The organism is Serratia sp. TSA_130.1, assembly GCF_052691795.1.
On record NZ_JBQZFS010000006.1, the window covers coordinates 113,783 to 229,125 of the forward strand.

General features: G+C 60.7%; 95 protein-coding genes, 6 tRNA genes and 3 other RNA genes (2 of these 104 running past the window's edge). 76 read left to right on the forward strand and 28 right to left on the reverse strand.

The genetic code is table 11. The features are described 5' to 3' along the window. Positions 1-611, forward strand: the 3' portion of a protein-coding gene (locus tag ACUTQY_RS19435) for a LysE family translocator (RefSeq protein WP_046688009.1). It extends 16 nt beyond the left edge of the window; only the last 611 of its 627 coding nucleotides appear in the window; its start codon lies beyond the left edge, outside the window; the stop codon is at positions 609-611. Positions 612-664: 53 nt separating this feature from the next. Here the strand turns inward: ACUTQY_RS19435 and ACUTQY_RS19440 are convergent, their stop codons facing one another. Next, entirely contained in the window at positions 665-1,912 is a 1,248-nt protein-coding gene (locus tag ACUTQY_RS19440; RefSeq protein ID WP_033633516.1) for an MFS transporter, read from the reverse strand. Between the two features lie 217 nt (positions 1,913-2,129). Between ACUTQY_RS19440 and ACUTQY_RS19445 the strand changes: the two genes are divergently transcribed. Then, the gene (locus ACUTQY_RS19445) at positions 2,130-3,122 is read left to right on the forward strand and encodes an acyltransferase (protein ID WP_046688010.1); all 993 of its coding nucleotides are present in this window, start codon (positions 2,130-2,132) and stop codon (positions 3,120-3,122) included. On the opposite strand, the gene ACUTQY_RS19450 is transcribed toward ACUTQY_RS19445, so the two are convergent. From ACUTQY_RS19450 to ACUTQY_RS19460, 3 genes are all read right to left on the reverse strand, one after another. Continuing rightward, a complete protein-coding gene (locus ACUTQY_RS19450) occupies positions 3,117-4,040 on the reverse strand; it encodes a GlxA family transcriptional regulator (RefSeq protein ID WP_033645105.1) in 924 nt (307 codons plus the stop codon). The two genes, ACUTQY_RS19445 and ACUTQY_RS19450, sit on opposite strands and share 6 nt — an antisense overlap. A 2-nt stretch (positions 4,041-4,042) precedes the next feature. Beyond that, the gene (locus ACUTQY_RS19455; protein ID WP_046688011.1) at positions 4,043-4,594 is read right to left on the reverse strand and encodes an isochorismatase family protein; all 552 of its coding nucleotides are present in this window, start codon (positions 4,592-4,594) and stop codon (positions 4,043-4,045) included. Positions 4,595-4,695: 101 nt separating this feature from the next. Continuing rightward, positions 4,696-6,084, reverse strand: coding sequence for an amidohydrolase family protein (locus tag ACUTQY_RS19460; RefSeq protein ID WP_046688012.1), 1,389 nt, complete (start codon positions 6,082-6,084; stop codon positions 4,696-4,698). 208 nt (positions 6,085-6,292) lie between these two features. Here ACUTQY_RS19460 and ACUTQY_RS19465 point away from each other — a divergent pair, with 208 nt between their 5' ends. Beyond that, the gene (locus tag ACUTQY_RS19465; RefSeq protein ID WP_033645102.1) at positions 6,293-6,913 is read left to right on the forward strand and encodes a nucleotidyltransferase domain-containing protein; all 621 of its coding nucleotides are present in this window, start codon (positions 6,293-6,295) and stop codon (positions 6,911-6,913) included. Continuing rightward, entirely contained in the window at positions 6,864-7,304 is a 441-nt protein-coding gene (locus ACUTQY_RS19470) for a hypothetical protein (RefSeq protein ID WP_033645101.1), read from the forward strand. The genes ACUTQY_RS19465 and ACUTQY_RS19470 overlap by 50 nt, the downstream gene beginning before the upstream one ends. Positions 7,305-7,310: 6 nt before the next feature. On the opposite strand, the gene ACUTQY_RS19475 is transcribed toward ACUTQY_RS19470, so the two are convergent. Further along, positions 7,311-8,165 carry a LysR family transcriptional regulator gene (locus ACUTQY_RS19475; RefSeq protein WP_033645100.1) on the reverse strand — a complete coding sequence of 285 codons (855 nt, stop codon included), beginning with the start codon at positions 8,163-8,165 and terminating at the stop codon, positions 7,311-7,313. Between the two features lie 126 nt (positions 8,166-8,291). On the opposite strand from ACUTQY_RS19475, the gene ACUTQY_RS19480 reads away from it, so the two are divergent. The 3 genes from ACUTQY_RS19480 (at position 8,292) to ACUTQY_RS19490 (ending at position 11,103) form a co-directional block, all read left to right on the forward strand. Then, positions 8,292-9,491, forward strand: a complete 1,200-nt coding sequence (locus tag ACUTQY_RS19480) for a cyanate transporter (RefSeq protein ID WP_046688013.1) — start codon at positions 8,292-8,294, stop codon at positions 9,489-9,491. A gap of 75 nt (positions 9,492-9,566) precedes the next feature. Further along, a complete protein-coding gene (locus ACUTQY_RS19485; protein ID WP_046688014.1) occupies positions 9,567-10,910 on the forward strand; it encodes an esterase-like activity of phytase family protein in 1,344 nt (447 codons plus the stop codon). A 98-nt stretch (positions 10,911-11,008) separates the two neighbouring features. Then, a tRNA-Sec gene (locus tag ACUTQY_RS19490) sits at positions 11,009-11,103 on the forward strand. A 147-nt stretch (positions 11,104-11,250) separates the two neighbouring features. Here ACUTQY_RS19490 and ACUTQY_RS19495 read toward each other — a convergent pair. Continuing rightward, positions 11,251-11,589 carry a colicin E1 family microcin immunity protein gene (locus ACUTQY_RS19495; protein WP_033645080.1) on the reverse strand — a complete coding sequence of 113 codons (339 nt, stop codon included), beginning with the start codon at positions 11,587-11,589 and terminating at the stop codon, positions 11,251-11,253. Between the two features lie 199 nt (positions 11,590-11,788). Further along, a complete protein-coding gene (locus ACUTQY_RS19500; protein ID WP_046688564.1) occupies positions 11,789-12,691 on the reverse strand; it encodes a LysR family transcriptional regulator in 903 nt (300 codons plus the stop codon). A 140-nt stretch (positions 12,692-12,831) separates the two neighbouring features. Here ACUTQY_RS19500 and ACUTQY_RS19505 point away from each other — a divergent pair, with 140 nt between their 5' ends. From ACUTQY_RS19505 to ACUTQY_RS19530, 6 genes are all read left to right on the forward strand, one after another. Further along, positions 12,832-14,367: an MFS transporter gene (locus ACUTQY_RS19505; RefSeq protein WP_033645079.1), complete on the forward strand. Its 1,536-nt coding sequence runs from the start codon at positions 12,832-12,834 to the stop codon at positions 14,365-14,367. Positions 14,368-14,408: 41 nt separating this feature from the next. Beyond that, positions 14,409-15,452 carry an HlyD family secretion protein gene (locus tag ACUTQY_RS19510; RefSeq protein ID WP_046688034.1) on the forward strand — a complete coding sequence of 348 codons (1,044 nt, stop codon included), beginning with the start codon at positions 14,409-14,411 and terminating at the stop codon, positions 15,450-15,452. After that, entirely contained in the window at positions 15,449-16,894 is a 1,446-nt protein-coding gene (locus ACUTQY_RS19515; protein ID WP_033645077.1) for an efflux transporter outer membrane subunit, read from the forward strand. Before ACUTQY_RS19510 ends, ACUTQY_RS19515 begins: the two co-directional genes overlap by 4 nt. Continuing rightward, the gene (locus tag ACUTQY_RS19520) at positions 16,875-17,648 is read left to right on the forward strand and encodes a siderophore-interacting protein (RefSeq protein ID WP_033645076.1); all 774 of its coding nucleotides are present in this window, start codon (positions 16,875-16,877) and stop codon (positions 17,646-17,648) included. The genes ACUTQY_RS19515 and ACUTQY_RS19520 overlap by 20 nt, the downstream gene beginning before the upstream one ends. A gap of 21 nt (positions 17,649-17,669) precedes the next feature. Further along, positions 17,670-18,113: a universal stress protein gene (locus tag ACUTQY_RS19525; RefSeq protein WP_033645075.1), complete on the forward strand. Its 444-nt coding sequence runs from the start codon at positions 17,670-17,672 to the stop codon at positions 18,111-18,113. Positions 18,114-18,184: 71 nt separating this feature from the next. Beyond that, positions 18,185-18,697, forward strand: coding sequence for an Mpo1 family 2-hydroxy fatty acid dioxygenase (locus ACUTQY_RS19530; protein ID WP_046688035.1), 513 nt, complete (start codon positions 18,185-18,187; stop codon positions 18,695-18,697). 64 nt (positions 18,698-18,761) lie between these two features. Here ACUTQY_RS19530 and ACUTQY_RS19535 read toward each other — a convergent pair whose 3' ends face one another. Both ACUTQY_RS19535 and ACUTQY_RS19540 read right to left on the reverse strand, forming a co-directional pair. After that, positions 18,762-18,932, reverse strand: coding sequence for a hypothetical protein (locus ACUTQY_RS19535; RefSeq protein ID WP_162837995.1), 171 nt, complete (start codon positions 18,930-18,932; stop codon positions 18,762-18,764). Positions 18,933-19,312: 380 nt separating this feature from the next. After that, positions 19,313-20,413: an alkene reductase gene (locus ACUTQY_RS19540; protein WP_046688036.1), complete on the reverse strand. Its 1,101-nt coding sequence runs from the start codon at positions 20,411-20,413 to the stop codon at positions 19,313-19,315. Positions 20,414-20,790: 377 nt separating this feature from the next. Here ACUTQY_RS19540 and ACUTQY_RS19545 point away from each other — a divergent pair, with 377 nt between their 5' ends. Next, entirely contained in the window at positions 20,791-21,957 is a 1,167-nt protein-coding gene (locus ACUTQY_RS19545) for an MFS transporter (RefSeq protein ID WP_033645072.1), read from the forward strand. A gap of 32 nt (positions 21,958-21,989) precedes the next feature. Here ACUTQY_RS19545 and ACUTQY_RS19550 read toward each other — a convergent pair whose 3' ends face one another. After that, positions 21,990-22,739 (reverse strand): NAD-dependent epimerase/dehydratase family protein, encoded by a 750-nt coding sequence (locus tag ACUTQY_RS19550; RefSeq protein ID WP_046688037.1) that lies wholly within the window; start codon positions 22,737-22,739, stop codon positions 21,990-21,992. Positions 22,740-23,398: 659 nt separating this feature from the next. Here ACUTQY_RS19550 and bglF point away from each other — a divergent pair. From bglF to ACUTQY_RS19565, 3 genes are all read left to right on the forward strand, one after another. Then, positions 23,399-25,264, forward strand: a complete 1,866-nt coding sequence (bglF, locus tag ACUTQY_RS19555; protein WP_033652281.1) for a PTS beta-glucoside transporter subunit IIABC — start codon at positions 23,399-23,401, stop codon at positions 25,262-25,264. A 14-nt stretch (positions 25,265-25,278) separates the two neighbouring features. Then, positions 25,279-26,682 (forward strand): glycoside hydrolase family 1 protein, encoded by a 1,404-nt coding sequence (locus tag ACUTQY_RS19560; RefSeq protein ID WP_342188404.1) that lies wholly within the window; start codon positions 25,279-25,281, stop codon positions 26,680-26,682. A gap of 150 nt (positions 26,683-26,832) precedes the next feature. Continuing rightward, positions 26,833-28,203 carry a carbohydrate porin gene (locus tag ACUTQY_RS19565; protein WP_369825824.1) on the forward strand — a complete coding sequence of 457 codons (1,371 nt, stop codon included), beginning with the start codon at positions 26,833-26,835 and terminating at the stop codon, positions 28,201-28,203. On the opposite strand, the gene ACUTQY_RS19570 is transcribed toward ACUTQY_RS19565, so the two are convergent. After that, a complete protein-coding gene (locus ACUTQY_RS19570) occupies positions 28,204-28,803 on the reverse strand; it encodes an HD domain-containing protein (protein WP_033645068.1) in 600 nt (199 codons plus the stop codon). Positions 28,804-28,900: 97 nt separating this feature from the next. Here ACUTQY_RS19570 and ACUTQY_RS19575 point away from each other — a divergent pair, with 97 nt between their 5' ends. From ACUTQY_RS19575 to dppF, 14 genes are all read left to right on the forward strand, one after another. Beyond that, on the forward strand, positions 28,901-29,365 hold the full coding sequence (locus ACUTQY_RS19575) for a MarR family winged helix-turn-helix transcriptional regulator (RefSeq protein WP_033645067.1): 465 nt from the start codon (positions 28,901-28,903) through the stop codon (positions 29,363-29,365). A 160-nt stretch (positions 29,366-29,525) separates the two neighbouring features. Next, a complete protein-coding gene (locus ACUTQY_RS19580; RefSeq protein WP_004934114.1) occupies positions 29,526-29,951 on the forward strand; it encodes an organic hydroperoxide resistance protein in 426 nt (141 codons plus the stop codon). Positions 29,952-30,177: 226 nt separating this feature from the next. After that, a complete protein-coding gene (eptB, locus tag ACUTQY_RS19585; RefSeq protein ID WP_033645066.1) occupies positions 30,178-31,872 on the forward strand; it encodes a kdo(2)-lipid A phosphoethanolamine 7''-transferase in 1,695 nt (564 codons plus the stop codon). A gap of 119 nt (positions 31,873-31,991) precedes the next feature. Further along, positions 31,992-32,582: a transcriptional regulator UhpA gene (gene uhpA / locus ACUTQY_RS19590; protein WP_033645065.1), complete on the forward strand. Its 591-nt coding sequence runs from the start codon at positions 31,992-31,994 to the stop codon at positions 32,580-32,582. Then, entirely contained in the window at positions 32,579-34,123 is a 1,545-nt protein-coding gene (uhpB, locus tag ACUTQY_RS19595; RefSeq protein ID WP_033652277.1) for a signal transduction histidine-protein kinase/phosphatase UhpB, read from the forward strand. The genes uhpA and uhpB overlap by 4 nt, the downstream gene beginning before the upstream one ends. A 95-nt stretch (positions 34,124-34,218) precedes the next feature. Continuing rightward, positions 34,219-35,550 (forward strand): MFS transporter, encoded by a 1,332-nt coding sequence (locus ACUTQY_RS19600; protein WP_033645063.1) that lies wholly within the window; start codon positions 34,219-34,221, stop codon positions 35,548-35,550. A 120-nt stretch (positions 35,551-35,670) separates the two neighbouring features. Beyond that, positions 35,671-35,747, forward strand: a tRNA-Pro gene (locus tag ACUTQY_RS19605). Positions 35,748-35,782: 35 nt separating this feature from the next. Then, positions 35,783-35,911: non-coding RNA, RtT sRNA (locus tag ACUTQY_RS19610), on the forward strand. Positions 35,912-36,337: 426 nt separating this feature from the next. Further along, positions 36,338-38,029: a glycosyl hydrolase family 18 protein gene (locus ACUTQY_RS19615; RefSeq protein ID WP_033645062.1), complete on the forward strand. Its 1,692-nt coding sequence runs from the start codon at positions 36,338-36,340 to the stop codon at positions 38,027-38,029. Positions 38,030-38,630: 601 nt separating this feature from the next. Then, complete coding sequence (dppA, locus tag ACUTQY_RS19620) at positions 38,631-40,238, forward strand: dipeptide ABC transporter periplasmic-binding protein DppA (RefSeq protein ID WP_033652448.1); 1,608 nt, start codon at positions 38,631-38,633, stop codon at positions 40,236-40,238. 168 nt (positions 40,239-40,406) lie between these two features. Then, complete coding sequence (gene dppB / locus ACUTQY_RS19625; RefSeq protein WP_033645060.1) at positions 40,407-41,426, forward strand: dipeptide ABC transporter permease DppB; 1,020 nt, start codon at positions 40,407-40,409, stop codon at positions 41,424-41,426. 11 nt (positions 41,427-41,437) lie between these two features. Next, entirely contained in the window at positions 41,438-42,340 is a 903-nt protein-coding gene (gene dppC / locus ACUTQY_RS19630) for a dipeptide ABC transporter permease DppC (protein ID WP_033645059.1), read from the forward strand. Between the two features lie 15 nt (positions 42,341-42,355). Further along, positions 42,356-43,336: a dipeptide ABC transporter ATP-binding protein gene (dppD, locus tag ACUTQY_RS19635; RefSeq protein WP_033645058.1), complete on the forward strand. Its 981-nt coding sequence runs from the start codon at positions 42,356-42,358 to the stop codon at positions 43,334-43,336. Beyond that, a complete protein-coding gene (gene dppF / locus ACUTQY_RS19640) occupies positions 43,333-44,322 on the forward strand; it encodes a dipeptide ABC transporter ATP-binding subunit DppF (RefSeq protein ID WP_015376237.1) in 990 nt (329 codons plus the stop codon). Before dppD ends, dppF begins: the two co-directional genes overlap by 4 nt. 287 nt (positions 44,323-44,609) lie before the next feature. Here the strand turns inward: dppF and bcsG are convergent, their stop codons facing one another. The 3 genes from bcsG to bcsE are packed head-to-tail and all read right to left on the reverse strand — an operon-like array spanning position 44,610 to position 48,023. Then, a complete protein-coding gene (bcsG, locus tag ACUTQY_RS19645; protein WP_033645057.1) occupies positions 44,610-46,265 on the reverse strand; it encodes a cellulose biosynthesis protein BcsG in 1,656 nt (551 codons plus the stop codon). Further along, positions 46,262-46,468, reverse strand: a complete 207-nt coding sequence (gene bcsF / locus ACUTQY_RS19650) for a cellulose biosynthesis protein BcsF (RefSeq protein WP_033645228.1) — start codon at positions 46,466-46,468, stop codon at positions 46,262-46,264. The genes bcsG and bcsF overlap by 4 nt, the downstream gene beginning before the upstream one ends. Next, positions 46,455-48,023 (reverse strand): cellulose biosynthesis protein BcsE, encoded by a 1,569-nt coding sequence (bcsE, locus tag ACUTQY_RS19655; RefSeq protein WP_342188438.1) that lies wholly within the window; start codon positions 48,021-48,023, stop codon positions 46,455-46,457. Before bcsE ends, bcsF begins: the two co-directional genes overlap by 14 nt. 189 nt (positions 48,024-48,212) lie before the next feature. On the opposite strand from bcsE, the gene bcsR reads away from it, so the two are divergent. The 9 genes from bcsR to ACUTQY_RS19700 all read left to right on the forward strand — a co-directional run bounded on the left by bcsR (position 48,213) and on the right by ACUTQY_RS19700 (position 64,235). Then, positions 48,213-48,404 carry a cellulose biosynthesis protein BcsR gene (gene bcsR / locus ACUTQY_RS19660; RefSeq protein WP_033645055.1) on the forward strand — a complete coding sequence of 64 codons (192 nt, stop codon included), beginning with the start codon at positions 48,213-48,215 and terminating at the stop codon, positions 48,402-48,404. Between the two features lie 3 nt (positions 48,405-48,407). Continuing rightward, complete coding sequence (bcsQ, locus tag ACUTQY_RS19665; RefSeq protein WP_046688039.1) at positions 48,408-49,148, forward strand: cellulose biosynthesis protein BcsQ; 741 nt, start codon at positions 48,408-48,410, stop codon at positions 49,146-49,148. After that, positions 49,145-51,748 carry a UDP-forming cellulose synthase catalytic subunit gene (bcsA, locus tag ACUTQY_RS19670; protein WP_033645053.1) on the forward strand — a complete coding sequence of 868 codons (2,604 nt, stop codon included), beginning with the start codon at positions 49,145-49,147 and terminating at the stop codon, positions 51,746-51,748. Before bcsQ ends, bcsA begins: the two co-directional genes overlap by 4 nt. Positions 51,749-51,810: 62 nt before the next feature. Continuing rightward, positions 51,811-54,099, forward strand: a complete 2,289-nt coding sequence (bcsB, locus tag ACUTQY_RS19675) for a cellulose biosynthesis cyclic di-GMP-binding regulatory protein BcsB (RefSeq protein WP_046688040.1) — start codon at positions 51,811-51,813, stop codon at positions 54,097-54,099. Between the two features lie 5 nt (positions 54,100-54,104). Next, entirely contained in the window at positions 54,105-55,217 is a 1,113-nt protein-coding gene (gene bcsZ, locus ACUTQY_RS19680; RefSeq protein WP_080273430.1) for a cellulose synthase complex periplasmic endoglucanase BcsZ, read from the forward strand. Further along, positions 55,199-58,672 (forward strand): cellulose synthase complex outer membrane protein BcsC, encoded by a 3,474-nt coding sequence (gene bcsC, locus ACUTQY_RS19685; protein WP_096242708.1) that lies wholly within the window; start codon positions 55,199-55,201, stop codon positions 58,670-58,672. The genes bcsZ and bcsC overlap by 19 nt, the downstream gene beginning before the upstream one ends. A gap of 230 nt (positions 58,673-58,902) precedes the next feature. Beyond that, the gene (gene hmsP / locus ACUTQY_RS19690) at positions 58,903-60,909 is read left to right on the forward strand and encodes a biofilm formation regulator HmsP (protein ID WP_046688042.1); all 2,007 of its coding nucleotides are present in this window, start codon (positions 58,903-58,905) and stop codon (positions 60,907-60,909) included. 273 nt (positions 60,910-61,182) lie between these two features. After that, entirely contained in the window at positions 61,183-62,469 is a 1,287-nt protein-coding gene (locus tag ACUTQY_RS19695; protein ID WP_033645049.1) for a dicarboxylate/amino acid:cation symporter, read from the forward strand. 260 nt (positions 62,470-62,729) lie between these two features. Further along, positions 62,730-64,235, forward strand: coding sequence for a M16 family metallopeptidase (locus tag ACUTQY_RS19700; RefSeq protein WP_033645048.1), 1,506 nt, complete (start codon positions 62,730-62,732; stop codon positions 64,233-64,235). A 25-nt stretch (positions 64,236-64,260) separates the two neighbouring features. Here ACUTQY_RS19700 and ppiC read toward each other — a convergent pair whose 3' ends face one another. Then, the gene (gene ppiC, locus ACUTQY_RS19705; RefSeq protein ID WP_004934175.1) at positions 64,261-64,542 is read right to left on the reverse strand and encodes a peptidylprolyl isomerase PpiC; all 282 of its coding nucleotides are present in this window, start codon (positions 64,540-64,542) and stop codon (positions 64,261-64,263) included. 109 nt (positions 64,543-64,651) lie between these two features. Here ppiC and rep point away from each other — a divergent pair, with 109 nt between their 5' ends. Further along, entirely contained in the window at positions 64,652-66,676 is a 2,025-nt protein-coding gene (rep, locus tag ACUTQY_RS19710; RefSeq protein ID WP_033645047.1) for a DNA helicase Rep, read from the forward strand. Positions 66,677-66,708: 32 nt separating this feature from the next. On the opposite strand, the gene ppx is transcribed toward rep, so the two are convergent. Together ppx and rhlB are read right to left on the reverse strand one after the other, a co-directional pair. Then, positions 66,709-68,205 carry an exopolyphosphatase gene (gene ppx / locus ACUTQY_RS19715; RefSeq protein WP_033645046.1) on the reverse strand — a complete coding sequence of 499 codons (1,497 nt, stop codon included), beginning with the start codon at positions 68,203-68,205 and terminating at the stop codon, positions 66,709-66,711. A gap of 5 nt (positions 68,206-68,210) precedes the next feature. Next, entirely contained in the window at positions 68,211-69,497 is a 1,287-nt protein-coding gene (rhlB, locus tag ACUTQY_RS19720; protein ID WP_033645045.1) for an ATP-dependent RNA helicase RhlB, read from the reverse strand. A 131-nt stretch (positions 69,498-69,628) separates the two neighbouring features. Between rhlB and trxA the strand changes: the two genes are divergently transcribed. The 21 genes from trxA to ACUTQY_RS19825 all read left to right on the forward strand — a co-directional run bounded on the left by trxA (position 69,629) and on the right by ACUTQY_RS19825 (position 87,567). Further along, entirely contained in the window at positions 69,629-69,955 is a 327-nt protein-coding gene (gene trxA, locus ACUTQY_RS19725) for a thioredoxin TrxA (RefSeq protein ID WP_004934187.1), read from the forward strand. A gap of 400 nt (positions 69,956-70,355) precedes the next feature. Then, the gene (gene rho / locus ACUTQY_RS19730; protein WP_004934188.1) at positions 70,356-71,615 is read left to right on the forward strand and encodes a transcription termination factor Rho; all 1,260 of its coding nucleotides are present in this window, start codon (positions 70,356-70,358) and stop codon (positions 71,613-71,615) included. A 296-nt stretch (positions 71,616-71,911) separates the two neighbouring features. Continuing rightward, complete coding sequence (gene wecA, locus ACUTQY_RS19735) at positions 71,912-73,009, forward strand: UDP-N-acetylglucosamine--undecaprenyl-phosphate N-acetylglucosaminephosphotransferase (protein ID WP_025160399.1); 1,098 nt, start codon at positions 71,912-71,914, stop codon at positions 73,007-73,009. A gap of 27 nt (positions 73,010-73,036) precedes the next feature. Then, positions 73,037-74,092 carry an ECA polysaccharide chain length modulation protein gene (gene wzzE / locus ACUTQY_RS19740; protein ID WP_033645043.1) on the forward strand — a complete coding sequence of 352 codons (1,056 nt, stop codon included), beginning with the start codon at positions 73,037-73,039 and terminating at the stop codon, positions 74,090-74,092. Positions 74,093-74,176: 84 nt separating this feature from the next. Continuing rightward, positions 74,177-75,307 (forward strand): non-hydrolyzing UDP-N-acetylglucosamine 2-epimerase, encoded by a 1,131-nt coding sequence (gene wecB, locus ACUTQY_RS19745; protein ID WP_033645042.1) that lies wholly within the window; start codon positions 74,177-74,179, stop codon positions 75,305-75,307. Continuing rightward, entirely contained in the window at positions 75,304-76,566 is a 1,263-nt protein-coding gene (gene wecC, locus ACUTQY_RS19750) for a UDP-N-acetyl-D-mannosamine dehydrogenase (protein WP_033645041.1), read from the forward strand. Before wecB ends, wecC begins: the two co-directional genes overlap by 4 nt. After that, the gene (gene rffG / locus ACUTQY_RS19755; protein ID WP_033645040.1) at positions 76,563-77,630 is read left to right on the forward strand and encodes a dTDP-glucose 4,6-dehydratase; all 1,068 of its coding nucleotides are present in this window, start codon (positions 76,563-76,565) and stop codon (positions 77,628-77,630) included. Before wecC ends, rffG begins: the two co-directional genes overlap by 4 nt. Before the next feature lie 49 nt (positions 77,631-77,679). Continuing rightward, complete coding sequence (gene rfbA, locus ACUTQY_RS19760; protein WP_033645039.1) at positions 77,680-78,561, forward strand: glucose-1-phosphate thymidylyltransferase RfbA; 882 nt, start codon at positions 77,680-77,682, stop codon at positions 78,559-78,561. After that, positions 78,539-79,270: a dTDP-4-amino-4,6-dideoxy-D-galactose acyltransferase gene (gene rffC / locus ACUTQY_RS19765; RefSeq protein ID WP_046688043.1), complete on the forward strand. Its 732-nt coding sequence runs from the start codon at positions 78,539-78,541 to the stop codon at positions 79,268-79,270. The genes rfbA and rffC overlap by 23 nt, the downstream gene beginning before the upstream one ends. Then, the gene (rffA, locus tag ACUTQY_RS19770) at positions 79,257-80,387 is read left to right on the forward strand and encodes a dTDP-4-amino-4,6-dideoxygalactose transaminase (protein ID WP_033631478.1); all 1,131 of its coding nucleotides are present in this window, start codon (positions 79,257-79,259) and stop codon (positions 80,385-80,387) included. Before rffC ends, rffA begins: the two co-directional genes overlap by 14 nt. Position 80,388: 1 nt before the next feature. Next, positions 80,389-81,639 (forward strand): lipid III flippase WzxE, encoded by a 1,251-nt coding sequence (wzxE, locus tag ACUTQY_RS19775; RefSeq protein WP_033645036.1) that lies wholly within the window; start codon positions 80,389-80,391, stop codon positions 81,637-81,639. Then, positions 81,636-82,721: a TDP-N-acetylfucosamine:lipid II N-acetylfucosaminyltransferase gene (locus tag ACUTQY_RS19780; RefSeq protein ID WP_046688045.1), complete on the forward strand. Its 1,086-nt coding sequence runs from the start codon at positions 81,636-81,638 to the stop codon at positions 82,719-82,721. Before wzxE ends, ACUTQY_RS19780 begins: the two co-directional genes overlap by 4 nt. Beyond that, entirely contained in the window at positions 82,718-84,085 is a 1,368-nt protein-coding gene (wzyE, locus tag ACUTQY_RS19785) for an ECA oligosaccharide polymerase (protein WP_033631481.1), read from the forward strand. The genes ACUTQY_RS19780 and wzyE overlap by 4 nt, the downstream gene beginning before the upstream one ends. Before the next feature lie 14 nt (positions 84,086-84,099). Then, positions 84,100-84,840 carry a lipopolysaccharide N-acetylmannosaminouronosyltransferase gene (wecG, locus tag ACUTQY_RS19790; RefSeq protein WP_046688046.1) on the forward strand — a complete coding sequence of 247 codons (741 nt, stop codon included), beginning with the start codon at positions 84,100-84,102 and terminating at the stop codon, positions 84,838-84,840. A 365-nt stretch (positions 84,841-85,205) separates the two neighbouring features. Then, a complete protein-coding gene (gene thrP, locus ACUTQY_RS19795) occupies positions 85,206-86,609 on the forward strand; it encodes a bifunctional threonine/serine APC transporter ThrP (protein WP_004934226.1) in 1,404 nt (467 codons plus the stop codon). Positions 86,610-86,744: 135 nt separating this feature from the next. Further along, positions 86,745-86,821: transfer RNA gene (locus ACUTQY_RS19800), tRNA-Arg, on the forward strand. Positions 86,822-86,884: 63 nt separating this feature from the next. Continuing rightward, a tRNA-His gene (locus tag ACUTQY_RS19805) sits at positions 86,885-86,960 on the forward strand. A gap of 42 nt (positions 86,961-87,002) precedes the next feature. Beyond that, a tRNA-Leu gene (locus ACUTQY_RS19810) sits at positions 87,003-87,089 on the forward strand. A 74-nt stretch (positions 87,090-87,163) separates the two neighbouring features. After that, positions 87,164-87,240: transfer RNA gene (locus tag ACUTQY_RS19815), tRNA-Pro, on the forward strand. Positions 87,241-87,274: 34 nt separating this feature from the next. After that, a non-coding RNA gene (locus ACUTQY_RS19820) (RtT sRNA) lies at positions 87,275-87,403 on the forward strand. Between the two features lie 35 nt (positions 87,404-87,438). Further along, positions 87,439-87,567, forward strand: a non-coding RNA gene (locus ACUTQY_RS19825) — RtT sRNA. Between the two features lie 705 nt (positions 87,568-88,272). Here the strand turns inward: ACUTQY_RS19825 and hemY are convergent. The 4 genes from hemY to hemC are packed head-to-tail and all read right to left on the reverse strand — an operon-like array spanning position 88,273 to position 92,298. Further along, positions 88,273-89,469, reverse strand: coding sequence for a protoheme IX biogenesis protein HemY (gene hemY, locus ACUTQY_RS19830; RefSeq protein WP_033645031.1), 1,197 nt, complete (start codon positions 89,467-89,469; stop codon positions 88,273-88,275). Positions 89,470-89,472: 3 nt separating this feature from the next. Then, a complete protein-coding gene (gene hemX, locus ACUTQY_RS19835) occupies positions 89,473-90,597 on the reverse strand; it encodes a uroporphyrinogen-III C-methyltransferase (RefSeq protein ID WP_033645029.1) in 1,125 nt (374 codons plus the stop codon). A gap of 22 nt (positions 90,598-90,619) precedes the next feature. After that, the gene (gene hemD, locus ACUTQY_RS19840; protein ID WP_033645028.1) at positions 90,620-91,360 is read right to left on the reverse strand and encodes a uroporphyrinogen-III synthase; all 741 of its coding nucleotides are present in this window, start codon (positions 91,358-91,360) and stop codon (positions 90,620-90,622) included. After that, the gene (hemC, locus tag ACUTQY_RS19845) at positions 91,357-92,298 is read right to left on the reverse strand and encodes a hydroxymethylbilane synthase (protein ID WP_046688047.1); all 942 of its coding nucleotides are present in this window, start codon (positions 92,296-92,298) and stop codon (positions 91,357-91,359) included. Before hemC ends, hemD begins: the two co-directional genes overlap by 4 nt. 316 nt (positions 92,299-92,614) lie before the next feature. Here hemC and ACUTQY_RS19850 point away from each other — a divergent pair, with 316 nt between their 5' ends. Further along, complete coding sequence (locus tag ACUTQY_RS19850; protein ID WP_019452546.1) at positions 92,615-95,167, forward strand: class I adenylate cyclase; 2,553 nt, start codon at positions 92,615-92,617, stop codon at positions 95,165-95,167. Positions 95,168-95,203: 36 nt separating this feature from the next. On the opposite strand, the gene cyaY is transcribed toward ACUTQY_RS19850, so the two are convergent. Further along, the gene (gene cyaY, locus ACUTQY_RS19855) at positions 95,204-95,524 is read right to left on the reverse strand and encodes an iron donor protein CyaY (protein WP_033645025.1); all 321 of its coding nucleotides are present in this window, start codon (positions 95,522-95,524) and stop codon (positions 95,204-95,206) included. Between the two features lie 78 nt (positions 95,525-95,602). Between cyaY and lptM the strand changes: the two genes are divergently transcribed. The 6 genes from lptM (at position 95,603) to uvrD (ending at position 101,280) form a co-directional block, all read left to right on the forward strand. Beyond that, the gene (gene lptM, locus ACUTQY_RS19860) at positions 95,603-95,809 is read left to right on the forward strand and encodes an LPS translocon maturation chaperone LptM (RefSeq protein ID WP_080273427.1); all 207 of its coding nucleotides are present in this window, start codon (positions 95,603-95,605) and stop codon (positions 95,807-95,809) included. Positions 95,810-95,880: 71 nt separating this feature from the next. Continuing rightward, positions 95,881-96,705: a diaminopimelate epimerase gene (gene dapF, locus ACUTQY_RS19865; RefSeq protein WP_004934244.1), complete on the forward strand. Its 825-nt coding sequence runs from the start codon at positions 95,881-95,883 to the stop codon at positions 96,703-96,705. Beyond that, positions 96,702-97,415 (forward strand): DUF484 domain-containing protein, encoded by a 714-nt coding sequence (locus ACUTQY_RS19870; protein WP_033645022.1) that lies wholly within the window; start codon positions 96,702-96,704, stop codon positions 97,413-97,415. The genes dapF and ACUTQY_RS19870 overlap by 4 nt, the downstream gene beginning before the upstream one ends. Then, positions 97,412-98,323: a tyrosine recombinase XerC gene (gene xerC / locus ACUTQY_RS19875; RefSeq protein ID WP_033645020.1), complete on the forward strand. Its 912-nt coding sequence runs from the start codon at positions 97,412-97,414 to the stop codon at positions 98,321-98,323. The genes ACUTQY_RS19870 and xerC overlap by 4 nt, the downstream gene beginning before the upstream one ends. Next, positions 98,323-99,039, forward strand: coding sequence for a 5-amino-6-(5-phospho-D-ribitylamino)uracil phosphatase YigB (yigB, locus tag ACUTQY_RS19880; protein WP_033636653.1), 717 nt, complete (start codon positions 98,323-98,325; stop codon positions 99,037-99,039). The genes xerC and yigB overlap by 1 nt, the downstream gene beginning before the upstream one ends. A 78-nt stretch (positions 99,040-99,117) precedes the next feature. Then, the gene (gene uvrD, locus ACUTQY_RS19885; protein WP_025304874.1) at positions 99,118-101,280 is read left to right on the forward strand and encodes a DNA helicase II; all 2,163 of its coding nucleotides are present in this window, start codon (positions 99,118-99,120) and stop codon (positions 101,278-101,280) included. Positions 101,281-101,323: 43 nt separating this feature from the next. On the opposite strand, the gene ACUTQY_RS19890 is transcribed toward uvrD, so the two are convergent. Beyond that, positions 101,324-101,797 carry a WbuC family cupin fold metalloprotein gene (locus ACUTQY_RS19890; protein ID WP_025160392.1) on the reverse strand — a complete coding sequence of 158 codons (474 nt, stop codon included), beginning with the start codon at positions 101,795-101,797 and terminating at the stop codon, positions 101,324-101,326. A gap of 446 nt (positions 101,798-102,243) precedes the next feature. On the opposite strand from ACUTQY_RS19890, the gene corA reads away from it, so the two are divergent. Next, entirely contained in the window at positions 102,244-103,194 is a 951-nt protein-coding gene (corA, locus tag ACUTQY_RS19895) for a magnesium/cobalt transporter CorA (protein WP_004934262.1), read from the forward strand. A 16-nt stretch (positions 103,195-103,210) separates the two neighbouring features. Here the strand turns inward: corA and rarD are convergent, their stop codons facing one another. Further along, a complete protein-coding gene (rarD, locus tag ACUTQY_RS19900) occupies positions 103,211-104,098 on the reverse strand; it encodes an EamA family transporter RarD (RefSeq protein WP_033645018.1) in 888 nt (295 codons plus the stop codon). Positions 104,099-104,164: 66 nt separating this feature from the next. Next, a complete protein-coding gene (locus ACUTQY_RS19905; RefSeq protein WP_033645017.1) occupies positions 104,165-104,635 on the reverse strand; it encodes a thioesterase family protein in 471 nt (156 codons plus the stop codon). 199 nt (positions 104,636-104,834) lie between these two features. On the opposite strand from ACUTQY_RS19905, the gene recQ reads away from it, so the two are divergent. Beyond that, complete coding sequence (gene recQ / locus ACUTQY_RS19910) at positions 104,835-106,667, forward strand: ATP-dependent DNA helicase RecQ (RefSeq protein WP_046688049.1); 1,833 nt, start codon at positions 104,835-104,837, stop codon at positions 106,665-106,667. A 12-nt stretch (positions 106,668-106,679) separates the two neighbouring features. Then, positions 106,680-107,300, forward strand: coding sequence for a threonine export protein RhtC (gene rhtC, locus ACUTQY_RS19915; RefSeq protein WP_033645015.1), 621 nt, complete (start codon positions 106,680-106,682; stop codon positions 107,298-107,300). A 48-nt stretch (positions 107,301-107,348) separates the two neighbouring features. On the opposite strand, the gene rhtB is transcribed toward rhtC, so the two are convergent. Continuing rightward, positions 107,349-107,969, reverse strand: coding sequence for a homoserine/homoserine lactone efflux protein (rhtB, locus tag ACUTQY_RS19920; RefSeq protein WP_033645013.1), 621 nt, complete (start codon positions 107,967-107,969; stop codon positions 107,349-107,351). Positions 107,970-108,116: 147 nt separating this feature from the next. Here rhtB and pldB point away from each other — a divergent pair, with 147 nt between their 5' ends. Together pldB and yigL are read left to right on the forward strand one after the other, a co-directional pair. Beyond that, positions 108,117-109,160 carry a lysophospholipase L2 gene (gene pldB, locus ACUTQY_RS19925; RefSeq protein WP_046688051.1) on the forward strand — a complete coding sequence of 348 codons (1,044 nt, stop codon included), beginning with the start codon at positions 108,117-108,119 and terminating at the stop codon, positions 109,158-109,160. A gap of 4 nt (positions 109,161-109,164) precedes the next feature. Beyond that, complete coding sequence (yigL, locus tag ACUTQY_RS19930) at positions 109,165-109,962, forward strand: sugar/pyridoxal phosphate phosphatase YigL (RefSeq protein ID WP_033652427.1); 798 nt, start codon at positions 109,165-109,167, stop codon at positions 109,960-109,962. A gap of 43 nt (positions 109,963-110,005) precedes the next feature. Here yigL and glpQ read toward each other — a convergent pair whose 3' ends face one another. Both glpQ and glpT read right to left on the reverse strand, forming a co-directional pair. Next, on the reverse strand, positions 110,006-111,085 hold the full coding sequence (glpQ, locus tag ACUTQY_RS19935) for a glycerophosphodiester phosphodiesterase (RefSeq protein WP_025304882.1): 1,080 nt from the start codon (positions 111,083-111,085) through the stop codon (positions 110,006-110,008). A gap of 82 nt (positions 111,086-111,167) precedes the next feature. Then, positions 111,168-112,523 carry a glycerol-3-phosphate transporter gene (glpT, locus tag ACUTQY_RS19940; RefSeq protein WP_033645009.1) on the reverse strand — a complete coding sequence of 452 codons (1,356 nt, stop codon included), beginning with the start codon at positions 112,521-112,523 and terminating at the stop codon, positions 111,168-111,170. A 364-nt stretch (positions 112,524-112,887) separates the two neighbouring features. On the opposite strand from glpT, the gene glpA reads away from it, so the two are divergent. Both glpA and glpB read left to right on the forward strand, forming a co-directional pair. Next, positions 112,888-114,537: an anaerobic glycerol-3-phosphate dehydrogenase subunit A gene (gene glpA, locus ACUTQY_RS19945; protein WP_038874123.1), complete on the forward strand. Its 1,650-nt coding sequence runs from the start codon at positions 112,888-112,890 to the stop codon at positions 114,535-114,537. Then, positions 114,527-115,343, forward strand: the 5' portion of a protein-coding gene (gene glpB / locus ACUTQY_RS19950; protein ID WP_103101689.1) for a glycerol-3-phosphate dehydrogenase subunit GlpB. It continues 452 nt past the right edge of the window; the window shows 817 of its 1,269 coding nt (coding positions 1-817); its start codon is at positions 114,527-114,529; the stop codon falls past the right edge of the window. Before glpA ends, glpB begins: the two co-directional genes overlap by 11 nt.

The window sequence follows — 115,343 nt, forward strand, 5'->3', positions numbered from 1 at the left end:
TGGCGGCGTATTTCGCCGCTATTTTCCTGCTTATCGCCACGCCGGGGCCGGTGGTGGTAATGGTCGCCAACACCGCGACGCGCTTTGGCGCCCGGCGGGCGCTGTGGACCGCGCTGGGCAGCAACGGGGCCTCACTGCTGCTGATCGGCATCGCTGCGCTGATCGTCACCGGGCTGTTCGCCGTCGAAAGGCGCATGCTGCAGGGGATCAGCCTGTTGGGCTGCTTGTTTATCGCCCGCATGGCGATCGCCTCGCTGTATGAGGATTTCTCCTCGCCGGCCCCCGATGCGCGGCCCGTTGCGCCGCCGCAAAAATGCTCGGCGATCGTGAACGGTTTTCTGGTGGGCATCGCCAACCCTAAGGACATCATTTTCTTCGTCGCCTTTTTTCCGCAGTTCATCGCCGTCACCCCCTCGGTCGGCGGCAGCCTGACGTTGCTGACCGCGCTGTGGGTGCTGATGGACTTCGCCATCTTGCTGGCCTATATCACCCTGCTGTCGGGAACGGCATTGCAGCGCGCGCGACGGGCGATCTCCGTCCTGTCGGCGTTGCTGTTGTTGGCGGTAGCGGTGGTGGGAGCGGGGTATGCGCTGGGGGAGCTGCTCGGCTGAAGCCGCATAAAAAACGCCGGTCGGGAAACCAGACCGGCGTTTTATCGTCGCGCTTATGCCGCGCCGTTCGGCTGCGGCGTGGGGTCGCCGTTGCGGCGTTTGGCGAGGAACAGCGCCACCAACGTCAGCCAGCACAGGCCGCTGATAAGGTTGAACAGGTTGAACAGCCCGCTGCCGCCCCAGACGTAGGCGACCTTGGCCAGCTCGATGCCGACGGTGAACACCATCATGCTCAGCATGCCCATGGTGGCGGACACGGTGCCTTTGCTGACATTGCTGGAGAACAGCGTCAGGCGGTACAGCCCAGCGTTGGCGAGGCCGATGCCGAAGGCGTACAGGCTCAGGCCGGCGGTCATCCACAGGTAGGCGTGGCTGGAGAACTGAGTCGCCAGCGCGGCGATCAGCAGCCCCAGCAGCATCGGGCCTGCGCCCAGTTTGATCAGGCGCTCCACGCTGTTTTTGCCGGTCAGGCGCGCCAGCGTCAGGTTGCCGAGGATCAGCGCGCCGAACACCGGGATCTGCAGCAGGCCGTAATCCAGCGTCGACAACGACTCCCCGCTGATCAGGATCACCGGCGACTGGGCGATCCAGGCCAGCAGCGGCAGGCTGGCGAAACCGATCGCCAGGGCGCCGCACAGGAAGCGGCGGTTGCCCAGCACCTGGCGGTAGTCGCGCCACAGGTTGGCGGCGGAGAACGCCTCACCCTGCAGCGTGGCGGTCTCCGGCATGGCTTTCCACAGGCCGTAGAAGGCGATGGCCGCCAGCGCCGCAAACAGCACGAACATGCTTTGCCACGGTGCGACGTGGATCAGCGCCGCACCGGCCAGCGGCCCCAGCAGCGGGGCGATCAGCGCCACGTTAGCCATCAGGGCGGTGATTTTGATGCACACCGCCTCTTCGAACGACTCCTGAATCGTGGCGTAGCCGACCGCGCCGATAAAGCACAGGCCGATGCCCTGCAGGAAACGCATGGCGATGAACTGCTCGATGGTGGTGACCAGCAGGATCGCCAGGCAGGAGACGATAAAGAACGCCACCCCGGCCAGCATCACCGGGCGACGGCCGCGGCGATCTGACAGCGGCCCGAGCAGCCACTGCAGGAAGATGCCGCCGGCCAGATAGGCGGTCATCGAGGTGGGCACCCACTCTTCGCCGGCGTTGAAATCCGCCACGACGGCCAGCATGCCGGGCTGAATCATATCGTTGCCGATATAGGTGGCGAACTCGAACAGCACCAGACAAAGAGGGAATAAAAGCGCCTGCCGGCCCAAACGTGCCGCAGGTGGTAATGTCGTTTTCATATTATTGTACTGATAGTAAAAGAGAAAAAAGAACTGCCAGGGCGGGAAGCGCAAACTGAGCGAGTTATGGCGGCTATTTTGCCGCCAATTGTTCACCTTCGCAATCATAAGGTGTTGTTTAAGTGCATTCTGATATTTCGCTTTTGGGTTGTCGCCGAACGCCGTGCCCGATAACCTCTTCTTAACATATCAATATGACACAAGATCGGGCGAGCGTTTGAGCGAGAAAATCGGCTGGATAGACAACCTGCGGGCGATGGCGTGCATGATGGTGGTGATGATCCACGCCACCACCTATTACGTCACCAACGGCGCGGCGATAGGGTTGCACAACTGGGACATCGCCAACGTGCTGAACTCACTGTCACGCGTGTCGGTGCCGCTGTTCTTTATGATTTCCGGCTACCTGTTCTTCGGCGAAAAGAGCGCCGGCCGGCGGCATTTCACCCGCATCCTCTGCTGCATTCTGTTCTACAGCGCCATTGCGCTGATCTATATCGCGGCTTTCACCAAGATCGGTTTCTGGCCGTCGCTGCGCGGCATCCTGCAAAAGCCGGTGTTCTATCATCTGTGGTTTTTCTACGCCATCGCGGTGATTTACCTGCTGTCGCCGCTGATTAGCGTCAAACCGGTATCGCGCCGCTACCTGGCCGCCGCGCTGGTGATGTTGGCGGCGATCGCCAACCCGAATACCGATAAGCTGACCTTCGGCAACGCGCATCTGCTGCCGGTTAACCTGTATATCTACGGCGATACCTTCTACTACCTGCTGTATGCGTTGGCCGGACGGGCGATTGGCATGATGGAGGCGCGCGGGCGCGCCGTGGGCTGGTTGGCGGCGTTGGGATTTGCGCTGTGCGTGGCGCTGATCGCGCGCGGCACCAAACATCAGCTGTTCATCAACGGCAACTTCGCCGATACCTACTACATCTACAGCGGCCCGCTGGTGTTTATGGCGGCGGTGGCGCTGCTGGTGTGGGTGAAACACTGTCTGCCGCAGCCGATCGGCTGGTTGAGCACGTTCTCCCGCCATTCGCTGGCGATTTACGGTTTTCACGCCCTTATCGTCAACGTGATGCGCAGCCGGCACCTGGACTTCACCGGCCACCCGCTGCTGGATATCTTCTGGGTGTTCGGCGTGGCGCTGGGGGGCAGCCTGCTGCTGTCTGTCGGCCTGCAGCGGCTGGATACCCGCCGGCTGGTGTCATAGCGGCGAGGGTTGGCGCTGCTGGGCGCGGCGCAGCTGCCGCCCGGAGGAAAAACCGGCCGCCAGCGCGGCCTTCTCCAAGCCATATCCTTGCTGCAGGCGCTGTTGCGCCACCGCCAACCGCAGCTGCTCATGATATTCCCGCACGCTGATGCCGACGTGGCTGCGAAACAGCCGCGCCAGGTGGCGGCTGCTGACGTGCGCCTTCTCCGCTATCTGCGGCACCGACCAGTCGGCCTCCGGCTCGGCGGCCATCACGTCCTGCGCGCGGTGCACCGCCGGGTGCAGGTGGTTGCGGTAGCGCAGCCAGGGCGACAGTTGCGGATCGTCCCCGGCGCGGCGGAAATAGACCACCATATCGCGGGCGACGTCGCGCGCCCGGCCGGAGCCGCAGTGGCGGTGGACCAGGTGCAGCGCCAAATCGATGCCGGTGGTGATGCCCGCGCTGGTGTAGACGCCGCGGTCTTCGACGAAGATGCGGTTCTCTTTCACCTGCGCCGCCGGCGCCTGCAGGCGGATACGTTCGATGACGTCGTGGTGGGTGGTGCACTGATAGCCGTCGAGCAGCCCGGCCTGCGCCGCCAGCAGCGCGCCGGAACAGATGCACACCAGGGTGATGCGCTGCCGTTGCAGATCGGGCCGCAGCGTCGCCAGCCAGCGGCGCGCCTGCTCGGCCTCCTCTCCGGCGAAATAGCGCTGCGAATCGCCGACGCCCGGCAGCACCAGGATGGCGCCGTCTTCCAGGCGCTCGGGCAACGGCTGCAGGCCGCTCAGCGTCATGCCGATGGAGCAGACGATCTGCGGCGCCGGGCTGAGGTAACGCAGGCTGAACTGCCCGGCGAGGCGCAGGGTTTCCGCCGGGCCGCTGACGTCCAGCGACAGCACGTTGGGCAACAGCAGAAAATAGACGGCCTGCGACATGGTTACTCCTGTGCGAGTTGCGCCAGCGCCTCATCCACGCTGGCGATGCGGGCGAAACGATCGACCAGTACGGTTTCAGTATGCCGCTTCAACTGCGCGGGGGTAAAGACTTCGCCGCCGGGATGGCGCATCGGGAAGGTTAACGTCGCCTCAGTGACGAAAGTCACCCGATAACCGAGATCGGACGCCACCCGGGTGGTGGTTTCGCAGCACTGCTCGGTGCGGATGCCGGAGACGATCAGGTGGTTGATGTCCCGCTCGCGCAGCCAGGCGTTGAGGCCGGATTCGGTCAGCGCATTGTGCACATGCTTGTGTATGGTGATATCCGCCTGGTGGGTGAGGAACGGCAGGCGCTGCACATGGCCCGAAGCCAGTGAGAACGGCCCTTGCGGCGAAACGTGCAGCACGTCGACCAGGGCCGCGCCGCGCTGTCGGCAGCCCGCGATCAGGCGGGTCAGCGCCTGTTGAAACGCCGGCAGATCGTCCTCCTGCCAGAATGGACGGTGCTGGAATGATTGCTGGACATCGATGATCAATAACGCGCTCTGTGACATTTTTCGGCCCTCCGCCAGTGTGTGTAGCGACCATCTTGCGCCGCGCCTTACTCTGGCAGAAGGCCAAAAACGGCCATCATGATGACAACAACGGACCGACCTTAGGCTTTGCTCACCTGGCCGGCGACCAGGCGCCCCTGATGGAAGGTGGCGCTGCGCGCCGGCAGACGGGCGACCGCCTCGGCGGAACAGCTGGCGTTGACCAGCACGAACTCGGCGGCATCGCCGGCTTTCGGCCAGGCGCGCTGCCCCTTATCGTCCAGCGGCAGCACGCCGCCGGTGGAGATGGCCATGGCGCGCGACAGGTGATACTCGTCGGAACCGCGGTACAGCTGGGCGTACAGATTGGCCTTCTCCAGGATGTCGCCGGTGCCGAACGGCGACCAGTGGTCGATCACGCTGTCGGTGCCGGTCATCACGAACACCCCTTTCTCACTGAGCTGCGGCAGCGGCATCATCAGGCCGCCGATCGGCACCGTGGAGGCGATGGTGATCTGCTGCGCCGCCAGCCGGGTGGCGGTTTCCGCCAGTTCGCCCGGCGTCAGCGTGGTCAGGGCGAAAGCGTGGCTAATGGTGACCTTGCCGCGCAGCGCTGGGTTTTTCTCCACGGTGGTGATCATGTAGTTGATGGCGGCGACCCCGGCCGGGCTGGTTTCATGCAGGTGGATATCCACGCCTTTGCCGGTATCGAGGGCGATCTGGAACATGGCGTCGAGCGATTTCTCCATCGCGCCGTCGACGTTGGTCGGATCCAGCCCGCCGACGTACTGCACGCCCATCTGCATCGCTTCGCGCATCAGCGCATCGACCCTGGAGTGCAGCAGGCCGTGCTGCGGGAAGGCGACGATTTCACAGCTGAAGTCCGCCCGGTGGTTTTCCAGCGCGCGCTGCAGGTGCTCCAGGCTTTTCAGGCCGCTGACCGGATCGATATTGCAGTGGCTGCGTGCCACGGTGCTGCCTTTGGACTGCAGCAAGGCGATCAGGTTTTCCGCCCGTTGCTGCGAGGTGGGCAGCAGTGTCGGGATCAGTGTCTGCTCCAGCGCGATCATGTCCATGATGGTTTTGCCCTGGCGCGGGCGCGGCGCCTGCCACGGGCCGCTGTAGAAGGTTTTATCCAGGTGGATGTGCATATCGCGAAATGCCGGCAGCAGCAGCCGGCCCTGCGCCTTATAGCGGGGCACGCCGGCCGGCAACGCGGCGTTGGCGGCGTGAATGGCGGCGATCTTGCCGTCTTTGATCTCCAGGGTGTACAGCGCGGTGCGGGTGTCGATCACCGTTTCGCCGTCGTATTCAAAGCCGTCTTCCAGCCGCACCTCGCTCAGGCAGTAGTGGCGATCGGTCAGGGTCATCGGCGTTGGCGCACACGGCTCGCCGCCAGGCGAAGCGGCCTGCGCCATGCCGCCGGTCAGGCCGATCACTGCGCAAGCGGTGGTGAGTTTGCCGGTTTGGCTGAGGAAGGCTCTGCGGCCCGGTTGTTGAGGGTTTTCCACGTTCGGTTCCTTAATCCAGAGGTGAGGTGGGTGAAAACATCCCCCAATTTAGGAGAGGAACCGGCCGGTTGGCAGCGACATTTGCCACTGGTGACTATTCGATTTGGTAATGACCGGCGTGCGCCGGGGCAAGGATTTTCCTGGCTTGCTCTTTCGTAGCTTTAATGGCTACATTTGTAGTCATTAAAGCTACATTGAGGTCAGCGTTATGCACGATCCGATGCTCGAGTTGCTGTTCAGCGAATACCGTAGAAAAGTGCTAAGCCTGCTGTTTATTGAAGCCGGGCGTGCGTTTCATGTGCGAGAAATTGCGCGGCGCACCGCAACTCAGGCCGGCACTTTACATAAAGAGTTGAGCAGGTTGGCGGAGAGCGGCATCTTGCTCAGGCAGCGGCAGGGCAACCAAATTTGCTATCAGGCCAACGCCGATTGCCTGATTTTCCCTGAGCTGGCGGCGATTTTCCGCAAGGTTTGCGGGCCGGCGGAGTGCTTAAGGCAGACATTGGCAGCGTTTGGCGAAGCTATTGAACGCGCTTTTATTTTTGGTTCTGTCGCCAGTGGCAAAGCGACGGCGGCCAGTGATATCGATGTTCTGATCGTCGGCAAACTGTCTTTTGCGGAGGTGATTCAGGCGGTTTACCCGCTGCAGGCAACGCTGGGTCGGGAAATTAACCCCAAACTGTATTCGCCTGAAGAGTGGCGAGCGGCTTTGGCCGAGAACTCCGCGTTTATTCAGGACATTATGGATAAACCCCAACTCTGGATTGTGGGAGACAAGGATGACGCTGGACAATCTGGTCGGGCTGGGACTGGAGGTGATAACGCCTGACGCGGGGGCGATTAAAAAATTGCTGGCCGCCGCCGCTCGCAACCGACGCGATGCGGGTATCACTCAGCTTAGCAATGAGAGCCGTTTCGACACGGCATATAAGGCGGTCATGCAAATGGCGAATGCCGCTTTACAAGCCAAAGGATACCGCACGCTGACCAGCAAACCCGGCCATCACCAGATCATGATCCAATCGTTGCCGCTCACCGTAGGGCTGCCGCGAGAGGAAATGATCTGCCTGGATGCATTGCGAAAACAGCGCAACGTGGCGGATTATTCCGGCGACTTGGTGACGGACGCGGCGGTACAGGCTTGCCTTGAGCAGACAGAAGCGCTGTGGGTACGGATTATCGACTGGCTGCAGCGCGAACATCCGCAGATAGTGGCGTAAGCTGCCTTACTTCAGCCCGCAAAACGCCGCCAGCCGCTGGGCCAGCGCCAGCGTGGCGGCGGGAGCGCCGTCGCGGTAGTAGAGCGCCAGTTCGAAGCTGTCTATCGGCGGCAATCCTTCGGCCGCGCCCAGCACCCGGTGCGTCGCCAAACGGCAGCCGGCCGGCAGCAGGGTGACGCCCAGCCCGGCGGCCGAAGCGGCGGTCAGCGCCGCCAGGCTGGCGCTGCTGTAGCCGATGCGCCAGCGTTTGCCGAGGGTGTCTAGCGCCTGGCACAGCTCGTCGCGGTACAGGCCGTTCAGTGGAAATACCGCCAGCGGCACCGGCGATTGCTCGATGGCCGGGAAGGCCAGGCTGTCCAGCCACAGCAGCGGTTCCGGCCGCGCGGCGCGCGGCGGTTGCCGGCGGCGCTGCTTCACCAGGATCAGATCCAGCTCTTCACGCGCGTAGGCGTTGTGCAGATCGGCGCTCAGGCCGCTGGCGACGTCCAGCCGCAGGTGCGGGTGCTCGCGGCTGAATTCGGCCAGCAGCCCGGTGGTGGGCACGGCGAAATCCTCCGGCATGCCGATCCGCAGCACGCCGTCGCGCCAGATGCCGGTCAGCGCATCGTGGGCTTCTTCATTCAGCGCGATAATGCGGCGCGCGTAGCTCAACAGCTTGACGCCTTCTTCGGTCAGCAGCACCTGATGCGAGGAACGCTCAAACAGCGGCTTGCCCAGCATCTCTTCCAGCCGGCGCACCTGCTGGCTGACGGTGGACTGCGACAAAAACACCCGCTCTGCGGCGCGGGTGAAGCTGTTGCTGTCGCACACGGCGACGAAGCTGAGCAGCAGCTGCGGATTGAACATCGGGTAGCGATTCATTTTCCCACTGTTGGCTATTTTATTATTTAATTTCCCAATACTAGCGGCGTTGCCTACAGTAACGCAACGCTGCGGCGATCGCGCTGTGACGCCGCACTCTTCATTTCGCAGTACCAGGAATATACCTTGTTAAATCATTCTGTTAATTCACCTTCTCCACGCCGTTGGCTCAACCCCCTGTTGCTGGCGCTGGTGTTGATCGGCCTGAACATGCGGCCGCTGTTGACCTCGATTGGCCCGTTGCTGCCGACGTTGCGCCAGGCTACCGGGCTGAGTTTTGGCGGCGCGGCGCTGTTGACCACGCTGCCGGTGCTGATGATGGGCCTGATGGCGCTGGCGGGCGGCGCCATCAACCGACTGTTCAGCGAACGCAGCGCCGTGGCGTTGAGCCTGCTGGCGATCGGGCTGGGCGCGCTTTGGCGCGAACTGGCCCCCGGCAGCGTGCAACTGCTGATGAGCGCGGTGCTGGGCGGGCTCGGCATCGGGGTGATCCAGGCGGTGATGCCCGGCATCATCAAGCATCACTTCCTCAAAAGCATGGCGCTGGTGGCCGGGCTGTGGTCGGCGGCGCTGATGGGCGGTGGCGGGTTGGGGGCGGCGATCACCCCGTGGCTGATGAGCGTAGGGCACGACTGGCACAGCGCACTGGCCTGGTGGGCGTTGCCGGCCCTGGTGGCGCTGCTGGCCTGGTGGCCGGTCAGCCGTGGGCTGTCTCGCCTGGGCGCGGCGGGCGAAAACCGCGGGCCAAGCCTGCTGCGCAACCGGCGCGCCTGGCTGCTCGGCGCCTATTTCGGCCTGATCAATGGCGGCTATACCAGCCTGATTGCGTGGCTGCCGCCGTATTACATGCAGCTCGGCTGGCAGCCGCAGGCTAGCGGCTCGCTGCTGGCGTTGATGACCTTTGGCCAGGTGGTGGGGGCGCTGCTGCTGCCGGCGCTGGCGCGCAATCATGACCGGCGGCCGCTGCTGTTGCTGGCGCTGATGATGCAACTGATCGGCTTTATCGGCCTGATTTATCTGCCGCAGACGCTGCCGTGGCTGTGGGTGTTGCTTTCCGGGCTGGGGCTGGGCGGCGCGTTCCCGCTGTGTCTGGTGCTGGCGCTCGATCACCTGCACCAGCCGGCGGCGGCCGGGCGACTGGTGGCCTTCATGCAGGGCGTCGGTTTCCTGCTGGCGGGCGTCACGCCTTACCTTTCCGGCCTGCTGCGCGACTACAGCGGCGGCTTCGTGCTGGACTGGCAGATCCACGCGCTGCTGGTGGTGGTGTTGATCGCCATCACCTGGCGCTTCCATCCGCACAGCTACCGGCGGGCGTTCGCCGAATAATATTTCTGTCATTGCCGCTCCCTATAGTGACGTTGCTTTTACTTCTGGGCGATAACAACGAAAAGGGACAATGACATGCACAACACCAAAACCCGGCTGGCGCTGCTGGTCGGCTGCATGGCGCTGAGCGCCAACCTATGGGCCGACGCGCAGCCGGTGCCGGCGACGTTGGCGGGGCATGCGCTGCTGCCGGTGAAATCCGCCGTTTCCACACCGAAGGACGCGCCGAGCGATCTGCAGCAGAGCGGCAAATACACCAGCGGGAAACGCGTCACCGAGTTGGGCAGCGTGGCGGGTAAATCCGCCGATCGACTGACCGGCATCGGCCTGCCGATCAACGGCCAGCCGCTGCAGGGCCACTCCGGCATCAAACACATGCCCGACGGCACCTACTGGGTGCTGACCGACAATGGTTTCGGCAGCAAGGCCAACTCCCCGGACGCCATGCTGTACCTCAACCACTACAAGATCGATTTCAAAGACGGCACGGTCGCGCCGCTGAAGACGGTGTTCCTGCACGATCCGGATAAAAAGGTGCCGTTCCACATCATCAACGAGAGCACCGAGAAGCGTTATTTGACCGGCAGCGATTTCGATCCGGAAAGCTTCCAGTTTGCCGACGATGCCTTATGGATCGGTGAAGAGTTCGGGCCTTACCTGATCAAGGCCGACCTGAACGGCAAAGTGCTGGCGGTGTTCGACACTCAGGTAGACGGCAAGGTGGTGAAATCGCCGGACAACCCGACGCTGACCCTGCCGGGCGCGCCGGACGGCAAGCAGAACTTCCAGGTGGCGCGTTCCAAAGGCTTTGAAGGCATGGCCGCCTCGCCGGACGGCAGCAAGCTGTACCCGCTGCTGGAAGGGGCGCTGTGGGATGGCGAACAGTTCGAGAACGTCGGCGGCAAACGCTACCTGCGGGTGCTGGAGTTCGACGTCAAACAGCAGGCCTGGACCGGCCGCAGCTGGCAGTACGTGCTGGAAGACAACCAGAACGCCATCGGCGATTTCAACATGATCGACGCCACCCACGGGCTGGTGATTGAGCGCGACAACGGCGAAGGCACGCCGGATAAAGCCTGCGCCGCCGGCGCGCCAACCGACAACTGCTTCAGCCAGGTGGCCAAGTTCAAGCGGGTGTATAAAATCGCCTTCTCGGACGCCAACGTCGGCAAACCGGTCGAAAAATTGGGCTATATCGACCTGATGAACATTCAGGATCCGAACAAGCTGGCGCGCAAGCCGCTGAACGACGGCGTGCTGACCTTCCCGTTCTTCACCATCGAAAACGTGGACGTGGTGGACGCCAACCACATCATCGTCGGCAACGACAACAACTTCCCGTTCTCCTCCAGCCGCCAGCCCAATATGGCGGATGACAACGAGTTCATCCTGTTGGACGTGAAGGATTTCCTGAAGTAGCGCTCCCCGGCCGCCGAATCGCCGGCGGCCGCCATTTCCCGCTTAGCGCAGCGAACAAACTGCGCTATAATCAGCGCCTTGCTTCTTCTCTTCTCCAAGGAAGATCCTCGTCCCCGGTGGGGCGGCCGGACTTCAAATCCGGTTGGGGCCGCCAGCGGTCCTGGGCAGGTTCGACTCCTGTGATCTTCCGCCAATCAATGTCTCCCAATCTCCTCTGTGATTGTCGGCTCCGGTAGGGGTAATTTGCTTCTTTCGCTTTGTGATAGCGCAGCTTGCGTGGGTAGAAGAAACGTTCATGAAGAAGGACTATGAGGCAGTAAGCCGTTGACGTAAAAACCGCTTACGCGGCCTTTTTATTTCTGAGAAACAGGGCAAGCAGATACAGGGCGCCCAGCGGCAGGGCCATGACATAACAGAATGCATAATACAGGATCAGCACGCCATTTTTGCCTATGGTATCGGCGAACAGTCCGCGGTGCCAAAATTCTTCACTCGTGAACTGCAGGGCGGCCATTTCAGTGCCTTTTTTAGCACAGGGATACAGTAAAAAGCTCAGGATGGAGAGGATCAACGAAAGTGCGATATTCACCATGTCCTGGAAAGAATAGATGTAATAAAGCGCGATAAAAAAGTAAGTCACGCCCCACACCTGACTTTTCCAATAATACGCTTTGGTCATTTGTGCCTCCCTGGACATGAGTTCCTTTCTGTTTTCGTGCTTGGCGAAATGGAATATCGATGCCATTGCCCGCGTTGCGCGGTTTACCCAAGACGTCTGAGTATGCGCAGGGCTTCGGCAAAATGCCATATTACCGGCTTATCTGGCAGGCGTATTTGGGTTCTGTCGCGAGCGTCCCTCTCCCCAACACATAGCCCCCTCACTCCCGCTGCAAAAAGAACTGCTTGATGGTCTGCCGCAGCCAGCGGTGCGCCGGATCGCGATCCAGGCGCGGGTGCCAGGCCTGGACGATAAACACCGATTCAAGCTCGAGCGGCAGCTCGATCTCCGCCAACGGCAGGTGGATGTTGCTCACCCCCTGCAGCACGTGGCGCGGCAGCGGCAGGATAAAGTCCGATTTCATGGTCAGCATCATCGCCGAATGGAAGCCCGGCAGGGTCAGGGCGACGTTGCGCTGCAGGCCGAGATCGCGCAGCGCGTCGTCGATCGGCCCTTGCGTGCGCCCGCGGCGGGAGACGCTGATATGCGGGTAATGAGTCAGGGTTTCGGGCGTTACCCGGCCGATAATTGGGTGCCCAGGGCGCACCAGCGCCTGAAAGGTGCTGGTGAACAGGCTCTGCGTCTTGATTTCCGGGTGCCAGTCGCGTGAGGAGCCGATCACCAGATCCACCTTGCCGCTGCGCAGCGCATCATCCTCGCCGTCGCTTTCTGCGATAAACTTCAGGCCGCTTAACGGCGCCATGTCCCGCAGCGTCTCCAGCAGGCCGCCCGCCAGCGCGCCGATAAAAATGTCGTTGGCGCGAATGGTGAAGGTTCGGGTCAGCTTGCCGGGCTCGAAGGATTCACTCGGCGCGATCAGCGCGGCGGCCTGTTCGATGATATCGCCGAGCTGGCGTTTCAACTCCAGCGCGCGCGGCGTCGGCACCAGATGCTTGCCGGCCCTGACCATGATCGGATCGTCGAACTGCCGGCGGATGCGCCCCAGAATGCGGCTCATTGCCGGCGCGCTCAGATTCATCTTCTCGGCGGCGCCGCTCACGCTGCCTTCTTCCAGCAGCAGATTCAGCGCATAGATCAGGTTGAAATCAATTTTTTGCGGCATGGCCTCTCCGGTGGTGGTGCGCTCAATGGATTGCGTTTTGTGCAACTAGTTAATTACATCATTTCATTTTAAACAATCCAAATAAGCCCGGATACTGCCCACGACAACAAAGATTGAGGCTGAAACAGCAGGAGTGGGGAATGGTTGAGGTGTCTGTTACGCCGCATCACAAGAATAGATGGCTCGCCAGCGCCGGCGAAATCAACGGCCGTACCTGGCTGGGGTTGTTCGGCGTGTTTTTGGCGGTGATGGCCAGCGGCGTGGGGGAAAACGCCAGCAAGTTCGCGCTGGCGGATATACAGGGCGGCATGCTGCTGAGTTTCGATGCCGGCAGCTGGCTGACCACGTGCTACGTCACCGGTTTTGTGATCGGTTCCGGGTTCACGCCCTGTTTTTGGCCGACCTTTTCGCTGCGCCGGGTGGCGCTGACGATGTGCGGCATTTACCTGGCCGGCGGGCTGCTGACGCCCTGGCTGAGAGAACAATATGGCGTGCTGCTGGCGGTGCGCAGCCTGCAGGGCTTCGCCGGCGGCGCGTTGCCGCCGATGCTGATGACGGTGGTGCTGCGTTTTATGCCGCCGCTGATCAAGGTGCTGGGGCTGGGCGCCTACGGCTGGGTCTCGGCCTGGAGCGCTACGCTGGGCGCCACCGCCGCCGCCTTCGCCTTTCACTGGGGCTGGAGCGGATATTTCTACTGGAACCTGCCGCTGATGGCGATCGCCGCCGTGTGCATCGGTTACGGCCTGCCGCAGGATCCGTTGCGGCTGGAGCGCCTGCGGCAGTTCAACTGGCGCGGCCTGCTGCTCGGCGGCATGGCGCTCGGCATGCTGACGATGGGCATCTCACAGGGGGAGCGCCTCGACTGGCTGAACTCGCCGCTGATCTACGTTTTATTGTTGGGCGGCATTGGGCTATTGGCATTATTTCTGATTAACGAATGGTATCACCCGCTGCCTTTTTTCAATTTGCAGCTATTAAGCAAAAGGAACTTGTCCTTCTCCTTAATTACGCTGGGTGGCGTGCTGTTAATTATGGTGTCGCTGGTCAATATCACGTCGGGATATTTATCCGCGATTCAGGGTTACCGTCAGGAACAAACCTCCGACTTAATGCTGTGGGTGGCGTTGCCGCAATTAATTACGCTGCCGATCGTCGCCATAATTTGCAATACGCCGCGGGTGGATTGCCGCTGGGTGCTGGCGATCAGCCTGCTGTTGATGGCCACCGCCTGCGTACTGGCCGCCCAGCTGACGCCGGAATGGAACGGCGACACGTTTCGCGTCATCGCACTGTTGCAGGCGATTGCTCAACCGATGGCGATCATCCCGTTGCTGATGCAGGCGACCGGCGGGCTGTTGCCGACCGACGGGCCGTTTGCGGCGGCGTGGTTCAACGCGGTGAAAGGTTTCGCCGCCACCGCGGCCGGCGGCGCCATCGCACTGCTCAGCCGGCAGCGCGGGGATTATCACGCCGGTACGATCGCCGACGGCTTCGGCTCGGCCTATAGCCGCGCATCGGGATCGGCGGAGCAGTTGGCGCAGCTTGCCGCCCGGCAGGGCCACGTGCTGGCCAGCGCCGATCTTTATCTGTTGGTTGCCGGCCTGGCGTTATTACTGACCGCGCTGATTTTAGTTATGCCGACCCGTATTTACCCGCCGCGTTCGGTCGCTGCCTGACATTTTATCATCAGACATAAATATTAAGTGGAGTCACTTTTATGGCTAACAAGAAAGTCGCCGTTGCCGTATTGGCGGTTGCCGTCATTACGCTGGGGTTATTAATGAATAAGTTCTTTATTAAAGAAACACAGCAGAATACCAACGACGCCTATATTCGCGCCGATATCTCGCGTATTTCACCGCAGATTGCCGGTGAAATTGCGCAGGTGTTGGTCAGGGACAACCAGTGGGTCAAACAGGGGGAATTGCTGGCGGTGATCGACCCGCGTGAATTCAACGTCGCGCTGGCGCAGGCGACGGCCCAGGAGCAATCCGCCCGCGCCCGCCAGGACGACGCCGGGGCCAACCTGACCCGACAGAGCGCGCTGATCGCCGCCGCGTTGGCGGAGCGGCAGGCGGCGCAGGCGGAGCTGGCGTTTGCGCGCCAGGAGCAGAACCGCTACCAGAGAATGGCCAGCAGCGGTGCGGGGTCGCAGCAGGCGGCGCAGCAGGCGACAACGCGGGTGCACACGCTTTCCGCCAATGTGGCGCAGGCGGAGGCGACGCTCAAAGCGGCGCGAAACATGGAGCAGGTGCTGCAAGCCAAGCTGGCGGACAGCGATGCCGAGCTGATGCTGGCGCAGGCGAAGAAAGCGATGGCCGAGCTGAACCTGTCTTACACCCGTATCACCGCGCCGATCGGCGGCGTGATCGGCAAGAAAAGCCTACGGGTCGGGGAGTTCGTCAAACCGGGCGATGCGCTGCTGGCCATCGTGCCGCAGGACAAGCTGTACATCATCGCCAACTACCAGGAAACCCAGTTGGAAAACATTGCGCACGGGCAGTCGGTAGACATCCATATCGATACCTTTCCCGGCCAAACGCTGAAAGGGCTGGTGGACAGCATCGCGCCGGCTTCCGGCGTCAGCTTCGCGGCCGCGGCGCCGGAGAACGCCACCGGCAACTTCACCAAGATCGTTCAGCGCATCCCGGTGAAGATTGTGTTTGATATCAACAAAGAGCACGCCGCCTTGCTGAGCGCCCTGCGCGTCGGCATGTCTGCGGACGTCAGCATCAATACGCTGGACGGGGGCCTGCAATGAACAGAGTCGTGATCCCGCTGCTGCTGATTGCGCTGAGCGGCTGCCGGGCGGTAGGGCCGGACTACGCTCGGCCGCAGAACGCGCTGCCCGAAAGCTGGGGGGAGCAGGCCGGCGGCGGGGCGCTGCCGGTGGCCTGGTGGTCGATATTCAACGATGCGTCGCTGTCGCAACTGGTGCAGCGCGCGGCGGCCGGCAACCTGGATCTGCAGCTCGCCACGGCGCGCATGCAACAAAGCCGCGCCCTGCTGGGCGTGACGGAGGCGGCGCTGATGCCGGATCTGAGTCTGGACGGCGCTTATCTGCGCCAACGCGCCACCTCGGTGGGCAGCATGGATCCGTCCGGCAACGGCGGAGAGGCGGATTATAACCTCTGGCGCGGCGGAGCCAGCGCCACCTGGGAGCTGGACATGTGGGGCAAGCTGCGTCGCGCGTCGGAAAGTGCGCGCGCCAGCTTCGCCGCTTCGCAGGAGAACCGGCGCGCACTGCTGACGTCGGTGACGGCGGAGGTGGCGAGCGACTATCTGCGCCTGCGCGCCACGCAGCAACAGCTGGCGGTGGCGCAGGAAAACCGCACTACGGCGCTGCGCACGCTGCAGCTGACGCAAAACCGTTATCAGAGCGGCGCGGGCAACGAACTGGATGTCGATCAGGCGCAGGTGCAGTTGGCGCAGGTGGATGCCCTGCTGCCGGCGCTGTTCGATCGGCAGGAACGCTTGATCAACGCCATCAGCCTGCTGTTGGGCGAGCGACCGGGCGCGCTGACAGCGATGTTGTCGCCGACGGGGCCGCTGCCGACGCTGGCGCGCGCCGTGCCGATGGGGGTGCCGTCGGATCTGGCGCTGCGCAGGCCGGATATTCGCGAAGCGGCGGAGCGTTTGCATCAGGCGACCGCCGAGATCGGCGTCGCCACCGCCGACTACTACCCGCGCATCACGCTGACCGGCAATGCGGGTTATCAGGCGTTGGCGCTGGCGGATATGGGCAGTTGGTCCACGCATACCTTCGCCATCGGCCCCGCCCTGTATTTGCCGCTGTTCGACGGGGGGAAAATCACCCAACGGGTGCGCCTGAGCGAATACCGGCAGCAGGAAATGGCCATCGCCTACCAGCAAACGGTGCTGCGCGCCTGGCACGAGATTGACGACGCGCTTGCCGGTTATCGCGCCCAGCAGCGCCGCCAGACGCACCTGGCCGAGGCGCTGGCCGCCAACCGACACGCGTTTGCGCTGGCGCGCGACAGCTATCTGAACGGCGCCAGCGATTTTATCCACGTTCTGAGCACGCAGCGCGCGCTGCTGGATCTGCAGTCCGCGCAAATTGTTTCAGAGGAGGAGACGGCGATCGCCGTGGTGAATATCTATCGAGCGCTGGGCGGCGGCTGGGAACACACCTACCCGTCTGCGGCGCCACAGGAGAAGGCTGATGCACAACACGCTGAATAAGATTGTCGACGAGATGCTGGAAAGGGACACCCGCCGCAAACGGGAGGCCCGGGTGAGCGCCGTGCGGCAAGTCACCGCCCGGATCCGTCGCATCACGTTGAGCGGCGATGATGTGGATAAGTTTATCGCCGATCCGCGCGCGCAGGAGCCGGCCAGTTGGGTCAAAGTGTTCTTCCCGTGGCGCGACACGCTGGCCGGGCGGGCTTACACCCTGAGCGGCATCGACAAACTCGCCCGCACCTTCGATATCGATATGGTACTGCACGGCGAAGGCCCGGCGTCGAACTGGGCGCGCGACGCGATGCCGGGCGACAAGCTGGGGTTCGCCGGCCCTTGTTCCGGCGGCTTCCGATTGTTGCCGCAAACTCGCTGGCTGCTGTTGCTGGGCGATGAGACCGCGTTGCCCGCCATGCGCACCATTCTCGCCTCGCTGTCCGACCCGTTGCCGGTGCTGTGGTTCGCCGAAGTGGGCGATGCGCAGGAGATTCAGGATGTCGATTGTTCCTTCTTGCAGGTGAACAGCTGGCAAATTCGCACGCGCCATTTTGACAGCGTGATGAACAGCCCGCTGGTGCAGGCCGTCAGCCATTGCGAACTGCCGCCCGGCGAAGGGCAGGTGTGGCTGGCCTGCGAGCAGCAGATCGCCGCATACCTGAAGGCGCGCTTTATCAACGAAATGGGCGTCTCCCGTGCGGCGCTGTTTGCCAAGGGGTATTGGAAAAAGGGCGAAGCCAACTTCAAGGGCGCGATTTAACTCAGCCGAACGAGGATTGTTATGATTAAGAGAGTGTTATTGGCGGTGGACTGCTTTGAGCACAGCGGCAATGCCCTGGATTTTATGGCGCGCCTGCAAGGCAGCATCGGCGACGTGATCGTACTGACGGTGGTGGACAATGCCTTCACGCTCAGCCGTAGCGGCCTGCGTTTCGACAGCGAGGAGCGCGAGGAGTATCCCGCCGCGCAACGGGAAGAGGCGCTGGCGGAAAAGCAGGTCGGGCAGGTGACGCGGGCGCTGAAACAGCAGGGTTTCAACGCCCAGGGCTTGCTGGCTGCGGGGACGCCCATCGAGGTGATCCCGGAACAGATGGCGCTGTTCAACTGCGATTTGCTGATCATCTCGCACCGCCACCTGTCTTCGTTGGGGCGCTGGTTGAACGCCTCCGTCACGCGTGGCCTGCTGGATGAGATTGGCCAACCGGTATTGGTGATCCCGCGCTAAGCTATGGGTAAGGGCAGCCGCATGCGGCTGCACGCGTTCGGCGACGAAGGCCGTACATACCGGAGGTCAACATGCGAAGTCTGGAAGATCAACTTGCCGCTTATGCCGCCTATCATCGCGATGCGCGCAATATCGTCACGCACTTTATCGGCATCCCCCTGATCGTCGTCAGCCTGCTGGCGCTGCTCTCCCGGCCGGCATGGGGCGCGGGATGGCTGCCGTTTTCGCCGGCCTGCGCGGTGGTGATCGTGTCGGCTCTCTATTACCTGCGGCTGAGTCTGCGGCTTGGCGTCATGATGTTGGCGTTGCTGCTGCTGTGCCTCGGGGTCGGCGCCTGGGTGGCGTCGCTATCGACGACGGCGTGGCTGAGCGTCGGCATCGGCGGTTTCGTCATCGGCTGGCTGTTTCAGTTTGTCGGACATTTCTGGGAGGGACGAAAACCGGCGTTTATGGACGACGTGACGGGCCTGATCATCGGCCCGCTGTTCGTGCTGGCGGAAGCCTGCTTCCTGGCCGGCGGGCTGCGCGAACTGCAACGGAACATCGAAATGCGATCGGGCAAAGTGCGCAACGGGAGGGTATAAAATAAGGCGTCATAGGATTTTTCTGCGAGGCCCCTTTTGAAAAAAGAGGCCTGAAGACGACGGATTATGCGTATTGGATCAATTTCCAGGTGACCCCTTTGCCGCCATAAGGAGGCATGATATTGCCTTTAGCGATTGGCGCTGTGGTTGAGGGTTTGCCAACCACTTCCCAGACGCCGCTTTCCGGGCATTTCTGTCCTGTCGTGGCTGTAGTGCCAATAGGTGATTTAGACATAAGATCTTTCCTTAATCAATGCAGCGCCACAGTAGCGCTGTTCAGAAAGATATTTACACGTTCGTGTATATATTCAACCCTGTTCGGTCAATACGGACTATGTGTTTAAATCTCCAATTAATATTGTCTTTTCCGTTTTTATTTTCGTTTTTTTCATTTTTTTTGTTTCAAATTATATTGTTTTTATATGCTTTGTTATTTTGTATTCTAATAAGAAATTGCAATGAAAATGTTTAATTTATTATTTTATATTTAAGGTTTTCGATTTTTTTCTTTATCGTGCGGACACTGAAAATCTGTATTATGTCGCTTATTTTTAAGAGCGTTGTTTGCCTGGCCGGCGAAGCCCCCCGCCTCCAAGCTCGGGGGGCTGAATGTATTTACCCGATCGCTGGGTAATCGGTGTAGCCTTCCCGGCTGCCGCCGAAGAATTTCTCTTTGATTGGCGCATTCAGCGCCAGCCCGTGCTGTAGGCGGTGAGGCAGATCCGGGTTGGCGATGAACGGGCGGCCGAAGCCGATCAAGTCTGCCCAACCTTTGGCCAGCGCTTCTTCAGCGCGTTCAGGCGTGTATTTGCCCGAGTAAATCAGCGTGCCGCGGAAAATCAGGCGCAGCGATTCTTTGAACGCCGCCGGCATCACCGGGGCATCATCCCAATCCGCTTCGGCGATGTGAATATAAGCGGCGCCGATATCGTTCAGCACGCTGGCCGCCGCCAGATAGGTGGCTTCCGGGGTATCGTCCTGCGAGCCCATCAGAGTGGTCAGCGGCGCCAGGCGCACGCCCAGTTTCTCTTTGCCGATGGCGTCCGCGACCGCCTGCGCGACTTCCCGCAGGAAACGCAGGCGATTTTGCAGTGAACCGCCGTATTCGTCGTTGCGCTGGTTTTCCCGTGAGTCGATAAACTGATTGATCAGATAGCCATTCGCACCGTGCAGCTCTACGCCGTCGAAACCGGCGGCGATGGCGTTGCGTGCCGCCTGGGCGTAGTCGTTAACGATCGCCGGGATTTCTTCCCGCGTTAAGGCGCGCGGTGCGGAGTGTTGCACCATTTCACCCACGCCATGTTCCGGCCCGCGGCCTTCGACATCCACGAACACCTTGACCCCGTCGGCCTGGATGGCGGAGGAGGAGACCGGCGCGGCGTGGCCAGGCTGTAAAATGGTATGCGACACGCGGCCGACGTGCCAAAGCTGCGCGAAGATCTTGCCGCCGGCCTGATGTACGGCGTCGGTGACTTTTTTCCAACCGGCGATGTGTTCCGGGGTGTAAATGCCGGGCGTCCAGGCATAACCCTGGCCCTGCTGGCTGATCTGCGTGCCTTCGCTGACGATCAGCCCGGCGCTGGCGCGCTGGGCATAATATTCAGCCATCATGTCGGTGGCGACGTCGCCGGCGCCGGCCCGTGAACGGGTCATGGGTGGCATGACGATGCGATTGTTCAGCAATAAACCGTTTAAAGAATACGAGTCAAAAAGCATGGCGCTTCCCTCATGTGAATTAGGCCGTGGGGCGATGATGTTTTGCTGAGGCCATTATATTTCGTCGTTTAATTCTAAAAACGCGCACAATAACAAAACACTTTTGCTCTGTGTTCAATAGTCGCGGCAGCCGCCGGTGAGCCGGTATGGCGGGTGGGCCAGGTGGCGAGAATGAACCCGATGTGCGCACGGGCGACGGCGGCTATTGCCTGTCGGCGCGTGGCTGAGATAGAGTCGGCTGCTGTTTTCCCCACGATTTTTAACAAAATCGCAAAAGTCTTTTAGCCTTCCGCCTGCTTATCTTTGGTGTGATCAATGTCATACTTTTGGCATCTTAACTTTCCCGCGCTTCGGCAGCGGTTAACCGGAGTTGTTGAATGAAAATTAACTTTCCCTTATTAGCCCTGGCGGTGGGGGCGTTCGGCATCGGCACGACCGAGTTTTCCCCGATGGGGTTGCTGCCGACGATCGCCAAAGGGGTGGACGTCTCCATCCCGATGGCCGGCATGTTGATCAGCGCCTACGCCGTTGGCGTGATGGTCGGCGCACCGCTGATGACGTTGCTGCTTTCTCACCGGGCGCGCAGAAGCGCGCTGATCTTCCTGATGGCGATCTTTACCCTGGGTAACGTGCTGTCGGCGGTTGCGCCTGACTACACCACCCTGATGCTGTCGCGCATCATCACCAGCCTGAACCACGGCGCGTTCTTTGGCCTCGGTTCAGTGGTGGCCGCCAGCGTGGTGCCGAAAGAGAAACAGGCCAGCGCCGTGGCGACCATGTTTATGGGCCTGACCATCGCCAATATCGGCGGGGTGCCGGCCGCGACCTGGCTGGGTGAAACCATCGGCTGGCGCATGTCGTTCCTGGCGACGGCAGGGCTGGGCGTGATCGCCATGCTGGGGCTGTGGTTCTCGTTGCCGAAAGGCAGCGCCGGCGCACGCCCTGATGTGAAACGCGAGCTGTCGGTGTTGGTGCGCCCGCAGGTGCTGTCCGCCTTGCTGACGACCGTGCTGGGCGCGGGCGCGATGTTCACGCTCTATACCTATATCTCGCCGGTGTTGCAGCACATCACCGATGCGACGCCGCTGTTCGTGACGGTCATGCTGGTGTTGATCGGCGTCGGTTTCTCCATCGGCAACTACCTGGGCGGTAAATTCGCCGACCGCTCCGAGAGCGCGACGCTGAAGGGTTTCTTGCTGCTGCTGGTGGTCATTATGCTGGTGATCCCGTTCCTGGCGCGCAGTGAAATCGGCGCCGCGGTCAGCATGGTGATTTGGGGTGCGGCGACCTTTGCCGTGGTGCCGCCGCTGCAGATGCGCGTGATGCGTGTCGCCAGCGAAGCGCCGGGCCTGTCGTCCTCGGTCAACATCGGCGCCTTTAACCTGGGCAATGCGCTGGGCGCCGCCGCCGGTGGCGCGGTAGTCTCCGCCGGGCTGGGATACAGCTTCGTGCCGGTGATGGGGGCTATTATTGCCGGATTGGCGCTGTTGCTGGTGCTGTTCACCCACCGTCAGGCCGAAAAAGTGGCCTACGCCAACGGGTAAACGATAACGTGCGGCGGGGTTCCCCGCCGCGCTCACTCAAAGCCGAGCTGGCTGAACGCATCGTCCTGCGGGGCGTAGCCGAGCAGGCGACGGGTCTCTTCCAGCGACAAACGCGTATAGCGGTTATTGGAAACCCCGTGCACCACCGCATATTGCACCCCTTCGACACGAATGCAGCGATCCAGCAGATCGGCGGCGTCGCGATGGCTGAGAAAAGCGCTCATGTCGCGGGCGCTAAGCTGTTCGCCCCGGCTTAGAGTGGTGAAGTTGGCGATGCGTACCGACAGGGCGGAAAGCCCCTCCTGATGGGCGAAATAGGCGGCGATGCCTTCGCCGAACGCCTTGCTGGCGCCGTACAGATTTTTCGGCTTCGGGGCGTCATCCGGGCGGATTTGATAATCGAGCGGGTAGCCTTCCACCGCCTGCGCGCTGCTGGCGAATACCACCCGGCGGCAGCCGGCGTCTTTCGCCGCGCGGAAGATATTGAAGGTGCCGAGAATGTTGTTGTCCATCAGCGAACCGCAAAAATCGGCGTCGGGAGCCGGATCGGCGGCCAGGTGCAACACGGTGTCGATATTGGCGCAGGCCTCACGGCAGGCGTCGAGATCGGCGATGTTGAAGCTGATGACCTCATCGCCGGGCCGGCGATCGCGCAACAGAGCGAGATCTCGTTCCGCCAGCCGCAATGCATAGCGATCGCCCATTGCCTGGCGAAACGCGGTGGCGACTCGGCCGCCGGCGCCGGTAATCAAAATCCGTCCTACATCAGTACGCAACACCATGGTGACTGTCATCCCTACTCTCGATTAAGCGTTGACCAGTAATAATCCCCCGTGTGATTTTTGTCTAGTTGTTTTAATTAGTTATTCTGATGTTTATTCGCCATATTCAATTGCGCACGGTGATTTTTGCGCGGGTGAATATCGTGGAATGCTAACAATATTCGATGAGGTTTGGCGATGTATTTGCCTTAATGGCTGCGAATATTGCCAGAAAAGCCGATTGGCCGCTGGAAAATGCGTGTTTCGCTTTAGCTTGATAGTGAATTATTAGGTTAGTTAATCTTATGTTTTTTGACGTGAAGCCGGGCGATACTCTCTCATCCCTCTCTATCGCTCGCGCGATATATCATCGGCGCAGTGATCCCGGTAGAGGGCGGCATGCATTATTTCGCGCATTGAGGCCGTTTTGCCTTTGCGATCACAGTTCGGCAATTTGCCGTCGCAAAGCCTTGCTCCGCTAAAATCTGCGGTGTTAACGTCATAACTCAACCGATTTAGGGTTGTTACTGCTGCGGCAGGCAAAACCTAAACCTCGCGTTTCTGTTCCCCGATGGGGCAGAGGCCGCGAGGTTTAGGTTTTTTTTTGCGCCGAATTTCGCTCCTGCGCCAGGCCAGCGCAAAGGCGGGATCGGCAGAACGCGAAGTCTAAGGATAACCGTATGAAATATGACACATTAGCCAGTGAGATTTTGGCCGGCGTCGGTGGCCGCGACAATGTGAAAAGCCTGGTGCATTGCGCCACCCGCCTGCGTTTCAAGCTGCGTGACGACCGCCGCGCCAACGCGGCAGCGCTGAAGAAAAACCCGGGCGTCATCATGGTGGTGGAGAGCGGCGGCCAGTTTCAGGTGGTGGTGGGCAACCACGTGGCCGAGGTGTTCGACGCGGTCAACCGGGTCGGCGGGTTGGCCGAAGGCGCGTCGAGCGGCAGCGATGCGGACGGTAAAAAAGACAATCTGCTCAGCCGCTTTATCGACGTGGTTTCCGGCATCTTCACCCCATTGCTCGGGGTGATGGCTGCCTCGGGGGTGTTGAAGGGATTGCTGGCGCTGAGCCTGGCCTGCGGCTGGCTGCTGGAAAGCAGCGGCGCCTTTAAAATGTTGTTCGCCGCCAGCGACGCATTGTTCTATTTCTTCCCGATCATGCTCGGCTACACCGCCGGGAAAAAATTCGGCGGCAACCCGTTCGTCACCATGGCGATCGGTGGCGCGTTGACGCATCCGCTGATGATGGCGGCGTTCGAGGCGGCGCAACAGCCGGGCGCGGTGCGCGAATATTTCTTCGGCATTCCGCTGACTTTTATCAACTACAGCTCGTCGGTGATCCCCATCATCTTTGCGGCCTGGGTGTCCTGCCGTCTGGAGCCGCTGTTTAACCGGGTGATCCACAGCGCGCTGCGCAATTTCATCACGCCGCTGCTGTGTCTGGCGATCACCGTGCCCTTGACCTTCCTGCTGATCGGCCCGGCGGCGACCTGGCTCAGCCATCTGCTGGCCAACGGCTATCAGGCCATTTACGCCTTCAACCCGATCATCGCCGGCGCTTTCATGGGGGCGATGTGGCAGGTGTGCGTGATCTTCGGCCTGCATTGGGGGCTGGTGCCGTTGATGATCAACAACCTGAGCGTGCTGGGGCGCGACACCATGGTGCCGCTGCTGCTGCCGGCGGTGATGGGGCAGGTCGGTGCCACGCTGGGCGTGATGCTGCGCACCCGCGACGCCAAGCTGCGGGCGCTGTCCGGTTCGGCCATCGGCGCCGGGATTTTCGGCATCACCGAACCGGCGGTGTACGGCGTCACCCTGCCGAACAAGCGTCCGTTCATCTTCGGCTGCATCGGCGGCGCGTTGGGCGGGGCGGTGATCGGTTACTTCCATACCTCGGTCTACTCGTTCGGCCTGGTGAACGTGTTCACCTTCGCGCAAATCATTCCCAACGGCGGCATCGACGCCACGGTGTGGGGCGCGATCGGCGGCACCCTGCTGTCGTTTGTGTTCGCCGCGCTGGCCAGCTACCTGTTCGGCGTCGCGCCGGCGGAAGAGACGGCGCAGCCTGAAGCCGCCGCGCCGCTTAACCGCAAACAGGCCATTCTCAGCCCGATCGCCGGCGACATCGTGCCGCTGGAGCAGGTGAACGACGCGACCTTCGCCAGCGGCCTGCTGGGGAAAGGCGTGGCGATCGCGCCGCAGCAGGGGCGGGTGGTGGCGCCGGTGAGCGGCAGCGTGGCGTCGCTGTTCAAAACCAAACACGCCATCGGCATCGAATCGGACGACGGCGCGGAGATTCTCATCCACGTCGGCATCGATACCGTGAAGCTCGACGGGGCGCATTTCACCGCCCACGTGCGGGAAGGCGAGCGGATCGCGCCGGGCGATCTGCTGATCGAGTTCGACCAGGCGGCGATCCATGCCGCCGGCTATGACACCACCACGCCGATCATCATCAGCAACAGCGATGACTACGTGGACGTGTTGACCAGCGGCCTGTCTCCGGTGCAGGAACAGGCGCCGCTGCTGACTTTATTACGTTAATTGAGGAGCAAGCGATGAACGGCAAGTTTCCGCAACATTTTCTGTGGGGCGGCGCGGTAGCGGCGAACCAGGTAGAAGGCGCGTATCAGGCCGACGGCAAGGGGCTGTCGACCTCCGATCTGCAGCCGCAGGGCATCTTCGGCGCCATCACGCCGCGCACGGCGGGCGACAGCGGCATCAAGGACGTGGCGATCGATTTCTATCATCGTTACCCGGAGGATATCGCGCTGTTCGCCGAGATGGGTTTCAAGTGCCTGCGCACCTCGATCGCCTGGACGCGCATTTTCCCGCAGGGCGATGAAGAGACCCCGAACGAAGCCGGGCTGGCGTTTTACGATCGGCTGTTCGATGAGATGGCGAAATACGGCATTCAGCCGCTGATCACGCTGTCGCACTATGAGATGCCTTACGGTCTGGTGAAGCGCTACGGCGGCTGGGGCGATCGCCGCACTATCGATTTCTTCGAGCGCTATGCGCGCACCGTGTTCGAACGCTATAAGCACAAGGTTAAACACTGGCTGACCTTCAACGAGATCAACATGTCGCTGCACGCGCCCTTCACCGGGGTTGGCCTGCCGCAAGAGAGCGACAAGAGCGCCGTCTATCAGGCGATCCACCATCAGCTGGTGGCCAGCGCCAGAGCGGTGAAGGCCTGTCACGAGATCGTGCCGGAGGGGCAAATCGGCAACATGCTGCTGGGCGGCATTCTGTATCCGCTGAGCTGCAAGCCGGAAGATCTGCTGGAAACCCAGCGGCAAAACCGCGACTGGCTGTTCTTCGGCGACGTGCAGGCGCGCGGCTATTACCCGGCCTACATGCAGCGTTTCTTCCGTGAAAACGGCATTCAGGTGGCGATCACCGAGGAAGATCGGCAAACGCTGCGCGAAACCATCGACTTCATCTCGTTCAGCTACTACATGAGCGGCTGCGTTACCGCCGACCCGGAGCAGTACGAAACGGCGCGCGGCAACATTCTCGATATGGTGCCGAACCCGCACCTGGCCAGTTCGGAGTGGGGGTGGCAAATCGACCCGATCGGGCTGCGCTACCTGCTCAACGTACTGTACGACCGCTATCAGAAGCCGTTGTTCATCGTCGAGAACGGGCTGGGCGCCAAAGACCGCGTCGAGGCCGACGGCAGCATCAACGACGACTACCGCATCAACTACCTCAATGACCACCTGGTGCAGGTGGCCGAGGCGATCGACGACGGCGTCGAGGTGATGGGCTACACCAGCTGGGGGCCGATCGATCTGGTCAGCGCCTCGAAGGCCGAAATGTCGAAGCGCTACGGCTTCATTCACGTCGACAGCGACGATGCCGGCAACGGTAGCCTCGAGCGCCGCCGCAAGAAGAGTTTCTACTGGTATCGCGATGTGATCCACAGCAACGGCGCCAGCCTGAAAGACCGACGCTAACCCTTCAGCCCGGCGGCAAGCGCCGGGCGTTAACTAACGTTATTCGCTGCTGTTCATGATGGGAAATTCTCTCCCAGGGAATGCTGTTGCCCGCAGTCAGCCGTTATGCGGAGAAATATAATAATGATGAAAAGCTTATTACCTCGTTCCATGACCCTGGCGGCGCTGGCGCTGCTCTGTAGCCAGGCGCAGGCGGAAACGCTGCAAATCGGCAAGGACGTTGAAGCTCCCACCGCCAAATGGGAAGGGGTGGCGCTCGGCTTTGAACCGCCGCAGCCTGGGCTGTTGGGGGATATGCTGGGGATCAGGCCGATCCTGGAGGATCACGGTTTCCACTATAATCTCGGCTACCTCAGCCAGCTGTCGTATAACGCCGGCGGCGGTTACAACCACGATAAACAGGCGTCGTACATCGACCAATTTTCGCTGACCTTCAGCCAGGATCTGCAGGCGCTGACCGGCATTCCGGACGCGGCGATCGAAGGCAATATCGTCAACCGCAACCATGACAACAACCTGACCCGCGATCGGCTGCAGGATCCGCGCGTCGGCCTGACCGATCTGTCGCAGGAGAGCTTTGGCGGGCAGTCGATCACCCGGCTGGGCTGGTTGACCTTCAGCCGTTCCTTCCTCGACAGCCGGCTGCAATGGCGCATCGGCATGATGAACAAGGTGCAGGATTTCGATCAGATCATCCCCTGCGATTTTCAGACGCTGACGCTGTGCGGCGGCAAGTCCGCCAACTCGTTGACCTGGTACAACTGGAACGTGCATTACTGGGGCACCACGCTGCAATACAAGCTGACCGACGGCCTGACGCTCAAGGGCGGCGTGATGGAGCAGAACCCGAGCGCCCCCAGCCGCAGTCACGCCTGGAGCGGATCCACCAAGGGCAGCAAAGGCTTCCTGTTGCCGATGGAGCTGGAGCTGAAAACCCACGCCGTCAACCAGCTGCCGGGGGTGTATAACCTGGGCGTGTTGTTTACCAATGCGCGCCAGCGCGATCTTTATGAAGGGGTATCCGGCGGGCCGGGCGCCAGCGATCCGCAGGGCTATCGCAGCCACGATCGCACCTGGTTCCTGTATACCGGTTTCAACCAGCAGGTGACGCGCCATGCGGATGACGTCAACCGTGGCCTGAGCGTGTTCTACAGCCTGGGGCTGGGGGATCAGCGCAGCAACTACCTGCACTGGTCCACTTCGACCGGCATCCGCTATCGCGGGCTGTTCGATGCGCGGCCGGACGACTGGTTGGGGCTGGGCGTTTCGGTGGTGAAACTGAGCGATCGCTATAAAGACAATCAGCGTTACCTCAACGAGATGAGCGGCATCAGCGATTATCACGATCCGAACTACCGGCCGGTGCCGGGCCACTCGGTGACGGCGGAGCTGTACTACCGCGTTAACGTCACGCCGTGGCTGCAGCTGCAGCCGGGCCTGCAATACTGGCATCATCCGGCGGGCGTCAGCGAGACGCAGGACGCCTGGGTGACGGCGTTGAAAACGGTGGTGACCTTCTGATCAGGCCGCGTCGTTCTCGCGGTAGCGCCGGCGTGCGTGCTCAAACCAGCTGGCCGGCACGTTGTGCGGCGGCTGCTGTAATCTGAGCAGCCCCTGTTCGACGATATGGCTGGCCTGGCGCCACAGCGTCGGGTCGCCTTCGGTCAGCACTTCCAGCAGGCGCTGTTTCTCGATCAGATAGGTTTGGGCGAAGTGGCTGTCGTAGTCCAGCAGCGAGCGGGTGTTGTCGATCAGATCCGCCAGTTTGATGGTTTTGGCCTGCGGCGATGCGCTGGCGCTGTGGCGCCGATCGCGGTTTTTACGCTCGAAGCGGTTGCCGTCCTCGGCGTGGCTGACGTTGGTTAACATCCGCACCAGCTCCGCTACCTGCGGCCCAAAGTGGCTTTCGATATCGCCGAGGGTGGTGGGCGTGTCTTCCACCGTGTCATGCAGCCAGGCGGCCGCCAGCATCTCTTCGGTGTGCGGCACGCTGCGTACCAGCTCCATGACCGCCTGCGGGTGGACGATGTACGGATCGTTGGTGTATTTGCGGCGCTGATCGATGGCCGCATGCGCCTTGGTGGCGTAGCGGCGCGCGCGTTCTGCAAGCGTATTCGTCATTTCCTTTCCCTCCCGGCATCCTCTGCATGAAAAAAATGTAGCATACCTCACAAGAAATAGCTTGCGATTACATCGTGCGCTATCTATATTCACTCACATGAAAAGCACCGATACCGAACAACCCAACGCGAAGAACCTGCTGCTGCTCGATCAGCAGCTCTGTTTCGCGCTGTACTCCGCCAACCTGGCGCTGCACAAAGTCTACCGCAAGCTGTTGAATCAGCTCGAGCTCACCTACCCGCAGTATCTGGTGATGATGGTGCTGTGGGAACGCGATCGGGTGACGGTATCGGATATCGGCGAGCGGCTGTTCCTCGATTCCGCCACGCTGACGCCGCTGCTGAAACGGCTGGAAACCGCTGGTTTGCTGGTGCGCTATCGCGCCACTACCGACGAGCGCCAGGTGATCATCGCGCTCACCGAAGCCGGCCGCGCGCTGCGTGAACGGGCGCAGTCGGTGCCCGAGGCGGTGATGTGCGCCACCGACTGCAGCCTGGACGAGATCGTCTCGCTCAAACAGCAGCTGGAAAAGCTGCGCGGCAGCCTGATCGATCAGATTTGACCCACCGACGCCGGACGCAAGAACGGCAGGGGTGGTCTACACTGGTTAATAAGCGTCAAAAATAAGTAGTGCACGATTTAATCGTAAAAGATATATATGTGACCGGCTACCCCTCGCGGGGGCCGTTGTCATCTCGCCAACCAGCAAGAAGGAATGAACGATGTCTATTGAGAAAGTGGTTTACCGCGCTCACGCCACCGCAACCGGCGGCCGCGACGGCCGTGCAACCTCCTCCGACGGCGTGTTGGACGTGAAACTGGGCGTACCGAAAGAGATGGGCGGCGCCGGCGGCGAAGTCACCAACCCCGAGCAGCTGTTCGCCGCCGGTTACTCGGCCTGTTTCCTCGGCGCGTTGAAGTTTGTCGCGGCGAAAGAAAAGGTCAAAATCCCGGCCGAAGCGAAGATCGACGGCACCGTCGGCATCGGTGAAATCCCGAACGGCTTCGGCATCGAAGTGCAGCTGGATATTTCGCTGCCGGGCATCGAGCGCAGCGTGGCGGAAGATCTGGTGAAAAAGGCGCACGTGGTGTGCCCGTATTCCAACGCCACCCGCGGCAATATCGACGTTACGCTGAACGTTAAGTAAGTTTTTTGCCGACACCATGGAAAAAATGGAGGGTTTATCCCTCCATTTTCTTTGATATCCCGTCTGAAAAGTGCTCAAAAAAGCGGTAAATTTTGCCCGTTTTGTGAGAATTCTCTTGATTATTACTCGCAAAATAACGCTTATTGCCGGTTGGCTGAACCAGAAGCCGCAATCAGTGTCTGACTGAGTCAGAACCGCTACACCGTCCCCGGAGCCACCGCGTTACATGAACAAAGTTAAATCGCTATCACAGCAGAATTTATCGTTATTGTTAGCGATCTATATCGGCATCTTTCTAAACCTGTCCGTTTTTTATCGCCGCTTTGATTCGCTGGCGCACGGCATTCAGGGAATTAAGCTTATTTCGGCGGTGACGGAAGTCATCGCTATCGTCCTGTTCACGTTCTTCATCATGCGGCTGGTATCGCTCGGCGGCCGGCTGTTTTATCGCATCGTCGCCTCGCTGCTGGTGCTGATTTCGGTTGCCGCCAGCTACTACATGACGTTTTTCAACGTGGTGATCGGCTACGGCATCGTGGTGTCGGTGATGACCACCGATATCGATCTGTCGAAAGAGGTGGTGGGCCTGCATTTCGTGCTGTGGATGGTGGCGCTCAGCGCCTTGCCGCTGCTGCTGATCTGGAAAAACAGCCTGCGCTTCACCCTGATCGAACAGCTGAAAACCCCCGGTCACCGCATCAAACCGCTGCTGGTGTTGTTGGCGGTGGTAGCGTTGGTCTGGCTGCCGCTGCGCATGCTGGACGACGAGCAAAGCGTGCAGGAGAAGCTCGCCAACGTCGATCTGCCGAGCTACGGCGGCGTGGTGGCGCACTCGTACCTGCCGTCTAACTGGCTGTCGGCGCTGGGGCTGTTCGCCTATACCCGCTATGACGAAAGTCAGGATCAGAGCACGCTGTTCGATCCGGGCAAACACTTTACCTATGTGCCGCCGGCGGACATCGACGATACCTACGTGGTGTTCATCATCGGCGAGACCACGCGCTGGGATCACATGGGCATGCTGGGCTACGAGCGCGACACTACCCCGCGCCTGTCGAAAGAGAAGAATCTGGTGGCGTTCCGCGGCGAGTCGTGCGACACCGCCACCAAGCTGTCGCTGCGCTGCATGTTCGTGCGCGAAGGCGGCACCGAGGACAACCCGCAGCGCACGCTGAAAGAGCAAAACGTGTTCGCGGTGATGAAGGAACTGGGCTTCTCTTCCGAGCTGTTCGCCATGCAGAGTGAGGTGTGGTTCTACAACAACACCGAGGTGAACAACTATTCGTTCCGCGAGATGATCGCGTCCGAGAAGCGCAACGACGGCAAGGCGGTCGACGATATGCTGCTGGTGGACGAAATGAAGGAGTCGCTGGCGCGTTATCCGAAGGGCAAACACCTGGTGATCCTGCATACCAAAGGCTCGCACTACCTGTACTCGCAGCGTTATCCGCGCAGCTATGCGCGCTATCAGCCGGAGTGCATGGGGGTGGATGACTCCTGCACCAAGGCGCAGCTGATCAACGCCTTCGACAATACGGTGCTGTATACCGACAGCTTTATCAGTAATGTGATCGACCAGGTGCGGGACAAGAAGGCCATCGTGTTCTATGCCGCCGATCACGGCGAGTCGATCGGCGAGAATACGCACCTGCACGGCACGCCGCGCGAAATGGCGCCGCCGGAACAATTCCGCGTGCCGATGATGGTGTGGGCGTCGGACAAGTTCCTCGAGAACCCGCAGCACCTCAGCGCCTTTGAGCAACTGCAGGCGCAGCAACGCATCGGCAGAACGCATCGCCACGTCGAGCTGTTCGACACCATCCTCGGTTGCCTCGGCTACACCTCGCCGAACGGCGGCATCGTGGATAAAAACAACTGGTGCCATCTCCCGCAGAATAAAACGGCACCTGCCAGCCTGTAATCCCTCCCGCCGGGTGCCTTGCGCACCCGGTAATTTCCGCCAATACATTCTCTTCATCAATTATTCCGGTGTGTGCATACGGTATACTTGCGCACTTCCCCTTCTAACCGGAGATTTCCATGACCCTGCGCGTGGCGTTTATCGACGATCATGACATTGTGCGTTCGGGCTTTGTGCAGCTGCTGTCGCTGGAGGCCGATATTCAGGTAGTGGGCGAGTTCAGCAGCGCGGCGCAGGCGCGCGCCGGCCTGCCGGGGCTGGAGGCGGAAATCTGCATTTGCGACATTTCGATGCCCGACGGCAGCGGGTTGGATCTGCTGGCGGACATTCCCTCCGGCATCCGCGTGGTGATGCTGTCGATGCACGATAATCCGGCGCTGGTGGAAATGGCGCTGGAACGCGGCGCCAGCGGCTTTCTCTCCAAGCGCTGCAAGCCGGAAGATCTGATCACCGCCGTGCGCACCGTCGCCGGCGGCGGCGTCTATCTGATGCCGGAAATCGCCCAGCAGCTGGCGCGGGTGAAGGTGGATCCGTTGACCCGCCGCGAGCGCGAGATCGCGCTATTGCTGGCGCAGGGCCAGGAGGTGCGCGAGATCGCCGCCGCGCTGGGGCTGTCGCCGAAGACGGTGCATGTGCATCGCGCCAACCTGTTCGCCAAGCTGGGCATCACCAATAACGTCGAGCTGGCCAGACGGATGCTGAACCTGTGACGCAGCGTCTGATCACCCAGCTGGCGCTGTTCTTCATTTATGCCGCCAGCGCATTTTGCCTGTGGGGCATCGGCACCGCGCTGATCGACCCGCCCTGGCAGGCGCTGTTGCTGTTCCCGTTCGGCCTGCGCATGGGCATTTTGCTGCAGAGCCCGTACCGTTTCTGGCCGGGGATCCTGCTGGCCGACCTGCTGCTGATGGCGCTGCTGGCGGACCAGTACGGCTACGGCCCGGCGCTGTGGGCGTCGGTGGCGGTGCTGGTGCTGACGGTGCTGCTCAGCCTGCTGGCCTCGCCGTGGCTGTTGCGCCATCAGCAGAGCGACAGCGAATGGCGCTGGCCGCTGTTGCAGGGCGCGGTGGTGGCCGCCGCCGCTTTGCTGCAGGCGCTTGTGTGGCAGCTGGTGAGCGGCGAAGGCGCCCGCGCGCTGCTGCTCGGCCTGACCGGCGGTTTCACCATCGCGCCGACCTGCCTGCTGTTGTGGCACTATCTGGCGCGCCAAATCTGGGTGCCGCTGGAGCCGGGGCTGATCCACAAGCCGGTGGAGCTGCGCCTGGGCCACCTGGCCAGTTATCTGCTGCTGTTTGCATTCAGCATCTGGCTGCAGCAGCAGGTTAACGCCGCCGAGCTGCGCCGCTTTGCGCCTTTCTGCCTGGCGATCCCGATCGTGTTCATGTCTTACCGTTATGGCTGGCAGGGCGCGCTGTTGGCGACGCTGCTCAACGGCGTGGCGTTGATGGTCAACGAGCCGCCGCAGCCCGAGTCGCACCGCGACTTGCTGTTGTCGCTGCTGGCCCAGAGCCTGACCGGGCTGCTGCTGGGCGCCGGTATTCAGCGCCAGCGCGAACTGAATCAGCAGCTGCGGCTGCGGCTGGCGGAGAACCGGCAGCTGGCGCGGGCGCTGGTGACGGCGGAGGAACAAACCCGGCGCGAGGTGGCGCGCGAGCTGCACGATGAAGTGGGGCAGACCATCACCGTGATCCGCACACAGGCCAGCATCGTTAAACGCCTGGCGCCGGAGCCGGCGGTGATCGGCTGCGCCGACACCATCGATGCGTTAGCGCTGCGGGTCTACGATGGGGTGCACGATGTGCTGACCCAGCTGTGGCCGGCGGCGCTGAACAACCTGCCGCTGTCGGCGGCGGTGGCGGCGATGCTGCGGGAGTCGCTGCCGCAGGATGCGTCGCTGGTGAGCAGCATGCAGTGGCAGGTGCCGGACGAACTGCTGGATGAAACGCTGAAAATCACGCTGTACCGGGTGTGTCAGGAAGGGGTGACCAATGTGTGCCGCCACGCCGGCGCCAGCCGCCTGGAATTGGACGCGCGTCTGCAGCCGCGCAAAGGCGCCGCGCCGCAGATTGCCCTGACCATCCGCGATAACGGCGTGGGCTTCGATGCGGACCACCATCAGCCGGGGTACGGCCTGCGCGGCATGCAGGAGCGCATCAGCGCCCTCGGCGGCAGCCTGCGGCTCACCTCTGAGCGGGGCGCCTGTTTGAGTGTGATCTTGCCCACAGTTTCACCGGCGCAAGCGCAAAACTAGGAAAAACTCCTAACCGCGTCGGGAATCCGGCGTAAGCCTCCCGCGCGCGCGGGGAGCATCATAGCGGCACTTTATTCAATCCTCTGAGGTTCCACATGTGGTCTTTCCTTAAAAGCCGCCCGGATGCGCCGCAGGTCACCGATCAACGGCAGATCGACGCCAGCTACAAATACTGGCGCATCCAGCTGATGTGCACCATGTACATCGGCTACGCCGCGTTTTACTTCACGCGCAAAAGCTTCAACTTCATCATGCCGGCGATGCTGAGCGATCTGGGCCTGACGATGTCCGACGTCGGCATCCTCGGCACGCTGTTCTACATCACCTACGGCTGCTCGAAATTCATTTCCGGCATGATCAGCGATCGTTCCAACCCGCGTTACTTTATGGGGCTGGGCCTGATCATGACCGGGGTGCTGAATATCTTCTTCGGCCTCAGTTCTTCGCTGCTGATGCTCGGCACGCTGTGGATCCTCAATGCCTTCTTCCAGGGCTGGGGCTGGCCGCCGTGCTCCAAAATCCTCACCAGCTGGTATTCGCGCTCCGAGCGCGGCAGCTGGTGGGCGATTTGGAACACTTCGCACAACGTCGGCGGCGCGCTGATCCCGCTGCTGGTGGGCTTTATCTCGCTGCACTTCAGCTGGCGTTACGGCATGATCATTCCCGGCATCATCGGCGTGGTGCTCGGCCTGCTGATGTGCTGGCGCCTGCGCGACAAGCCATCCACCCTGGGGCTGCCGAGCGTCGGCAAATGGCGCAACGACGCCATGGAGCTGGTGCAGGAATCGGAAGGCCAGGGGCTGAGCAACCGCGAGATCATCAAGCGCTACGTGCTGACCAACAAGTACATCTGGCTGCTGGCGGTCTCTTACGTGCTGGTGTACATCGTGCGCACCGCGATCAACGACTGGGGCAACCTCTACCTGACGCAGGAAAAGGGCTATTCGCTGATGACCGCCAACTCGGCCATTTCGCTGTTTGAAGTGGGCGGCTTTATCGGTTCGCTGGTGGCCGGTTGGGGTTCCGACAAGCTGTTCCGCGGCAACCGCGGCCCGATGAACCTGATCTTCGCCATCGGCATCTTCCTGTCGGTGGCGGCGCTGTGGCTGATGCCGGGCGTCACCTACCTGCTGCAGGCCTGCTGCTTCTTCGCTATCGGCTTCTTCATCTTCGGCCCGCAGATGCTGATCGGCATGGCGGCGGCGGAGTGCTCGCATAAAGATGCGGCGGGCGCGGCGACCGGTTTCGTCGGCCTGTTCGCCTACCTGGGCGCGGCGCTGTCCGGCTACCCGATCGCGCGGGTGATGGAAATCTGGCACTGGAACGGTTTCTTTGTGGTGATTTCCATCGCCGCCTGCCTGTCGGCGCTGTTCCTGCTGCCGTTCCTGCGTGCGCAGACACCGGTGCTGAAAACCGCCAAAGCCTGAGTAAAATGCGCTGCGTAACCCCCGGCGCAGCGCATTATGGCGCTTTTATCACCACTTGAAATGCAGGGGAAAAAAAGTGATTGACGCCTATAACCGCCAGCAGTAAGATGCGCCCCGCATCGGCGAGTAGCGCAGCTTGGTAGCGCAACTGGTTTGGGACCAGTGGGTCGGAGGTTCGAATCCTCTCTCGCCGACCACCATTCGAAAAACCTGCTTTTAAAGCAGGTTTTTTTTCGTCTGCGGTTTATGAGGATGAGTACCTCCGCAGGAGGTTCGAGCCTCGCGAAGCGAGACAACGTTGCTTTAGCAACGGCCCGCAGGGCGCGCATCAAAGATGCGCGTAATCCTCTCTCGCCGACCACCATTCGAAAAACCTGCTTTTAAAGCAGGTTTTTTTTCGTCTGCGGTTTATGAGGATGAGCACCTCCTACGATACGACCGGCTTCGCTTTATGGCACGTGTCAATCCGCCAGCCTCGTGAAATATATTTATCCTTTACGCTTAATTAATTCAAACTCCTTATTCCAGTTAGGTTCTTTTTCTCATATTTAAATAAATTCACGCTTGCTGAATAAAACCCAGTTGATAGCGCTCTTGTTTTCAGGCCTTTTTTATTTATAGTCTGAATGTACGCGGCGGGAATGACTTTTTTCCGTTACGTGTAAAAACGCTGTTTTTATTTGTTGACTTTAATCTTCGTGGGTTATTGCGGAATTTTTTCGCTTCGGCAATGCGTAGCGACGATTAACTCTTTTATGTTTATCCTCTCGGAATAAAGGAATCAGTTATGCGCAAATTTAATAAACCGCTGTTGGCGCTGTTGATCGGCAGCACGCTGTGTTCCGCGGCGCAGGCCGCCGCGCCGGGCAAGCCGACTATCGCCTGGGGCAACACCAAGTTCGCTATCGTCGAAGTCGATCAGGCGGCCACCGCTTATAATAATTTGGTGAAGGTAAAAAATGCCGCCGATGTTTCCGTCTCCTGGAATTTATGGAATGGCGATGCGGGCACGACGGCCAAGATTTTATTAAATGGCAAAGAGGCGTGGAGCGGCCCTTCAACCGGATCTTCCGGTACGGCGAATTTTAAAGTCAATAAAGGCGGCCGTTATCAAATGCAGGTGGCATTGTGCAATGCCGACGGTTGCACCGCCAGCGACGCCACTGAAATTGTGGTGGCCGACACCGACGGCAGCCATTTGGCACCGTTGAAAGAGCCGCTGCTGGAAAAGAACAAACCGTATAAACAGAATTCCGGCAAAGTCGTCGGTTCTTATTTCGTCGAGTGGGGCGTTTACGGGCGCAATTTCACCGTCGATAAGATCCCGGCGCAGAACCTGACTCACCTGCTGTACGGCTTTATCCCGATCTGCGGCGGCAACGGCATCAACGACAGCCTGAAAGAGATTGAAGGCAGCTTCCAGGCGCTGCAGCGCTCCTGCCAGGGCCGCGAGGATTTCAAAGTCTCCATCCACGATCCGTTCGCCGCGCTGCAAAAAGCGCAGAAGGGCGTCACCGCCTGGGATGACCCCTACAAGGGCAACTTCGGCCAGCTGATGGCGCTGAAGCAGGCGCGCCCTGACCTGAAAATCCTGCCGTCGATCGGCGGCTGGACGCTGTCTGACCCGTTCTTCTTCATGGGCGACAAGGTGAAGCGCGATCGCTTCGTCGGCTCGGTGAAAGAGTTCCTGCAGACCTGGAAGTTCTTCGACGGCGTGGATATCGACTGGGAGTTCCCGGGCGGCAAAGGCGCCAACCCGAATCTGGGCAGCCCTCAGGACGGGGAAACTTATGTGCTGCTGATGAAAGAACTGCGGGCGATGCTGGATCAGCTGTCGGCGGAAACCGGCCGCAAGTATGAGCTGACCTCCGCCATCAGCGCCGGCAAGGACAAGATCGACAAGGTGGCATACAACGTCGCGCAGAACTCGATGGATCACATCTTCCTGATGAGCTACGACTTCTACGGCGCCTTCGATCTGAAAAACCTGGGGCATCAGACCGCGCTGAATGCGCCGGCCTGGAAACCGGACACCGCCTACACCACGGTAAACGGCGTGAATGCGCTGCTGGCGCAGGGCGTCAAGCCGGGCAAGATCGTGGTCGGCACCGCCATGTATGGCCGTGGTTGGACCGGGGTGAACGGCTACCAGAACAACATTCCGTTCACCGGCACCGCCACCGGGCCGGTCAAAGGCACCTGGGAGAACGGCATCGTGGACTACCGCCAGATCGCCAGCCAGTTCATGAGCGGCGAGTGGCAGTACACCTACGACGCCACGGCGGAAGCGCCCTACGTGTTCAAACCTTCCACCGGCGATCTGATCACCTTTGACGATGCCCGCTCGGTGCAGGCCAAAGGCAAGTACGTGTTGGATAAGCAGCTGGGCGGCCTGTTCTCCTGGGAGATCGACGCGGACAACGGCGATATTCTCAACAGCATGAACGCCAGCCTGGGCAACAGCGCCGGCGTTCAATAATCGGTTGCAGTGCGTTGCCGGGGGATATCCTTTCGCCCCCGGCTTTTTCGCCGCCGAAAGTTTTTTTACGCCGCACAGATTGTGGGCCTGCCCGGCGAAAAATGCGCTCATCGGACTCACCCTTTTGGGTAATCCTTCAGCATTTCCTTCTGTCTTTAACGGCGATCACAAAAATAACCGTTCAGATATTCATCGTTCAGCAACAAAGTTTTGGGGTTTTTTAGCGGAGTTTAAAACCAGTAAATTTATCAGGGTCAGACCAATGCGCTAAAAATGACCGCTTAGCATAAATTTTCATGCTGGAACTGTTAACAAAAGGTTTTTTTTATGTTTGTTTGCTGTTTCTCACAGTCTGCGTAAATCCCCACTGGTTATATTGACGACACCCCAAACAGTTGGCAACTTGATAGCCTCAGGGGTAAGAGCGAGAGTTGTTTGAGTGAATTCCACGCGCTCAGACGTCCCCGTCGCGATGCGTTCCATCCGGCATCCTCTCATCGTACGCCTTCTGCCTTCGGGCGCTGACCGCACAGGCCACGCAATAAAAAATACAGGTCTGGCGGCAATTACACACATCACATCACACAATGGAGCACTAACGATGACACGTTCCTTGGGTAAATCGGGGATTCTGAAATTCGGTATTGGGCTGATCGCGCTGACCGTGGCGGCCAGCGTACAGGCCAAGACGTTGGTTTACTGTTCTGAAGGTTCCCCGGAAGGGTTCAACCCGCAGCTGTTTACCTCCGGCACCACCTACGACGCCAGCTCGGTACCGATCTACAACCGCCTGGTCGAATTCAAAGTCGGCACCACCGAACTGCAGCCGGGCCTGGCTGAGAAGTGGGACGTCAGCGAAGACGGCAAAACCTATACCTTCCACCTGCGCAAAGGCGTGAAGTGGCAGAGCAGCAAAGATTTCAAACCGACGCGCGACTTCAACGCCGACGACGTGGTGTTCTCCTTCGAACGCCAGTTGGATGCTAATAACGCCTACCACAAAGTGTCCGGCGGCAGTTACGAATACTTTGAAGGCATGGACATGCCGAAGCTGATCGCCAAGATCGAAAAAGTAGACGACAACACCGTGCGTTTCGTGCTGAACCGCCCGGAGGCGCCGTTCCTGGCTGACCTGGGCATGGACTTCGCGTCCATCCTGTCCGCCGAATACGCTGACGTCATGATGAAAGCCGGTACGCCGGAAAAAGTCGACCTGAACCCGATCGGTACCGGCCCGTTCCAGCTGCTGCAATACCAGAAAGACTCCAAAATCCTGTACAAGGCGTTCGACGGTTTCTGGGGCACCAAGCCGAAGATCGATCGCCTGGTGTTCTCCATCACGCCTGACGCTTCCGTGCGTTACGCCAAGCTGCAGAAAAACGAATGCCAGGTGATGCCGTTCCCGAACCCGGCCGATATCGCCCGCATGAAGCAGGACAAATCCATCAACCTGATGGAGCAGCCGGGGCTGAACGTGGGTTACCTGTCGTTCAACACCGAGAAAAAACCGCTGGATAACGTGAAGGTGCGTCAGGCGTTGACCATGGCGGTCAACAAGCAGGCGATCATCGACGCGGTTTATCAGGGCGCGGGCCAGGCGGCCAAGAACCTGATCCCGCCGACCATGTGGGGCTATAACGACGCGGTGCAGGATTACGCTTACGATCCGGCCAAGGCGAAAGAACTGCTGAAAGAAGCGGGCATGGCCGACGGTTTCAGCATCGACCTGTGGGCGATGCCGGTACAGCGTCCTTACAACCCGAACGCGCGCCGCATGGCGGAAATGATCCAGGCCGACTGGGCCAAGATCGGCGTGAAAGCCAAAATCGTGACCTATGAGTGGGGTGAATACCTCAAGCGCGCCAAAGCGGGCGAGCACCAAACGGTGATGATGGGCTGGACCGGCGACAACGGGGATCCGGACAACTTCTTCGCCACGCTGTTCAGCTGCGCGGCGGCGAAAGACGGCTCCAACTACTCCCGCTGGTGCTACAAGCCGTTTGAAGATCTGATTCAACCGGCGCGCGCCGAGTCCAACCACGACAAACGCATCGAACTGTACAAGCAGGCGCAGGTGGTGATGCACGATCAGGCTCCGGCGCTGATCGTCGCGCACTCCACCGTGTATGAGCCTGTGCGTAAGGAAGTGAAGGGCTACGTCGTGGATCCGCTCGGCAAGCATCACTTCGAGAATGTCTCTGTAGACTGATTCCGACCTAAACCGGAGATGCACGAATGGACTTGCAGGGGCGCAACAGGTTTGCGCCTCTGCTGACCAGTCTCCGGCGTATGGCCGTTGGATCGTTCAAAGGCATGTGAGCGTTAATAAGCCTGGCGGACGATGAGCTGCCGGGCATTGATACAGAGAGTTCGGGATATGTTGCAGTTCATACTCCGACGTTTGGGGTTAGTTATCCCAACGTTTATCGGCATTACATTGCTGACTTTTGCATTCGTCCATATGATCCCCGGCGACCCGGTGACCATCATGGCCGGGGAACGCGGTATCTCCGCCGAGCGCCACGCGCAGCTGATGGCGGAAATGGGGCTGGACAAGCCGCTCTATCAACAATATTTCTCCTACGTGTCCAACGTGCTGCACGGCGATCTGGGCACCTCACTCAAAAGCCGCATCTCCGTCTGGAGCGAGTTCGTTCCGCGTTTTCAGGCCACGCTGGAGCTGGGCCTGTGCGCGATGATCTTCGCGGTGCTGGTGGGCATCCCGGTCGGGGTGCTGGCGGCGGTCAAACGCGGCTCGGTCTTCGACCATACCGCGGTGGGCATCTCGCTGACCGGCTATTCGATGCCGATTTTCTGGTGGGGCATGATGCTGATCATGCTGGTGTCGGTGCAGCTTAACCTGACGCCGGTGTCGGGGCGCATCAGCGACACGGTATTCCTCGACGACAGCCACCCGCTGACCGGCTTCATGCTGATAGACACCCTGATCTGGGGCGAACCGGGCGACTTTATCGATGCGGTGATGCACATGATCCTGCCGGCCATCGTGCTGGGCACCATCCCGCTGGCGGTGATCGTGCGCATGACCCGCTCCTCGATGCTGGAGGTGTTGGGCGAAGACTATATCCGCACCGCGCGCGCCAAGGGCGTGAGCCGCATGCGGGTGATCGTCGTTCACGCGCTGCGCAACGCGCTGCTGCCGGTGGTGACGGTGATCGGGCTGCAGGTCGGCACCATGCTGGCCGGCGCCATTCTGACCGAAACCATCTTCTCCTGGCCGGGTCTGGGCCGCTGGCTGATCGATGCGCTGCAGCGCCGTGATTACCCGGTAGTGCAGGGCGGGGTGTTGCTGGTCGCCTGTATGATCATTCTGGTTAACCTGCTGGTAGACGTGCTCTACGGCGTGGTCAACCCGCGTATTCGCCACAAGAAATAAGGGGCGCTCTCATGTCTCAAATCACTGAGTCTGCAGTTAAAGGTGCGCCGAAGCCGATGACCCCGTTTCAGGAGTTCTGGCACTATTTCAAGCGCAATAAAGGGGCCGTGGTCGGCCTGGTGTATATCGTTTTGATGCTGGTGATCGCGCTCGGCGCCGGGGTGCTGGCGCCGCATGCGCCGGCGGACCAGTTCCGCGACGCGCTGCTCAAGCCGCCGGTGTGGCAGGAGGGCGGCAGTTGGCAATACATCCTGGGCACCGACGACGTGGGCCGCGACGTGCTGTCGCGCCTGATGTACGGCGCGCGCCTGTCGCTGCTGGTCGGTTGTCTGGTGGTAGTGTTGTCGCTGGTCATGGGCGTGGTGTTCGGCCTGCTGGCCGGCTACTTCGGCGGCGCGGTGGACGCGGTGATCATGCGCGTCGTCGACATCATGCTGGCCCTGCCGAGCCTGCTGCTGGCGCTGGTGCTGGTGGCGGTATTCGGACCGTCGATCGTCAACGCCTCGCTGGCGCTCACCTTCGTCGCCTTGCCGCACTATGTGCGTCTGACGCGCGCGGCGGTGCTGGCGGAGGTGAACCGCGATTACGTCACCGCTTCGCGGGTGGCGGGCGCCGGCGCGCTGCGTCAGATGTTCGTCAATATTCTGCCTAACTGCCTGGCGCCCTTGATCGTTCAGGCTTCTCTCGGTTTCTCGAACGCCATTCTCGACATGGCCGCTCTCGGCTTTCTGGGCATGGGCGCGCAACCGCCGACGCCGGAGTGGGGCACCATGCTCTCCGACGTGTTGCAGTTCGCGCAAAGCGCCTGGTGGGTAGTGACCTTCCCCGGCCTGGCGATCCTGCTGACGGTGCTGGCATTCAACCTGATGGGGGACGGTTTGCGTGACGCTCTCGACCCCAAACTCAAGCAGTAACAGAGGACGAGAGAGATGGCGTTATTGAATGTAGACAAGCTTTCGGTGCACTTCGGTGACGAAGGCACCCCGTTCCGCGCGGTAGACCGCATCAGTTACAGCGTGGATCAAGGTCAGGTGGTCGGCATCGTCGGCGAATCCGGCTCCGGCAAATCCGTCAGTTCGCTGGCGATCATGGGCCTGATCGATTTTCCCGGCAAAGTGATGGCCGACAAGCTGGAGTTCAACGGCCAGGACTTGCGCAAGATCTCCGAAAAAGAGCGCCGCCAGCTGGTGGGCTCCGAAGTGGCGATGATCTTCCAGGATCCGATGACCAGCCTGAACCCGTGCTACACCGTCGGTTATCAGATTATGGAGGCGCTGAAGGTGCATCAGGGCGGCAACCGCCGCACTCGCCGCCAGCGCGCTATCGACCTGCTGACGCAGGTGGGGATTCCCGATCCGGCCTCGCGGCTGGACGTGTACCCGCACCAGCTTTCCGGCGGCATGAGCCAGCGCGTGATGATCGCCATGGCTATCGCCTGTCGGCCGAAGCTGCTGATCGCCGATGAGCCGACGACCGCGCTCGACGTGACCATCCAGGCGCAGATCATCGAACTGCTGCTGGATCTGCAGCAGCGCGAGAACATGGCGCTGTTGCTCATCACCCACGATCTGGCGCTGGTGGCGGAAGCGGCGCATCACATTATCGTGATGTACGCCGGCCAGGTGGTGGAATCCGGCAAAGCGGCGGAGATTTTCCGCGCGCCGCGCCACCCGTACACCCAGGCGCTGCTGCGCGCGCTGCCGGAGTTCGCCGCCGACAAGGCGCGGCTGGCTTCGCTGCCGGGCGTGGTGCCGGGCAAATACGATCGCCCGACCGGCTGCCTGCTCAATCCGCGTTGTCCGTACGCCAACGAGCGCTGCCGTAACGAGGAGCCGGAACTGCGCAGCATTCCCGGCCGTCAGGTTAAATGTCACACACCGCTGGATGATGCGGGGAGGCCGACCGTATGAGCCAGAATCAACCTTTACTGCAGGCGATCGACCTGAAAAAGCATTACCCGGTGAAAAAGGGCCTGTTCGCGCCGGAGCGGCTGGTCAAGGCGCTGGACGGCGTGTCGTTCACTCTGGAGCGCGGTAAAACGCTGGCGGTGGTCGGTGAGTCGGGCTGCGGCAAATCCACGCTTGGCCGCCTGCTGACGATGATCGAAGTGCCGACCGGCGGCGAGCTGTACTACCAGGGACAGGATCTGCTGAAGCCGGACGTTTCCGCCGAGAAATTGCGGCGCCAGAAGATCCAAATCGTGTTCCAGAATCCTTACGGATCGCTCAACCCGCGCAAGAAGGTCGGGCAGATCCTCGAGGAGCCGCTGTTGATCAACACCTCGCTCAGCGCCGCCGAACGGCGGGAAAAAGCGCTGGAGATGATGGCGAAGGTCGGCCTGAAGACCGAGCATTACGATCGCTATCCGCACATGTTCTCCGGCGGCCAGCGTCAGCGTATCGCCATCGCCCGCGGGCTGATGCTGAATCCGGACGTGGTGATCGCCGATGAGCCGGTGTCGGCGTTGGACGTGTCGGTGCGCGCGCAGGTGCTGAACCTGATGATGGATCTGCAGCAGGAGCTGGGGCTGTCCTACGTGTTCATCTCGCACGATCTGTCGGTGGTGGAACACATCGCCGATGAAGTGATGGTGATGTACCTGGGCCGCTGCGTGGAAAAGGGCAGCAAAGAGGCGATCTTCAACAACCCGCGCCATCCGTACACCCAGGCGCTGCTCTCGGCGACGCCGCGGTTGAACCCGGATATGCGCCGCGAGCGCATCAAGCTGACCGGCGAACTGCCCAGCCCGATGAACCCGCCGCCGGGCTGCGCATTCAATGCCCGCTGCCGCCGCGCCTTCGGCACCTGCGTACAGCTGCAGCCGCAGCTGAAGCAGTACGGTGAGCAGATGGTGGCCTGTTTTGCGGTCGATCAGGACGAACATCCGGGGGCGTAAAGCGTCGGATTTCACCGCATAAACCCACGCCGGCTTAACGCCGGCGTTTTTTATTATTTAATCAATCAGTTAATCGAATCGCTTTTCAGGGCGTTATTGAGCGCTTAACGAAAATCTGACGAATGCTTATTTTTATAGGAATTTTCGCAATGAATTAATAAGCGAATAAAAAATTTAACGGGTGGTGAGTAATAATATTTTTGCCAGATGTTTAACTTCGCCTTTTGTCGGACTTGCTCAATAAAAAAAGCACGCCGTCGGCGTGCTTTGGGTCGATAAGGCCGCGCTTATTGCGGATAAGGCACCCAATCGCCGCCGTTCAGGCGAATGTAAGGTTTCCCCTGATATTGCATCACGATGGCGTTGTCGTTTTCGGAGATGACCGGCGTCTGCGGCAGCCCTTGCGTCAGCGCCTGCCAGTCGACGCTGGACTCGCTGAAGACTTTGCCGTCCACCAGACGTGATACCAGCTCCGACAGCGCCAGATAGCTGCTCGGCGTTTTGATCTGCAGCGGGCTGCCCTGATGCGGCGCCTTCATGCCGATCAGTTTGATACCGACCGGCGTATGGGTGATGTTCGGGCTGGGGATATCGCGCAGGCCGGACATTTGCATCTTGTCGCCCACCAACGCCGCGCCGTGCTCCGGCACGATCACCACCACCACTTTGCGGCCGGATTTTTCCAGCTGATCGAGGAAGGTGTTCAGCTGATCGAACAGCTTCTGCGCGCGCGGCTGATAGTCGGCGCTCTTGTTAGAGCCGACGAAGCGGTTGCCGTCGTGCAGCGGAATGACGTTGAAGAAGGTGGCGGTGCGGGCGTCTCCGGCTTTTTGCTGCTGATCCAGCCAGCGGGTCAGCAATTCCAGATCGTTATAAATCGGCTCGCCGTCGAACGACGTCAGTTCGTTGCCGACGCCGGCCTGCGACATCAGCGGCGCCTGCATATCCCCCTGTTCACGCAGCTCTTTCAGGAAGTTGCCGAACACCCCGGAGTGATCGAGCATCAGCTGTTCCTTGAAGCCGAGCTTCGCCAGGTTGTCGAACAGGTAACACTGCTGGTTCACCGGCTGGTACAGATCGTGATGCGAAAGCTGGCCGCAGCTGGCGCGCAGCAACCGTATGGCCGCCGGGCCGCTGTAGGCGGTGGCCGAGTTGAAGCTGTCGAACATGATATCCATCTTCGACCACAGCGGATGATTCTGCAGGTTGACCGCCTCCATATCGGCCCAGGCCAGCGAGCAGATGTTGATCACCAACAGATCGAACGGTTGGGCGTCGGCGGGCAAAGTGGCCGGGAACGCGGTGGCGCGGCCTTTTTCCCGCTCGTAGAACTGGTTCAGATAGGCCGTCAGGTTGGCGCTGGTCGGCGGCAGGCTGTCTGCGGGCGCATTATCTCCTGCCGTCGGCGCGGCCGTGGCCGGCGTGCCGGCGCCGCCGGCGGCAGCCGTGGAACTGGCGGGCAGCAGTGAGACCGCCGGCCCGGCGATGTTGACGATATTGAGCCACACCAGCGCGGCCACGGTGAACACCGTAACGCGCACCCACTGGGCGACGAACAGATAAGCGATAAGCAACACGAAGGCGGCGCCGACCATCTGCCAGTTGATAAAGCGGCTGACCAGCTCCAGCAGGTACTGGGCGCTGAAGCCGGCCAGCTGAGAGCCCTGGCTGAGAATGCTGTTGATGCCCGGCAGCCAGGTATCGTGGTAGAACAACGCGATGCCGATCGGGATGGCGAGGTAATGGCGCCAGCGGTGCAGCCGCGGCGAGGGGATCGGCATCAGCAGATAGGCCATGAACACCAGGTTCGGCAGCGCGTGGAAATTCAGGTAGCCGAACCACAGCAGGGCGAATTTCGCCAGAAAGTAGAGGTTCCAGCCACCCAGCCCGCGCCAGTAGCGCCACAGAGCGTTATCGGATTGCGTATTTGAGTTTGGATTCATGGCTGCTTCTTATGACGTTTAATCTGGGAGGATGAGCCTGTGCGCACCCATAAACCGGCGGATTTCAAATAGCGCGGCGATAACAACAGGTTTTGCCAGTATTGACGCAAATGCGGAAAACGCCGGTGAAAGGCGTAGCCCAGCGGAATGAAGACCAGCGCGCACAGCAAGATCAGTTGCAGGATGTCGTTAAGGTTCAGCATGCTTTTCCTCCTGCGGGCCAAGCGGCAGCGTGAAAGCGATCGGCTGGCGGCGTTCTGCGGGCTCTGCGGCCGTCACCACGGGGGGCGGCGGCGCGACGCCCCCGGCGCCGGTGGCGGTAAGCTGCCAGCGCCCCTGAGCCATGCGTTTGATTTCCGAAATGATATCGACATCCTGGTGCCACACTACCCGGTTGCTGAAGGCTTCATCCACCGGCAGGCGGAAGATGAACTTCAGCGCGGTGTTCAGATCGTTGATGCGGCAGGTGGAGAGGAACAGCACCAGGCGCCCCTGCACCACGGTCATCACGTCGCCGAAACGCCGCAGGTGGCACAGGGTCATCGCCTGTTCGGCGCGCAGGCCGGTGGCCGGGCGCAACGCCACCATCACGCCTTTGCCGTCCTCGGGCAGCAAGGTGTTGGCCATCAGCGAAAGCACCGCCTGGCTAAACGGTTCCGGCCGCATGTAGCCTTTCAGCTGCAGCGGACGCAGCCCGGCCAGCAGCGCATCGATGTCGGCGGGCACGTGACGTGAGAAGCGCTGCCCCTGGATGCCTTCAAGCATGGTCAGAAAACGCGACAGCGGCGCGACGTGCGGCACGATCAGGTTGGCGCCGCAGGCCAGCAGCAGCCGTTCGTCGCTGTAGCGCAGGCTGGCGCTCATCTCGCGCACCGCGATTTTCAGGCCGTTGCCGCGGCTGCGGCGCAGGGTGTGGATCTGGTTCGCCAGATGATCGATTTGGTCGCTTTGATACAATGCGAAAATCAACGTCGCCGAGAGTCTCAGCATGCCGTGCTGCGCCAGTTCGTCGTTGTTCTCCAACAGCTGCCAGTTGGCGGACAGCGGCGGTGCGCCTTCCAGGATGCTGCGCTCGGCCAGATACTGGCCTTCGTCGCTGCGCAAGGCGGTGGGGGAGGGTTGGCTATTTTCCTCCTCGCCCTGCCAACCGCCTTCCGCCGCATACAGCGTCAGCAGCTGATTGGCGTTGATGCCGTTTTCGGTGCTCCACCAGTTCACCAGGTATTGCGCGCTGTCCTGCTGCCATTGCAGGCTGGACAGGCCGTTCAGGATGCGGTGCTGTGTGCTGAGCTGCCCTTTGAGCTTATTGATGCCGCCGCCGTGGCTGAGGATCAATAGCGTACACCCCTGCCGCCGCAGCCAGGCGGCGAGGGTGCGCGTCCATTCGCGCAGTTCTTCGGTGGTGAAGGTTTGCCACAGGCTGGCGTGGGCCAGCAGGATAAGTAAGCGATTTTGCGGCCGCAGGGCGCGCATCAGATCGTCGCTCAACTGCGCCAGCGCGGCTTTTTTCTCCGGTAGTTGATACAGCGGCAGCTTCTGCAAAGCGGGCGCAGCCAGCTCGGCCAGCAGGCGATCGGGTTTGTCTCCGCTGCAGATCAGGGCGAGCTTGCGGGTGGCCGGCTGGGCGGCGATGGCCTGGCGACACAACAGCGCGGCGTCGCTTTGCCTGTCGATATTGATCCAATAAAGCCCGGGGGCCTGCATCACCGACAGCTCTTCCCAAATCTGCCGAATGCCTAGAGAAAAAGAGTGCGCCATAGGATGTGTTCTACTTTCGTTGAAAGCCGACTAAAGGCGTTTATATTTAAAGATAGCCATTTTTACGCTGGCAATAACAAATGTCCGATGGTATTCAATAATATTTGTTGAGAATCATCTTATTGCCTGTCTCTTTTTGTATCGTTGCTATAGTTAATTAACATAGCCTATTTTCGCCAAGGCGGAAGAATGAATAACGCACCCAGCCATTTTCGTGCAGCGGCGCCGGAGGAGAGCCAGGATGACCTGCAGGCGCTCAGCCAGGCTTTTTCATTACCAAAATTAAGCTATGTCGATATTTCGCGGCAGGAGCGGTTAACGCAAATGATGACGCGCTGGCCGCTGCTGGCCGAATTGGCGCAAAACGCGGGGAGCCACTGATCTATGCCGGCGATCGCGCTGCAAGGGTTGCGGGGTGGAATGGGGACGACGTCAGTCACGGCGGCGCTCGCCTGGGCGTTGCGCCAGCTTGGCGAGTCGGTGCTGGCGATAGACTTTACGCCGGACAATCTGCTGCGCCTGCATTTCAACACGCCGTTCGAACTGGCGCGCGGCTGGGCACGCGCGGAACAGGACGGCGGCGGTTGGCGGGAAGGCGCGCTGCGTTATTGCGAAAACCTCGACTTTTTACCGTTTGGCCGCCTGAATGCGGCGGAACGGCTGGAAGTGCAACATCAGTGTCAGGCGCATCCCGATCGCTGGCGCGATAATTTGCGTCAGCTGATGGCCGGCGATCCGCAGCGCTGGATCCTGCTGGACGTCCCGGTCGGGGACGGCGTTTTGGCGCAGCAGGCATTGCAACTGGCCGACAGCGTGTTCGTGCTGTTGAACCCCGACGCCAACTGCCAGGTGCGGCTCCATCAGCAGGCGCTGCCGCACGCAAGTCATTTCCTGATTAACCATTACTCTTCGGCCAGCCGGCTGCAGCAGGATTTGCATCAGCTGTGGCTGCAAACGCTGAGCGGCCTGTTGCCGGTGGTTATCCACCGCGATGAAGCGTTGGCGGAAGCGCTGGCGGCCAAACAGCCGCTGGGCGAGTACCGCCCCGAGAGCCTGGCGGCGGATGAAGTGCTGACGCTGGCCAACTGGTGCCTGATCAACCTCAAACGGGGTATTGCGCCATGAGTCGGGTGCTGAGCCTGCTGCTGGTGCCGCCGGTGCGCCAGGCGGTGCAGGCGCGCTACCGCGCCTATCGCCGCAGCGGGGCGTCGGCGCTGACCGCCTTTTTCACTACGCTGTTGGTGGCGCTGGGGTGGATGCTGCTGCGTTTGGAGTCACCGGCCTGGCGGCGCGTGCGCGCCGGCCGCGCTTACTGGTTCCCGCATCTGTCCGCCGAACGCCCCCGTCCGGCGGATGCGCTGCGCTATTTGCTGCAGGGGGCGTGGCTGCTGCTGTTCCGCAGCGGCCGCGCGCCGGTGCAGCGCGATTATTTCGCCGGTTGGCGGCGGCTGCAGCAGCGCTATGCCGACTGGCTGCAGGGCTTGCCGCAGCGGCTGAAAAACGCCGGCGTGGAACAGCGCTCGGTAGAGCGACTCGGCCGCATGAACCGCGGATTGCGGCGCGCGCTGTTCATTCTGGTCGGCGTGCTGGCGGCGATCCTCGCCATGCTGTGCATCTCGCAACCGTTCGATCTGTCGGCGCAGTTCGTGTTCGTTCTGCTGCTGTGGGGGATCGCGATGGTGGTGCGCCGGGTGCCGGGGCGCTTGCCTGCGTTGATGCTGATCGTGCTGTCGTTGACCGTCTCCTGCCGTTACCTGTGGTGGCGCTATACCGCCACGCTGAACTGGGACGATCCGCTCAGCCTGGTATGCGGCCTGCTGTTGCTGGTGGCGGAAACCTACGCCTGGGTGGTGTTGGTGCTGGGCTATTTCCAGACTATCTGGCCGCTTAACCGCCAGCCGGTGCCGTTGCCCGAAGACAGCGCCACCTGGCCGACCATCGATCTGATGGTGCCGACCTACAACGAAGACCTCGGGGTGGTGAAGCCCACCATCTATGCGGCGCTGGGCATCGACTGGCCGAAAGAGAAAGTGAACATCTATATCCTTGATGACGGTAATCGCCCCGAGTTCCGGGCGTTCGCCGCCGAGGTGGGAGTGAAGTACATCGCCAGGCCGACTCACGAACACGCCAAGGCCGGCAACATCAACAACGCGCTGAAGCAGGCCACCGGCGAGTTCGTGGCGATTTTCGACTGCGACCATGTCCCGACGCGCTCCTTCCTGCAGCTGACCATGGGGTGGTTCTTCAAAGACAAAAAGCTGGCGATGCTGCAGACCCCGCACCACTTCTTCTCGCCGGATCCCTTCGAGCGCAACCTTGGCCGCTTCCGTCAGACGCCCAACGAGGGCACTTTGTTCTACGGGCTGGTGCAGGACGGCAACGACATGTGGGACGCCACCTTCTTCTGCGGCTCTTGCGCCATCCTGCGCCGCAGCGCGCTGGACGAAATCGGCGGCATTGCGGTGGAAACCGTCACCGAAGACGCCCATACCTCGCTGCGTTTGCACCGGCGCGGGCATACCTCGGCCTATATCCGCATTCCGCAGGCCGCCGGGCTGGCGACCGAAAGCCTGTCGGCGCACATCGGCCAGCGCATTCGCTGGGCGCGCGGCATGGTGCAGATCTTCCGGCTCGACAACCCGTTGCTGGGCAAGGGGCTGAAACTGGCGCAGCGCCTGTGCTACGCCAACGCCATGCTGCACTTCCTGTCGGGCATCCCGCGGCTGATCTTCCTCACCGCGCCGCTGGCGTTTTTGCTGTTGCATGCCTACATCATCTTCGCGCCGGCGCTGGCGATCGCGCTTTACGTGCTGCCGCACATGATCCACGCCAGCCTGACCAACTCGCGCATCCAGGGGAAATACCGCCATTCGTTCTGGAGCGAAATCTATGAAACGGTGTTGGCCTGGTATATCGCGCGGCCGACGACGGTGGCGCTGTTCAATCCGCACAAGGGCAAATTCAACGTGACCGCCAAGGGCGGGCTGGTGGAGGAGGAGCACGTCGACTGGGTGATCACCCGGCCTTACATGTTCCTGGTGGTTCTTAACCTCGCCGGGCTGGCGTTCGGCGCCTGGCGGCTGGCCTATGGCCCGACGGACGAGGTGATGACGGTGATCATCAGCCTGGTGTGGGTGCTGTACAACATGACCATTCTCGGCGGCGCGGTGGCGGTGGCGGTGGAAGCCAAACAGGTGCGTCAGGCGCACCGCGTGGAGATCGCCATGCCGGCGGCGATCGCGCGTGCCGACGGCCACCTCTACCCCTGCACGCTGCGCGATTACTCCGATGGCGGCGTGGGCATCGAGATGCGGGTGGCGGACACGTTGAAAGAGGGCGACAAGGCCTCGCTGCTGCTCAAACGCGGCCAGCAGGAGTACAGCTTCCCCTGCGTGGTGACGCGCGCCTTCGGCAACAAGGTGGGGGTGCGTCTGGTCAGTCTTTCCACCCGCGAACACATCGATTTTATTCAGTGCACCTTCGCCCGCGCCGATACCTGGGCGCTGTGGCAGGACGGGTTCCCTGAAGACCGGCCGATCGAAAGCCTGCGCGACGTGCTGGCGCTGGGCTTCCGCGGCTATGTGCGCATGGCGGACTACGCGCCGCCGCTGGTGCGCGGTCTGCTGGTCGGGGTCACGTCGCTGACCGCCTGGGTAGTGTCGTTTATTCCGCGCGGCGTCGGCAGGGATCCGACCTTGGGTCAACAAGAAACCGTGGGTTAGCTGCGAGTTCAACCGCCCGCTCACTCGCCCGGTGAACAGGCTCCAACATTGATGATGATACGATGACGAGAAAAATAACCTGGTTAACTGCTCTGGCCTTAGGCATCAGCACCCTGTCGCAGGCCGAAACCGCCACCGCGCCGACCGTGGCGGCTCAGCCGCCGATCGCCGCGGCGGCCGATACGGCGACCGCGCCGCAGGATCCGAATGCGCCGGTGCGCGACGTGTCGCTGCCGTTCGCGCAGATAGCGCCGCCGCCGGGCACCTTTGTTCTGCGCGGCACCCGGCCGGACGGGCAGATCGAATTCGGCGTGCGCAGCGATGAGGTGGTCTCGCAGGCGATGCTCGACATGGAATTTACGCCGTCGCCGGCGCTGATCCCGGTGGAGTCGCACGTCAAAGTCTACCTGAACGACGAGCTGATGGGCGTGACCACGATCGCCAAGGAGCAGTTGGGCAAGCCCAATCGCATCCAGATGGCGATCGATCCGCGCTATATCACCGATTTTAACCGCGTCCGGCTGGTGTTCGTCGGCCATTATCAAAACATCTGCGAAAACCCGGCCAGCACCTCGCTGTGGCTCGACGTCAGCAAATCCAGCGCGCTGAAGCTGCGCTTCCAGACGCTGCCGGTGAAAAACGAGCTGTCGCACTTCCCTGAGCCGTTCTTCGACAGCCGCGATAATCGGCCGCTGACGCTGCCGATGGTGTTCGCCGGCCAGCCGGATCTGGCCCAGCAGCGCGCGGCGGGCATTCTGGCCTCGTGGTTCGGCAGCAAGGCGCAGTGGCGCGGGCAATCCTTCCCGACGCTGTATAACGCGCTGCCGACGCAGCACGCGGTGGTGTTCGCCACCAATAAGCAGCGCCCGGATTTCCTGCGCGATTACCCGGCGGTCAACGGCCCGACGGTGGAGATGATCAGCCACCCCGACAATCCCTACGTCAAACTGCTGCTGATTCAGGGGCGTGACGACAACGATTTGATCACCGCGGTGAAAGGCATCGCGCAGGGCGACATTCTGTTCCGCGGCCAGAACGTGACGGTGGACAAGGTGGAACAGCTGGCGCCGCGCCAGCCTTACGACGCGCCGAACTGGGTGCGCACCGATCGGCCGATGACCTTCGCCGAACTGCAGCAATACGCCGAACAGCTGCAAACCAGCGGCATCGAGCCCGGCCCGATTTCATTGACCATGAACCTGCCGCCGGATCTGTTCCTGATCCGCAGCACCGGCATCGATATGCACCTCAAGTACCGTTATACCGCGCCGCGCATTCAGGACGGTTCGCGGCTGAGCGTCAGCCTGAACAACCAGTTCGTGCAGGCCTACTCGCTGGTGCCGGAACACGAACAGGGCGCACAGCTGCTGCGCCTGCCGTTGACGCAGGGGCTGCTCGATTCCGACAAAAACGTCAGCATTCCGGCGCTGCGGCTCGGGGCCACCAACCAGCTGCGCTTTGACTTTGACTACACCACGCTGCTGGCCAGCGGCGCGGAAGGGCGCTGCGAAACCTACTCCTTCACGCCAAACCACGCGGTGATCGACGGCGCGTCTACCATCGATTTCTCCGGCTACCGCCACTTTATGGCGATGCCGGACCTGCGCGCCTTCGCCAACGCCGGCTTCCCGTTCAGCCGCCTGGCGGATCTGTCACAAACGCTGGTGTTGGTGAACCAGAAACCGCAGCCGGCGCAGGTCAGCGCGCTGCTGAACGCGCTCGGCGTGATCGGCGCGCAAACCGGTTATCCGGCGCTGGCCTTCACGCTGAGCGACGACTGGTCGCAGGCCACGGATCGCGACGACGATATCCTGATGGTCGGCACCATTCCGCCGGAGCTGCGCGACGACAAGAAAATCAGCCTGCTGGTGGACGCGACCCAAAGCTGGGTGAAACAGCCGACGCGCCAACCGCCGCTGCCCAGCTCGGAAGTGCTGGCGGAGGACGCCAAGCCGGACAGCAAGACCACCGTCAGTTCCGATGGGGCGATGTCGGCGATCATTGGCGTGCAGTCGCCGTTCAACGACCAGCGCAGCATCGTGGCGCTGTTGGCGGACAGCCCGCGCGGCTATGAGCTGCTGAACAATGCCCTGCTGGACAGCGGCAAGCGCGCCGCGGTGTTCGGCTCGGTGGCGGTGATCCGCGAATCGGGGGTCAACAGCCTGCGCGTCGGCGATGTTTACTATGTCGGTCACCTGCCTTGGTGGGAGCGGCTTTGGTATGCCCTCTCCACGCATCCGGTCCTGCTGGCGGTGCTCGCGGTGGTGCTGGTAGTGATCCTGGGGTTGATGCTGTGGCGCGGCCTGAAGGCCTTCAGCCGGCGGCGTCTGGCGCCTGAAGATCGGGATTGACGGCGGTGAACGCGATGCTGCAACGCCTGTCGCTCGGCATGCTGCTGCTGTGCGCTTTCAGCGCGGCGGCGGCCTGCGAATGGCCGGGCTGGCAACAGTACAAGCAGTTCTACATCAGCCCGCAGGGGCGGGTGATCGATCCGAGCAGCCCGAACAAAATCACCACGTCGGAGGGGCAGAGTTACGGCCTGTTCTTCGCCCTGGTGGCCAATGACCGGCCGACCTTCGACCAGCTGTTGACCTGGACGGAGAACAACCTGGCGGCGGGCGATCTCAGCGCCCGTTTACCCGCCTGGCTGTGGGGCGAGGGCGACGACAAGCAGTGGAAGGTGCTGGACGCCAACTCGGCGTCGGACGCCGATCTGTGGATCGCTTATAACCTGCTCGAAGCCGGCCGCCTGTGGAAAAGCCGGCGTTATCAAACCCTGGGGACGCTGCTGTTGCAGCGCATCGGCCGCGAGGAAGTGGCCGACATCCCCGGCCTGGGGCTGATGCTGCTGCCAGGCAAAGTCGGGTTCGTGGCGGAAGATCGCTGGCGGCTGAACCCCAGCTACCTGCCGCCGCAGCTGTTGACGCGTTTTGCGGCGCTGAACGGCCCGTGGCGCGCGATGCGCGAGATCAATCAGCGGCTGTGGTTGGAGACCGCGCCGCACGGCTTCTCGCCGGACTGGGTGGTATGGCGGGTCGGCGCCGGCTGGCAGCCGGACACCGTCAAGCCGAACGTCGGCAGCTACGACGCCATTCGGGTCTATCTGTGGGCCGGCATGCTGGCGGACGACGATGAACACAAGGCGGCGCTGCTCAAACGCTTCCAGCCGATGGCGCAGCTCACCGCCAGCCAGGGCGTGCCGCCGGAGAAAACCGATACCGCCAGCGGCAAAACCACCGGCGACGGCCCGGTCGGCTTTTCCGCCGCGATGTTGCCGATGTTGGCGGCGCAGGCCGACGCGCTGGCGGCCCAGCGGCAACGGATCGGCGAACACCCGCCGGGTGACGACGCCTATTTCAGCGCCTCGCTGACGCTGTTCGGCCAGGGGTGGGATCAACAACGTTATCGCTTTAATCGTCAGGGTGAATTGCAACCCTCGTGGGACGGCCAATGCACAACTTCAAAATAAACTGGCTGAATTTGATTCCGCTGAGTCTGGCGATGCTGCCGCAGGCGCGCGCTGCGGAGGCCGTGGCTCCGGAGCAGTGGCTGCTGGAGCAGGTGCGCATTGGCGAGGCCGGCAACAAGGACGATCTGGTGCGCCAATCGCTGTACCGGCTCGAACTGATGGATCCGAACAACCCGGACGTGATCGCCGCGCGCATGCGTTTGGCGCTGCGGCAGGGCAACATGGCGCTGGCGCAGCAGCAGTTGGACAAGCTGAAAACGCTCGCGCCGCAGTCCAGCGCTTATCGCCAGGCGCAAATGAACATGCTGCTGACCCAGCCGGAAACCCGGCAAAAGCTGCAGCAGGCGCGCCTGATGGCGACCGCCGGCCGGTTGCCGGAGGCCAAGGCGCAGTACGATGCGTTGTTCCACGGCGAGCCGCCGACGCTCGATCTGGCGGTGGAATACTGGCGGCTGGTGGCGCGCTTGCCGGGACAGGAGGCGAAGGCGTTAAAGCAGCTGCAGGCGCTGGATCAGCAATATTCCGGCAACGCGGCGCTGCGCATGTCGCTGGCGCGCATGCTGTTCAGCCAGAATCAGGACGCGCAGGCCTATGAACTGCTGCAGAAGATCGCCGCCGATCCGGCCGGGCGCGGCGACGCCGCCGATCTGTGGCTGGACAAGGTCAAAGCGATGCCGGTCAGCGCGCAGAGCGTAGCGGCGCTCAACCGTTTCCTCGGCGTGTTCGACACCGGCGATCAGGCGACCCGCGCCCGTGAAGAGCTGGCCAGACAGCAGAAACTGTTGGCCGATCCGGCTTATCAGGCGAGGGTGCGCGGTCTGGCGCAGGTGGATAAAGGCGGCAGCCGGGCAGCCATTCCAGAGTTGCAAAAGGCGCTGGCGGCGGCGCCGAACGACGCCGAGGTGCTGGGCGCGCTCGGCCAGGCCTACTCGCGCGCCGGCAACCGCCCGCAGGCGCTGAAGCTGTTTCGCCAGGCGCTGGCCGCCGACAAGAGCGGCTACGGCAGCGGCAAATGGCAGAGTCTGATCAAGAGCACCGGCTACTGGCTGGCGATCGACGAGGGCGACAAAGCGCTCAAGGCCGGCAATCTCGCGCTGGCTCGGCAGAAATATCAACAGGCGCGCCAGCTCGACGACAGCAACGGCGACGCGTTTATCGGCCTGGGCGATGTGGCGGTGGCGAGCAAGGATGACGCCGCGGCGGAAGGGTTTTATCAGCAGGCGTTGCGGCGCGATCCCGGCAACGGCAGCGCGCTGCGCGGCCTGGTGAATATCTATCAACGCCAGTCGCCGGAAAAAGCGCTGGCCTACCTTGACGGCCTGCCGCGCAGCCAGCAGGCCAAGCTGCGCAGCACTCTCGATGGGCTGCGGCTCGACAGGTTGAAACAGCAGGCGGAGACGCTGGCGCAGCAGCAACAGTGGCAGCAGGCGGCGGAAATCTATCGGCGCGCCCAGCCGATGGCGCCCGACGATGTCTGGCTGACCTATCGCTATGCCCAGGCGCTGCGTCAGGCCGGGCAGCCGCAACAGGCGGACGCCTTATTCCGGCAGCTGACGCAGCGCCAGCACGCCAATCCGCAGCTGACCTACGCCTATGCGCTCTATCTTTCCGGCAGCGATCGCGACAGGCAGGCGCTGGCGCAGCTCAATACGCTGCCTGCGGCGCAATGGAACGACAACATGCGCGAACTGGCGCAGCGGCTGAAAATGCAGGCGGTAATCGAGCATGCCGAACGGCTGCGGGCCGCCGGTGACGAAGCGGCGGCGGAAGCCTATCTGCGTCGGCAGCCGGCGGACACCCGCATCGATTTGCTGCTCGCCGACTGGGCGCTGGCGCGCGGGGAGTATGCGGCGGCGCTGGACGACTATCAGCGGGTGAAACGGCGTGAACCGAACAACCCGGATGCGCAGCTGGGCGAGATCGAAGCCTATGTGGCGCAGGGGGATCTGGACGCGGCGCGTCAGCGGCTGAAAACCGAACCGCAGCCGCAAGACGCTTCGCTCAACAGCCAACGGCGGGTCGCCAACGCCTGGGGCGCGGTCGGCGATCCGCAGCAGGCCGACGCGCTCTTCAGCCGGCTGAAAACGGCGGCGGCTTCGGAGCCCGCCGGGCAGACCAAGGCGCTTGTTTATCGTGACGCCGCCCGGCTGGAACGGGCTCAGCAACAGCCTGAGCGGGCGCAGCAGGATTACCGCCAGGCGATGGTGGCCGGCGGCATCACGCCGACGCTGCCGCAGGATAATGACGGCTACACCTATTTGACGCGCAATAATCCGAGCGACGACTGGCTGAAACGCGGCATCCGCTCCGACGCCGCGGATCTGTATCGACAGCAAGACGTGAACGTCACGCTCGATCACGATTACTGGCGCTCGAGCGGCACCGGCGGCATTTCCGACTTCAACGCGCACGACACCATGCTGCAGGTGGACATGCCGCTGTATGACGGGCGCGCCTTTTTGCGTACCGACACCGTGCAGCTGGATGCCGGCCGCTTCTCGACCGACGGCAGCGGCAAGTACTACGAAACCTTCGGCACCTGCAACACGCAAGGGTGCCGCGGCGATGAACACCAGAAAACCACCGGCACCAGCGTGGCGGCCGGCTGGAAAAACGATCGCTGGGCCGCCGACATCGGCACGACGCCGATGGGCTTTGAGGTGGTCGACTGGACCGGCGGCCTGGCCTACAGCGGCGACTGGAACCACATCGGCTGGACGCTGGCGGCCTCGCGGCGGCCGATCTCCAGCTCGCTGCTGGCGTTTGGCGGCGCCAAGGATCCGAATACCGGCACTACCTGGGGCGGCGTGCGCGCCACCGGCGTCAGTCTGAGCGCCAGCTACGATCGCGGCGAGGCGAACGGCGTGTGGGCCGATCTCAGCGCGCACCAGCTCACCGGCAAGAACGTGGCGGACAACCAGCGGCAGCGGTTGATGGCCGGTTACTACTACAAGCTGATCAACGAAGACAATCGCCGCCTGAGCGTTGGGCTCAATACCATGCTGTGGCACTACCAGAAGGATTTGAGCGGCTATTCGCTGGGGCAGGGCGGCTATTACAGCCCGCAGCAATATCTGTCGCTGTCGCTGCCGGTCAACTACCGTCAGCGCACCGAGAACTGGTCGTGGGAGCTGGGCGGTTCGGTTTCGCTGTCCCATTCCAAAACCGACAGCCAGCGCCGTTATCCGCTGCAAGGCCTGATCCCGGATTCACTGCCCGATAAGTTCGCCGTCGAGGACGGCAGCGCCTCGAGCGGCGTCGGTTATACCCTGCGGGCGATCGTCGAACGCCGTCTCAGTTCGCACTGGACGCTCGGCGCCGGCATCGACATTCAACAGGCGAAGGACTATACGCCGAGCCACGCGTTGATTTATCTGCGTTATTCCCTGGCCGGCTGGCAAGGGGATCTCGATTTGCCGCCGCAGCCGCTGACGCCTTACGCCGACTTCAAGTAGCCGGAAGGGGGAAAGATTCGGAGTGTCGGACGCCGGGGAGTTTTGTTACCCTGTGTGCGGGTCGCGTTTGTTCGCTTTAGGAAAAGACTGAAACCCGCGATTTTCTTGGTTTTGCCTGCGGCATAGCCAGATAAAAACAGCCGATGATCGAGTATACTCAGCCCGGTTCGAGGGGGCGGGTGAGAGTCAGCCCCCTTTTTTGTTTCAGCCCGATTTCACGGAGAGCAGGTTTGCGGGTCAGGCGTTCGTTAACGATTAAGCAGATGGCGACAGTGTCCGGCGTGGCGCTGGTTACGATCTGCATCTTTATCGTGATCCAGTTATTCCACTTTGTGCAGCAGCGCAGGGATGACTACGCCCAGCAACTGGAGAATATCGCCCACTCCGTGCGCCAGCCGCTGGCGGAGGCGGTGCTGCGCATGGACGTGCCGGAAGCCAAAAGGGTGCTGAACACGCTGTTGCCGGTCGGCATTCTCAGCCGGGCGGATATCGTCTTGCCGAACGAGTTTCAGGCGCTGCACGCCAATTTCCCGCCGGAGCGGCCGGTGCCGACGCTGATCGCCCGGCTGTTTGAACTGCCTATCCAAATATCCGTGCCGCTCTATTCGCTGGAACGGGTGCCGGCCAACCAGCAGCCGCTGGCCTACCTGGTGCTGCAGGCCGATTCGTTCCGCATGTATCAGTTTATCCTCAGCATATTGTCGACCATGCTGTCGACCTACCTGCTGCTGGCGCTGATCCTGTCGGTGTCCATCACCTGGTGCATGAACCGGCTGATGGTGCATCCGCTGCGCGCGATGGCCAAAGAGCTGGAGAACATCTCGCAGGACGAAGCGCCCTATCATCAACTGATGCTGCCGGCGCTGCACCAGGATGATGAGCTCGGCCTGCTGGTGCGCAATTACAACCGCAATCAACAGACGCTGGCCAAGGCGCATGCCGACATGAGCCGCCTGAGCACCCGCCACCCGGTGACCGAACTGCCGAACCCGGCCTTGCTGAACGCGTTGCTGGAACAGCATATCGCCTCCAGCCTGCGCCCCGAGCGTTTTAACCTGCTGGTGATCGGCATCGAGACGCTGCATGAAGCGTCGGGCGTGATGAGCCCGGCGATGCGCGAGGCATTGCTGTTGGCGCTGGCGAAGAAGCTGCGCGGCTGCATCGACGAAAACGGCGTGCTGGCACAGCTGAGCAATACCGAATTCGCCATCCTGGCCAAGGGCATCGAGCGGCCGTTCCACGCTATGCAGCTGGCGCGGCGCATCATGGCGGAGATCAACGCGCCGTTGACGCTGGAAGGACTGGCGCTGCGGCCCAACGCCAGCATCGGCATCGCCCACTACCTCAATCAGGGGGAGAGTGCGGAACAGCTGCTGCGTAGCGCCACCTCGGCGATGATGTCCGCGCATCGCGAAGGGAAAAATCAGATCCTGTTCTTCGAACCCAGCCTGACGGAGCGCACGCAGAAGCGATTGACGCAGGAGAGCGAGATCCTGCACGGCATTGAGCAGCGGCATTTCACGCTGTTCCTGCAGCCACAGATCGACATGCAGTCCAACGAGGTGATTGGCGCAGAAGCGTTGCTGCGCTGGCAGCAGTACGACGGCAGCTATACCCTGCCGGCCGACGTCATTCCGCTCGCGGAAGAGCTGGGCGTGATTGTGCCGCTCGGCAACTGGGTGCTGGAAGAGTCCTGCCGTATCCTGGCGGACTGGCAGCAGCGCGGCATTGCGCTGCCGCTGGCGGTCAACGTTTCCGGCATTCAGATGCAGGACGAGGCGTTTGTTCCGCATCTGAAAAATCTGCTGGCGCAGTATCGAATCGATCCGCGCAAGCTGCTGCTGGAGATCACCGAGACGGTACGCATCGACGATCTCGACCGCGCGCTGGCGCTGCTGCGCGAGCTGCACGATCTGGGGCTGTCGATCGCGTTGGACGACTTCGGCATGGGCTACTCCAGCCTGGAGTACCTGAACCGGTTGAAATCCCTGCCGATCGATTTGATTAAAATCGACCGCAGTTTCATTCAGGGGCTGCCGGCCGACGATGCGATGGTGCGCATCGTCAGTTCAATCTCTGAAGTGCTGGCGTTGCCGGTGATGGCCGAAGGCGTGGAAAACGCCGAGCAGCGCGACTGGCTGCTGAAGCACGGCATTCGCAGCGGGCAAGGGTTCCTGTTCGCTCGGCCGCTGCCGCGTGAAGCGTTCGAAACCGAGTTTTGCCGCGCGGCGCCGTGAGCGCCGCGTTACCTTTCCGGTACTTTTCCCCGTCCGAAAATCGCTATTCCACTCATACCTCTTTTGCGTTAGTGCAAACAAAGGCTTACGCAATTTTCAGCTTTGCACCCGGACTGACGCGTTTCAGCTCTTAAATTCACATCAACCCTGAGGGGTGGGTGCAACAAATTATTTCCATGTTGTTAAGTGGGTGTTATTTTCCGCGCAAGCAATGAACAGGCTGGATTTTTAGACTGCCGCCTGGTGCGTGTCTTCCCCCCATAGGATGTTCATATGAAAACAACAATTTTTAAGAGCCTCTATTTTCAGGTGCTGACGGCGATCACGCTGGGTATCCTGCTTGGCCACTTCTACCCTGACCTCGGCGCCCAGATGAAACCCTTGGGCGATGGCTTCGTCAAACTGATCAAGATGATTATCGCCCCGGTGATTTTCTGCACCGTGGTGACCGGCATCGCCGGCATGGAAAGCATGAAGGCGGTGGGGCGCACCGGCGCCATCGCGCTGCTGTATTTTGAAATCGTCAGCACCCTCGCGCTGATTATCGGCCTGGTGATCGTCAACCTGGTGCAACCGGGCGCCGGCATGAACGTCGATCCCGGTACGCTGGACGCCAAAGCGGTGGCGATCTACGCCGAGCAAGCGCAGCAGCAGGGCATCATTCCGTTCCTGCTGGACATCATCCCCGGCAGCGTGATCGGCGCGTTCGCCAGCGGCAACATTCTTCAGGTGCTGCTGTTCGCGGTACTGTTCGGCTTCGCCCTGCATCGTCTGGGCGACAAAGGGCAGCTGATCTACAACGTGATCGACAGCTTCTCGCGGGTGATTTTCGGCATCATCAACATGATCATGCGTCTGGCGCCGCTGGGGGCCTTCGGCGCCATGGCGTTTACCATCGGTAAATACGGCGTCGGCACGCTGGTGCAACTCGGCCAGCTGATCGTGTGCTTCTATATCACCTGCATCCTGTTCGTGGTGGTGGTGTTGGGCAGCATCGCCCGCGCCAACGGCTTCAGCATCTTCAAATTTGTCAACTACATCAAAGAAGAGCTGCTGATCGTGCTGGGGACCTCGTCGTCTGAATCCGCGCTACCGCGCATGCTGGATAAAATGGAGAAGTTGGGCTGCAAGAAATCGGTGGTGGGTCTGGTGATCCCGACCGGATACTCCTTCAACCTGGACGGCACCTCTATCTACCTGACCATGGCCGCGGTGTTTATCGCTCAGGCGACCAACACCCACATGGATATCATGCATCAGATTACCCTGCTGGTGGTGTTGCTGCTCTCCTCCAAAGGGGCGGCGGGCGTGACCGGCAGCGGCTTTATCGTGTTGGCCGCCACCATCTCCGCCGTGGGCCACCTGCCGCTGGCCGGCCTGGCGCTGATCCTCGGCATCGACCGCTTTATGTCGGAAGCCCGCGCGCTGACCAACCTGGTGGGCAATGGCGTGGCGACCGTGGTCGTGGCCAAATGGTGTAATCAGCTGGATGAGAAGCAGCTGAAAGACACCCTGAACAACAAAAATACCGGCGCGGACAAAACGCTGCCTTCCGCCTGATTTCGGCGGTAAATCACCGGTCGCATCCGCGGCCGGTGAGCTTCTTCCCCTGCCTCGTAACGATTTTTTGCATTAAAAACCCCGCAATCTATTATTTTTCACTCTAATGAGTGACATCCGCAAAGGCGCGCGGTCTAACACGATGGTACACTTTCTGCTTTCCGCCCCACCGTGAAACTCAGGGCGTATTTTTATGATTCCATTGAATGGAATACACGCATTTGCATAAGAAATTGGATAGTCATTAAGTAGGGGTTCACATGCAGGGCACCAGAATTCATCTTATAGTTGGTGGGCTGCTACTGGCGGCAGCCAGTGGCAGCGTGCAGGCTGAAGCACTACAACCCGATCCTGCCTGGCAGCAGGGGGCGCTGGCCAACGGGTTTTCATGGCAGATTCTCGATACGCCTCAGCGGCCGAGCGACCGCGTGGAACTGCGGCTGATCGTCAATACCGGCTCTTTGGTGGAGTCTTCGCAGCAGACCGGCTTTGCCCACCTGTTGCCGCGGCTGGCGTTGACGCGCAGCGAAAGCTTCACGGCGCCGCAGCTGCGGGCGCTGTGGCAGCAGAGCGTAGATAACGAGCGGCCGCTGCCGCCGGCTATCATCTCGTACGATTTCACCATGTATAACCTCAGCTTGCCGAACAACCGGCCCGATCTGCTGAAAGAAGCGCTGGCCTGGCTGGCGGACACGACCGGCAAACTGGCGATCGACGAGCACACGGTGCACGCGGTGATGAATTCCAGCATCAATCCGGTCGGCACTTTCCCACCCAATACTAAAGACGCCTGGTGGCGTTACCGCCTGAAAGGCTCGACGCTGCTGGCGCACGATCCGGCGCAGCCGGCGAAACGGCCGGTCAACCTTGAGCAGTTGAAGAAATTCTATCAGCAGTGGTACACACCGGACGCCATGACGCTGTTCGTGGTCGGCAAGGTTGACAGCCGCAGCCTGGGCGAGCAGATCAACAAGGCTTTCTCGCCGCTGCAGGGCAAACGTGAAACCCCGGCTCCGATGCCGACCCTGACGCCGCTGCCGCAGCAGCCGGTGAGCCTGATCAGCGAGCAGGTGAAGCAGGATACGCTGTCGATCATGTGGGATTCGCCGTGGCACCCGATTCGCGATTCGCAAAGCCTGCTGCGCTACTGGCGTGGCGATCTCGCCCGCGAGGCGTTGTTCTGGCACCTCCAGCAGACGCTGGAAAAAAGCGACCAGAAAAACCTGCATTTGGGCTTTGACTGCCGCGTGCAGTACCAGCGCGGGCAGTGCGCCATCCACCTGGATACGCCGAACAACAACCTGAACGGCAGCCTGGGCTTCATTGCCCGCGAACTGGCCAACGTGCGGGACAACGGCCTGTCGAAAGAGGAATTCGATGCGCTGCTGGCGCAGAAAAACGATCAGCTGAGCAAGCTGTTCGCGACCTACGCCCGTACCGACACCGACGTGCTGATGAGCCAGCGTCTGCGGTCGCAGCAGAGCGGGGTGGTGGATATCGCGCCGGAGCTGTACCAGAAGTTGCGCCAGGAGTTCCTGTCCAGCCTGACGCTGGAGACGCTGAATCAGGCGCTGAAGCTGCAGTTGTCTCAGGACGCGACGTTGGTGCTGATGCAGCCGAAGGGCGAGCCGGAAATGAGCATGAAGCAGCTGCAGGATACCTATAACGGCATCATGATGCCGCCGCCGGCGGTGGTGACGGAAGAAGCCAAACCGGCGGACACCGCAGTCGCTTCGCCGGCGACGGACGCCGCTGGCGCGCAGTAATTCGTGGCAGGGGGCTCAGGCCCCCTCAGTTGCGGTACAGCACCTTGATGATATGGTAACCGAACTGGGTTTTGACCGGGCCGTAAGGTTTGAGCAGCGGGATGCTGAACACCGCTTTATCGAACGCAGGCACCATTGCGCCTTTGTTGAATTCGCCCAGCGAGCCGCCGTTGCGTTTTGACGGGCAGCTCGAGTATTTGCGCGCCAGCGTGTCGAAGCTGACGCCGCGCTTCAGCTTGGCCAGCAGCTCGTTGGCCAGCTTTTCATTGTCTACCAGAATGTGCAGGGCGCACGCCGTTTTTGCCATGGTATTGCCTTTGTCGATGCGAAAATTGCGCTGATTATACCCGCTAAATCTCATCGGCGCTTTCTGCTACAATTCCCTTCCACGTTTTACAGTCGAGCAAGTCAGCGCCATGCGATTAAACCCCAGCCAACAACAAGCCGTCGAATTCGTTACCGGGCCCTGCCTGGTGTTGGCCGGTGCCGGTTCCGGCAAGACGCGCGTTATCACCAACAAGATAGCCCACCTGATCCACCACTGCGGCTATCAGGCGCGGCACATCGCCGCCGTGACTTTTACCAACAAAGCCGCGCGCGAGATGAAAGAGCGCGTGTCGCAAACCCTGGGACGCAAAGAGGCGCGCGGGCTGATGATTTCCACCTTCCACACTCTGGGGCTGGAAATCATCAAGCGGGAATATGTGGCGCTGGGCATGAAGTCCAACTTCTCGCTGTTCGACGACCAGGATCAGCTGGCGCTGTTGAAAGAGCTGACCGAAAAGTGGCTGGAAAGCGATAAGACGCTGGTGGCGCAGCTGATTTCGACCATCTCCAACTGGAAAAACGACCTGATCGATCCCCAGCGGGCGGCGGAGCTGGCGCGCTCGGAGCGCGACAAGCTGTTCGCTCACTGCTACGGCCTTTACCACGCCCATATGCGGGCGTGCAACGTACTGGACTTCGATGACTTGATCCTGCTGCCGACGCTGCTGCTGCAACGCAACGAAGAGGTGCGTGAACGCTGGCAGCAGCGCATCCGCTATCTGCTGGTGGATGAGTATCAGGATACCAACACCAGCCAATACGAGCTGGTGAAGCTGTTGGTGGGCCATCGCGCGCGCTTTACCGTGGTGGGCGACGACGACCAGTCGATTTACTCCTGGCGCGGCGCGCGGCCGCAGAATCTGGTGCTGCTGAAGGAAGATTTCCCGGCGCTGCAGGTGATCAAGCTGGAGCAAAACTACCGTTCCAGCGAGCGCATTTTGAAGGCGGCCAACATTCTGATCGCCAATAACCCGCACGTGTTTGAAAAGCGGCTGTTTTCTGAGCTGGGGTATGGCGAGGAGCTGAAGGTGGTGACCGCCAACAACGAGGATCACGAAGCCGAGCGCGTGGTGGGGGAACTGATCGCCCACCACTTCGTGAAAAAAACCAACTACGGCGACTATGCGATTCTCTACCGTGGCAACCACCAGTCGCGGGTGTTTGAAAAGATGCTGATGCAGAACCGCATCCCGTACAAGATTTCCGGCGGCACGTCGTTCTTCTCTCGCCCCGAGATCAAGGATCTGCTGGCCTACCTGCGCGTGCTGACCAACCCGGACGACGACAGCGCCTTCCTGCGCATCGTCAATACCCCCAAGCGCGAGATCGGTCCGGCGACGCTGCAGAAGCTCGGCGAATGGGCCAACCAGCGCAACAAGAGTTTATTCCACGCCAGTTTCGATCTGGGGCTGAGCCAGCACTTGACCGGGCGCGGGCTGGAATCGCTCCAGCGCTTCACCCACTGGCTGGGCGGCATCGCCCAACAGGCGGAGCGTGAGCCGGTGGCGGCGGTGCGCGATCTGATCCGCGGCGTGGATTATGAAAGCTGGCTGTTTGAAACCTCGACCAGCCCGAAGGCCGCCGAAATGCGGATGAAGAACGTCAATACGCTGTTCGGTTGGATGACGGAGATGCTGGAAGGCAACGATTTGGACGAGCCGATGACGCTGACCCAGGTCGTGACGCGCTTCACCCTGCGCGACATGATGGAGCGCGGTGAAAGCGAAGAGGAGCTGGATCAGGTGCAGCTGATGACGCTGCACGCTTCCAAAGGGTTGGAGTTCCCCTACGTGTTCCTGGTGGGCATGGAAGAGGGGCTGCTGCCGCACCAGAGCAGCATCGACGAAGACAATGTCGATGAAGAGCGGCGTCTGGCCTATGTGGGGATCACCCGCGCGCAAAAAGAGCTGATCTTCACCCTGTGCCGCGAACGCCGTCAGTACGGTGAGTTGGTGCGGCCGGAGCCGAGCCGATTCCTGCTGGAGCTGCCGCAGGACGATTTGGCGTGGGAAACCGAGCGCAAAGTGGTGAGCCCGCAGGAGCGGATGCAGAAGGGGCAGAGCCATCTGGCCAATATCCGCGCCCAGCTGGCCAAGGCCAAAGGCGGGAATTAAAAAGAAAGGGCGCTCATCGCGCCCTTGCTATTTCAACGTTGTTCTTCCAATCGCAGCGTCCAGTGGACGTAGCTCTGCCAGTGGCTTTCCTGCTCCAGCGCCTCGGCGCGCAGCGGATGCTGCTCCAGCCAACCCGGCGGCAAGATCACCGTCAGTTCATCGTCCTGATTGGCGCGTAAACGCACCGCCGGCAGCGTGTCGTCGCGGCGGCGGCTGGCGAAGATGATCGCCAGGCGCAAAATGCGGCACAGACGCTGCGCGGTGCGCGGCGGCAGGGCGTTTTGCTGGTTCAACAGCGACAGGTCGAGGGTGTTGCTCTGGTTTTGCAGCAGGGTGGCCAGCAGTTTTTTCTGCGCGGGGGTAAAGCCGGGTAAGTCCAGGTGGCGGATCAGGTAGGCGGCGTGTTGCGGCGCCTGCTTGAAATCGACGCTGAGGCCGAGTTCGTGGATCAGGCTGGCGCTGTGCAACAGCTCGCGACATCGCGCATCCAACTGCCACTCGTTGGCGACCTGCTGCGAGAAGTTGGCGGCGAGCTGGCTGACGCGCTCGGCCTGCTCGGTGTCGATCAGGTAGCGACGCTGCAGGTTGCGGATGGTGCGGATGCGAATATCCTGCTCCACCGGCAGATGCAGCATGCCGTAAACCAGGCCTTCACGCAGCGCCCCGCCGGCCAGCATCATGCTTTCGATGCCCAGCTCCTGGAAGATGGCCAGCAGAATGGACAGGCCGCTCGGGAAGACCAGCGCGCGTTCCAGCGTCAACCCTTCGATCTCCAGCTCTTCCAGCTTGCCGCACTGAATGGCCCGCTGTTTCAATTGGCGCAGCTTGGGCAGGGTGATGCGTTCATCCATGCCTTGCGCCACCATGATTTCCTGCAGCGCTTGCACGGTGCCGGAAGCGCCGACGCAGATTTGCCAACCTTGCTGGCGCAGCTGCGGCGCGATCGGCCGCACCATTTCGCGCGCGGCCTGTTCGGCGCGCTCGAAGTTTTCTTGCCCGAGGTTGCGATCGCTGAAGTAGCGCTCCAGCCAGGTGACGCAGCCCATCGACAGGCTGTACAGCTGCGATGCCTGTGCGCCGGTGCCGGTGACCAGTTCGGTGCTGCCGCCGCCGATATCGACGACCAGCCGCCGATCCGGCCCGCCGGTGGTGTGCGCGACGCCATGATAAATCAGCCGCGCTTCTTCTTCGCCGCTGATGACCTGCACCGGGCAGCCGAGGATTTGCTCGGCGGCTTGCAGGAACTCATCGGCGTTGGACGCCAGGCGCAACGTGGCGGTGGCGACGACGCGGATCTGCTCGCGCGGGATGTCCTGCAGGCGTTCGGAGAACAGCCGCAGGCACTGCCAGCCGCGTTGCATGGCCTCATGCGACAGGTGATTGTGCTGATCCAGTCCGGCCGCCAGGCGCACCTTGCGCTTTATCCGCGCCAGAGTCTGAATGCTGCCGGCCACCTCGCGCACCACCAACATATGGAAGCTGTTGGAGCCGAGATCGATGGCAGCATAAAGCGTGCTGGAGCTGAGCATGGCGATCAGCTCGAGCGTTTACGGTTGCTGCGCGGCGCGCCGCCGCGACGTGGCGCGGAGTTGCGACGTGGGCCGTTGCCGCCGCGCGGACGCGACAGGCGCTTCGGCGCCGGCAGATCGGTCAGCAGCGCATCGCTGTTGTACTTGCTCACCGGAATGCTGTGATCGATATAGGTCTCGATCGCCGGCAGGTTGAGCGCGTACTCTTCACAAGCCAGGCTGATGGAGTGGCCGCTGGCGCCTGCTCGGCCGGTACGACCGATGCGGTGCACGTAGTCTTCGCAGTCGTCAGGCAGATCGTAGTTGAAGACGTGCGTGACGGCGGGAATGTGCAGACCGCGCGCGGCGACGTCGGTGGCGACCAGGATATCCAGATTGCCCTTGGTGAAGTCGTCGAGGATGCGCAGGCGTTTTTTCTGCGCCACGTCGCCGGTCAGCAGGCCGACGCGGTGACCGTCGGCGGCCAGGTGGCCCCAGATGTCTTCGCAGCGGTGCTTGGTGTTGGCGAAGATGATGGCGCGATCCGGCCACTCTTCTTCGATCAGCGTCTGCAGCAGACGCATTTTTTCTTCGTTGGACGGGTAGAACAGCTCTTCTTTAATGCGGTGGCCGGTTTTCTGTTCCGGTTCCACTTCAACATATTCGGCGTTGTTCATCTGCTCGAAGGCCAGTTCGCGTACGCGATAGGACAGCGTGGCGGAGAACAGCATGTTCAGGCGTTGATCGGCCGCAGGCATGCGGCGGAACAGCCAGCGGATGTCTTTGATAAAGCCGAGATCGTACATGCGATCGGCTTCATCCAGCACGACAACCTGCATCGCGCCGAGATCGACATAGTTCTGCTTGGTGTAATCGATTAAACGGCCGGTGGTGCCAATCAGAATGTCCACGCCGCTTTCCAGCACTTTCAGCTGTTTGTCGTAGCCGTCGCCGCCGTAGGCCAGGCCCAGCTTCAGGCCGGTGCTCTGGGAGAGGGCTTCCGCATCGGAGTGGATTTGCACCGCCAGTTCACGCGTAGGCGCCATGATCAAGGCGCGCGGCTGATTGGTCTGGCGATCCTGTTTCGCCGGGTGGGTCAGCAAATAGTGAAAAGTAGACGCCAAAAACGCCAGCGTCTTTCCGGTACCGGTTTGCGCCTGACCTGCAACGTCACGCCCGGAGAGCGTGAGCGGCAATGCTAACGCCTGGATGGGCGTGCAATTGTGAAACCCTTTTTTCTCAAGGGCTTCAAGGACTAACGGGTGCAGGGCGAAGTCGGAAAACTTCTGTTCGGTCAAGTGTGTTTTGCTCATAGTGTGGTAGAATATCAGCTAACTATTGCTTTACGAAAGCACATCCGTTGAAATAAACGCGGTGCAATAAAATCACCTTGAGTTGGTTAATGCTACACCAACAAGGTAGACATAATCCTGTGGAGTAGAACATGAGCGATAAAATTATTCACCTGACTGACAGCAGCTTCGAAGCTGACGTGCTGAAAGCGGAAGGGCCGATCCTGGTCGATTTCTGGGCTGAATGGTGTGGGCCGTGCAAGATGATTGCTCCGATTCTGGATGAGATTGCCGAAGAGTTCGAAGGCAAACTGACCATCACCAAGCTGAATATCGATCAGAACCCGGCTACCGCGCCTAAGTACGGTATCCGTGGCATCCCTACGCTGTTGCTGTTCAAGAACGGTGAAGTGGCCGCGACCAAGGTTGGCGCGTTGTCCAAAGGTCAGCTCAAAGATTTCCTGAACGCGAATCTGTAATCGGGCGGGAAGCCCAGTATCAGGCGCCTGGCGGTGATGTTCAATTCACCGCTAGACGCCTGCCAAGAAGCGTGTTAAGTTTAACCACACTGCATATAGAACTTGCCCGAAGTTTTAAATCTAAAGAGTTTGAATCTAAAGCTATACTCTGTGTCGAACCACCGGCGTTGAAAGTAAACTGAACTCAACCCGTGTTTTGGCAATCAAACGGTTTTGCAAAAATCATTTTTAAGGTACCTTCGATCTTCAACCGTCAATGCGTGCGCCCGATGTAAGCCATTTCTTACCGCGACGGCTCTGCGCCCGGTGATCGAACGTCCAGTAAACAGGCACGCATCTCGCTGCCATACCATTCACGATACAAGTTCGAGACATACCCCGAGTTTAAGAACCCACCACTATGAATCTTACCGAATTAAAGAATACGCCGGTTTCTGAGCTGATTACTCTCGGCGAAAATATGGGGCTGGAAAACCTTGCCCGCATGCGCAAGCAGGACATCATCTTCTCCATTCTGAAGCAACATGCGAAAAGCGGAGAAGATATCTTCGGCGACGGCGTGCTCGAGATATTGCAGGATGGATTCGGTTTCCTCCGCTCTGGAGACAGTTCCTACCTCGCCGGTCCCGACGACATCTACGTATCCCCTAGCCAAATCCGCCGCTTCAACCTCCGCACAGGTGACACCATTTCCGGTAAGATTCGTCCGCCAAAAGAAGGCGAGCGCTATTTTGCCCTGCTGAAAGTCAACGAAGTCAACTACGACAAGCCGGAAAACGCCCGCAGCAAGATCCTGTTCGAGAACTTGACGCCGCTGCACGCCAATTCCCGTCTGCGGATGGAACGCGGCAACGGCTCGACCGAAGACTTGACGGCGCGCGTACTGGATCTGGCGGCGCCAATTGGCCGCGGCCAGCGTGGCCTGATCGTGGCACCGCCGAAAGCCGGTAAAACCATGCTGCTGCAGAACATCGCGCAGAGCATCGCCTACAATCACCCAGACTGCGTGCTGATGGTGCTGCTGATCGACGAACGTCCGGAAGAAGTGACCGAGATGCAGCGCCTGGTGAAAGGCGAAGTGATCGCATCGACCTTCGACGAGCCGGCTTCGCGTCACGTGCAAGTGGCCGAAATGGTGATCGAGAAGGCCAAGCGCCTGGTTGAGCACAAAAAAGACGTGATCATTCTGCTCGACTCCATCACCCGTCTGGCGCGCGCCTACAACACCGTGGTGCCGGCCTCGGGCAAGGTGCTGACCGGTGGTGTGGACGCCAACGCCCTGCATCGTCCGAAGCGCTTCTTCGGTGCGGCGCGTAACGTGGAAGAGGGCGGCAGCCTGACCATTATCGCGACCGCGCTGGTTGATACCGGTTCGAAGATGGACGAAGTGATCTACGAAGAATTTAAAGGTACCGGCAACATGGAATTGCACTTGGCGCGTAAAATCGCCGAGAAACGCGTATTCCCGGCTATCGATTACAACCGCTCCGGTACCCGTAAAGAAGAGCTGCTCACCACCTCTGAAGAGCTGCAAAAAATGTGGATCCTGCGCAAAATCATTCATCCGATGGGTGAAATCGACGCGATGGAGTTCCTCATTAATAAGTTGGCGATGACTAAAACCAACGATGAATTCTTCGATATGATGAAACGCTCATAATTCGTTAAAAAATTCGCTGAACGCCACGCCTAGTCGTGGCGTTTTTCGCTTTTGGCGGATACGATAAGTAGCAGTAATGGAAAAGTAAGTTGTTTCCTCGACTTATTGAGAATTCATCTTGTTTGTCGGTCGGTTTCGCGCCGGTCGGCTTTGCTGCTGTCATTTTGTCAGTCGATGCGAAGAAAATAGGCATGAATCACCGTTGTCATAGGAAATGACCGAAAGGTAGCGGGGGCCAATGGCACAAGCCTTAGCCCGTGGTAAGCTGCCTTATCTTCTACAGAGATCTGTTAACTGTGAACTTACTCACTATGAGTACTGAAATTCTATTTGTTTTCCTGTTTTCTTTGGCTTTTCTCTTTGTTGCCCGCAAGGCGGCAAAACGTATTGGTCTGGTAGATAAACCCAATTATCGCAAACGCCATCAGGGGCTGATTCCTCTGGTCGGCGGTATTTCCGTTTATGCCGGGTTGTGCTTCGCGTTTTGGATCTCTGAACAACCCATCGCACACGCCAAGCTTTATCTCACCTGCGCCGGTATTCTGGTGTTTGTGGGGGCGCTCGACGATCGTTTCGATATCAGCGTTAAAATTCGCGCCCTGGTGCAGGCGCTGGTCGGCATCGCCATGATGGTGTTCGCCGGTCTGTATCTGCGCAGCTTCGGCCATGTGCTGGGTGACTGGGAGATGCTGCTGGGGCCGTTCGGCTATCTGGTGACGCTGTTCGCGGTATGGGCGGCGATCAACGCTTTCAATATGGTCGACGGCATCGATGGTCTGCTGGGCGGTTTGTCGTGCGTCTCCTTCGGGGCGCTGGGCCTGCTGCTGTACCTGAGCGGCCATCATGAGCTGGCGTTCTGGTGCTTTGCGATGATCGCCACTATCGTTCCCTATATTTTGCTCAATCTCGGCATCCTCGGCCGCCGTTATAAGGTGTTTATGGGGGATGCCGGCAGCACCCTGATCGGCTTTACCGCCATTTGGCTGCTGCTGCAAAGTTCACAGGGAAAGGCGCACTCGATCAACCCGGTGACCGCGCTGTGGATCATCGCTATTCCGCTGATGGACATGATAGCAATCATGTATCGTCGTTTACGCAAGGGGATGAGCCCCTTCTCTCCCGATCGTCAACATATTCACCACCTGATCATGCGCGCCGGCTTTACGCCGCGGCAGGCTTTCGTGCTGATCACCCTGGCGGCCGCGTTGCTGGCTGCGGTGGGCGTGATCGGCGAACGCCTGACTTTTATCCCTGAGTGGGTTATGTTGGCATTATTCTTGCTTGCCTTCTTCCTGTACGGTTACTGCATCAAGCGCGCCTGGCGGGTTGCGCGGTACATTAAGCGTATCAAGCGCCGGCTGCGGCGTTCGGGCGATAACAAGCAAGTACCTTAACCAGAGACCAGAGGCTTTTTGGCTGTGATGAATCCAGAAACAACGTCTGACAAGCATACCCCGGCGGTGGATAACGAACTCGATATCCGCGGCCTGTGCTGCACCCTGTGGCGCGGCAAACCGTGGATTATCGGCATTGCGGTGCTGTTCGCGGCGGTCGCGCTGATCGTTTCTTACCTGGTTAAGCAAGAGTGGAGCGCCACCGCGATCACCGACAGGCCGACGGTGAATGCGCTGGGCGGTTATTACTCCCAGCAGCAGTTCCTGCGCAATCTGGATGTGCGCACGCTGCCGGCGGCGGCGGCCGGCGATCAGCCGAGCATCGCGGATGAAGCGTACAATGAATTCATCATGCAGCTGGCGGCTTACGACACGCGTCGCGATTTCTGGCTGCAGAGCGATTACTACAAACAGCGTCAGGAAGGGGATGCCCGTGCCGATGCGGCATTGCTCGACGAGCTGATCAATAACATCCTGTTTACGCCGCGCGACGACAAAAAAGTCCCGAACGACGGCGTGAAGCTGACGGCGGAAACCGCCGCGGACGCCAACCGCCTGCTGCGCCAATACGTGGCCTTCGCCAGCCACCGCGCAGCCCTGCACCTGAACGAAGAGATCCAGGGCGCGTGGGCCGCTCGCACCACCTCGATGAAGGCACAGGTCAAGCGTCAGGAAGCGGTCGCGGAGTCGGTTTACAAGCGCGAGCTGAACACCACGCAACAGGCGTTGAAAATTGCCGAGAGCCAGGGGATCAGCCGTACGCAAACCGACACTCCGGCCGAACAGTTGCCGGATTCGGATCTGTTCTTGCTGGGCCGGCCAATGCTGCAGGCGCGTCTGGAAGGCCTGCAGGCCTCCGGCCCGACCTACGATCTGGATTACGATCAGAACCGCGCAATGCTGGCGACGCTGAATGTTGGCCCGACGTTGGATGAGAAGTTCCAGACCTATCGCTATTTGCGCACGCCGGAAGAGCCGGTAAAACGCGACAGCCCACGCCGGGTCTTCTGGCTGATTTTGTGGGGCGCGATGGGCGCGTTGGTTGGCGCCGGTGTGGCCTTGGCGCGTCGGCAGCCGAAGTAACCATAGATTTAACTTACCGATGGGCGCTTAGTGCGCTCGGTTCGCAGGTACGCCTGCGCTTAACTGACCAAAAAGAGATTCTCTGTGAAAGTGTTGACTGTTTTCGGCACCAGACCTGAAGCCATTAAAATGGCGCCGCTGGTACATGCTTTGGCTCAGGATGAGGCCTTTGACGCAAAGGTCTGTGTAACGGCGCAGCATCGTGAGATGCTGGATCAAGTATTGCGGTTGTTTGAGATTACGCCGGATTACGACCTGAACATCATGAAACCTGGCCAGGGGCTAACGGAAATCACCTGTCGCATCCTGGAAGGGCTGAAAGGGGTGTTGGAAGAGTTCAAACCTGATGTGGTGCTGGTGCACGGCGATACCACCACCACGCTGGCGACCAGCCTGGCGGCGTTCTATCAGCGAATTCCTGTCGGGCATGTGGAAGCCGGATTGCGTACTGGCGATCTGTACTCCCCTTGGCCTGAAGAAGCCAACCGAACTCTGACGGGGCATTTGGCGAAATTCCATTTTGCGCCGACCGAAAATTCACGTCAAAACCTGCTGCGCGAAACACTGCCGGATAATCAGATTTTCGTGACCGGCAATACGGTAATCGACGCGCTGTTTTGGGTGCGCGATCGGGTGATGAGCGATGCCGCTCTGCAGGCTAGCCTGGCGCAGCGTTACCCGTTCCTCGACGCCGACAAAAAACTGATTCTGGTCACCGGCCATCGCCGGGAAAGTTTCGGCGGCGGTTTTGAGCGGATCTGCAGCGCGTTGGCTCAAATAGCCCGCAACCACCCGGAGGCGCAGGTAGTATATCCGGTGCACCTGAACCCGAATGTCAGCGAGCCGGTCAACCGTATTCTGAAAGGTATCGATAACATCATGTTGATCGAACCGCAGGATTATCTGCCGTTTATTTATCTGATGACCAAAGCGCACCTGATCCTGACCGATTCCGGCGGCATTCAGGAAGAGGCGCCCTCGTTAGGCAAGCCGGTGCTGGTGATGCGCGATACCACCGAGCGTCCGGAGGCGGTGGATGCGGGAACGGTGCGTCTGGTTGGGACCGATGTGACCAAAATCGTTGATACGGTAACTCGGTTGTTGACGGACGAAAGCGAATATCAAGCGATGAGCCGGGCGCATAACCCATACGGTGACGGACATGCCTGCCAGCGTATCCTCGAAGCCTTAAAGAATCATCAGGTGACACTATGAGCTTTGACACTATTTCTGTCATTGGTCTGGGTTATATCGGCTTGCCAACGGCGGCGGCGTTTGCCTCACGCAAGAAAAAAGTGGTGGGCGTTGATGTAAACCAACATGCGGTAGATACCATTAACCGTGGCGCGATCCACATCGTCGAACCGGATCTGGATAAAGTGGTCAAGGACGCCGTTGAGGGCGGTTATCTGCGGGCGGTGACCAAACCGCAGCCGGCCGATGCGTTTCTGATCGCGGTGCCCACGCCGTTCAAGGGCGATCATGAACCCGACCTGAGCTATGTCGAGACAGCGGCGAAGTCGCTGGCACCGGTGCTGAAAAAAGGCGATCTGGTGATCCTTGAGTCCACTTCGCCGGTGGGCGCCACTGAGCAGGTGGCGGAATGGTTGGCTGAAACGCGCAGCGATCTCAGCTTCCCGCAGCAAGCGGGCGAAGCGGCGGACGTGAATATTGCCTACTGCCCGGAACGCGTGTTGCCGGGGCAGGTGATGGTGGAGCTGATTAAAAACGACCGTGTGATCGGCGGTATGACGCCGAAGTGCTCGGCGCGCGCCAGTGCGCTATACAAGATTTTTCTCGAGGGTGAATGCGTACTGACTAATGCGCGAACCGCCGAGATGTGCAAGCTGACGGAAAACAGCTTCCGTGATGTGAACATTGCCTTTGCCAACGAGCTGTCGTTGATTTGCGCCGAGCAGGGGATCAACGTCTGGGAACTGATTCGTTTGGCGAACCGTCATCCGCGAGTGAATATTCTGCAGCCTGGCCCGGGCGTCGGCGGCCACTGCATCGCCGTCGATCCGTGGTTTATCGTGGCGCAAAATCCGCAGCAGGCGCGTCTGATCCACACCGCGCGCCTGGTAAACGACGGTAAACCGCTGTGGGTAGTCGACCGGGTGAAAGCGGCGGTAGCCGATTGCCTGGCCGCGACTAACAAGCGCGCGTCCGAGGTGAAAATCGCCTGCTTCGGCCTGGCGTTCAAACCCAATATCGACGATCTGCGTGAAAGCCCGGCGGTGGAAGTTGCCCATTTGATTGCTGATTGGCATTCGGGGGAAACGCTGGTCGTGGAACCTAACGTCGAACACCTGCCGGCATCGTTGGTGGGTCATGTGGCGTTGAAAACGATCGCTGAGGCGTTGCAGCAGGCCGATGTGATCGTGATGTTGGTCGATCATCAGCAGTTCAAGGCCATCCGGCCGGAAGAGATCAAGCAAAGCTGGGTGGTGGATACCAAAGGAGTTTGGCGTTGAAGCGTATCTTAGTCACCGGTGGCGCCGGATTTATTGGTTCTGCGGTCGTGCGACATATCATCGAGGCCACCGGCGACAGCGTAGTGGTGGTGGATAAGCTGACCTATGCCGGTAACCTGGAGTCGCTGGCGGTAGTGGCCGACAGCGATCGTTATGCCTTCGAGCAGATCGACATCTGCGATCGCGTCGGGTTGGATCGGGTGTTTGCCCGCTATCAGCCGGATGTGGTGATGCACCTGGCGGCGGAAAGTCACGTCGATCGCTCTATCGACGGCCCGGCGGCGTTTATCGAGACCAACGTGGTCGGCACTTACACCCTGCTGGAAGCGGCGCGCCACTATTGGCAGCCGTTGGCGGCGGAGAAGAAGCAGGCTTTCCGCTTCCATCATATCTCCACCGACGAAGTGTACGGCGATCTGCATGGCACTGACGATCTGTTCACCGAAACCACGCCCTATGCGCCGAGCAGCCCGTATTCCGCTTCCAAGGCGTCGAGCGATCATCTGGTGCGCGCCTGGCTGCGCACCTATGGTTTGCCGACCCTCGTCACCAACTGTTCGAACAACTACGGCCCTTATCACTTCCCGGAGAAGCTGATCCCGCTGGTTATCCTGAATGCCGTCGCCGGTAAACCGCTGCCGGTATATGGCAACGGCGCGCAGGTGCGCGACTGGCTGTATGTCGAGGATCACGCGCGCGCGCTCTATCAGGTGGTGACCGAAGGCGTGGTGGGCGAAACTTACAATATCGGCGGCCATAACGAGCGCAAGAATATCGAAGTGGTGCAGACCATCTGTGACCTGCTGGAAGAACTGGCGCCGAACAAACCGCAGGGCGTGGCGCACTACCGCGATCTGATCACTTACGTCAAGGATCGTCCGGGCCACGATATGCGTTACGCCATCGACGCTGGCAAGATCGACCGTGAGTTGGGGTGGCGGCCGCAGGAAACGTTCGAAAGCGGCATTCGCAAAACCGTGGTTTGGTACCTGAATAACGAAGTCTGGTGGCGCCGGGTGCAAGACGGTTCTTATGCCGGCGAGCGTTTGGGGCTGTCCGATTGAATGTAGCGCAGTGCTGTCCTTATAAGGCGCTGCGGATTTGGGAGCTAGTATGAAAGGTATTATTCTGGCCGGCGGTTCCGGCACGCGTTTGCATCCGATCACGCGCGGCGTGTCCAAACAGCTGTTGCCGATCTATGACAAACCGATGATTTATTATCCGATGTCGGTGCTGATGTTGGCGGGGATTCGCGACATTTTAATCATCTCGACCCCAGCGGATTTGCCGTCCTTCGAACGTTTGCTGGGTAATGGCGAACAGTTTGGCGTCAATCTCAGCTACGCCGCGCAACCTAAGCCGGAAGGCCTGGCTCAGGCGTTCCTGATCGGCGAGGAGTTCATCAACGGCGATTCTTGCTGCCTGGTGTTGGGAGATAACATCTTCTTCGGCCAGTCTTTCAGTCCGAAATTAAAAACCGTCGCGGCTCGTACCGAGGGCGCCACCGTGTTCGGTTATCAGGTCATGGATTCTGAGCGCTTTGGCGTTGTGGAGTTTGACGACAATTTCCGCGCGCTGTCGATCGAAGAAAAACCGAAAAAACCGAAATCCGATTGGGCGGTAACCGGCTTGTATTTCTACGATAGCCAGGTGGTGGAGTTTGCCAAGCAGGTGAAGCCTTCCGAGCGCGGCGAGCTGGAAATTACCAGCATCAACCAGATGTATCTGGAGCGCGGTGATCTGACTGTCGAGCTGCTGGGGCGCGGTTTTGCCTGGTTGGACACCGGGACTCACGACAGCCTGCTGGAAGCCAGTAGCTTCGTGCAGACGGTCGAGAAACGTCAGGGATTTAAAATCGCCTGTCTGGAAGAGATCGCCTGGCGCAACGGTTGGCTGGATGATGAGGGCGTCAAACGTGCCGCCCACTCCTTGTCCAAAACCGGCTATGGCAAGTATTTGCTGGATTTGCTGCATGTGCGTCCACGCCATTATTGAGCCTTTGTCATGGGAAAGTGAGTTTTTCGCGCTGGACAGCGCGAAACTCATCTTCTCCTCCTCAGCCCCGGTTCTGGCTGAGGCCGACTTGGCGGCTTATGCCCTGGTGCAGGCCAAAATCTCCGCGCAGCAACTGGCCTTGGCGGATGGCTTGGCCGATTTCGGCTTCCGCCTGGTTGAGGGCGAGGTCGATCTGGTTTTGGCGCTTGATAACAGGTCGATACTTGAATTTGGTGACCGCGTACAGGCGATACGCTTTGCGACCGAGGCCGATATCCCCGCATTGCGTAGCGCGGCGGCTCAGGTGTTCGCCGCCAGCCGCTTTCGTGCGCCCTGGTATCAACCTGATGACAGCGGCCGGTTTTATGCTTTGTGGATCGAAAAGGCCGTTTTGGGCACCTTCGATCATCAGTGCCTGTTGGCGCTGGACGAACAGGGGCACCCAGAAGGATTCGTCAGCCTGCGCAATTTGGGCGAACGGGAAACACGCATCGGCCTGTTGGCAGCTTTCCCCGGCGCATCCGGCCGGGGGATTGGTTCCAGGCTGATGGCGGCGGCGATCGCCGAATCCCGGCGTCAGGGGATGCAGCACCTGCGGGTCGCGACCCAGATAGGCAATATCGCCGCATTACGACTCTATCAACGACAGGGTGCCGTGATTGAAAGCACCGCGTACTGGTTATACAGAGGTAGACATGATTCCATTTAACGCACCACCGGTTGTTGGCACTGAACTGGAATATATGCAGGCTGCCATGGGCAGCGGCAAGTTGTGCGGCGACGGCGGTTTTACCCGTCGCTGCCAGCAGTGGATGGAACAGCATTTCGGCAGCGCGAAAGTGCTGTTGACGCCTTCCTGCACCGCGTCGTTGGAAATGGCCGCCATCCTGCTGGATATTCAGCCGGGCGACGAAGTGATCATGCCGAGCTTTACCTTCGTTTCAACCGCCAACGCCTTTGTGCTGCGCGGCGCCAAAGTGGTGTTCGTCGATCTGCGTCCGGACACCATGAACATCGACGAAACCAAAATCGAAGCGGCGATTACCGATAAAACCCGCGCGATCGTGCCGGTACACTACGCCGGCGTCGCCTGCGAGATGGATACCATCATGGCGCTGGCGAAGAAATATAACCTGTTCGTGGTGGAAGACGCCGCGCAGGGCGTGATGTCGACCTATAAAGGCAAGGCATTGGGCACCATCGGCCATATCGGCTGCTTCAGCTTCCATGAAACCAAAAACTATACCGCCGGCGGCGAAGGCGGTGCGACGCTGGTAAACGATCCGGCCCTGATCGATCGGGCGGAAGTCATCCGCGAGAAAGGCACCAACCGCAGCCAGTTCTTCCGTGGCCAGGTCGACAAATATACCTGGCGCGACATCGGCTCCAGCTACTTGATGTCTGACCTGCAGGCCGCCTACCTGTGGGGTCAGCTGGAAGTGGCGGAGCGCATCAACCAGCGCCGCCTGTCGCTGTGGCAGAAGTACTACGACAGTTTCCTGCCGTTGGTTCGGTCAGGCCGTATCGAGTTGCCGAGCATTCCGGCGGACTGCGTGCATAACGCGCACATGTTCTATATCAAGCTGCGCGATATCGAAGAGCGCACGGCCTTTATCGACTACCTGAAGGAAGCCGAAATCATGGCCGTGTTCCACTATATCCCGCTGCATGACTGCCCGGCCGGCGAACAGTTTGGCCGCTTTGCCGGCGAAGACCGTTACACCACGCAGGAAAGTGCGCGTCTGGTGCGCTTGCCGCTGTTCTACAATATGTCCGATGTCAATCAGCGTACGGTAATCAATACCATTCTGAGCTTCTTCGCCTGATATGTCGTTGGCAAAAGCATCGATATGGACCGCCGGCTCTACGCTGATCAAAATTGGCGTGGGGCTATTGGTGGTGAAATTGCTGGCGGTGGCGTTTGGCCCCAGCGGCGTGGGGCAGGCGGGTAACTTTCGCCAGTTGATCACCGTGCTGGGCGTGCTGTCCGGCGCGGGCATTTTTAACGGCATCACCAAATACGTGGCGGAGTACCACCAGGACTCGCAGCGTCTGCGTCTGGCGGTCGGCACCGCGTCGAGCATTGTGCTGGGCTTTTCGACCTTGCTGGCGCTGGTGTTTTTGTTCGCCGCCGAGCCGATCAGCATCGGGCTGTTCGGGCATGCCGATTACGTCGGCGTGGTGCGCGCCGTCGCCTTCATTCAGATGGGCATCGCCTACGCCAACCTGTTCATGGCGGTGCTGAAAGGCTATCGCGACGCGATGGGCAACGCGCTGGCGGTGATCGGCGGCAGCCTGATCGGCGTGGTGGCTTATTATCTGTGCTTCAAGCTGGGCGGCTATGAAGGCGCGCTGGCAGGGCTGGCGTTGGTGCCGGCGTTGGTGGTGCTGCCGGCCGGGCTGATGCTGTGGCGGCGCAAAACGTTGCCGCTGCGCTACCTGGCTCCGCGCTGGGACAAAGGGGTGGCCGGCAATCTCGGCAAATTCACCCTCATGGCGTTGATCACCTCGGTGACGCTGCCGGTGGCTTACGTGATGATGCGTAACCTGTTGGCCGCGCATTACGGTTGGGATGAAGTGGGGATCTGGCAAGGCGTCAGCAGCATTTCCGATGCCTATCTGCAGTTTATCACCGCCTCGTTTACCGTCTATCTGCTGCCGACGCTGTCGCGGTTGACGGACAAGGGCGCTATCTCGCGGGAGATCGTGCGCTCGCTGAAATTCGTGCTGCCGGCGGTAGCGGCGGCGAGCTTTACGGTGTGGTTGCTGCGTGATTTCGCCATCTGGCTGCTGTTCTCGGACAAGTTCGTCGCCATGCGCGATCTGTTTGCCTGGCAGCTGGTGGGCGACGTGCTGAAAGTCGGGGCCTATGTGTTCGGCTATCTGGTGATCGCCAAAGCGTCACTGCGCTTTTATATCCTGACGGAAGTCAGCCAGTTTCTGCTGCTGACGCTGTTCTCGCACTGGCTGATCCCGCTGCGCGGCGCGCTGGGGGCGGCTCAGGCCTATATGGCAACCTACATCGTGTATTTCGCGCTCTGTAGCTGCGTGTTTCTTATTTATCGTAGACGAGTATGACCACACTGATTCACGTTCTGGGATCCGATATCCCGCATCATAACCAGACGGTGCTGCGCTTCTTCAACGACGTGCTGGCGCCGCGTTTGCCGGCTGAGCAGACGCGGCATTTTATGGTGGCGGCCAAGGATGTGGCGGCACTGGGGGATTTCCCCGCCCTGAACATTGAGCCTTACGCCGACAAGAAGAGCCTGGCGGCGGCGGTGATCGCCCGCGCCCAGGCCGATCGCGATGCGCGCTTCTTCCTGCACGGTCAGTTTAACCCGGGGCTGTGGCTGGCGCTGCTGAGCGGCAAGATCAAGGCGCATCAGGTCAGTTGGCATATTTGGGGTGCCGATCTGTACGAAGACGCCACCAGCTGGAAATTTCGGCTGTTTTACCTGCTGCGCCGCATTGCTCAGGGGCGAGTGGGGAACGTGTTCGCCACCCGCGGCGACGTGATCCACTATCAGCAGCGCCATGCGCGGGTGCCGGCCTCGTTGTTGTACTTCCCGACGCGGATGGATTCGGCGCTGACCGACGTTCACGTCGAGAAAAATCTGGCCGGGCCGATGACGATTCTGGTGGGCAACTCCGGCGATCGCAGCAACCGGCATATCGAAGCGCTGCAGGCGATACATCAGCAGTTCGGCGCCGACGTGCGCGTGATCCTGCCGATGGGCTATCCGGCCAATAACGACGCCTACATCGAGCAGGTGCGCGCCGCCGGGTTGCCGCTGTTCGGCGAGAAAAACCTGCAGCTGCTCACGCAGCAGGTGGCGTTTGAGGACTACCTCAACATCCTGCGCGCCTGCGATCTGGGTTATTTCATTTTCAATCGCCAGCAGGGGATAGGCACCCTGTGTCTGCTGATTCAGTTTGGCGTGCCTTTCGTGCTCAGCCGGCAGAACCCGTTCTGGCAGGATTTGGCGGAACAGCACCTGCCGGTGCTGTTCTACGGCGACTCGCTCGACGAGGCGGTGGTGCGCGAAGCGCAGCGTCAGCTGGCGGCGGTGGATAAGCAGACGATCGCCTTCTTTAATCCGAACTATGTCGATGGCTGGCAGCAAGCCCTGGCGCTGGCGGCGGGAGAGCACTCATGACGTTGGCGCAATTCGGCGGTCTGTTCGTCGTCTACCTGGTCAGCCTGACGTTTATTCTGACGCTGACCTACCAGGAGTTTCGGCGCGTGCGCTTTAACTTCAACGTCTTCTTCTCGCTGCTGTATTTGCTGACGTTTTATTTCGGCTTCCCGCTGACCTGTCTGCTGGTGTTTCAGTTTGACGTCGAGGTGGTGCCGGTGGAGTTTCTGCTGTACGCCTTGCTGTCGGCGACGGCGTTTTACGCCATCTATTACGTCACCTACAAGACCCGGCTGCGCAAGCGCCGCTCTCAGCCGCGCGCGGCGCTGTTCACCATGAACCGGGTGGAAACCCATATGACCTGGGTGCTGCTGGCGCTGGTGGCGATCGGGACCGTGGGTATCTTCTTCATGCAGAACGGCTTCCTGCTGTTCAAGCTCAATTCCTACAGCCAGATCTTCTCCAGCGACGTGTCCGGCGTGGCGCTCAAACGGTTCTTCTACTTCTTCATTCCGGCGATGCTGGTGGTCTATTTCCTGCGGCAGGATCTGCGCGCCTGGTTCTTGTTCCTGGTGGCGACGGTGGCGTTCGGCATTTTGACCTACGTGATCGTCGGCGGCACCCGCGCGAATATCATCATCGCCTTCGCGCTGTTCCTGTTTATCGGCATCGTGCGCGGCTGGATCACGCTGTGGATGTTGGCGGCGGCCGGCATATTCGGCGTGGTCGGCATGTTCTGGCTGGCGTTGAAGCGCTACAGCCTGGACGTCAGCGGCGCGGAAGCGTTTTATACCTTCCTCTATCTGACCCGAGACACTTTCTCGCCGTGGGAAAATCTGGCGCTGCTGCTGCAAAATTACGACAAGATCGATTTCCAGGGCCTGGCGCCGATCCTGCGTGATTTCTACGTCTTTATCCCAACGTGGCTATGGCCGGGCCGGCCGGACGTGGTGCTGAACTCGGCCAACTATTTTACCTGGGAAGTGCTGAACAACCACTCCGGGCTGGCGATATCCCCGACGCTGATCGGTTCGCTGGTGGTGATGGGCGGCGCGCTGTTCATCCCGCTCGGCGCGATTCTGGTGGGCATGATCATCAAGTGGTTCGACTGGCTGTATGAGTTGGGCAAAACCGAACCGAACCGCTATAAGGCGGCTATCCTGCAAGGATTCTGCTTCGGCGCGGTGTTCAACATGATCGTGTTGGCGCGCGAAGGGGTGGACTCATTCGTTTCGCGCGTGGTGTTCTTCTGCATTATTTTCGGCGCCTGTCTGGTGCTGGCGAAGTTGCTGTATTGGCTGTTCGATACCGCCGGGCTCATCAAGGCCAGAGTGACGCGCGCCCGCGCGCTGGCCTCTCCCCCAAGGGCGGACGGTCTTTTGTAAGGGTAATGACGACGATGGAAACAAAGATTTCGGTGCCGCAGTATGAGCTGCGCGGTTTCAGCCTGTGGGGCTTTCGCGATATGGCGCACTGCATGGACTTTCTGTTCGACGGCGGCCGGGTCAAACAGGGCACGTTGGTGGCCATGAATGCGGAAAAGATCCTGAAGGCGGAAGAGGACCCGGCGCTGCATGCGTTGCTGGATGAAGCGGAGTACAAGTACGCCGACGGCATCAGCATGGTGCGCTCGATTCGCCGCAAATACCCGGCGGCGGACGTTTCGCGCGTCGCGGGCGCCGATCTTTGGGAAGCCTTGATGCAGCGCGCCGGCCGTGAAGGCACGCCGGTCTTCCTGATCGGCGGCAAGCCGGAGGTGCTGGCGGAAACCGAACGGAAGCTGCGCAGCCAGTGGAACGTTAACCTGGTGGGCAGCCAGGACGGCTATTTCAAACCGGAGCAGCGAGAGGCGCTATTCGAGCGTATTCGCGCCAGCGGCGCCGCCATCGTGACGGTGGCGATGGGATCGCCGAAGCAGGAGATCCTGATGCGCGACTGCCGCAAGGTGCATCCGCAGGCGCTGTATATGGGCGTGGGCGGCACCTACGACGTGTTTACCGGCCATGTGAAGCGTGCGCCCAAGGTATGGCAGAAACTCGGTCTGGAGTGGCTTTACCGCCTGCTCAGCCAGCCCAGCCGCATCGGCCGGCAGCTGAAGCTGTTGAAGTTTGTCGGCTACTACTACAGCGGTAAAATGTAATCGCTTATCCGGGGGGGAATGTGTCGGTTCGCCCCGGTCTGCTGTACCAATAATCTGCTTTTGCCTATTTCTCCCGCATATCTATAACCCCCAGCCCTAAACGTCGCCGCATTTATTCCATAAAGTTTTAAATTGCGGTTTGCTTATAGCGACGAAATGCGAAACGATACCGCCCGGAAATTATCCCTGGCCGCTGAAGCCTGATGCGACAGCGCTGAACGATGTTCTTCTCACGGTAACTTCGCTCCGACTACCCGTTGATGCCAACTCGAACGGCAGGGGATGATTTATTCTTTTAATAATGACAATAACGACCGGCAGCGGCCGGCAGGCAAACACAACCCGAGAAAAATTATTGAGGATTTATGGCACACAAAGAGAAACCGCAAGGGCTACACCGAGGCCTTGAGGCCCGGCACATCGAGCTTATCGCTCTCGGGGGCACCATTGGTGTCGGCCTGTTTATGGGATCGGCCAGTACGCTGAAATGGGCCGGGCCGTCGGTACTGCTGGCTTACATCATCGCCGGGCTGTTCGTGTTCTTCATTATGCGTTCGATGGGGGAGATGCTGTTCCTCGAGCCGGTCGCCGGGTCGTTCGCCGTTTACGCGCATAAATACATGAATCCCTATTTCGGCTACCTGACTGCCTGGGGGTACTGGTTTATGTGGATCGCCGTCGGCATTTCCGAGATCACCGCCATCGGGGTGTATGTGCAGTTCTGGTTCCCGGAAATACCGCAGTGGGTCCCCGCGCTGATCGCCGTGGCGATGGTGGCGCTGGCCAACCTGGCGGCGGTGCGCCTGTACGGTGAGCTGGAGTTCTGGTTCGCCATGATCAAGGTCACCACCATCATCGTGATGATTCTGGTGGGGCTGGGGGTGATCTTCTTCGGTTTCGGCAACGGCGGTGAACCTATCGGTTTCGCCAATCTGACGGCGCACGGCGGCTTCTTTGCCGGCGGCTGGAAGGGCTTCCTGTTTGCGCTGTGCATCGTGGTGGCGTCCTATCAGGGGGTTGAGCTGGTGGGCATTACCGCCGGGGAAGCCAAAAACCCGCAGGTGACGCTGAAACGTGCGATCAACAATATCCTGTGGCGCATCCTGATCTTCTATGTCGGCGCGATCTTCGTCATCGTGACCATCTTCCCTTGGAACGGCATCGGCACTACCGGCAGCCCGTTCGTGCTGACCTTCGCCAAGATCGGCATCGTCGCCGCTGCCGGCATCATTAACTTTGTGGTACTGACCGCCGCGCTTTCCGGTTGCAATAGCGGCATGTACAGCGGCGGCCGCATGCTGTACGCCCTGGCCAAGAATCGCCAACTGCCGGCGGCGCTGACCAAGCTTTCCGCCAGCGGCGTGCCGGTCAACTGCATCGCCGTCACCATCGGCTGCCTGTTGGTGGGCTCCGCGCTGAACTACATCATCCCTAATCCGGAGCAGGTGTTCGTCTATGTCTACAGCGCCAGCGTGTTGCCGGGCATGGTGCCGTGGTTCGTGGTGCTGATAAGCCAGCTCTATTTCCGCCGCGCGCACAAGGAAGCGATCAAAAACCACAGCTTTAAGTCGATCATGTTCCCGTATGTGAACTATCTGACCATCGCTTTTCTGGTTTGCGTGCTGGTCGGCATGGGAATCAACCCGGATACGCGAATTTCCCTGCTGGTCGGGGCGATTTTCTTAGCGGGCGTCAGCCTGTGCTACTTCGCTTTCGGCATGCATAAGAAACATCATCCGGCTGAAAATCGGGTAGAAACGCGGCAATAAACGGTGAAAAGGGGCTACGGAGTGCGCTTTCCTGCGCAGGAGTGAGCAAAGCGTAATCAAACGCAACATTTCTGCGAAAAAGCACTAGACAGGATTGGTGTAAATCCGTAGTATCCCCTCCCGCAACGGCGCTACGCGCCCGTAGCTCAGCTGGATAGAGCGCTGCCCTCCGGAGGCAGAGGTCTCAGGTTCGAATCCTGTCGGGCGCGCCATTAAGTTTGTGCGCAGGAGCTGCGGTGGTAATATTACCGCGTGAGTAAGAAGAAGTAGTAATGGTGGCTATAGCTCAGTTGGTAGAGCCCTGGATTGTGATTCCAGTTGTCGTGGGTTCGAGTCCCATTAGCCACCCCACTTCCTAAGCGAAGTGAAGATTTAGCAGTATTTTGTGACAGTGCGAAGGTGGCGGAATTGGTAGACGCGCTAGCTTCAGGTGTTAGTGTTCTTACGGACGTGAGGGTTCAAGTCCCTCTCTTCGCACCACGCAAAATATCTGATAAATATAAGATTTATATGGACAACGGTCTGATAAATCGGGTAGTATGAGCAACACAAATCGGCGAGTAGCGCAGCTTGGTAGCGCAACTGGTTTGGGACCAGTGGGTCGGAGGTTCGAATCCTCTCTCGCCGACCACTTTCAAAGAAACCGACGCAAGTCGGTTTTTTTACGCCTGCAGTTTATGAGGATGAGCACCTCCGCAGGAGGTTCGAGCCTCGCGAAGCGAAACGACGTTGCTTTAGCAACGGCTCGAAGGGCGTTACATCCTGGGGCGCGCGTCATCTTTCTCTCGCTGACCAGTTTCAAAGAAACCGACGTAAGTCGGTTTTTTTACGCCTGCAGTTTATGAGGATGAGCACCTCCGCAGGAGGTTCGAGCCTCGCGAAGCGAGACAACGTTGCTTTAGCAACGGCCCGCAGGGCGTTACATCCTGGGGCGCGCGTCATCTTTCTCTCGCTGACCAGTTTCAAAGAAACCGACGTAAGTCGGTTTTTTTACGTCCGCCGTTTATGAGGATAAGTCCTTCCCGCCGCGACGAAACGCATAGCGACCAACCCGTGCAGCATTGCACGGGTTTTTGCGTATCTGAACATTGGCATTTTGTCTCAACCGGCACGTGTGTAGGTTTTCAGCGACAATGTGGTTCGACGTTGTCGCCAGCTTGAGACACATAATTAATTGATTTTAAACATTAAAATTGGCTTTGGCTTAAGTCGTCGTTTTGCGGCGACAGCGCCAGATCGGCCGTGGGTAAAGAACGACAGGGGACGGCATGCTGAGAGAAAGTTAGGCGTAAATAAAAATTCAATATTTTCAATTAATTGAATGCTATTTTTTATAGAGACTTTCCTGGATCTGAAAGTTGGCACGCCAAGTGCAATACCTACAGCGTAGATGCTCATTCCATTTCTTATGTTCGCCTTAGGCTTCATAAACCCTGGGAATGACGCAGAGCCGATTTAGGGTGCCTATCGCCCACGAGAACGATGACTAACCCGTCATCACGCTCAGGGCAAAACGTTGAGTGAGGCACCGCCCCTGTTGTCCTAGACCTGATTGCTTCTTTATACACTTGCCATGCGGCAAGTGTTTTTTTTGCGCTTCAGCAAGCTAACGGGCAAAAAAAAGCGTGGCACCGAGGCCACGCTTTCTCTGCCGGGCGGGCCGTTATTCGCCGCCGTTCTGTTTCAGCGTCAACATCAGTCCTTCACGCCGCATCTGCGCCGCTTCATCCGAACGATGCAGTTTCTCCAGCGTATCGGCCAGCCAGGCGTAATCGTAGGCGTCCGGACGCTGTTTCAGCGCTTCGCGGAAGGCGTCGGCCGCCTGCTGCCACTCGCCGTGCTTCATCAGCAACTGCCCCAGCGTGCTGTTCAACAGCGGCGTCGCGCCGTGCTGCTTCATCTGCTGACGCAGCGCTTTCTCAAGCTGCTCGGGGTTGCCGGACTTCAGCCGTGGCAGCAACAGCACCAGGCGCTCGTCATATTGGCGTTTCAGGCCGTCGAGCACAATCTCCTGCGCCAGTTCGTGGTCGTTGCATTCGATCAGGTGCTCCACCATCGCGATTTGCAGCGGCACTTCGTGACGCGTCTTGCGGCTCTGATCTTTCCACCAGCGTTTCAGGCCTTCGCTGCCTTCGTCCGCCATCGCCTGATTCATCAGCCCGATGTAAGCCTGTTGCTGCAACGCCTGCAGTTGCTCTTCGCTGTGCAGTTCGATTTTACGCATCGACGGCAGCACTTCCAGCAGCGACGCATAGGCGCCGGTGCGCAGATAGGCTTGTTCCGCCAGGCGCAACACTTCCGGATGGCGCGGCGCCTGGTTCAGCAGGCGATCGACGCCGTGGCGCGCGGCGTGGTTCTCGCCCTGCGCCAGCTGGATGCGAACCCGGGTGATATCCACCGGTAGCTGATCGGTATCGGCGGCTTCGGCGGCCCGCTCCAGATACTGATTGGTACGGAAGTCATCGCCGCGTTGCTGCGCAGCCTCGGCGGCCAGCAGATAGTTCACCACCGGTTGCTCAGCGTGATCGGCGTTGCGCGTCATCAGTTTTTCAACCTGCTTGTAGTCGCCCTCCGCCAGTTTGATCAGCGCGGCTTTGGTTTGCTGACGCGCGCGGGTGCGCTTGCGGCCGATAAACCAACCGCGCGTGCGGGCGCCGGTACGGAAGATGCGGCGCAGGATCCACTCGATCGCCAGCAGCACCACGAACAGCAGCACCAACATGATCACCAGCCCGGTGACGCTGGTTTCAATATTGTAGTTATCGGTCTGGATCAGCACATAGCCCTGATGCCCGGCCAACATCGGCCCGAGCACCACGCTGGCGATCACCACCAGGAACAGAAATAGCACGCGTAACATGGCTTAACCCTCCTGATGAGCGGCAGGGGACTGGGTCATCAGGTTGCGCACCCGGGTCTGCATCACTTTCTCGAGCAGCGGCTGGCTTTTCAGCTGATCCGGCACGTCCATCGAGATCGACTGTTGGCTCAGGCTGTCCAGCTCTTCAAGGAAGGCCTTGGTCGCCGGGTCGGTGGTGTCGAAATAGGCGCGCACCCAGGTGGAGACGGTTTCCAGCGACTGCTTGTAGGTCTCGTTCTGGTGACGCGGAATGGCCTGTGCGGCCACCAGCAGGCGCGAACGGATGTTTTCGCGCAGGTAGATGTCCTGGTTCGGCGCCAGCAGCGGTTCGGCGCTGGTATCGCGACGGCGGATGGTGATGAAGTCGGCCATGAAATTGCGCCAGCTCTTGGCCAGGTTCTGCCGCCATTCGCCGATCGAGCCGGAGAGCTCGCTGCTGTTTTGATCCATTGGCGCTTCGTCGGTGTCGTTATCGGCCAGGCGCAGGTTATCCACCTGATTGGACAGCTGATTGACCTTGAGGATGATGCCGTCGTAATCGACCTGGGTCAGCGTAGAAAGCGTGCTGATGTCTTCGGTAATGGCGCGGCGCACGTCGAGCAGGCTCGGATCGTTCATGTCCGCCAGGCTGGCGTCGGCGCTTTTCAGCAGCGCGGCGGCGCTGGTCACGTCCTGATCGCTCCACAGCTTGCGGCCGGCCATTTTCACCAGGAAATCGGCCTGCGCCAGCAGCCAGGTTTTGGCGTCGCTGCCGGAGATGGTCGCCACTTTTTCCTGCAGCTCGCTCAGTTGGCGCGCCAGGTTCGCCTGCTCGCGATCGGCGGCGTCCAGGGTTTTACCCTGTTGTTGCAACAAGCCTTCCAGCGCATTTCTTTCCTGCTGCTGGCTCTGCTTCACGCCGTCAAGCTGCTGCTGCAGCGCCTGATTGGCGGCGATCAGCTGTTGTGCCTGCTTATGCGTATGGTAATAACCGCCCGCGCCGAGGGCGATGACCAGCACGATAGCGATCGCGCCGAGCACCGGGCCGGTGTTCTTGCCTTTGCGGCTGGCAGCGGCTGGCTGCTGGGAGCTCTCAACCGCGGTGGTGGGTTCTTCAACCGGGGCGGCTGGGGTATTTTGTTCCGTCATAGTGGCACATCCCATAGTCAGATTATTGTAGCGCGCGGATCAGCGCGTCATTATCGGCGTTGTCAGCTACCCGAATCGTACGCCAGCCCAATTCCCGGGCGAGGGTAGCCAGGCGTTCGCTCACTACTACCAGGCGGCAACGCAGCAGCCATGAAGAACGATAGTAATCAGGAACTAAAGTATAGAGCTGTTGTAACATTTCACCGCTGGTCACCACCAGCGTATCCACACCGGCGCGCTGCCAGTGGGCGCTTTGCTCGCTGCCGTCGTAGTGCACCGGGCTGCGTTGATAACATTCATAATAGCTGACGTCGGCGCCGCGCTCGCTCAGCGTCGACCCCAACAGTTCGCGGCCGCCGTTGCCGCGTAAAATCAGCGCGCGTTTGCCCGCCAATTTTTGCAGCGCCGGCAGCAACAGCAGCGTTTCGCTGATCTCGCGTTCGCGCGGGTATTCCACCGGCAAACTGCTGATGCGGTGCAGCGCCAGCCCGGTGGTGCGGCCGATGGCGTAATAAGCCAGGTGAGCGGGCCAGCTCAGCCCGGCGCGGCCGATAACAGAATCGGCATAACTCACCGAATGTTGCGACAGCACGAACACCAGATCGCCGGCGCTAAGCTGCTGCAACGCCTGCGGCAGCTTCGGCAGATCGCCGCCCGGCGCGAAGTCGATCAGCGGTGCATGATAGGCAACCCGGCCGAGTGCGCGCAGCCGGCTCACTAACAGCTCCCCCGAAGGCGATGGGCGGGTTACTAGGATCGTCATGCCGGCGGATTTCCCTGATAAACCTCGCGCAGGATCTCGCGCGCGCCGCGCGCCAGCAACTCTTCCGCCAGCTCAACGCCCATCCGTTCGGCCTCGGTGGCCGGGCCGCGGCGTTCGCCGCGCACCATCTGGCTGCCGTCCGGCGCGCCGACCAGGGCGCGCAGCCACAGGCTGTCGCCATCCAGTTCGGCATAGCTGCCGATCGGCACCTGGCAGCCGCCTTCCAGGCGGGTGTTCATCGCCCGCTCGGCGCGCACGCGGGTTTCGGTGGCCGCATGGTTCAGCGGCGCCAGCAGCGCGCGGGTGACGCTGTCGTCGAGACGGCATTCAATGCCGACTGCACCCTGGCCGACCGCCGGCAGGCACTCTTCGGCGCTCAGCGGGCTGCGGATGCGTTGCTCCAGGCCTAAACGCTTCAGGCCGGCCACCGCCAGGATAATCGCGTCGTAGTCGCCGTTGTCCAGCTTGGCCAGGCGAGTGCCGACGTTGCCGCGCAGATCGCGCACGATCAGGTCCGGGCGGCGTTCACGCAGCTGGCACTGGCGGCGCAGGCTGGAGGTGCCGACCACGCTGCCCAGCGGCAGCTGATCGAGCGAGGCGAAACGATTGGAAACAAAAGCGTCGCGCGGATCTTCGCGTTCGCAAATGGTGGTCAAACCGAGCCCGGCAGGGAAATCGACCGGCACGTCTTTCATCGAATGCACGGCGATGTCGGCGCGGCCTTCCAGCAGCGCCAGCTCGAGTTCTTTAACAAACAGGCCTTTACCGCCGACTTTCGCCAACGGCGTATCCAGAATAACGTCGCCGCGGGTGACCATCGGCACCAACTCGACCTGCAGGCCGGGATGGCAGGCCATCAGACGTTGCTGCACATAATGTGCTTGCCAAAGTGCAAGCGGGCTTTGTCGGGTGGCAATTCGAATAATTTTGTCTAACATGCTTGTTACCGTTTTTATATTTCGCCATCCATCCTACCACTGAGAGCCAATACTGTCAGTGCAAGAAGCCGGAGGCGGAAAAAGGACAACGGAATCAAAGGGACGTGTGATGTGCTTTGGGGCAGTTAACACTGCGGGTAAATCGTTTAGGGAAGCGCTACAATAATTGTGAAGCGTTACCTCCTTTACGGTCAATCAGCAAGGTGTTAAATTGATCACGTTTCCAGCAATAAGTCGCCAAATATTCTTCTTACACTAACGGCGCTTATGGAATACGGGTTTTTTTCTAAACACCGGGATAATCAGGCGAGACGTCTTGTACCTCTACATCGAGACATTGAAGCAGAGACTGGATGCGATCAATCAGCTACGCGTCGATCGCGCCCTGGCGGCTATGAAGCCCGCGTTTCAACGGGTATACAGTCTGCTGCCCACCTTACTGCACCACCACCACCCGCTGATGCCGGGTTACCTGAACGGTAACGTTCCCCACGGCATTTGCCTCTACACGCCTGATGAAACTCAACAAGATTACCTGAACGATTTAGAAGACAAATGGGGCAGCCCGTTTGACAAACCGGCCAGCGGCGAGCTGCCGATCACCGGCGTCTATTCGATGGGCAGCACCTCGTCTATCGGCCAAAGCTGCAGCTCGGATCTCGACATCTGGGTCTGCCACCAGTCCTGGCTGGACAACGAAGAACGCACCCGCCTGCAGCAAAAATGCAGCCTGCTTGAGAAGTGGGCCGCGTCGATGGGGGTGGAAGTCAGCTTCTTCCTGATCGACGAAAACCGCTTCCGGCATAATGAAAGCGGCAGCCTGGGCGGCGAAGACTGCGGCTCGACGCAGCACATCCTGTTGCTGGACGAGTTCTACCGCACCGCGGTGCGCCTGGCCGGCAAACGCATCCTGTGGAACATGGTGCCGGGCGAAGAAGAAGCGCACTACGATGAATACGTGCTGTCGCTGTACGCGCAGGGCGCGCTGACGCCGAACGAGTGGCTGGATCTCGGCGGCCTGAGTTCGCTGTCGGCGGAAGAGTACTTCGGCGCCAGCCTGTGGCAGCTGTACAAGAGCATCGATTCGCCTTACAAGGCGGTGCTGAAAACACTGCTGCTGGAAGCCTATTCCTGGGAATACCCCAATACCCAACTGCTGGCGACGGACATCAAACATCGCCTGCACCAGGGCGAGATCGTCAGCTTCGGGCTCGACGCCTACTGCATGATGCTCGAGCGCGTCACCCGCTACCTGACCGACATCAACGACACCACCCGCCTCGATTTGGCCCGTCGCTGTTTCTACCTGAAAGTGTGTGAAAAGCTGTCGCTGGCCAAGGCCTGCGTCGGCTGGCGGCGCGAGATCCTCAGCCAATTGGTCAGCGAGTGGGGCTGGAGCGAAGAGCGTCTGGCGATGCTGGACAACCGCGCCAACTGGAAGATCGAGCGAGTGCGCGAAGCGCACAACGAACTGCTCGACGCGATGATGCAGAGCTACCGCAACCTGATCCGTTTCGCCCGCCGCAACAACCTCAGCGTCAGCGCCAGCCCGCAGGATATCGGCGTGCTGACCCGCAAACTGTATGCGGCGTTCGAAGCGCTGCCCGGCAAGGTGACGCTGGTGAACCCGCAGATCTCGCCGGACCTGTCGGAAAACGATTTAACCTTTATTCATGTGCCGGTTGGCCGCGCCAACCGCACCGGCTGGTACCTGTATAATCAGGCACCGGCTATGGATTCGATCGTCAGCCATCAGCCGCTGGAATATAACCGCTACCTGAACAAGCTGGTGGCCTGGGCCTATTTCAACGGCCTGCTGACGCCGCAGACCCGCCTGCACATCAAGAGCGGCAACCTGTGCGACACCGCCAAGCTGCAGGAGCTGGTGGCCGACGTTTCCCATCACTTCCCGCTGCGCCTGCCGGCGCCGACGCCGAAAGCGCTGTACAGCCCGTGCGAGATTCGCCATCTGGCAATCATCGTCAATCTGGAAAACGATCCGACCGCCGCCTTCCGCAATCAGGTGGTGCACTTCGATTTCCGCAAGCTGGACGTGTTCAGCTTCGGCCAGCAGCAGCAGTGTTTGGTGGGCAGCATCGATCTGCTGTATCGCAACTCCTGGAACGAAGTGCGTACCCTGCATTTCAGCGGCGAGCAGTCGGTGCTGGAAGCATTGAAAACCATTCTCGGCAAAATGCACCAGGACGCCGCACCGCCGGAGTCGGTGGAAGTGTTCTGCTACAGTCAGCACCTGCGCGGCCTTATTCGCACCCGCATTCAGCAGCTGGTGTCGGAGTGCATCGAGCTGCGCCTGTCCAGTACCCGGCTGGAACCCGGCCGCTTCAAGGCGGTGCGCGTCGCCGGGCAAACCTGGGGGCTGTTCTTCGAGCGCCTGAGCGTGTCGGTGCAGAAGCTGGAGAACGCGGTGGAGTTTTACGGCGCCATCTCCAACAACAAGCTGCACGGCCTGTCTATCAAGGTGGAAACCGATCAGGTGCATCTACCGCCGGTGGTGGACGGCTTCGCCAGCGAGGGGATCATCCAGTTCTTCTTCGAAGACACCTCAGACGACAAGGGCTTCAACATCTATATTCTGGATGAGTCGAATCGGGTAGAGGTGTATCACCACTGCGAGGGCAGCAAAGAGGAGCTGGTGCGCGACGTCAGCCGCTTCTATTCCTCGTCGCACGACCGCTTTACCTACGGCTCCAGCTTCATCAACTTCAACCTGCCGCAGTTCTATCAAATCGTGCAGCTCGACGGGCGCACGCAGGTGATCCCGTTCCGCAGCAACGTGCTGTCCAGCCTGTGCGTGACGGTGGCCGACGGCGCCGCTCAGCCGCTGAAGCAGCAGTTCCAGCTGCATTGACGCCGCAAGGGCTCGGTTGCCGAGCCCTGCTTAGCCTCAGGAAAAACTCAGTTCCTCGCCGGCCTGCGCGCTGGCCGCTTCGCTGAGCAGTTGGTAAAACGGCTGCCCGCTGCGATCACATACCCAGACGCCGTCGCGGTAGTTGAAGTGGTAACCGCCGGCCTTAGTGGCGAGCCACACCTGGTGCAGCGGCTCCTGGCGGTTGATGACGATTTTGGTGCCGTTTTCGAAGCTCAGCGTCATCACGCCGCCATTGGTTTCGTAATCGATATCCGCATCGCCGTCAAAATCGTCCAGTGTCTCTTCAATATTCAGCATCAGCTGGTCGGCCAACTGGTGAAACTCACTGTCGTTCATATTCAATTCCTATTGCTTTTCATGATCCACCTGCGATTATAGAGACCTTGGACGCATGAATTACAGGCATTAATGCAAATGAAAAAACAACTACGCTATGCGCTGATGGCCGTTCTGGTTACCGGCCTCGCCGGCTGTGGTCTGAAGGGCCCGCTTTACTTCCCACCTGCCGACTCCGCCGGCCAAAAACCGGCCAAACCGCCGGTGCAAACGGGCGATCAGGTGCAAAAGAACCAGCAGGAGCAGTCTGGCTCTCAGCAAAAACCGTCGATGGTTGCCCAGTAACACCCGGTTTGCGGTGGCGAGCGCCGCCGCAAAATCAAGACGGATAGCGCGTCCAGATAGCGGAGTATGATATGCAGTTCTCCAAAATGCACGGTCTGGGCAACGACTTTATGGTGGTCGATGCCGTTACACAGAATGTCTATTTTTCACCTGAGCTGATCCGCCGGCTGGCCGATCGGCACCTGGGCGTCGGCTTTGACCAGATGCTGGTGGTAGAACCGCCTTACGATCCCGAGCTGGATTTTCACTACCGAATTTTTAACGCCGACGGCAGCGAAGTGGCGCAGTGCGGCAACGGCGCGCGCTGTTTCGCGCGCTTTGTGCGGCTGAAAGGGTTGACCAACAAGCGCGATATCCGCGTCAGCACCCAAACCGGGCGTATGGTGCTCAGCGTCACCGACGACGATCTGGTGTGCGTCAACATGGGTGAGCCGAATTTCGATCCGCAGGCGGTGCCGTTCCGCGCCGCCAAGGCGGAAAAGACCTACATCATGCGCGCGGCGGAACATACCGTGCTGTGCGGCGTGGTGTCGATGGGCAACCCGCATTGTGTTTTGCAGGTGGATGATGTAAAAACCGCCAAGGTGGAGCTGCTTGGACCGGTGCTGGAAGGGCATGAGCGCTTCCCGGAACGGGCCAACATCGGCTTTATGCAAGTGGTCAGCCGCGATCACATCAAGCTGCGCGTTTACGAGCGCGGCGCCGGTGAAACGCAGGCCTGCGGCAGCGGCGCCTGTGCGGCGGTGGCGGTAGGGATCCAACAGGAATTGCTGTCAGAAGAGGTGCATGTAGAACTGCCGGGCGGCAGCCTGCATATTCGCTGGAAAGGGCCGGGCAATCCGCTGTTTATGACCGGTCCGGCAACCCATGTCTATGACGGATTTATTCATCTATGAAAAGCGTAGAAGAACAGAGCGTCGCCGGCCTGGCGCTGGATGACGACGCCGTGATGCAGTACCTGCTGCAGAACCCGGATTTCTTTATTCGCAACGCGCGCCAGGTTGAGCAGATGCGCGTGCCTCACCCGGTGCGCGGCACCGTTTCGCTGGTGGAATGGCATCTGGCTCGTCAGCGCAATCACATCGAACGGCTGGAAGAAGAGATCACGCTGTTGATGGAGCAGGCCAGCGCCAACGAAGGGCTGTTCGCCAGGCTGCTGCACCTGCAGGCCGATCTGGCCACCGCCGACAGCCTGCAGGACATGCTAAACCGGCTGCAGCGCTGGGCGCGCGGCTTCGGTTTGGCCGGCGCCACGGTTCGGCTGTTCGCCGAGCGCTGGAATATCGGCGCGCCTTCCGATTTCACCCACCTGGCGCTGACGCGTTCGGCGTTCGAGCCGTTCCGCATTCAGCGGCTGGGCAGCGAACAACACTATCTCGGCAGCCTGAACGGCCCCGAGCTGCTGCTGCTGTTGCCGCAGGCCAAACAGATTGGCCAAATTGGCTCGGTGGCGCTGTCGATGTTGGGCGACGACGGCGAGCTGGGCATGGTGATCTTCAGCAGCCGCGATACGCAACATTATCAGCAGGGCATGGGTACGGTGATGCTCAATCAGCTGGCGCGCATGCTGCCGGCACTGCTGGAACGCTGGATCGAACGCGCATGACGCCGATTGCGCCCAGCCTGCAGCAGCCGGTGGACGCTTTTCTGCGTTATCTCAAGGTAGAACGGCAACTCAGCCCGCTGACGCAGCTCAGCTATTCACGCCAGCTGACGGCGCTGATGCGCCTGGCGCAGGAGATCGGCGTCACCGACTGGACGACGCTGGACGCCGCCCGGGTGCGCATGCTGGCGGCGCGCAGCAAACGCGCCGGTCTGCAGTCCGCCAGCCTGGCGCTGCGGCTCTCTTCGTTGCGTAGCTTCCTCGATTGGCTGGTCAGCCAGGGCGTGCTGCACGCCAACCCTGCCAAGGGCATCCGCACGCCGCGCAGCGGCCGCCATCTGCCGAAAAACATCGACGTCGATGAAATGAACCAGCTGCTGGAGATCGATCTCAACGATCCGCTGGCGGTGCGCGATCGCGCCATGCTGGAGGTGATGTACGGCGCCGGCCTGCGCCTCTCCGAGCTGGTGGGGCTGGATTGCCGCCATGTCGATATGGCGGCCGGCGAGGTGTGGGTGATGGGGAAAGGCAGCAAAGAACGCAAACTGCCGATTGGGCGCACCGCCGTCACCTGGCTGGAACACTGGCTGGCGATGCGCGATCTGTTTGGGCCGCAGGACGACGCCATGTTCCTGTCCAATCAGGGGCGACGCATCTCGACGCGCAACGTGCAAAAACGCTTCGCCGAATGGGGCGTGAAGCAGGGCGTCAATAGCCATATCCATCCGCACAAGCTGCGCCACTCCTTCGCCACCCATATGCTGGAGTCCAGCGGCGATCTGCGCGCGGTGCAGGAGCTGCTCGGCCACGCCAACCTGACCACCACGCAAATTTATACCCACCTCGACTTTCAACATCTGGCGAACGTGTACGATGCCGCGCATCCGCGCGCCAAACGGGGGAAATCCTGATGCATTTTTATCGCCCGCTGCGCCCGCTGGCGGCGCTGACTTTCGATCTGGACGACACGCTGTATGACAACCGTCCGGTGATCCGGCAAACCGAGCAGCAGTCGGTGGCCTTCCTGCAGAGCTACCATCCCGGCCTGAACGGCTTCCAGTCGGCGGATTTCCACCGCCTGCGCCAGGAACTGCGCGAGCAGGATCCGGAGATCTACCACGACGTCACCCAGTGGCGCTGGCGCGCCATTCATCTGGCGTTGAGCCGGCAGGGGCTGCGCGACGCCGAAGCGGCGATCGGGGCCGATGCGGCGATGCAGAATTTCGCGCTGTGGCGCAGCCGTATCGAGGTGCCGGAAGCGACCCATGCCACGCTGAAGGCGCTGGCGGCGCGCTACCCGCTGGTGGCGATCACCAACGGCAACGCCGATCCGGCGCAGTGCGGCCTGGACGGCTACTTTCAGTTTGTGCTGCGTTCCGGGCCGGACGGGCGCGCCAAGCCGTATCAGGACATGTATCACCTGGCCGTCGAGCGGCTGGGCGTGGCGCCCGAGCAGATCCTGCACGTGGGCGACGATCTGACCACCGACGTGGCCGGCGCGCTGCGCGCGGGGCTGCAGGCCTGTTGGATCAACGATCGGCAACGCAGCCTGATGCAGGCCGCCGACAGCCGCCTGCTGCCGCATATTGAGATTTCGCAGTTGGCATCGCTGACAGCATTGTTATAATCCCTGCCAGAACTCTGTATAAATTTCCAGTGAAAAACCCGTCGCCGGCGGGTTTTTCCTTAACCATTAGTGGTGCCTATGGACGTCTCCGATCTGCTCGACAGCCTGAATGAAAAACAACGTGAAGCCGTGGCGGCGCCGCGCAGCAACCTGTTGGTTCTGGCCGGAGCGGGCAGCGGCAAGACGCGGGTGCTGGTACATCGCATCGCCTGGCTGCTGTCGGTGGAGAACTGCTCACCGTATTCGATCATGGCGGTGACCTTCACCAACAAGGCGGCGGCGGAAATGCGCCACCGCATCGAACATCTGATCGGCACCAGCCAGGGCGGCATGTGGATCGGCACTTTCCACGGTCTGGCGCACCGCCTGCTGCGCGCTCATCATCTGGAAGCCAACCTGCCGCAGGATTTCCAGATCCTCGACAGCGACGACCAGCTGCGGTTGCTCAAGCGCATCATCAAGGCGCTGAACGTCGACGAGAAACAGTGGCCGCCGCGTCAGGCGATGTGGTACATCAACGGCAAGAAAGACGAAGGCCTGCGCCCGCAGCACGTCGAGACCTACAACAACCCGGTAGAGGCCACCTGGCTGCGCATCTACCAGGCCTATCAGGAAGCCTGCGATCGCGCGGGGCTGGTGGATTTCGCCGAGCTGCTGCTGCGCGCGCACGAGCTGTGGCTGAACAAGCCGCATATCCTCAACCACTACCGCGAACGTTTCACCAACGTGCTGGTGGACGAATTCCAGGATACCAACAGCATCCAGTACGCCTGGATCCGCCTGCTGGCGGGCGGCAACAGCAACGTGATGATCGTCGGCGACGATGACCAGTCGATCTACGGCTGGCGCGGCGCGCAGGTGGAAAACATCCAGCGCTTCCTGAAGGATTTCCCCGGCGCGGAAACCATCCGCCTGGAGCAGAACTACCGTTCCACCAGCAACATCCTGAAAGCGGCCAACACCCTGATCGCCAACAACGACGGGCGCATGGGGAAAAACCTGTGGACCGAAGGCGGCGAAGGCGAGCCGATTTCCCTCTACTGCGCCTTCAACGAACTCGACGAAGCGCGCTTCGTGGTCAACCGCATCAAGACCTGGCAAGACAACGGCGGCGCGCTGAACGACTGCGCCATTTTGTACCGTAGCAACGCCCAGTCGCGCGTGCTGGAAGAGGCGCTGCTGCAGACGGCGATGCCGTACCGCATCTACGGCGGCCAGCGGTTCTTCGAACGTCAGGAAATCAAGGATGCGCTGGCTTACCTGCGCCTGATCTCCAACCGCAACGACGACGCGGCCTTCGAGCGCGTGGTCAACACCCCGACGCGCGGCATCGGCGATCGCACCCTCGACGTAGTGCGCCAGGCGGCGCGCGATCGCCAGCTGACGCTGTGGCAGGCGACGCGCGAACTGATGCAGGACAAGGTTCTGGCCGGCCGCGCCGCGTCGGCGCTGCAGCGCTTCATCGAGCTGGTGGAGTCGCTGGCGCATGAAACCGCCGATATGCCGCTGCACGTGCAGACCGATCGGGTGATCCGCGATTCCGGGCTGTTCATCATGTATGAGCAGGAAAAGGGCGAGAAGGGACAGGCGCGCATCGAAAACCTTGAGGAACTGGTGACGGCGACGCGCCAGTTCAGCTATCAGGAAGAAGATCAGGATCTGATGCCGCTGCAGGCATTCCTGTCGCATGCGGCGCTGGAAGCGGGCGAAGGCCAGGCCGACGCCTATCAGGACGCGGTGCAGCTGATGACCCTGCACTCGGCCAAGGGGTTGGAGTTCCCGCTGGTGTTTATCGTCGGCATGGAAGAAGGCATGTTCCCGAGCCAGATGTCGCTGGACGAAGGCGGCCGTCTGGAGGAGGAGCGCCGTCTGGCCTATGTGGGCGTGACGCGCGCCATGCAGAAACTGACGCTGACCTATGCCGAAACGCGCCGTCTGTACGGCAAAGAGGTTTATCACCGGCCGTCGCGCTTTATCGGCGAATTGCCGGAGGAGTGCGTGGAAGAAGTGCGCCTGCGCGCCAGCGTATCGCGCCCGGTCAATCACCGCCGCATGGGCACGCCGATCAGCGAGAACGACACCGGTTACAAGCTGGGCCAGCGCGTGCGTCATCCCAAGTTTGGCGAAGGCACCATCGTCAATCTGGAGGGCAGTGGCGAGCACAGCCGGCTGCAGATCGCCTTCCCGGGTGAGGGCATCAAATGGCTGGTGGCGGCCTACGCGCGTTTGGAAACGGTATAAAGAGAGAGGCGTTGCAGGGGCCAGCCCCTGCAACCTTTCACGATCAGTGAGGGTACCGGTCGCCGACCTGTGCGGTGGCATACCAGCGCATCACCGCTTCGGTGCCTTCACCGCCTTCCTGCGGCGCCCACTGCATGCAGTCTTCTTCGGTCAGCGCCTGATACGGGCCCTGCTTCACTTCGAACACTACGCCGCCGGCATCGACCGACAGCACCGCATGCCAGGTAAAGGCCGGCATCTCCAGCACTTTGGTTTCTTCGCCAAGCAGGGTGCGCTGTGTTACGACGCCGTCATCGTTGAACTGCAGCACCACAAAGCGGCCGCGCAGCGGCGTCAGCAGCTCCCAGGTTTGCGGGTGGCGGTGCGGGCGGATATAGGTGCCGGGTTCCATGGCGATAGCCAGGCGTTGCACCGGGTCGCTCAGCTCTTCGTGTAAGGTGCGGTGCGCGCGCAGGCGGGCCACGCTGGCGGCCTGTTCGCTCATCGCGGTCAGTTCATGGGCGGTAATCTGTTTCATCATTTAAATCCGCATGCTTGTCGTACCATTAGGGTGATGTCATCTTAGCAACATTCTTGGTGGCGGTAAGCGATCGCCGCGACTTTTTCAGTACGGTTTAAGCCCCATTTCTGCTATTGATCATCGTGATGATTTGTTGCGCAATTATCCCGCCTAACGTGTTGACAGGCTTTTTCTTCTCGGCGTAACATGCGCGCACTATTATCATTGAGGACAGACGCCTTGGACACACCCAGTAGATACTGGCTCACTGACCTGCGCCGCAGGTATAACTTCTAAGGCTCTCCGTTTTTGCTGATAGCCTTCGTGGTTGTCGGCGACCCCGCAAAGTGTCGCTATGAGTCAGATCTCTTCATGGTCTGAAACAAATCGGTGATACGCATCTCCCTCTGTTTCTGTGCTTCAACGCGTTGTCCGCACCCGTTACCTTCACGGAGTTTTGGCACATGCTGAGCGCTTTTAAATTAGATAACCGCCGCTTGTCCCGTCTGGAACTGGACGACTCAGATGATCTCACGTCATCGCTGTGGGTTGATCTGGTCGAGCCGGAAGAGGGCGAGCGTGAGCGCGTGCAGAATGAGCTGGGACAAAGCCTGGCGACGCGTCCTGAACTGGACGACATCGAAGCCTCCGCCCGTTTCTTCGAAGACGAAGACGGTCTGCATATCCACTCCTTCTTCTACTTTGAAGATGCGGAAGATCATGCCGGCAACTCCACGGTGGCCTTCACCATCCGCGACGGGCGTCTGTATACCCTGCGCGAGCGCGAACTGCCGGCGTTCCGCCTGTACCGCATGCGCGCCCGCAACCAGACGATGCTCGAAGGCAACGCTTACGAACTGCTGCTGGATCTGTTCGAGACCAAGATTGAACAGCTGGCGGACGAGATAGAGAATATCTACAGCGATCTGGAACAGCTCAGTCGGGTGATCATGGAAGGGCATCAGGGCGACGAATACGACGCCGCGCTCTCGACGCTGGCGGAGCTGGAAGATATCGGCTGGAAGGTGCGTTTGTGCCTGATGGATACCCAGCGCGCGCTCAACTTCCTGGTGCGCAAGGCGCGTCTGCCGACCGGCCAGCTGGAGCAGGCGCGTGAAGTGCTGCGCGACATCGAATCCCTGCTGCCGCACAACGAATCGCTGTTCCAGAAGGTGAACTTCCTGATGCAGGCGGCGATGGGCTTCATCAACATCGAACAGAACCGTATTATCAAGATCTTCTCGGTGGTGTCGGTGGTGTTCCTGCCGCCTACGCTGGTGGCTTCCAGCTACGGCATGAACTTTGAATTCATGCCGGAACTGAAATGGTCGTTCGGCTACCCGGGCGCGATCACGCTGATGATCCTGGCGGGCCTGGCCCCTTACCTGTACTTCAAGCGCAAGAACTGGCTGTAACCCGGCGGCGCCGGGCTCAGCGCAGCTTGCGCTGGGTATAGAGCGCGTCGAGGGTGAACAGGATCAGCGCCGCCCAGATAAAGCCGAAGGTCACCAGCTTGTCCTGGCCGACGGTCTCGCCGTAGAAGGTGACCGCCAGCAGGAACATCAGCGTCGGGCCGAGATACTGGAAGAAACCGAGCGTCGACAGGCGCAGCCGGGTAGCCGCCGCGGTGAAGCACAGCAGCGGCACGGTGGTGACGATGCCGGCGGCGACCAGCAGCAGGTTCAGCGACCACGGGTTGGCGCTCAGGTGGCTGGTGGGGCTGTCGGCGAACAGGAACAGATAGGCCGCCGCCACCGGCAGCAGCCACAGCGTTTCAATCAGCATGCCGGTCTGCGCGTCGATGGCGATTTTCTTGCGCAGCAGGCCGTAGAAGGCAAAGCTGAACGCCAGCCCCAGACCGATGATCGGCAACGACCCGAACTGCCAGAGCTGCACCAGCACCCCGGTGAACGCCAGCGCCACCGCCACCCACTGCATGCGGCGGAAACGTTCGCCGAGAAACAGCATCCCCAACAGCACGTTAACCAGCGGGTTGATGAAGTAGCCCAGGCTGGCTTCCAGCATATGGTGATTGTTCACCGCCCAGATGAACAGCAGCCAGTTGCCGCCGATCAACAGCGCGGTGACCGCCAGCAACAGCAGCCGTTTGCGATTTTGGCAGGCGGCGCGCACTTTAGGCCAGTTGCGGCCCAGCGTGATCAGCGCCAGCATGAAGAAAAACGACCAGATGATCCTGTGGGTGAGGATCTCATCCGCGGACACTTGCTGGATCAGTTTGAAATAAGCCGGGGCGATGCCCCACATAAAATAGGCGGCCAGGGCAAAGAAAATGCCCTGACGCGTTTGCTTTGCGTCCATGACGTCACTCTGGTGGGGAACTTAAGATGCGGTGAGTGTACTGAAGACGCTCACCGCACACAATCATCAGCCGACCAGGTAGGTGGCGGTGGCGGTCGCGATATGCAGGCCGTCGTGGTTATGCAGTTCTACGCGCGCGACGGCGACTTTGTTGCCGCTGCGCAGCACGCTGGCGGAGGCGACGAAGTGCTCGCCGCGGCCGGGGCGCAGGTAGTCGACGCGCAGGTCGATGGTGCCCATGCGCGACAGCTTGGCGGCGATCTCCTCTTCGACCAGCGGCTCCAGGCGTGTCAGCACGCCGCCGGCGCAGGCCAGCCCGGCGGCGACGTCAAGCACGGCGGCGATCACGCCGCCATGCAGAATTTCCTGCGCGGCGTTGCCGACCAGCTTGCGCTGGTTGGTGAAGCTCAGCTCGACGTAGTCATCGTCGAAGCGGCGCAGCTCCAGGCCAAGCTCGCGGTTGAACGGCATGTGGTAGACAAAAATTTCGCCGATCTTGCGGCGGGCGGCTTCCAGGGTCAGTGGTGTTGTCGACATAGCGGGTTTCCGTTTTTCTTTTGCGTTTTAAGGGAGCTAACTGGTCAGTCCAGGTTAATGGAATGTTGATTTTATGCTTAACCTTTGTTGCTTGCCAGCCCGTTTAGGCAAAAGAGTCACGCGCGCGTTGGTGTCATGCTGAACGATATTGTGTAATCATACCCGGTGGGTGTGTACCGATGAAAAAATGGGGAAGTGTGTGTCAACCGCAGCAGTGATTAACAGAGAGTTGCTGGCCGAGCAGGTATTGCGCGATACCTTCGGCTACCAGCAATTCCGTCCGGGGCAGCAAACGATTATCAATGCCGCGATCGGCGGGCAGGATTGCCTGGTGGTGATGCCGACCGGCGGCGGCAAGTCGTTGTGTTACCAAATCCCTGCGCTGGTGATGGACGGCCTGACGCTGGTCGTTTCTCCGCTGATCTCGCTGATGAAGGATCAGGTCGACCAACTGTTGGCCTACGGCGTTTCCGCCGCCTGCTACAACTCGACGCAAACCCGCGAGGAGCAGCTGGACGTCATGGCCGGCTGCCGCAACGGCACCATCAAGATGCTGTACATCGCGCCGGAGCGGCTGATGATGGAAAGCTTCCTCAACCTGCTCGATCACTGCCCGCCGGCGATGCTGGCGGTGGATGAGGCGCACTGCATCTCCCAATGGGGCCACGACTTCCGGCCGGAATACCGCGCGCTGGGGCAGTTGAAACAGCGCTTCCCGTCGATGCCGGTGATCGCGTTGACCGCCACTGCCGACGAAGCCACGCGCGGCGATATCGTGCGTCTGCTGTCGCTGCAGGATCCGCTGGTGCAGGTCAGCAGCTTCGACCGGCCGAACATCCGCTACACGCTGGTGGAAAAATTCAAACCGCTCGATCAGCTGTGGCGCTTCGTGCAGGATCAGCGCGGCAAGAGCGGCATTATCTATTGCAACAGCCGCGCCAAGGTGGAAGACACCGCCGCGCGCCTGCAAAGCCGTGGCCTGAGCGTCGGCGCTTACCACGCGGGGCTGGACAACGATCGCCGCGCCCAGGTGCAGGAAGCGTTCCAGCGTGACGATCTGCAGGTGGTGGTGGCCACCGTCGCCTTCGGCATGGGCATCAACAAACCCAACGTGCGTTTCGTGGTGCATTTCGACATCCCGCGCAATATCGAATCCTATTATCAGGAGACCGGCCGCGCCGGGCGCGACGGCCTGCCGGCCGAAGCCATCCTGCTGTACGATCCGGCCGACATGGCCTGGCTGCGCCGCTGTCTGGAGGAGAAACCCGCCGGGCAACAGCTGGACATCGAGCGTCACAAGCTGAACGCCATGGGCGCTTTCGCCGAGGCGCAAACCTGCCGTCGCCTGGTGCTGCTCAACTACTTCGGCGAAGGCAAGCACGAAAACTGCGGCAACTGCGATATCTGCCTCGATCCGCCCAAGCGCTACGACGGGCTGGAGGACGCGCGCAAGGCGCTGTCTTGCGTGTACCGCGTCGGCCAGCGCTTCGGCCTCGGGTACATCGTGGAAGTGCTGCGCGGCTCCAACAATCAGCGCATTCGCGAATACGGTCACGACAAGCTGCCGGTGTACGGCATCGGCCGCGATCAAACCACGGAGCACTGGACCAGCGTGCTGCGTCAGCTGATCCACCTGGGCTTTATCACCCAGAACATTGCCATGCACTCGGCGCTGCAATTGACCGAGGCGGCGCGTCCGGTGTTGCGCGGCGAGGTGGCGCTGCAGCTGGCGGTGCCGCGCATTCAGAGCCTGAAGTCGCGCAGTAGCGCCAACCAGAAATCCTACGGCGGCAATTACGATCGCAAGCTGTTCGCCAAGCTGCGCAAACTGCGCAAGTCGATCGCCGACGAAGAAAACATTCCACCCTATGTGGTGTTCAACGACGCCACGCTGCTGGAAATGGCCGAACAGATGCCGATCAAGGCCGGCGATCTGCTGAGCGTCAACGGCGTGGGGCAGCGCAAACTGGAGCGTTTCGGCGCGCCCTTTATGGCGATGATCCGCGACCATCTCGACAATGACGAAGACTGAGGGCGATAAATCATGCTGATGCTGTTTCTCACCGTGGCGCTGGTGCATCTGATTGCGCTGATGAGCCCGGGGCCGGACTTCTTTTTCGTGTCGCAGACCGCCGCCAGCCGCTCGCGCCGCGAGGCGATGATGGGCGTGGTCGGCATTTCGCTCGGCATCGTGGTATGGGCCGGCGTGGCGTTGATGGGGCTGCATCTGATCCTGCAGAAGATGGCCTGGCTGCATCAGATAATCATGGTCGGCGGCGGCATTTACCTGTGCTGGATGGGGTGGCAACTGCTGCGTTCCGCGCGGGCGCAGCAAGCTCCGCCCGCGGCAGAGGCCCAGGTGGCGTTGCCGAAGGCCGGGCGCAGCTTTATTCGCGGCTTCTTGACCAACCTGTCCAACCCGAAAGCGGTGATCTATTTCGGCAGCGTGTTCTCGCTGTTCGTCGGCGACAGCGTCGGCGCCGGGGCGCGTTGGGGGCTGTTCTTGCTGATCGTCGCCGAGACCTTCGTCTGGTTCAGCCTGGTGGCGGTGGTGTTCGCGCTGCCGGCGATGCGCCGCGGTTATCAGCGGTTGGCCAAGTGGATAGACGGGGTGGCTGGCGTGCTGTTTACCGGCTTCGGGTTACACCTGATCTTTACCCGCTAACCGGCAGTGAAATGCCCAAGGCCGAGCAGCGATGCCCGGCCTTTTTTGTCAGGCTTTGCGGGCGGTCGCCAGCAGCCCCGCCACCAAAATGAACAGCGAACCGAACACCCGGTTGAGCAGCTGCATTTGACGCGGGGTCTTCAGCCAGCCGGCGATGCGCGTCGCCAGGGTGGCGTAACCGATCATCACCAGAATATCCACCACCACGGTGGTGACGCCGAGCACCAGATACTGTTCGGCCTGCGGCTGATGGGGCAAGATGAACTGCGGGAACAGCGCGGCGAGGAACACGATGCTTTTCGGGTTGGTCAGGTTGACCAGCACTGCGCGGCGGAACAGGCGGCGGCGCGGCATGCTGCCCGCCAGCGCATGCAGATCCAGCGCGCCGGCGGCGCGCCATTGCTGGATGCCGAGCCACACCAGGTAGGCGGCGCCCAGCCATTTCAGCAGCTCGAACGCCAGCAGCGATTGCGATATCAGCGCGCCGAGGCCGATGCCCACCAGCACGATGTGCGCGCTCAGCCCGACCTGCAGCCCGGCGATTGACGCGGCGGCGCCGCGATAGCCGTGGCTGATGCCGGTGCTCATGGTGTTGATGGCGCCGGATCCGGGGGACAGGCTAAGGATAAGCGTGGTCAGCAGGTAGGTTAACCACCAGTCCAAGGTCATGGTTCTCGGCTCCCTGAAAGTGTCGTTTTGTGCCACAATGCGCCGAGGCGGCGCCGTTTTTTGTCAGAATTGAATCACAATACGCTAGTATGATTTCTTGTGCCAGCGGTCACATTTTCCGCCGGCTCCACAGGGAAAACGCTCTCGATGACCTCGTTCACTCTCAGCTCCGATGACTGGTTAACGCGTGAAACGCAGTTCGCTGCCTTCGCCACCGGGCCGCTGCTGGATTTCTGGCGGCAGCGCGAAGAAGGCGAGTTCAGCGGCGTGGACGGCGTGCCGATCCGCTTTGTGCGCTTCCGTTCCGCGCGGCATCAGCGGGTTGTGGTGGTCAGCCCCGGCCGCATCGAAAGCTACGTGAAATACCCTGAGGTGGCCTACGACCTGTTCCACTGCGGTTACGACGTGATGATCGTCGATCATCGCGGCCAGGGGCGCTCCGGGCGTTTACTGGCGGATACGCACCGCGGTCATGTGGTAAACTTTGCCGACTACGTGGACGATTTCGAGCAGCTGTGGCTGCGCGAGGTCGAGTCGCGCGGTTACCGGCAGCGTTTCGCGCTGGCGCATTCGATGGGCGGCGCGATCCTGGCGCAGTTCCTGCAGCGCCGGCCGCAGGCGTTCGACGCGGCGGCGTTTTGCGCGCCGATGTTCGGCATCCAGTTGCCGATGCCGGGCTGGCTGGCCGACCGCATTCTCGACTGGGTGGAGACACGCCCGGCGATCCGTGATTATTACGCGGTGGGCACCGGCCAGTGGCGTCCGCTGCCCTATGTGGTCAACGTGTTGACCCACAGCCGCGAGCGCTACCGGCGCAGCCTGCGTTATTACGCCGACTATCCCGAGCTGCAGGTGGGCGGGCCGACTTACCATTGGGTGCGTGAGAGCATCCGCGCCGGCCGGCAGATCATCGCGCAGGCCGGGAAAATCACAACGCCGCTGTTGCTTTTGCAGGCCGGTGAAGAACGGGTGGTTGACAACCGTTCGCACCAGGCTTTTTGTCAGGCTCTGTCAGACGCGGGGCGCCCTTGCGAAGGGGGGCTTCCGTGGGTTATCAACGGCGCACGCCATGAGATCCTGTTCGAGCGGGACGCGATGCGCGCCGAAGCACTGAACGCAATCCTGCGCTTCTTTGCTCAACACTTAGGCGGCGCGCTGCCGCCGACAACTCCATCAGAGGTTAGAACATAACGCTATGTATCACGTCGTCGCTTCCGATTTAGATGGCACGCTGCTGTCTCCCGACCATACCCTGTCGCCGTACGCCAAAGAAACGCTGAAGTTGCTGACCCAGCGAGGCGTGCATTTCGTGTTCGCCACCGGCCGCCACCACATCGACGTGGCGCAGATCCGCGACAGCCTGGAAATCAGCGCCTTTATGATCACCTCCAACGGCGCGCGGGTGCACAACACGGCCGGCGAGCTGATCTTCAGCCATAACCTGGACGGGGATATCGCCCGCGATCTGTACGGCATGCTGCACGACGATCCGCAGATCACCACTAACGTCTACCGCAACGACGATTGGTTTACCAACCGCGAAAGCCCGGAGCAGGAAGAGTTCTTCCAGGAGTCGGTGTTCAAATATCAGCTGTTCGAGCCGGGCCTGCTGGAAACCGATGGCGTCTGCAAGGTTTACTTCACCTGTGAAGACCACGAGCGGTTGCTGCAGGTGGAAGACGCCATCAACGCCCGCTGGGGCGATCGGGTCAACGTCAGCTTCTCGTTCCCAACCTGCCTGGAAGTGATGGCGGGCGGTGTGTCGAAAGGGCATGCGCTGGAAGAAGTGGCCAAGATCATCGGTTACACGCTGCAAGAGTGCATCGCCTTCGGCGACGGCATGAACGATCTGGAGATGCTGTCGATGGCCGGCAAGGGCTGCATCATGCGCGATGCGCATCAGCGCCTGAAGGATATGCTGCCGGAGCTGGAGGTGATCGGTTCCAATGCCGATAACGCGGTGCCGCACTACCTGCGCAAGATGTTCCTCTGAAATAACCTTTAAATAATCAGGGCGCCTTGCGGCGCCCTTGTTATTACTTGTGCTGGCCCTGCTTCTGCAGGAACTGCACGCCCTTGTCCGGGAAGTCGGTGAACACGCCGTCGACGCCGGCCTGGTTGTAAATCACGTCATACAGCTGGTTTACGTCGGTCACGTACTTCGGCAGCGCATCGGCGCGGATGGTGAACGGGTGCACCGCCAGCTTGCTGGCGTGCGCTTCTTTCACCATGTCGGTCAGCACGATGTGGCCCGGTTTGGATTGATCCGCCACCACCAGCATGTGGTAGTCCGGCCCGATGCCGTCGGCATACTGAGCGATTTTCTTCATCGCGCCCGGTTTGAACATCCAGTCATAGTCGTATTCCACCCACTTGCCGTCGGCTTTCTGCTCGTAGGTTTCCTGCCAGTCGTTGTAGGCGATCAGCTGCACCAGCTTCAGATCCATGCCCAGCTTCGGCTCCAGCTCGTTCTTGATGCGTTTGAGCTCGTTGGCGTCGAAGCACTGCAGGTAGACGTTGTCGTTCTTGCCGGTGTAGCCGTACTGCTTGAGCACCGCCAGCACTTTGCTGGAGATGTCTTTGCCTTCCTGCTTGTGGAACCAAGGCGCTTTGATTTCAGGATAGATGCCGATGTTTTTGCCGGTCGAATGGTTCAGACCCTGTACGAATTCGATCTCTTCCTGGAAGGTGTGGACGCGGAAGTCGGATTTGCCCATCGGGAAGCGGCCAGGGTAGCCCTGTACCTTCTTGCCGTTTTCGATGTCAAAGCCTTCGGTGAACTTCAGCGATTTGATCTCCGCCAGCGTAAAGTCGATGGCGTAATAACGGCCGTCTTTGCGTGCGCGGTTCGGGAAACGTTCGGCGACGTCGGTGACGCGATCGAGGTAATGGTCGTGCAGCACCACCAGCTCGTTGTCCTTGGTCATCACCAGATCTTGCTCGAGGTAATCGGCGCCTTGCGCGTAGGCCATCGCCTTCGCCGGCAGGGTGTGTTCCGGCAGGTAGCCGCTGGCACCGCGGTGGGCGATCACCACTTTGTCCGCCGCCTGCGCGGCGCTGACCATTGAGGTGGCGAGAATGATCCCTGTCAGCAGGGCTTTGACTTGAGTCCGCATTCCGTTTTCTCCGTGTTGTTGGGGGCAGGGTAGTAAAAAGGCCGCAGGGCGGCCTTTAAATCATGCAAAAGTCGTGTGACGGTTAGCCGCGCTTGCCGGCAGCGATTTCCGCGTGGTGTTTCTTCTCGTTCAGCATGGTCAGCAGCAGCAGGATAACCGCCAGCACGCCGCCGCCGATCATCACCATGAAGCCGCCGTCCCAACCGAAGAAGTCTACGGTGTAACCGACGATGGCGCTGGCCGCAACCGAGCCGCCCAGGTAGCCGAACAGGCCGGTGAAGCCCGCGGCGGTGCCGGCGGCTTTCTTCGGCGCCAGCTCCAGCGCGTGCAGGCCGATCAGCATCACCGGACCGTAGATCAGGAAGCCGATGACCAGCATACAGATCATATCCACGGTCGGGTTACCGGCCGGGTTCATCCAGAACACCACGGTGGCGATGGTCACCAGCGTCATGAAGAACACGCCGGTGGCGCCGCGGTTGCCTTTGAACACTTTGTCCGACATCCAGCCGCACAGCAGGGTGCCCGGGATACCGGCGTATTCATACAGGAAGTAGGCCCAGGAAGACTTGTCCAGCGCGAAGTGCTTCACTTCTTTCAGGTAGGTCGGCGACCAGTCCAGAATGCCGTAACGCAGCAGGTAGACGAACACGTTGGCGACCGCGATGTACCACAGCAGCTTGTTCGGCAGGATGTACTGCATGAAGATCTGCTTGGCGGTCAGCTCTTCTTCGTCTTTTTCGCTGTAGTCGTCCGGGTAGTCGTTTTTGTACTCTTCAATCGGCGGCAGGCCGCAGGATTGCGGGGTGTCGCGCATCAGGCCGAAGGCGATCAGGGCCACCAGGATGGCGCCGAAGGCCGGCATGTACAGCGCCGCGTGCCAGTCGTTGAACCAGGCCATGCCCAGCAGGAACAGCAGCGGCGGCAGGCCGCCGCCCACGTTGTGGGCGCAGTTCCAGATGGAGACGATGCCGCCGCGTTCTTTCTGCGACCACCAGTGCACCATGGTGCGGCCGCACGGCGGCCAGCCCATGCCCTGGAACCAGCCGCACAGGAACAGCAGGACGAACATGATGGCGATGCTGGAGGTTGCCCACGGCACGAAGCCCATGAACAACATCACCGCCGCCGCCAGGATCAGGCCGGCAGGCAGGAACACTCGCGGGTTGGAACGGTCGGAGACCGAACCCATGATGAATTTGGAGAAGCCGTAGGCGATGGAGATGCCCGACAGCGCGAAGCCGAGGTCACCGCGGCTGAAGCCTTGTTCGATCAGGTAAGGCATGGCCAGGGTGAAGTTCTTACGCACCAGATAGTAGGCGGCGTAACCGAAGAAGATCCCCAGGAAAATTTGCCAGCGCAGCTTACGGTAGAGCGGGTCTACCTTATCGCTCGGCACACGGGCGATGTGTGCGGCCGGCTTAAAAATACTCAACATGAGCGCCTCCGATGGCTTTATCTGTTATCACATCAATATGACCTTTTACGTTCATTTGATGATTGAGCGGATATCGAATGTGGTGTTTTTGTGTTCCATAACGAGCGCCATTGTCATCAAATACGCCTGGTGTCGCTGTGACGAATGGCGCAATTGTTACACTTTCATGAAACCACGGCGGATTTTGAGCGATTCGTTAACGTTATGAAATAGAAAAACGTCCAAAAATCGTGATTATGATCACATTGATGGTTTTTTGTGGACATTTTTATTTCGTTTCATGTTCGTTATTGTTCCTTATCAAACAAAGACCCTAGTAACCGTGGCTCAATAGGCTCATAACTACCGATCCTGAGGGAGCGACATGAGCAGCTATTTTGACGGCGGCGAAACGGATGTGATCATCATCGGCGGCGGCGCCACCGGCGCAGGCATTGCCCGCGACTGTGCGCGGCGCGGCTTGCGATGCATTTTGCTGGAGCGCCACGACATCGCCACCGGCGCCACCGGCCGCAACCACGGTTTGCTGCACAGCGGCGCGCGCTATGCGGTGACCGACGGCGAGTCGGCGCGCGAATGCATAGAAGAGAACCGCATCCTGAAACGCATCGCGCATCACTGTATCGAGCGCACCAACGGGCTGTTCATCACCTTGCCGCAAGACTCGCTGGACTATCAGCAGCAGTTTATCGCCGCCTGTCGCCAGGCCGACATCGACGCCGAAGCGATCGACCCGCAGCTGGCGCTGCGGCTGGAGCCGGCGGCTAACCCGGCGCTGATCGGCGCGGTGCGGGTGCCGGACGGCACCGTCGATCCCTTCCGGCTGACCGCCGCCAATATGCTGGACGCGCGCGAGCACGGCGCGCAGATCCTGACCTACCATCAGGTGGTGGGGTTGCTGCGCAGCGGCGATCGGGTGACGGGCGTGCGCGTTTACGACCATCAGAATCAGCGGCGCTATGAGCTGCATGCGCCGGTGGTGGTCAACGCCGCCGGCATCTGGGGCCAGCAGATCGCCGAATACGCCGATTTGCGCATCCGCATGTTCCCGGCCAAGGGAGCGCTGCTGATCCTCGGCCATCGCATCAACAACATGGTGATCAACCGCTGCCGCAAACCGGCGGACGCCGACATCCTGGTGCCAGGCGACACCATCTCGCTGATCGGCACGACCTCGACCCATATCGACTACGACCAAATTGACAACATGCTGGTGACCCCGCAGGAGGTGGATATTCTGATCCGCGAAGGGGCGCTGTTGGCGCCCACCCTGGCGCAGACCCGCATTTTGCGCGCCTATGCCGGGGTGCGGCCGCTGGTGGCCAGCGACGACGATCCCAGCGGGCGCAACGTCAGCCGCGGCATCGTGCTGCTCGATCACGCCGCCCGCGACGGGCTGGAAGGGTTTATCACCATTACCGGCGGCAAGCTGATGACCTACCGCCTGATGGCGGAGTGGGCCACCGACAAGGTATGCGAAAAGCTCGGCGTAAATAGTCCGTGCACCACCGCGCAGGACGCGCTGCCCGGATCCCGTCAGTCGGCGGAGGAAACGGTGCGCAGCGTGGTTTCTCTGCCCGCCAGCATTCGCGGCTCGGCAATTTACCGCCACGGCGATCGCGCCAGCCAGGTGCCGGCGGCCGATCGGCTCGACACCAGCCTGGTGTGCGAATGCGAGGCGGTGACCGCCGGGGAAGTGCGCTATGCGGTCAACTCGCTGACCGTCAATAACCTGGTGGATCTGCGCCGCCGCACCCGCGTCGGCATGGGCACCTGCCAGGGCGAACTCTGCGCCTGCCGCGCCGCCGGGCTGTTGACGCGCTTTAACGTCAGCACGCCGCAGCAATCCATCGCGCAGCTGTCGCAGTTCCTCAACGAACGCTGGAAAGGCGTACGGCCGATCGCCTGGGGCGATGCGCTGCGCGAGAGCGAATTCACCAGTTGGGTTTACCAGGGATTATGCGGGCTTGAAGCCCAGGCCGACCAGGAGCAGGAGGCGGATGATGCGATTTGACGTTGTGGTGATTGGCGGTGGTCTGGCGGGCCTGAGCTGCGCCATTGCCGTGGCCGAACAGGGCAAGCGCTGCGCGGTGGTTAGTTCTGGCCAGAGCGCGCTCTACTTCTCCTCAGGCTCGCTCGATCTGCTGGCGAGATTGCCGGACGGCACGCCGGTCGAGATGCCGCTGGCGGCGTTGCCGCAGCTGGCGCAACAGGCGCCGCAGCATCCGTACGCCCTGATCGGGCCCGGCCGGGTGGCGGCGCTGTCCGCCGCCGCGCAGCGGCTGCTGGAACGCTGCGGGTTGAATCTGCAGGGCGAGGGGGTGAACAACCATCTGCGCATCACGCCGCTCGGCACGCGCCGCGCCACCTGGCTCAGCCCGCAGGCGATCCCGACGCTGCCGCTGACCGGCCAACTGCCGTGGCGGCGTATTGCGGTGATCGGCATCGAAGGGTTCCTCGACTTCCAACCGCAGATGGCCGCCGACGCCCTGAGCCGCGAGCTCGGCGTGCAGACGGACGTGGCCTATCTGCACATGCCGGCGCTGGACAGATTGCGCAATAATCCCAGCGAGTTCCGCGCGGTGAACATCGCCCGGGTACTGGATTTGATGGAAAGCCTGCCGCCGATGGCCGAAGAGCTGCGGCGGCTGGCGGGCGAGGCCGAGGCGCTCTTCCTGCCGGCCTGTCTGGGTCTGGAGGACGACGCGTCGCTGGAGGTGCTGCAGGATGCGGTCGGCAAGCCGATCCGACTGCTGCCGACGTTGCCGCCTTCGGTGCCCGGCATGCGCTTGCATCAGGCGCTGCGGCGGCGTTTCCAGC

Coding starts and splice junctions, on each gene's coding strand:
- ACUTQY_RS19440 (WP_033633516.1), bottom strand. CDS start 1,912: ATGAAAACGACATTACCACCTGCGGCACGTTTGGGCCGGCAGGCGCTT.
- ACUTQY_RS19450 (WP_033645105.1), bottom strand. CDS start 4,040: ATGTCGCAGGCCGTCTATTTTCTGCTGTTGCCCAACGTGCTGTCGCTG.
- ACUTQY_RS19455 (WP_046688011.1), bottom strand. CDS start 4,594: ATGTCACAGAGCGCGTTATTGATCATCGATGTCCAGCAATCATTCCAG.
- ACUTQY_RS19465 (WP_033645102.1), top strand. CDS start 6,293: ATGCACGATCCGATGCTCGAGTTGCTGTTCAGCGAATACCGTAGAAAA.
- ACUTQY_RS19470 (WP_033645101.1), top strand. CDS start 6,864: ATGACGCTGGACAATCTGGTCGGGCTGGGACTGGAGGTGATAACGCCT.
- ACUTQY_RS19475 (WP_033645100.1), bottom strand. CDS start 8,165: ATGAATCGCTACCCGATGTTCAATCCGCAGCTGCTGCTCAGCTTCGTC.
- ACUTQY_RS19485 (WP_046688014.1), top strand. CDS start 9,567: ATGCACAACACCAAAACCCGGCTGGCGCTGCTGGTCGGCTGCATGGCG.
- ACUTQY_RS19495 (WP_033645080.1), bottom strand. CDS start 11,589: ATGACCAAAGCGTATTATTGGAAAAGTCAGGTGTGGGGCGTGACTTAC.
- ACUTQY_RS19500 (WP_046688564.1), bottom strand. CDS start 12,691: ATGCCGCAAAAAATTGATTTCAACCTGATCTATGCGCTGAATCTGCTG.
- ACUTQY_RS19505 (WP_033645079.1), top strand. CDS start 12,832: ATGGTTGAGGTGTCTGTTACGCCGCATCACAAGAATAGATGGCTCGCC.
- ACUTQY_RS19510 (WP_046688034.1), top strand. CDS start 14,409: ATGGCTAACAAGAAAGTCGCCGTTGCCGTATTGGCGGTTGCCGTCATT.
- ACUTQY_RS19515 (WP_033645077.1), top strand. CDS start 15,449: ATGAACAGAGTCGTGATCCCGCTGCTGCTGATTGCGCTGAGCGGCTGC.
- ACUTQY_RS19520 (WP_033645076.1), top strand. CDS start 16,875: ATGCACAACACGCTGAATAAGATTGTCGACGAGATGCTGGAAAGGGAC.
- ACUTQY_RS19525 (WP_033645075.1), top strand. CDS start 17,670: ATGATTAAGAGAGTGTTATTGGCGGTGGACTGCTTTGAGCACAGCGGC.
- ACUTQY_RS19530 (WP_046688035.1), top strand. CDS start 18,185: ATGCGAAGTCTGGAAGATCAACTTGCCGCTTATGCCGCCTATCATCGC.
- ACUTQY_RS19535 (WP_162837995.1), bottom strand. CDS start 18,932: ATGTCTAAATCACCTATTGGCACTACAGCCACGACAGGACAGAAATGC.
- ACUTQY_RS19540 (WP_046688036.1), bottom strand. CDS start 20,413: ATGCTTTTTGACTCGTATTCTTTAAACGGTTTATTGCTGAACAATCGC.
- ACUTQY_RS19545 (WP_033645072.1), top strand. CDS start 20,791: ATGAAAATTAACTTTCCCTTATTAGCCCTGGCGGTGGGGGCGTTCGGC.
- ACUTQY_RS19550 (WP_046688037.1), bottom strand. CDS start 22,739: ATGGTGTTGCGTACTGATGTAGGACGGATTTTGATTACCGGCGCCGGC.
- bglF (WP_033652281.1), top strand. CDS start 23,399: ATGAAATATGACACATTAGCCAGTGAGATTTTGGCCGGCGTCGGTGGC.
- ACUTQY_RS19560 (WP_342188404.1), top strand. CDS start 25,279: ATGAACGGCAAGTTTCCGCAACATTTTCTGTGGGGCGGCGCGGTAGCG.
- ACUTQY_RS19565 (WP_369825824.1), top strand. CDS start 26,833: ATGACCCTGGCGGCGCTGGCGCTGCTCTGTAGCCAGGCGCAGGCGGAA.
- ACUTQY_RS19570 (WP_033645068.1), bottom strand. CDS start 28,803: ATGACGAATACGCTTGCAGAACGCGCGCGCCGCTACGCCACCAAGGCG.
- ACUTQY_RS19575 (WP_033645067.1), top strand. CDS start 28,901: ATGAAAAGCACCGATACCGAACAACCCAACGCGAAGAACCTGCTGCTG.
- ACUTQY_RS19580 (WP_004934114.1), top strand. CDS start 29,526: ATGTCTATTGAGAAAGTGGTTTACCGCGCTCACGCCACCGCAACCGGC.
- eptB (WP_033645066.1), top strand. CDS start 30,178: ATGAACAAAGTTAAATCGCTATCACAGCAGAATTTATCGTTATTGTTA.
- uhpA (WP_033645065.1), top strand. CDS start 31,992: ATGACCCTGCGCGTGGCGTTTATCGACGATCATGACATTGTGCGTTCG.
- ACUTQY_RS19600 (WP_033645063.1), top strand. CDS start 34,219: ATGTGGTCTTTCCTTAAAAGCCGCCCGGATGCGCCGCAGGTCACCGAT.
- ACUTQY_RS19615 (WP_033645062.1), top strand. CDS start 36,338: ATGCGCAAATTTAATAAACCGCTGTTGGCGCTGTTGATCGGCAGCACG.
- dppA (WP_033652448.1), top strand. CDS start 38,631: ATGACACGTTCCTTGGGTAAATCGGGGATTCTGAAATTCGGTATTGGG.
- dppB (WP_033645060.1), top strand. CDS start 40,407: ATGTTGCAGTTCATACTCCGACGTTTGGGGTTAGTTATCCCAACGTTT.
- dppC (WP_033645059.1), top strand. CDS start 41,438: ATGTCTCAAATCACTGAGTCTGCAGTTAAAGGTGCGCCGAAGCCGATG.
- dppD (WP_033645058.1), top strand. CDS start 42,356: ATGGCGTTATTGAATGTAGACAAGCTTTCGGTGCACTTCGGTGACGAA.
- dppF (WP_015376237.1), top strand. CDS start 43,333: ATGAGCCAGAATCAACCTTTACTGCAGGCGATCGACCTGAAAAAGCAT.
- bcsG (WP_033645057.1), bottom strand. CDS start 46,265: ATGAATCCAAACTCAAATACGCAATCCGATAACGCTCTGTGGCGCTAC.
- bcsF (WP_033645228.1), bottom strand. CDS start 46,468: ATGCTGAACCTTAACGACATCCTGCAACTGATCTTGCTGTGCGCGCTG.
- bcsE (WP_342188438.1), bottom strand. CDS start 48,023: ATGGCGCACTCTTTTTCTCTAGGCATTCGGCAGATTTGGGAAGAGCTG.
- bcsR (WP_033645055.1), top strand. CDS start 48,213: ATGAATAACGCACCCAGCCATTTTCGTGCAGCGGCGCCGGAGGAGAGC.
- bcsQ (WP_046688039.1), top strand. CDS start 48,408: ATGCCGGCGATCGCGCTGCAAGGGTTGCGGGGTGGAATGGGGACGACG.
- bcsA (WP_033645053.1), top strand. CDS start 49,145: ATGAGTCGGGTGCTGAGCCTGCTGCTGGTGCCGCCGGTGCGCCAGGCG.
- bcsB (WP_046688040.1), top strand. CDS start 51,811: ATGACGAGAAAAATAACCTGGTTAACTGCTCTGGCCTTAGGCATCAGC.
- bcsC (WP_096242708.1), top strand. CDS start 55,199: ATGCACAACTTCAAAATAAACTGGCTGAATTTGATTCCGCTGAGTCTG.
- ACUTQY_RS19695 (WP_033645049.1), top strand. CDS start 61,183: ATGAAAACAACAATTTTTAAGAGCCTCTATTTTCAGGTGCTGACGGCG.
- ACUTQY_RS19700 (WP_033645048.1), top strand. CDS start 62,730: ATGCAGGGCACCAGAATTCATCTTATAGTTGGTGGGCTGCTACTGGCG.
- ppiC (WP_004934175.1), bottom strand. CDS start 64,542: ATGGCAAAAACGGCGTGCGCCCTGCACATTCTGGTAGACAATGAAAAG.
- rep (WP_033645047.1), top strand. CDS start 64,652: ATGCGATTAAACCCCAGCCAACAACAAGCCGTCGAATTCGTTACCGGG.
- ppx (WP_033645046.1), bottom strand. CDS start 68,205: ATGCTCAGCTCCAGCACGCTTTATGCTGCCATCGATCTCGGCTCCAAC.
- rhlB (WP_033645045.1), bottom strand. CDS start 69,497: ATGAGCAAAACACACTTGACCGAACAGAAGTTTTCCGACTTCGCCCTG.
- trxA (WP_004934187.1), top strand. CDS start 69,629: ATGAGCGATAAAATTATTCACCTGACTGACAGCAGCTTCGAAGCTGAC.
- rho (WP_004934188.1), top strand. CDS start 70,356: ATGAATCTTACCGAATTAAAGAATACGCCGGTTTCTGAGCTGATTACT.
- wzzE (WP_033645043.1), top strand. CDS start 73,037: ATGAATCCAGAAACAACGTCTGACAAGCATACCCCGGCGGTGGATAAC.
- wecC (WP_033645041.1), top strand. CDS start 75,304: ATGAGCTTTGACACTATTTCTGTCATTGGTCTGGGTTATATCGGCTTG.
- rfbA (WP_033645039.1), top strand. CDS start 77,680: ATGAAAGGTATTATTCTGGCCGGCGGTTCCGGCACGCGTTTGCATCCG.
- rffC (WP_046688043.1), top strand. CDS start 78,539: ATGTGCGTCCACGCCATTATTGAGCCTTTGTCATGGGAAAGTGAGTTT.
- rffA (WP_033631478.1), top strand. CDS start 79,257: ATGATTCCATTTAACGCACCACCGGTTGTTGGCACTGAACTGGAATAT.
- wzxE (WP_033645036.1), top strand. CDS start 80,389: ATGTCGTTGGCAAAAGCATCGATATGGACCGCCGGCTCTACGCTGATC.
- ACUTQY_RS19780 (WP_046688045.1), top strand. CDS start 81,636: ATGACCACACTGATTCACGTTCTGGGATCCGATATCCCGCATCATAAC.
- wzyE (WP_033631481.1), top strand. CDS start 82,718: ATGACGTTGGCGCAATTCGGCGGTCTGTTCGTCGTCTACCTGGTCAGC.
- wecG (WP_046688046.1), top strand. CDS start 84,100: ATGGAAACAAAGATTTCGGTGCCGCAGTATGAGCTGCGCGGTTTCAGC.
- thrP (WP_004934226.1), top strand. CDS start 85,206: ATGGCACACAAAGAGAAACCGCAAGGGCTACACCGAGGCCTTGAGGCC.
- hemY (WP_033645031.1), bottom strand. CDS start 89,469: ATGTTACGCGTGCTATTTCTGTTCCTGGTGGTGATCGCCAGCGTGGTG.
- hemX (WP_033645029.1), bottom strand. CDS start 90,597: ATGACGGAACAAAATACCCCAGCCGCCCCGGTTGAAGAACCCACCACC.
- hemD (WP_033645028.1), bottom strand. CDS start 91,360: ATGACGATCCTAGTAACCCGCCCATCGCCTTCGGGGGAGCTGTTAGTG.
- hemC (WP_046688047.1), bottom strand. CDS start 92,298: ATGTTAGACAAAATTATTCGAATTGCCACCCGACAAAGCCCGCTTGCA.
- cyaY (WP_033645025.1), bottom strand. CDS start 95,524: ATGAACGACAGTGAGTTTCACCAGTTGGCCGACCAGCTGATGCTGAAT.
- lptM (WP_080273427.1), top strand. CDS start 95,603: ATGAAAAAACAACTACGCTATGCGCTGATGGCCGTTCTGGTTACCGGC.
- dapF (WP_004934244.1), top strand. CDS start 95,881: ATGCAGTTCTCCAAAATGCACGGTCTGGGCAACGACTTTATGGTGGTC.
- ACUTQY_RS19870 (WP_033645022.1), top strand. CDS start 96,702: ATGAAAAGCGTAGAAGAACAGAGCGTCGCCGGCCTGGCGCTGGATGAC.
- xerC (WP_033645020.1), top strand. CDS start 97,412: ATGACGCCGATTGCGCCCAGCCTGCAGCAGCCGGTGGACGCTTTTCTG.
- yigB (WP_033636653.1), top strand. CDS start 98,323: ATGCATTTTTATCGCCCGCTGCGCCCGCTGGCGGCGCTGACTTTCGAT.
- uvrD (WP_025304874.1), top strand. CDS start 99,118: ATGGACGTCTCCGATCTGCTCGACAGCCTGAATGAAAAACAACGTGAA.
- ACUTQY_RS19890 (WP_025160392.1), bottom strand. CDS start 101,797: ATGAAACAGATTACCGCCCATGAACTGACCGCGATGAGCGAACAGGCC.
- corA (WP_004934262.1), top strand. CDS start 102,244: ATGCTGAGCGCTTTTAAATTAGATAACCGCCGCTTGTCCCGTCTGGAA.
- rarD (WP_033645018.1), bottom strand. CDS start 104,098: ATGGACGCAAAGCAAACGCGTCAGGGCATTTTCTTTGCCCTGGCCGCC.
- ACUTQY_RS19905 (WP_033645017.1), bottom strand. CDS start 104,635: ATGTCGACAACACCACTGACCCTGGAAGCCGCCCGCCGCAAGATCGGC.
- rhtC (WP_033645015.1), top strand. CDS start 106,680: ATGCTGATGCTGTTTCTCACCGTGGCGCTGGTGCATCTGATTGCGCTG.
- rhtB (WP_033645013.1), bottom strand. CDS start 107,969: ATGACCTTGGACTGGTGGTTAACCTACCTGCTGACCACGCTTATCCTT.
- pldB (WP_046688051.1), top strand. CDS start 108,117: ATGACCTCGTTCACTCTCAGCTCCGATGACTGGTTAACGCGTGAAACG.
- yigL (WP_033652427.1), top strand. CDS start 109,165: ATGTATCACGTCGTCGCTTCCGATTTAGATGGCACGCTGCTGTCTCCC.
- glpQ (WP_025304882.1), bottom strand. CDS start 111,085: ATGCGGACTCAAGTCAAAGCCCTGCTGACAGGGATCATTCTCGCCACC.
- glpT (WP_033645009.1), bottom strand. CDS start 112,523: ATGTTGAGTATTTTTAAGCCGGCCGCACACATCGCCCGTGTGCCGAGC.
- glpA (WP_038874123.1), top strand. CDS start 112,888: ATGAGCAGCTATTTTGACGGCGGCGAAACGGATGTGATCATCATCGGC.